At 68.3% G+C, this 81,567-nt stretch carries 76 protein-coding genes and 6 pseudogenes (1 of these 82 only partly in view); 47 read left to right on the forward strand and 35 right to left on the reverse strand.

Annotation, left to right across the window (positions count from 1 at the left end; all coding sequences use genetic code 11):
* The 6 genes from AB0O15_RS28230 to AB0O15_RS28255 all read left to right on the forward strand — a co-directional run.
* A protein-coding gene (locus AB0O15_RS28230; protein ID WP_364324098.1) for a hypothetical protein crosses the window boundary here: on the forward strand, window positions 1-626 show its end. The gene continues 1,045 nt to the left of window position 1, outside the view; the window shows 626 of its 1,671 coding nt (coding positions 1,046-1,671); its start codon lies beyond the left edge, outside the window; the stop codon is at window positions 624-626.
* Window positions 623-1,474: an ROK family protein gene (locus AB0O15_RS28235; RefSeq protein WP_364324100.1), complete on the forward strand. Its 852-nt coding sequence runs from the start codon at window positions 623-625 to the stop codon at window positions 1,472-1,474. Before AB0O15_RS28230 ends, AB0O15_RS28235 begins: the two co-directional genes overlap by 4 nt.
* Window positions 1,475-1,493: 19 nt before the next feature.
* Window positions 1,494-2,489, forward strand: coding sequence for a LacI family DNA-binding transcriptional regulator (locus tag AB0O15_RS28240; protein ID WP_364324102.1), 996 nt, complete (start codon window positions 1,494-1,496; stop codon window positions 2,487-2,489).
* 225 nt (window positions 2,490-2,714) lie between these two features.
* Window positions 2,715-3,137 (forward strand): hypothetical protein, encoded by a 423-nt coding sequence (locus AB0O15_RS28245; protein ID WP_364324104.1) that lies wholly within the window; start codon window positions 2,715-2,717, stop codon window positions 3,135-3,137.
* Between the two features lie 439 nt (window positions 3,138-3,576).
* Window positions 3,577-4,332, forward strand: a complete 756-nt coding sequence (locus AB0O15_RS28250) for an SDR family NAD(P)-dependent oxidoreductase (protein WP_364324107.1) — start codon at window positions 3,577-3,579, stop codon at window positions 4,330-4,332.
* Window positions 4,333-4,886: 554 nt separating this feature from the next.
* Complete coding sequence (locus AB0O15_RS28255) at window positions 4,887-5,651, forward strand: transposase family protein (RefSeq protein ID WP_364324109.1); 765 nt, start codon at window positions 4,887-4,889, stop codon at window positions 5,649-5,651.
* A gap of 478 nt (window positions 5,652-6,129) precedes the next feature.
* On the opposite strand, the pseudogene AB0O15_RS28260 reads toward AB0O15_RS28255, so the two are convergent.
* The 5 genes and pseudogenes from AB0O15_RS28260 to AB0O15_RS28280 form a co-directional block, all read right to left on the reverse strand.
* A pseudogene (locus AB0O15_RS28260) lies at window positions 6,130-6,720 on the reverse strand (ISAzo13 family transposase); the annotation flags it as partial.
* Between the two features lie 235 nt (window positions 6,721-6,955).
* Window positions 6,956-8,584, reverse strand: a complete 1,629-nt coding sequence (locus AB0O15_RS28265) for a diguanylate cyclase (protein WP_364324111.1) — start codon at window positions 8,582-8,584, stop codon at window positions 6,956-6,958.
* A gap of 280 nt (window positions 8,585-8,864) precedes the next feature.
* Window positions 8,865-10,442: a S8 family serine peptidase gene (locus AB0O15_RS28270; protein ID WP_364324113.1), complete on the reverse strand. Its 1,578-nt coding sequence runs from the start codon at window positions 10,440-10,442 to the stop codon at window positions 8,865-8,867.
* A 386-nt stretch (window positions 10,443-10,828) separates the two neighbouring features.
* Window positions 10,829-11,311: an IS3 family transposase gene (locus AB0O15_RS28275; RefSeq protein ID WP_364324232.1), complete on the reverse strand. Its 483-nt coding sequence runs from the start codon at window positions 11,309-11,311 to the stop codon at window positions 10,829-10,831.
* Window positions 11,308-12,879 carry a methyl-accepting chemotaxis protein gene (locus tag AB0O15_RS28280; protein WP_364324115.1) on the reverse strand — a complete coding sequence of 524 codons (1,572 nt, stop codon included), beginning with the start codon at window positions 12,877-12,879 and terminating at the stop codon, window positions 11,308-11,310. Before AB0O15_RS28280 ends, AB0O15_RS28275 begins: the two co-directional genes overlap by 4 nt.
* Window positions 12,880-13,268: 389 nt before the next feature.
* On the opposite strand from AB0O15_RS28280, the gene AB0O15_RS28285 reads away from it, so the two are divergent.
* On the forward strand, window positions 13,269-14,255 hold the full coding sequence (locus tag AB0O15_RS28285) for an amidohydrolase family protein (RefSeq protein WP_364324117.1): 987 nt from the start codon (window positions 13,269-13,271) through the stop codon (window positions 14,253-14,255).
* A gap of 540 nt (window positions 14,256-14,795) precedes the next feature.
* On the opposite strand, the gene AB0O15_RS28290 is transcribed toward AB0O15_RS28285, so the two are convergent.
* A complete protein-coding gene (locus tag AB0O15_RS28290) occupies window positions 14,796-15,812 on the reverse strand; it encodes an NADP-dependent oxidoreductase (RefSeq protein ID WP_364324119.1) in 1,017 nt (338 codons plus the stop codon).
* Window positions 15,813-15,883: 71 nt separating this feature from the next.
* Here AB0O15_RS28290 and AB0O15_RS28295 point away from each other — a divergent pair, with 71 nt between their 5' ends.
* The 4 genes from AB0O15_RS28295 (at window position 15,884) to AB0O15_RS28310 (ending at window position 18,757) form a co-directional block, all read left to right on the forward strand.
* Window positions 15,884-16,645 carry an AraC family transcriptional regulator gene (locus tag AB0O15_RS28295; RefSeq protein ID WP_364324121.1) on the forward strand — a complete coding sequence of 254 codons (762 nt, stop codon included), beginning with the start codon at window positions 15,884-15,886 and terminating at the stop codon, window positions 16,643-16,645.
* A gap of 3 nt (window positions 16,646-16,648) precedes the next feature.
* Window positions 16,649-16,807 carry a helix-turn-helix domain-containing protein gene (locus AB0O15_RS28300; protein ID WP_364324233.1) on the forward strand — a complete coding sequence of 53 codons (159 nt, stop codon included), beginning with the start codon at window positions 16,649-16,651 and terminating at the stop codon, window positions 16,805-16,807.
* Between the two features lie 577 nt (window positions 16,808-17,384).
* Window positions 17,385-17,891 carry a SigE family RNA polymerase sigma factor gene (locus tag AB0O15_RS28305; protein WP_364324124.1) on the forward strand — a complete coding sequence of 169 codons (507 nt, stop codon included), beginning with the start codon at window positions 17,385-17,387 and terminating at the stop codon, window positions 17,889-17,891.
* Window positions 17,888-18,757, forward strand: a complete 870-nt coding sequence (locus AB0O15_RS28310; protein WP_364324126.1) for a hypothetical protein — start codon at window positions 17,888-17,890, stop codon at window positions 18,755-18,757. The genes AB0O15_RS28305 and AB0O15_RS28310 overlap by 4 nt, the downstream gene beginning before the upstream one ends.
* Before the next feature lie 54 nt (window positions 18,758-18,811).
* Here AB0O15_RS28310 and AB0O15_RS28315 read toward each other — a convergent pair.
* A pseudogene (locus AB0O15_RS28315) lies at window positions 18,812-19,252 on the reverse strand (class I adenylate-forming enzyme family protein); the annotation flags it as partial.
* 141 nt (window positions 19,253-19,393) lie between these two features.
* Between AB0O15_RS28315 and AB0O15_RS28320 the strand changes: the two are divergent.
* Complete coding sequence (locus tag AB0O15_RS28320; protein WP_364324128.1) at window positions 19,394-19,996, forward strand: TetR/AcrR family transcriptional regulator; 603 nt, start codon at window positions 19,394-19,396, stop codon at window positions 19,994-19,996.
* A gap of 45 nt (window positions 19,997-20,041) precedes the next feature.
* On the opposite strand, the pseudogene AB0O15_RS28325 reads toward AB0O15_RS28320, so the two are convergent.
* From AB0O15_RS28325 to AB0O15_RS28335, 3 genes and pseudogenes are all read right to left on the reverse strand, one after another.
* A pseudogene (locus tag AB0O15_RS28325) lies at window positions 20,042-20,262 on the reverse strand (IS5/IS1182 family transposase); the annotation flags it as partial.
* Between the two features lie 472 nt (window positions 20,263-20,734).
* Window positions 20,735-21,217 (reverse strand): DUF6650 family protein, encoded by a 483-nt coding sequence (locus AB0O15_RS28330; RefSeq protein ID WP_364324234.1) that lies wholly within the window; start codon window positions 21,215-21,217, stop codon window positions 20,735-20,737.
* A gap of 241 nt (window positions 21,218-21,458) precedes the next feature.
* On the reverse strand, window positions 21,459-22,457 hold the full coding sequence (locus AB0O15_RS28335; RefSeq protein ID WP_364324130.1) for a winged helix-turn-helix domain-containing protein: 999 nt from the start codon (window positions 22,455-22,457) through the stop codon (window positions 21,459-21,461).
* Window positions 22,458-22,788: 331 nt separating this feature from the next.
* Here AB0O15_RS28335 and AB0O15_RS28340 point away from each other — a divergent pair, with 331 nt between their 5' ends.
* Both AB0O15_RS28340 and AB0O15_RS28345 read left to right on the forward strand, forming a co-directional pair.
* On the forward strand, window positions 22,789-23,670 hold the full coding sequence (locus AB0O15_RS28340; RefSeq protein WP_364324132.1) for a hypothetical protein: 882 nt from the start codon (window positions 22,789-22,791) through the stop codon (window positions 23,668-23,670).
* A gap of 62 nt (window positions 23,671-23,732) precedes the next feature.
* Window positions 23,733-24,197, forward strand: coding sequence for a hypothetical protein (locus AB0O15_RS28345; protein WP_364324134.1), 465 nt, complete (start codon window positions 23,733-23,735; stop codon window positions 24,195-24,197).
* A 311-nt stretch (window positions 24,198-24,508) separates the two neighbouring features.
* On the opposite strand, the gene AB0O15_RS28350 is transcribed toward AB0O15_RS28345, so the two are convergent.
* Window positions 24,509-24,760 carry a winged helix-turn-helix domain-containing protein gene (locus AB0O15_RS28350; RefSeq protein ID WP_364324235.1) on the reverse strand — a complete coding sequence of 84 codons (252 nt, stop codon included), beginning with the start codon at window positions 24,758-24,760 and terminating at the stop codon, window positions 24,509-24,511.
* A 311-nt stretch (window positions 24,761-25,071) separates the two neighbouring features.
* Between AB0O15_RS28350 and AB0O15_RS28355 the strand changes: the two genes are divergently transcribed.
* Window positions 25,072-25,626, forward strand: coding sequence for a hypothetical protein (locus tag AB0O15_RS28355; RefSeq protein ID WP_364324135.1), 555 nt, complete (start codon window positions 25,072-25,074; stop codon window positions 25,624-25,626).
* Between the two features lie 93 nt (window positions 25,627-25,719).
* On the opposite strand, the gene AB0O15_RS28360 is transcribed toward AB0O15_RS28355, so the two are convergent.
* Window positions 25,720-28,212 (reverse strand): tetratricopeptide repeat protein, encoded by a 2,493-nt coding sequence (locus AB0O15_RS28360; protein WP_364324136.1) that lies wholly within the window; start codon window positions 28,210-28,212, stop codon window positions 25,720-25,722.
* Between the two features lie 328 nt (window positions 28,213-28,540).
* On the opposite strand from AB0O15_RS28360, the gene AB0O15_RS28365 reads away from it, so the two are divergent.
* Window positions 28,541-29,281: an AfsR/SARP family transcriptional regulator gene (locus AB0O15_RS28365; protein ID WP_364324137.1), complete on the forward strand. Its 741-nt coding sequence runs from the start codon at window positions 28,541-28,543 to the stop codon at window positions 29,279-29,281.
* Window positions 29,282-29,359: 78 nt separating this feature from the next.
* Here AB0O15_RS28365 and AB0O15_RS28370 read toward each other — a convergent pair whose 3' ends face one another.
* The 3 genes from AB0O15_RS28370 to AB0O15_RS28380 form a co-directional block, all read right to left on the reverse strand.
* Window positions 29,360-30,004 (reverse strand): hypothetical protein, encoded by a 645-nt coding sequence (locus AB0O15_RS28370; protein ID WP_364324138.1) that lies wholly within the window; start codon window positions 30,002-30,004, stop codon window positions 29,360-29,362.
* A 131-nt stretch (window positions 30,005-30,135) separates the two neighbouring features.
* Window positions 30,136-31,380, reverse strand: a complete 1,245-nt coding sequence (locus tag AB0O15_RS28375) for an ATP-binding protein (RefSeq protein WP_364324139.1) — start codon at window positions 31,378-31,380, stop codon at window positions 30,136-30,138.
* Window positions 31,374-32,042 (reverse strand): response regulator transcription factor, encoded by a 669-nt coding sequence (locus tag AB0O15_RS28380; RefSeq protein ID WP_364324140.1) that lies wholly within the window; start codon window positions 32,040-32,042, stop codon window positions 31,374-31,376. Before AB0O15_RS28380 ends, AB0O15_RS28375 begins: the two co-directional genes overlap by 7 nt.
* 164 nt (window positions 32,043-32,206) lie before the next feature.
* Here AB0O15_RS28380 and AB0O15_RS28385 point away from each other — a divergent pair, with 164 nt between their 5' ends.
* The 4 genes from AB0O15_RS28385 to AB0O15_RS28400 are packed head-to-tail and all read left to right on the forward strand — an operon-like array spanning window position 32,207 to window position 35,710.
* Entirely contained in the window at window positions 32,207-32,728 is a 522-nt protein-coding gene (locus tag AB0O15_RS28385; protein ID WP_364324142.1) for a hypothetical protein, read from the forward strand.
* Between the two features lie 20 nt (window positions 32,729-32,748).
* Window positions 32,749-33,798, forward strand: a complete 1,050-nt coding sequence (locus AB0O15_RS28390; RefSeq protein WP_364324144.1) for a peptidoglycan-binding protein — start codon at window positions 32,749-32,751, stop codon at window positions 33,796-33,798.
* Window positions 33,795-34,493, forward strand: coding sequence for an ABC transporter ATP-binding protein (locus AB0O15_RS28395; RefSeq protein WP_364324146.1), 699 nt, complete (start codon window positions 33,795-33,797; stop codon window positions 34,491-34,493). Before AB0O15_RS28390 ends, AB0O15_RS28395 begins: the two co-directional genes overlap by 4 nt.
* On the forward strand, window positions 34,490-35,710 hold the full coding sequence (locus tag AB0O15_RS28400; RefSeq protein WP_364324148.1) for an ABC transporter permease: 1,221 nt from the start codon (window positions 34,490-34,492) through the stop codon (window positions 35,708-35,710). The genes AB0O15_RS28395 and AB0O15_RS28400 overlap by 4 nt, the downstream gene beginning before the upstream one ends.
* A gap of 15 nt (window positions 35,711-35,725) precedes the next feature.
* On the opposite strand, the gene AB0O15_RS28405 is transcribed toward AB0O15_RS28400, so the two are convergent.
* Window positions 35,726-36,457 (reverse strand): SDR family oxidoreductase, encoded by a 732-nt coding sequence (locus tag AB0O15_RS28405; protein ID WP_364324150.1) that lies wholly within the window; start codon window positions 36,455-36,457, stop codon window positions 35,726-35,728.
* Between the two features lie 26 nt (window positions 36,458-36,483).
* Window positions 36,484-37,125, reverse strand: coding sequence for a helix-turn-helix domain-containing protein (locus tag AB0O15_RS28410; RefSeq protein ID WP_364324152.1), 642 nt, complete (start codon window positions 37,123-37,125; stop codon window positions 36,484-36,486).
* Window positions 37,126-37,523: 398 nt separating this feature from the next.
* On the opposite strand from AB0O15_RS28410, the gene AB0O15_RS28415 reads away from it, so the two are divergent.
* The gene (locus AB0O15_RS28415; protein WP_364324154.1) at window positions 37,524-37,670 is read left to right on the forward strand and encodes a hypothetical protein; all 147 of its coding nucleotides are present in this window, start codon (window positions 37,524-37,526) and stop codon (window positions 37,668-37,670) included.
* 284 nt (window positions 37,671-37,954) lie between these two features.
* Here AB0O15_RS28415 and AB0O15_RS28420 read toward each other — a convergent pair whose 3' ends face one another.
* On the reverse strand, window positions 37,955-38,380 hold the full coding sequence (locus AB0O15_RS28420) for a peptidase inhibitor family I36 protein (protein ID WP_364324156.1): 426 nt from the start codon (window positions 38,378-38,380) through the stop codon (window positions 37,955-37,957).
* A 418-nt stretch (window positions 38,381-38,798) separates the two neighbouring features.
* Between AB0O15_RS28420 and AB0O15_RS28425 the strand changes: the two are divergent.
* The 5 genes and pseudogenes from AB0O15_RS28425 to AB0O15_RS28445 form a co-directional block, all read left to right on the forward strand.
* Window positions 38,799-40,757 (forward strand): annotated as a pseudogene (locus tag AB0O15_RS28425) (hypothetical protein); the annotation flags it as partial.
* Window positions 40,758-40,998: 241 nt separating this feature from the next.
* Window positions 40,999-41,097 (forward strand): annotated as a pseudogene (locus AB0O15_RS28430) (hypothetical protein); the annotation flags it as partial.
* Window positions 41,098-41,193: 96 nt separating this feature from the next.
* Window positions 41,194-42,243 carry a hypothetical protein gene (locus AB0O15_RS28435; RefSeq protein WP_364324236.1) on the forward strand — a complete coding sequence of 350 codons (1,050 nt, stop codon included), beginning with the start codon at window positions 41,194-41,196 and terminating at the stop codon, window positions 42,241-42,243.
* 88 nt (window positions 42,244-42,331) lie between these two features.
* A pseudogene (locus tag AB0O15_RS28440) lies at window positions 42,332-42,434 on the forward strand (integrase); the annotation flags it as partial.
* 119 nt (window positions 42,435-42,553) lie between these two features.
* Window positions 42,554-42,790: a hypothetical protein gene (locus AB0O15_RS28445; protein ID WP_364324158.1), complete on the forward strand. Its 237-nt coding sequence runs from the start codon at window positions 42,554-42,556 to the stop codon at window positions 42,788-42,790.
* 57 nt (window positions 42,791-42,847) lie between these two features.
* Here the strand turns inward: AB0O15_RS28445 and AB0O15_RS28450 are convergent, their stop codons facing one another.
* Both AB0O15_RS28450 and AB0O15_RS28455 read right to left on the reverse strand, forming a co-directional pair.
* Window positions 42,848-43,366, reverse strand: coding sequence for a hypothetical protein (locus AB0O15_RS28450; protein ID WP_364324160.1), 519 nt, complete (start codon window positions 43,364-43,366; stop codon window positions 42,848-42,850).
* Window positions 43,367-43,798: 432 nt separating this feature from the next.
* A complete protein-coding gene (locus AB0O15_RS28455; protein WP_364324162.1) occupies window positions 43,799-44,041 on the reverse strand; it encodes a hypothetical protein in 243 nt (80 codons plus the stop codon).
* 98 nt (window positions 44,042-44,139) lie between these two features.
* Between AB0O15_RS28455 and AB0O15_RS28460 the strand changes: the two genes are divergently transcribed.
* Both AB0O15_RS28460 and AB0O15_RS28465 read left to right on the forward strand, forming a co-directional pair.
* Window positions 44,140-50,175 (forward strand): polymorphic toxin-type HINT domain-containing protein, encoded by a 6,036-nt coding sequence (locus AB0O15_RS28460; RefSeq protein WP_364324163.1) that lies wholly within the window; start codon window positions 44,140-44,142, stop codon window positions 50,173-50,175.
* Window positions 50,157-50,651, forward strand: coding sequence for an SMI1/KNR4 family protein (locus tag AB0O15_RS28465; protein WP_364324166.1), 495 nt, complete (start codon window positions 50,157-50,159; stop codon window positions 50,649-50,651). The genes AB0O15_RS28460 and AB0O15_RS28465 overlap by 19 nt, the downstream gene beginning before the upstream one ends.
* A 68-nt stretch (window positions 50,652-50,719) precedes the next feature.
* On the opposite strand, the gene AB0O15_RS28470 is transcribed toward AB0O15_RS28465, so the two are convergent.
* Window positions 50,720-51,196, reverse strand: a complete 477-nt coding sequence (locus tag AB0O15_RS28470; RefSeq protein ID WP_364324169.1) for a cupin domain-containing protein — start codon at window positions 51,194-51,196, stop codon at window positions 50,720-50,722.
* Between the two features lie 89 nt (window positions 51,197-51,285).
* Here AB0O15_RS28470 and AB0O15_RS28475 point away from each other — a divergent pair, with 89 nt between their 5' ends.
* Window positions 51,286-51,747, forward strand: a complete 462-nt coding sequence (locus AB0O15_RS28475; protein WP_364324171.1) for a MarR family transcriptional regulator — start codon at window positions 51,286-51,288, stop codon at window positions 51,745-51,747.
* A 30-nt stretch (window positions 51,748-51,777) separates the two neighbouring features.
* Here AB0O15_RS28475 and AB0O15_RS28480 read toward each other — a convergent pair whose 3' ends face one another.
* Window positions 51,778-52,251 (reverse strand): hypothetical protein, encoded by a 474-nt coding sequence (locus AB0O15_RS28480; RefSeq protein ID WP_364324242.1) that lies wholly within the window; start codon window positions 52,249-52,251, stop codon window positions 51,778-51,780.
* Here AB0O15_RS28480 and AB0O15_RS28485 point away from each other — a divergent pair.
* Window positions 52,147-52,569, forward strand: a complete 423-nt coding sequence (locus tag AB0O15_RS28485; RefSeq protein WP_364324238.1) for a helix-turn-helix domain-containing protein — start codon at window positions 52,147-52,149, stop codon at window positions 52,567-52,569. The two genes, AB0O15_RS28480 and AB0O15_RS28485, sit on opposite strands and share 105 nt — an antisense overlap.
* Here AB0O15_RS28485 and AB0O15_RS28490 read toward each other — a convergent pair.
* Window positions 52,526-52,927 carry a helix-turn-helix domain-containing protein gene (locus AB0O15_RS28490; protein ID WP_364324175.1) on the reverse strand — a complete coding sequence of 134 codons (402 nt, stop codon included), beginning with the start codon at window positions 52,925-52,927 and terminating at the stop codon, window positions 52,526-52,528. The two genes, AB0O15_RS28485 and AB0O15_RS28490, sit on opposite strands and share 44 nt — an antisense overlap.
* A 127-nt stretch (window positions 52,928-53,054) precedes the next feature.
* On the opposite strand from AB0O15_RS28490, the gene AB0O15_RS28495 reads away from it, so the two are divergent.
* Together AB0O15_RS28495 and AB0O15_RS28500 are read left to right on the forward strand one after the other, a co-directional pair.
* Complete coding sequence (locus AB0O15_RS28495; protein WP_364324177.1) at window positions 53,055-53,909, forward strand: NmrA family NAD(P)-binding protein; 855 nt, start codon at window positions 53,055-53,057, stop codon at window positions 53,907-53,909.
* A gap of 66 nt (window positions 53,910-53,975) precedes the next feature.
* Window positions 53,976-54,947, forward strand: a complete 972-nt coding sequence (locus AB0O15_RS28500) for a hypothetical protein (protein ID WP_364324178.1) — start codon at window positions 53,976-53,978, stop codon at window positions 54,945-54,947.
* A gap of 144 nt (window positions 54,948-55,091) precedes the next feature.
* Here the strand turns inward: AB0O15_RS28500 and AB0O15_RS28505 are convergent, their stop codons facing one another.
* The 5 genes from AB0O15_RS28505 to AB0O15_RS28525 all read right to left on the reverse strand — a co-directional run bounded on the left by AB0O15_RS28505 (window position 55,092) and on the right by AB0O15_RS28525 (window position 60,938).
* Window positions 55,092-57,182, reverse strand: coding sequence for a family 16 glycoside hydrolase (locus AB0O15_RS28505; RefSeq protein WP_364324180.1), 2,091 nt, complete (start codon window positions 57,180-57,182; stop codon window positions 55,092-55,094).
* A 203-nt stretch (window positions 57,183-57,385) separates the two neighbouring features.
* Window positions 57,386-57,919, reverse strand: a complete 534-nt coding sequence (locus AB0O15_RS28510) for an alpha/beta hydrolase (RefSeq protein ID WP_364324240.1) — start codon at window positions 57,917-57,919, stop codon at window positions 57,386-57,388.
* 337 nt (window positions 57,920-58,256) lie between these two features.
* Window positions 58,257-59,132, reverse strand: a complete 876-nt coding sequence (locus tag AB0O15_RS28515) for a hypothetical protein (RefSeq protein WP_364324182.1) — start codon at window positions 59,130-59,132, stop codon at window positions 58,257-58,259.
* Window positions 59,133-59,761: 629 nt separating this feature from the next.
* On the reverse strand, window positions 59,762-60,508 hold the full coding sequence (locus AB0O15_RS28520) for a methyltransferase domain-containing protein (RefSeq protein ID WP_364324184.1): 747 nt from the start codon (window positions 60,506-60,508) through the stop codon (window positions 59,762-59,764).
* Between the two features lie 253 nt (window positions 60,509-60,761).
* On the reverse strand, window positions 60,762-60,938 hold the full coding sequence (locus AB0O15_RS28525) for a hypothetical protein (protein ID WP_364324186.1): 177 nt from the start codon (window positions 60,936-60,938) through the stop codon (window positions 60,762-60,764).
* A gap of 396 nt (window positions 60,939-61,334) precedes the next feature.
* Here AB0O15_RS28525 and AB0O15_RS28530 point away from each other — a divergent pair, with 396 nt between their 5' ends.
* Together AB0O15_RS28530 and AB0O15_RS28535 are read left to right on the forward strand one after the other, a co-directional pair.
* Window positions 61,335-62,117, forward strand: a complete 783-nt coding sequence (locus AB0O15_RS28530) for a Crp/Fnr family transcriptional regulator (RefSeq protein WP_364324188.1) — start codon at window positions 61,335-61,337, stop codon at window positions 62,115-62,117.
* Window positions 62,118-62,510: 393 nt separating this feature from the next.
* Entirely contained in the window at window positions 62,511-63,416 is a 906-nt protein-coding gene (locus AB0O15_RS28535) for a phosphotransferase (protein ID WP_364324190.1), read from the forward strand.
* Window positions 63,417-63,515: 99 nt separating this feature from the next.
* Here AB0O15_RS28535 and AB0O15_RS28540 read toward each other — a convergent pair whose 3' ends face one another.
* Complete coding sequence (locus AB0O15_RS28540) at window positions 63,516-63,932, reverse strand: hypothetical protein (protein ID WP_364324192.1); 417 nt, start codon at window positions 63,930-63,932, stop codon at window positions 63,516-63,518.
* A 163-nt stretch (window positions 63,933-64,095) separates the two neighbouring features.
* Window positions 64,096-64,611, reverse strand: coding sequence for a TetR/AcrR family transcriptional regulator (locus tag AB0O15_RS28545; protein ID WP_364324194.1), 516 nt, complete (start codon window positions 64,609-64,611; stop codon window positions 64,096-64,098).
* A gap of 136 nt (window positions 64,612-64,747) precedes the next feature.
* On the opposite strand from AB0O15_RS28545, the gene AB0O15_RS28550 reads away from it, so the two are divergent.
* Complete coding sequence (locus tag AB0O15_RS28550) at window positions 64,748-66,982, forward strand: alpha/beta fold hydrolase (RefSeq protein ID WP_364324196.1); 2,235 nt, start codon at window positions 64,748-64,750, stop codon at window positions 66,980-66,982.
* 136 nt (window positions 66,983-67,118) lie between these two features.
* On the opposite strand, the gene AB0O15_RS28555 is transcribed toward AB0O15_RS28550, so the two are convergent.
* A complete protein-coding gene (locus AB0O15_RS28555) occupies window positions 67,119-67,646 on the reverse strand; it encodes a hypothetical protein (RefSeq protein WP_364324198.1) in 528 nt (175 codons plus the stop codon).
* A 173-nt stretch (window positions 67,647-67,819) separates the two neighbouring features.
* On the opposite strand from AB0O15_RS28555, the gene AB0O15_RS28560 reads away from it, so the two are divergent.
* From AB0O15_RS28560 to AB0O15_RS28575, 4 genes are all read left to right on the forward strand, one after another.
* Window positions 67,820-68,359: a TetR family transcriptional regulator gene (locus tag AB0O15_RS28560; protein ID WP_364324200.1), complete on the forward strand. Its 540-nt coding sequence runs from the start codon at window positions 67,820-67,822 to the stop codon at window positions 68,357-68,359.
* Window positions 68,360-68,685: 326 nt separating this feature from the next.
* Window positions 68,686-69,672, forward strand: a complete 987-nt coding sequence (locus AB0O15_RS28565) for an amidohydrolase family protein (protein WP_364324202.1) — start codon at window positions 68,686-68,688, stop codon at window positions 69,670-69,672.
* A gap of 15 nt (window positions 69,673-69,687) precedes the next feature.
* Window positions 69,688-70,575 carry a patatin-like phospholipase family protein gene (locus AB0O15_RS28570; RefSeq protein ID WP_364324204.1) on the forward strand — a complete coding sequence of 296 codons (888 nt, stop codon included), beginning with the start codon at window positions 69,688-69,690 and terminating at the stop codon, window positions 70,573-70,575.
* 259 nt (window positions 70,576-70,834) lie between these two features.
* Entirely contained in the window at window positions 70,835-71,413 is a 579-nt protein-coding gene (locus tag AB0O15_RS28575) for a TIGR03086 family metal-binding protein (protein WP_364324206.1), read from the forward strand.
* Between the two features lie 463 nt (window positions 71,414-71,876).
* Here AB0O15_RS28575 and AB0O15_RS28580 read toward each other — a convergent pair whose 3' ends face one another.
* Together AB0O15_RS28580 and AB0O15_RS28585 are read right to left on the reverse strand one after the other, a co-directional pair.
* Window positions 71,877-72,287 carry a pyridoxamine 5'-phosphate oxidase family protein gene (locus AB0O15_RS28580; RefSeq protein WP_364324208.1) on the reverse strand — a complete coding sequence of 137 codons (411 nt, stop codon included), beginning with the start codon at window positions 72,285-72,287 and terminating at the stop codon, window positions 71,877-71,879.
* 56 nt (window positions 72,288-72,343) lie between these two features.
* A complete protein-coding gene (locus AB0O15_RS28585; RefSeq protein ID WP_364324210.1) occupies window positions 72,344-73,354 on the reverse strand; it encodes a CPBP family intramembrane glutamic endopeptidase in 1,011 nt (336 codons plus the stop codon).
* Between the two features lie 208 nt (window positions 73,355-73,562).
* Here AB0O15_RS28585 and AB0O15_RS28590 point away from each other — a divergent pair, with 208 nt between their 5' ends.
* Window positions 73,563-74,162: a TetR/AcrR family transcriptional regulator gene (locus AB0O15_RS28590; RefSeq protein WP_364324212.1), complete on the forward strand. Its 600-nt coding sequence runs from the start codon at window positions 73,563-73,565 to the stop codon at window positions 74,160-74,162.
* Window positions 74,163-74,216: 54 nt separating this feature from the next.
* Here the strand turns inward: AB0O15_RS28590 and AB0O15_RS28595 are convergent, their stop codons facing one another.
* The gene (locus AB0O15_RS28595; protein WP_364324214.1) at window positions 74,217-74,939 is read right to left on the reverse strand and encodes a hypothetical protein; all 723 of its coding nucleotides are present in this window, start codon (window positions 74,937-74,939) and stop codon (window positions 74,217-74,219) included.
* An 85-nt stretch (window positions 74,940-75,024) separates the two neighbouring features.
* Between AB0O15_RS28595 and AB0O15_RS28600 the strand changes: the two genes are divergently transcribed.
* From AB0O15_RS28600 to AB0O15_RS28630, 7 genes are all read left to right on the forward strand, one after another.
* Window positions 75,025-75,186 carry a hypothetical protein gene (locus AB0O15_RS28600; protein ID WP_364324216.1) on the forward strand — a complete coding sequence of 54 codons (162 nt, stop codon included), beginning with the start codon at window positions 75,025-75,027 and terminating at the stop codon, window positions 75,184-75,186.
* A gap of 378 nt (window positions 75,187-75,564) precedes the next feature.
* Entirely contained in the window at window positions 75,565-76,602 is a 1,038-nt protein-coding gene (locus AB0O15_RS28605; protein ID WP_364324218.1) for a hypothetical protein, read from the forward strand.
* A gap of 267 nt (window positions 76,603-76,869) precedes the next feature.
* Window positions 76,870-78,339: a hypothetical protein gene (locus AB0O15_RS28610; protein ID WP_364324220.1), complete on the forward strand. Its 1,470-nt coding sequence runs from the start codon at window positions 76,870-76,872 to the stop codon at window positions 78,337-78,339.
* Window positions 78,329-78,817 carry a hypothetical protein gene (locus tag AB0O15_RS28615; protein WP_364324222.1) on the forward strand — a complete coding sequence of 163 codons (489 nt, stop codon included), beginning with the start codon at window positions 78,329-78,331 and terminating at the stop codon, window positions 78,815-78,817. Before AB0O15_RS28610 ends, AB0O15_RS28615 begins: the two co-directional genes overlap by 11 nt.
* Complete coding sequence (locus AB0O15_RS28620; protein WP_364324224.1) at window positions 78,814-80,028, forward strand: cytochrome P450; 1,215 nt, start codon at window positions 78,814-78,816, stop codon at window positions 80,026-80,028. Before AB0O15_RS28615 ends, AB0O15_RS28620 begins: the two co-directional genes overlap by 4 nt.
* Window positions 80,029-80,063: 35 nt before the next feature.
* Window positions 80,064-80,417 (forward strand): hypothetical protein, encoded by a 354-nt coding sequence (locus AB0O15_RS28625; protein WP_364324226.1) that lies wholly within the window; start codon window positions 80,064-80,066, stop codon window positions 80,415-80,417.
* Between the two features lie 103 nt (window positions 80,418-80,520).
* On the forward strand, window positions 80,521-80,901 hold the full coding sequence (locus AB0O15_RS28630; protein WP_364324228.1) for a hypothetical protein: 381 nt from the start codon (window positions 80,521-80,523) through the stop codon (window positions 80,899-80,901).
* Window positions 80,902-80,986: 85 nt separating this feature from the next.
* On the opposite strand, the gene AB0O15_RS28635 is transcribed toward AB0O15_RS28630, so the two are convergent.
* Window positions 80,987-81,517, reverse strand: coding sequence for a hypothetical protein (locus tag AB0O15_RS28635; RefSeq protein WP_364324230.1), 531 nt, complete (start codon window positions 81,515-81,517; stop codon window positions 80,987-80,989).
* Window positions 81,518-81,567: the final 50 nt, after the last annotated feature.

Genomic DNA, 81,567 nt, shown 5'->3' on the forward strand with positions numbered 1-81,567 from the left:
GCGACGGCGTGGACCTGGCCGCCTTCGAGCGCCAGGCACACGCGGCACACGACCACGGCGAGCCCTTCGACATCGAACGGTTCGTGCAGCAGCACCCCGCCGACGAACACCAGCTGTTCCTCATCCCAGCCGGCACCCCGCACGGCAGCGGCAAGGGCAACGTGGTGCTCGAGGTCAGCGCGACGCCCTACCTCTACTCGCTGCGCTTCTACGACTGGCTGCGCCGCGACGCCGACGGCCGGCAGCGCCCGGTGCACGTCGGCCACGCGTTCGGCAACCTGGACACCAGCCGCACCGGGCCCGAGTCGCGCGCCGATCTCGTCCAGCGGCCGCGGACGGTCGAGGCCGGCGCCGGCTGGCGCGAGGACCTGATCGGAGCCCTGCCCGAGATGTTCTTCCAGGTGCACCGCCTGGAGCTGGCGGACGGGGCGACGGCGCCGCAGGACACGACCGACCGTTTCCACGTGCTCAACGTGGTGGCCGGGCGGGTCCGGATCCGGACCGGGCTCGGCGAGCACCTGGTGTCGTTCGCCGAGACGCTGGTGATTCCGGCGGCGGCCGGTCGCTACACGGTCACCGCCCTCGGCCCGGCGGGAGCGCGTGTGGTGAAGGCGTTCGTCCGATGATCGCGGCGGTCGAGCTCGGCGGCAGCCACGTCTGCGCGACCCGGGTCGATCCGGCCACGTGGACGGCCCGCGACGATGCGCCGCCGGTCTGGCGGGTGGATCCGCAGGCCGGAGTGCGAGACCTGATCGGGGCGCTCACGGTCGCGGCGCGATCGGCCGGGCCCTTGCGGGATACGCCGTTGTGCCTCGCCGTTCCCGGCCCGTTCGACTATGCCGGGGGCGTCGGCCGGTACGCCGGGGTCGGGAAGTTCACGACGCTCAACGGCGTCGATGTGCGCGCCGCCCTGACCGAGGCGCTCGACGGGCAGCCGGCGGAGATCACGTTCGTGAACGACGCCGAGGCGTTCGGGGTTGGGGAGTGGGTCGCCGGGGCCGGCCGGGGCCTGGACCGGATCGCCGGGATCACGCTCGGGACCGGCGTGGGATCGGCCTTCCTCGACCGCGGCCGGGCTGTGCGGGACGGCCCGGCGGTGCCGCCTGAGGGCCGGGCCGACCTGCTGGAGATCGACGGCCGCCCGTTGGAGGAGACGGTCAGCACCCGGGCGGTGCTCCGGGCACACGGGCGGCAGGCCGCGGGTGTGCTGGAGGTGATCCGGGCCGGGGACGCCGAGGCCCTGACCGCCTACCGCCGGCTGGGGAGCGCGCTGGCTCCGTACGTCCGCGGTTTCGCCGCCCGGGCCGTCGTGGTCGGCGGCGCGGTGACCCGGTCGTGGGACGTGATCGGGCCTCTGTTCATCGCCGGGCTGGCCGACGGCGGTGCCGAGGCGGAGGTGCTGGTCGCGGCCCACCCGCGGACCGCCGCGCACGTCGGCGCCGCCTGGCTGACGCGGCGGGGGACGGCGCCGTGATGGCGATACCATCGCAGCGATGAACCCGACGATGCGTGACGTCGCCGACTACGCGCGCGTCAGCCCGATGACCGTGTCGCGCACCCTCCGCGACGACCCCGGCGTCGCCCCCGAGAAACGCAGCCGCGTGCTGGCGGCGGTCGCGGCCCTCGGTTACCGGCGCAACGAGGCCGCGCGCACCCTGCGGGTCGGCGGCTCGACCAAGCTGCTCGGCGTCATCATCACCAACATCGCCAACCCCTTCTACGCCCAGCTCGCCCTCGGCATCGAGGACCACGCGGACAAGCGCGGGATGCGCGTCGTGTTCGCCAACTCCGGCGAGAACACCGACCGGGAACGCCAGCTGGTCCAGGATTTCGCGGCCCGCCGGCTGGACGGCATCATCGCGGTGCCGGCCGCCAACCAGCACGACCACCTCGACCCGGCCGGTCTCGCCGCCGTCCCGGTGGTGCTCGCGGCCAGCCCGCCCCACCGGATCAACGTGGACGCGGTGCTGCTGGACGACTTCGGCGGCACCTACGAGGCGACCAGCATGCTGATCGCGCGCGGCCACCGCAACATCGGTTTCCTCGGCCTGCCCGCGGCCACCTGGACCGGCTCGGAACGCTACCGCGGTTATGTGGCGGCGCTGGAGGCGGCCGGACTGGCGGTGCAGGACCGGTTCGTCCGCCGGAACCAGCCCCACGTCGCGGCCGCGGTCGAGGCGGCGAACGCGATCCTCGACCAGCCCGACCCGCCGACCGCCGTCTTCGCCGCCAACAACCGCAACACCATCGGTGCCTACCGCGCCATCCGGTCGCACGGCGGCACGACCGCCCTGGCCGGTTTCGACGACTTCGACTTCGCCGACCTGCTCGACCTGCCGCTGATCGTGGTGTCCTATGACGCCCGTGAGATCGGCCGGGTCGCCGCCGAGTTGGTCTGCGGCCACATCGACAACCCGTCGTCCACCCCGCTGGCCCGCCGGGTGGTCATCCCGACCAAGGTCATCGACTACCCCAACGCCGCGTCCTGAGAATTGGCCATGGCCCCATCGTCGCCTACCAACGGGTCCAGCGCGTTGAGCGTCAACGTGATCAATCCATCCTCGCCCCCGGGCGGGCTACACCTGTGAACCGCTGGTCTCACCGAACCCTGACACCCAGGATCCCCGCCGCCCGGCGCCTGGGGGTGGTGCCGGCCTCGCTGGCTGACGTGGCGGCGAGTTCAGCGGAGAAGACGCCGGCATCCTGACCCGCCGGTGCGACAGGACGTCGGTCAGCCGATCTTGTGCCGGCCGTGGGCGGGCGCGTGGGTGGGCGGCACGATGCCGAACATTTGGCACACTGCCGTTTCGATGGTGAGCTGGAACAGTGACCAGAGCGCCTGGTCGGGCTCGGTGGGCAGCAGGCGGGAACACCTCGGCGGCGGCGTCCTCGGCGACGACCGCGACAAGGTGTCCTCCCGCGGCTGGCGAAGGGCCTCCGCCGTCATCGAGATGTTGTTGATTCGCGATCATAGGCGCATGAAATTCGACGCCACTACGCCATACGGCAGCACGCACGAGCAGCAATTCCGTCTTCTCCCGATAGCCCATCCTGAAGACTTCGTCGTAGCGGCAGATCAGGATGACAGCCATGGCGACGGAATCTCAAACGGCGGTGAAGTCAGAAGTTCGAGCTAGCCTGCCCAGCTCGGCCTGTCGGCTAAAGGAAATGCCGCCTGTCTGACGCCGTGGAGGGCGAGCCCTTCGAGCCGTATCGCATCAGGTACGAGGCTTGCTCGCGGTCCGACTGATTAGGTGAGAAGACGGGTCGAGGAGTTCTAACTCGAGGCTGCTGGTGGCATCATGATGGCAAAGCTCCAGACGCTGTGAGCCATCGGGACAGACTGGCTCATTCACTGATGCCCCTCAACTACGGGTGATGTTGGCGGTCCGGCGACGTCCGGATTTGCCGAGATGAAAACGTGTAGACCATTGCCTGACGCGGTAAATCCAGTTCGTCAAGCCTCGCGTGGGAATGCTTTTTGAGCTGGCGGGCGGTCTTGTCCATTGCTGTTCTGTCGTACCCCGCTGGCAGTATCGGAGAGATCGGACGTTGGTTCATAGCGAGGGAGTGTGGGTGGATATCCGGAATAAGGTCGCCCTGGTGACCGGCGCGTCGGTCGGGACTGGTCGGGCCATCGCGCGGCGCCTCGCCACAGAGGGTGCCGCGGTCGTGCTGGCGGACATCGACTGTGTGGGTGGGGAGCAGACCAGGCGGATGATCAGGGACGCCGGCGGTGATGCCCGGTTCATCGCGGCCGACATGTGCTCAGAGACAGGCATAGCGAGGATGATCGATTTTGCGGTCACCGAAGCAGGCGGCCTGGACATCCTGGTCAACAACGCCGGCGGTGGCGGGCACGTCCCGCCCCACTTCCCCGACGCCACCCCGGCACAATGGGGAGCGCTGCTCGACTTAAACCTGCGTGGCCCGATGCTGGCTACCCAGCTGGCGATCACGGCGATGCAGGGTCGACACGGAGGTGTAATCGTCAATGTGGCCTCCACCGCCGGTCTGGGACACCGTTCGTACCAGTCCCCCGAGTACGGCGCGGCGAAGGCCGGGCTCATCCGGTTCACCTCGTCACTCACCGGCCTGCGCGAACGAACAAACGTTCGGGTCGTCTGCATCGCGCCCGACTGGGTGGGCACCGAGCGAGCGCTGCGCGAGCTCGCCGCCATGACAGGCGCGCAGCGGGCCACCGTCCCGGATCCGATTCCAATGGCTCAGTTCACCGACGCCGTGGTTGAACTGGTCCGCGACGACCGTCTCGACGGCCGGGTTCTTGTCCTACTGCCTGGTCAATCCGCCCAGCTTCTCGACCAGATCTAGCATCGCCGCCAAGGCTGGGGTTGACCGGCCCCGGTACAGGACACACGGCCACAGCGTCGGGCAAGGGCACGTCCTGATCTGCCGCTGGTAGAGCGCGGTGGGATCGGCTGGCTAAGTTCGGTAGCTGGTGTTTGACGGCACCTGGAGCGGTCGGATGTGTTATCCACAGCTCTTTCCACAGGGCTCTGTCGGCCGTGTTTCTGCGGGCTGCGGCGGTTGTGGCGGCAGGCTTGCTGTGCCCCGCGCGTGGTTGGAGGGAAGCAGTGGGGTGCAAGGCGATGCCCCGTGCTCGGCCGGTACCGTCGGTGTCGACATCGGCCGCCAGCGGAACTAGGGATTGATGATGGGTTGGACTGAAGCTGACGGTGATGCATTGAGCCATTTTGAGCCATTTTCATCGTGCCGGTGCCGGTGCCGGTGCCGGTGCCGGTGCCGGTGCCGGTGCCGGTGCCAGTGCAGGTCGCGAGGGCACGCAGTCTGATGTGGACATAAGGCGAGGCTCCCGGTAAGACAGCAGTCGACCAAGATCCGATGCCCCAACCGGGAGCCTCGCTGTGCTGTCTTACCCTGCTGCGATTCCGCTGTCCACCCGCACCCTGAACCACCTCGCCGACCTCATACGGGCACACCGCACCCAGCGCCGTTCCCGATGGCGACGCCTTGATCCTGGCCGGCAAGCCCTGCTCGCCCTGGCCCACCTGCGCAACGGCGACACCCTGACCCGCCTGGCCTGCGGATTCGAAATCGGCGTCACGACGGCCTGGCGATATGTCCGCGAAGCCATCGATCTGCTCGCCGCCACCGCAGACGACCTGGCCACTGCGATGGCCCGGATCCGTCTGCTGGCCTACGCAATCCTCGACGGCACGTTGATCCCGATCGACCGGGTCGCCGACCAGAAGCCCTACTACTCCGGTAAGCACCGCCGTCACGGCGTGAACGTGCAGGTCATCGCGGACCCGGTCGGCCGGCTCATCTGGGCGTCGGCGGCTCTGCCCGGCTCCACCCATGACCTGACCGCCGCCCGCATCCACCAGATCATCGAAACCCTGACCAGGGAAAACGTGATGACGTTCGCCGACAAGGCCTACCAGGGCGCCCGCGGCAGCATCCGAACACCGTTCAAACGCCACCGCTCCCGGCCGAAACTGTCTCGCTGGCAGAAGAAGGTCAACCGCGCCAATGGCGAACGCGCCAACGCGACCCTCAAGACCTGGAAAATCCTGACCAAGCTGCGGTGCTGCCCACGCCGCGCCACCGCGATCGTGCAGGCCATCCTCGTCCTACACCACGTCGAAAACCCCATCTATGCAGGATGAAAACGGCTCAATGCGTTGGATGGGTTCGGCGCCGGTGTGATGATGGTGTCGTGTTGATCGAGGAGTTGTCGTGCCTCGCGGATGACCCGGCAGATTGTGGATCGGTTGCTGTGTGACAGGTGTGCCAGCGTGTCGGGAGGCGGAGACAACCGCAGGTGCAGGATGGTGGCCAGGACCCGGTCGGGGAAACCGAATGTGGATGGGCGCCCGGATCGTGGGGCGTGGGGCCGGATTCCGTTGTGGCCGGCGGCTTCGACGGCTTGTTGGTGGGCCGCTTTCGTGTGGCTTCACGCCGACCGTCGACGATGGCTTCGAGCGCGGCGGTCAGTGCGGTCGGTTCGTCGGGGGTCATGCCGGTGAAAGTGGGATGTGACAAGGACTCCGGTGGCTCGGCGGGGGTGCTGGTGGGTGCCTCGTTGTCGGGTGTGGCGGGGTGCAGGGTGTAGTTCCAGTCGCCGTGGAAGCACTGCCGGCCAGGGTTCTTGAAGTCTCCGAGAAGTTCTTTCTTCTTCGTATCGACACTGATCCCCGGCTGACCGGCGTCTCGGTGAGTACGGGCCTGTTCGTTGAGATAGGTGAACTGCCCGTCGCGGTCCGGGTGTTGCTTGCCCTCCAGGGTTTTCGTGTTGCTCTGCAAGCTGAAACCGTCTTCGCGCAACAGATCAGCGACGACGTCGGCGGAGACCCGATGGCCTTGGCCGGTCAGTTCGCCAGCAAGGTTCCGGGTCGATTTCGTGGTCCACCGCAGCGGTGACATCGGATCACCGCGCTCGTCCGGCTCAACCATGGCCATCAACGCTAGACGCAACCCGGGATCGAGGTCCACGACCCGTTTGCGGGCCCCCGCCGGGCCTACGCGTTGACCCAACGGCACAGCACCGGCGTCGAGTTCATCGACGCCGAGCGCGACCGTCGCCTCCCGAACCCCGGCAGCCCCGGCCACCGCCCGGATCCCGCCATGGCCCAGCACCCGCGCCTCGGCACCCATCAACAACCGGCGCTGCCGCTCATCCAGATGCGGAAAGATCGCCTGGAAATTCGCCACCAGTTGCTCTTGAACCCCTGCCATCACACCCATAACAGATCAACGGACCACAATCCGGCAAGCTACGGGTTATTCCTCTGCGAGCCCTTAGCGGCCCGATCCGGTGCCGTGCGAGCTATCGGTGTGCGTCCAGCATGATGCCGAGTTCGGCCGGCGGAGTGCCCTTGCCTACCCGCGGCTAATCGCTGTTTGCCAATCCTAGTCGTCCCTTGTGGAGAGTGTTGGTGCCGTCGGCGGCGTGTCATGCGCACGGCGGTAGTCAACCCATTTCCAGCTCGGGGTCGACACAAACGCGGTCACGTCCCGCGTGCTTGGCCGCGTACACCAGTTCGTCAGCCCGGGCGAGCAGGGCACTCGGCACAATATCGCCCCTGGTCGCGGTCATACCGATGCTTACGGTGACGGTAAGGTCGTTTGCGAGCTTTTGCCACGGATAGGCCGCAATATCGTGCCGGAGCGCTTCCAGATGGGGCGCCGCCGCCTTCGGGCCGATCCCGGGCAGGATCAGCAGGAACTCCTCGCCTCCCGTGCGGGCCGCGAACCCGGGGAACTCTGCAGTGGAGGCCGGTACGGCCGCAGCCAGTAGACCTGCAATGACGACGAGGGCCTGATCGCCGATCTGGTGGGAGAACGTGTCGTTCACACGTTTGAAGTGGTCCACGTCAATCACCGCCGCTACCAGCGCCACACCGACGCGTTCTGCGTCATCGATCATCGCGGGTAGGTGTTCGTCCAGGTGACGACGGTTCGGCAGTCCGGTGAGCGGATCGTGCCGGGCCTGCTCCCGGAACCGTGCGGCGTCCTCGCGCGCCTCAGCGGTTTCGAACATCGCCTGACGGGTGCGAGCCTGCGCCTCGCGCTGCTGGGAGATGAGTTCAATGTCGGCTGCGTAGAACGCCTTGTGCGTCAGAAAGGCGCGCTCGAATTCGCCGCACGCGCCGTACAATTCGGCCTGTTCCTGTAGGAGCTGCACACTGATCTTGGTTAGGTTCCGCTCGTCGCACAGGAGCCGGCAACGATCGAGCGTGTCCTGCGCGGCCGCGGTGGCCCCCAGGTGGCGTTGGGCCACCGCGAGGGTCGCCATGAACTGGGCCAACGAGTCGACCTCCTGCTCCCAGCTACCGGAGCATGCGTGAATGCTGGCCCTGGCGGCCTGCTCGGCTTCGGCATACCGGCCGATTGCGATCTGGACCTGCGCCACGGTGTCCAGGTAGTTGGGGTTCAACTCGGATTGGTGCTCTGCGGCGACCGTCTGCAGCCCTTGGACCACCTCCCACGCGCGCTCAGCATCACCGGCCTCGAGTTCCGAATAGGCCAGATTGTTGAGCACCGCCAACTGGCGCTGCACGTCACCACTGGCTACCGCGAACCGCTCAGCCTGCTGGTAGCGCTTGCGGGCCTGCTCGAACGAGCCCGTTGCGTTCAGCGCCCCGCCAAGGGCCATGAGGTAAGCCGACCGCGTGCGAGCCGGCGCGGAGTCTTCCAAGTGCTGCACCGCGCTGACCGCGTGTTCAAGGCAGGCCGCCATATCACCGAGAGCGTAGAAGATCCGCGCCGACAGCCGGTCGCTGCGTGCACGCAGCGCGCGGTGATCATGTTTGGCGGTCCACGCGTTGACTTCCCAGAGGACACTCGCCACCGCAGTGGCCTGTCCCTCGCGCTGCCACATGTCCGCCTGCAACAGGCGCGCCCGCAGGCGCAGCTCTGAATCGCCCAGGGCTTTTGCGGCCCGCTCGATCTCGGCCGCCTTGGCCAGGACGACCAGAACGTCGAAGGCGAGTGGGTCCTCAAGATCATCGAGCTGGGTGGCCAGCTCATCCGCGCGGCGGATCGGGGTGGCCTCGGGGTGCCGCGGCTCGCACGGCGAGGCGCTCAAAGCGGGCGCCATCGGCGCGTGCTCCGAGCCATCTACCGCCGGCCACTTTCTCACGGTGCCCCAATCGGCGCCGCGGCCGTGAACGGTAGAAGATTGAGGTCGTGATCTGATCCTGGGCCGGCCCGCGGGTCCGATCGCGAATATCGTGGCCACCGTCCTCGATCTCGCCCTCCGCCCACGACCGGACAGTAGTGTCCTTCGCTCGCGGGACGTCGGCGCCCGCTGGCACGACAAATCACGGCGGATCGCGTCGTTGTCGCTGATCCGATCCGCCGTGATGTGGTGTCGTGGGTCAGTTCCAGGATGCGGTGGCCCAGTCTTCGCTCGACCAGGAGCGGCCGGTCCAGGTGCCGGCTGACCAGGACCGACCCGACCAGGACCGGCCCGACCAGCTCGGGTCGACCCAAGATGTCGCCGAGCCGCCCCATGGCGCGCCCGACCAACTGGCGTCGGCCCAGGTCCTGGAAGCGAACGAGCTACCCGTCCAGCCGTCTCCGGCGATCCGGTTGCCCATCCACGAGCCACCCCGCCATGACGTGCCGTCGGCGGACGCCTTCGACCAGGCCGCGGTGTCGAACGGTCCGTAGATGGTGTTCTGCCCACTGAGCGCCACGCCGTTGGTGACCACTCGGCTTCCGCCCCGGGCGCTGTCCAGCGAGCCGGAGGCATCGGACAGCATAAATGTCTGGGCGAGCGTGGTCGGTGTCAGGCCGAGAGCCGCGTTGACGTTGATCTCCCGGATGCCGCGCTCGGCGGCGATGCCGATCCTCATGTACGTGCCTTGCCTCAGCACGTCCTTGACCTGGTCGGGCGTTAGCGTGGGCTTGGCCTGTAGAAGCAGTGCCACTGCGGCGGAGGTCACCGCGGCGGCCTGCGACGTGCCGCTGCCCCGGAACAGGGTGGCGCCGACGCGCGCGCCCGGATAGCTGTTGTCGATGTTCGAGCCCGGCACGCGCAGCGAGGCGATCGACTGACCGGGGGCCAAAAGGTCGGGCATCTTCTCCGACGTCGCCAAGTTGCTGAACGTGGACAGCTCGTCATCGGCGGTCGACAGGGTGCCCTTCGTGCTGGTGGCGGCCACCCCGATGGTGTAAAGGTCGCTCGCCGGGTTAGCGAGGCGCACCGACGAGTTGCCGTCATTGCCGGCGGCGGCGACCACCACGATGCCGGCCTTCCAGGCCCGCTGCACCGCGAAGCTGAGCGGATCGCTCCAGAAGTTCGGGTTGCCACCGCTGCCGTACGACAGATTCAGCACCCGGATCCGGTTGGCCGGGTCGTCGTTGCGGTGCGCCACGACCCAGTCGATCGCCGCGATGACCTGCGTGACGTCAACGGCGCCGTTGGCGGTGCCCAGCTTCAGCGACGTCAGCTTGGCTTTGGGGGCAAGGCCCTTGGCGCCGGTTGCGGTGTCGTTGCCGACGATGATGCCCGCCATGTGAGTGCCATGACCGTAGGTGTCGAGATAGCGCAGACTCGCCGACTGCGACTCGAACGACAGGTCTGGCCCGTTCACGATCTGGGCCGCGGGCACACCGGGCACTCCTGCCACACCGGTGTCGATCAGCGCGACACCGACGCCCGCGCCGGTGAGGTTGGCGGCGGCGCCGACGTCAGCGCCGACAATCGTCCGGACGTCCTGGAGACTGGTGCCGCTGGACGCCGTCGAATCGGCGCTCAACCACAGACCCGACCAGCCACCACCCGGGCGGACGTTTTCGCCCGAGGTGAAGCCGACCGGGCCGGCGACCACGAGTGGGACCAGCGCGGTCGCTACCGCCGCCGAAAGCAGGCGAGATGATCTGCCCCATTGTTTCACCGTAGACACAAGATGTCCTTCCCTGAGATGCCGAGGCTGAATGGCCTGGCCCACCCTTCGGCCAGAGCCCTGCTCGTCCCGTCCGTACTCCACGAGCCCTGACCCGCGCCGGTCGCCGCCACCGGCTCAGGCATGCCACAAACCCGCCGGCGGGTGAGGATCCAGAAGCCACCGGCAGCGCGGTCGGTCCCGAGCTATCGGCGCGGCAGCCCGGCACGTCGCGGGCACCTCCGGGACGGTTCCTCGCTTGCGGCACCCATCTCTCACGGCATTGCTCATGCTGAACTCGTCTCCCTTCGCGCCGGCAGTGCTGGGGGGTTCGCTAGCCGGGGCCACCCGGGTCGATCGTCCGACGCATGCGAAATCTGAACAGAACACGTAACTTCCGTTCGGGTGGGCTTGGCCCGTTTTGACGGACAGGGTCGATGTGTTGATCTTGTTCAGGCAGCTTGACGTGCTGGTAGCAGGTCCTCGTGGTGGGTGGCTTCGTATGCGGTGGGGCTGAGGTAGCCGAGGGTTGAGTGTCGGCGGCGGGTGTTGTACCAGCCTTCGATGTACTCGAATATTGCCTGGCGGGCGGCGGTGTGGGTTGGCCAGGGTTGCCGGTGCAACAGCTCGGTCTTGATGGTGGAGAAGGACGACTCGGCGACGGCGTTATCCCAGCATTGCCCGCGCCGGCCGACCGACAGGCGGATCCCGTGGACGGCGGCGAGGCGGGCGTGTTGGGCACTGGTGTACTGGCAGCCGCGATCGGAGTGGAAGACCAGTCCGGACGCGGGCCGGCGCCGCACGAGGGCGTCGGTGAGAGCGTCATCGACCAGGTCGGTCTTGAGGTGATCGGCGACGGCCCAGCCGACGATGCGGCGTGAGGCGAGGTCGATGACGGTGGCCAGGATCTTGAGTCGAGGGTCTACATCTGTCAGTAGCGGAAGTTGGCGACCACGGCGCTGAGCTCGCCGGACATGCGGGCGAGGTCGGCGGTGGCGGTCTGTTCCTCGACTGCCGAAGCGATCGTTGTTTGAATGTCGCTGATCCTGGCGATGACCTTGGAGATCTCCTCGATCGCCGTGACGGCACCGGTGGTGTCCGCCTGGATGGCCTGCACTTGGCGGGAGATGTCGTCGGTGGCGCGCGCGGTCTCCTGGGCCAGGTCCTTGACCTCACTGGCCACGACCGCGAAGCCCTTACCGGCCTCGCCGGCCCGGGCGGCCTCGATGGTGGCGTTGAGAGCGAGCAGGTTCGTCTGCCCGGCGATCGAGGTGATGACTTTGATGACGTTGCCGATCTCGGCGGACGACTCGCCGAGCTTGTTCATCGTCGTGGATGTCGCGGCGGTGATGGCGACGGCGTCGGTAGCGACCCGGGCGGCCTCAGTGGCGTTCTGCGAGATCTCGCGGATCGAGGCATTCATCTCCTCACTACCGGCCGACACGGTCTCGACACTGCGGGAGACTTCCTCCGCCGCGGCCGACACGGTCAGGGCCTGCGCGGAGGTCTCTTCCGCCGATGCGGCGATTTGCGCGGAGACGCCGGACATCTGCTCGGACGCGCTGGCCAGCGAGGTGGCGGAGCCCTCGATGGTCGCCACGGTCTGGCGCAGCCCGGCTATCGCGGCGTCCAGGGCCAGCCCCATCTGCCCGGGCTGGTCGCGAGTGCTCAGCCCGGTGGTACGGGTCAGGTCGCCGGCCGCGAGACCACCACAGATGTCCTTCACCCTGGACAACGACCGAACGATCCCGCGGGCGATCAGGAAACCCAGGCCCATAGCGAGCAGCAGCCCGGCAACCAACAGCAGGATCGCTGTGGTGCGGCTGGATTGGTAACCGGATTTGGCGTTTCCGGCGCTGTCGGCGGCGGCAGCGTTCTCTGCGGAGCTGAGCGCCTCGACGTCGGCGTAGACCGCTTTCAGAATCGGCAGGGCCTCGTTGTCGCGGACCTGTTCCCATTCCTTGATGTCCTTGCGCTCTCCAGCGGGAATCATCTTGGTCTGCGCGACCTGGGAGTAGGCCTGCCAGTTCGTCTCGAGGCGCGCGATCACCGCGGGGTCACCGGCGGGCTGGTTGCCGCGGTAGGCGGTCATCGCCGCGTCGAAGGCCAGTAGATCGGCGGCGAACGCCTGGCCGAATTTGGTCGTATTGGCCTCGCTCAGCGAGACCGCCTGCATGGCCACGTCGACCCTGGCCTGGGTCATCGCGGTCTGGACCCGGCCCGCGGCCCGGACGTTGGCGACGTTGCGGTGGTAGATGTTCTGCGCGGAGTCGCTGGCCTTGCTCAACGCTTGCAGCCCGGCGAGCCCGACAATGAGCGCGACCAACCCCGCGACGCCGACCGCGCCGAGAATCTTGACGTTCACACTCAGATCAGCGAAGAAACGCCGCCTGGGCGCCGGTCCGACGTTCATGGCGATCGAACTCATTCCAGGAATCTCCTGACTCCGTGGCGGCGTGCGGCCGGAACGACCCCGCACCATCGCCGGCACCGGCCCGGACACGAGGTCTAACCAACCGACCCTAGGCCGCAACAACGCGTCACACAGCCGTTTGCCCCATTCATCAGGAACTGCCGACAACATGTGCTGCCGGAATTCATACGAGCTGCCCTGCGCGTCGGCCGCGCCCCGCCGGGATGTCGGGGGATCCCTCCCTCAGCCGCCACGTCCAGCTTGGCGAGGAAGCCTCTGCCCGGATCACCACCGAGAACGACGACCACAACCGCCGACGACGCCGCTGAGGAGGTCAGCGCCGGATCCGCTTGTATCGCACCAAACCCCGTTCGTGGTCGAGACCTCGCATTCCGAAGATCGGGTCAGGCTGCTCGGTGATACTCGTTGATCACGCCGCCGAGGCATCGCCGTCTTGGCGCATGGTCGGCAAGGGGCCGATGAGAGAAGAACGCGCTCCGGTCCGGCTCCCCGCCCCGATCGTCATCCCCTGCGATGTCTCGTGCACGGTGTTGCGCGACTCGGGCCGGGCGATCGCATCGAGCTCGCGTACGGACCGCACTCGGCCTATGTGCTGCCGCCGCGAGGCGCTCCGCGCGGTCGGTGAGCAGGCGCAGGCGCGCGTCGCTCTGGTCCACATCCACGTGGCGGAGACCGAGGAGGAGGACCGGGCACAGCGTGCGGAGCTCGGTTCGGTGCCCGCGCTGCTCGAGTCGGTTGGGCTGCTGCGGTCCCGGCTCCTGGCCGCCCACGCCGTGCACCTGTCGGACGCCGACATCGGCCTGCTCGCCGACGCCGGGGTGGCGGTCGCACACTGCCCGTCGTCCAACGCGAAGCTGGGCTCCGGTGTCATGCGACTCCCGGCACTGCGGGCGGCGGGCGTACCCATCGGGCTCGGCATCGACGGCCCGGCGAGCAACGACCGCCTCGACCTGCTCGACGAGGCGCGCACCGCCGCTCTCCTAGCCCGGGTGACCGGCCGCGACCCGGCCGCCATGGCGGCGGCGGACGCGTTGCTGCTGGCCACCCGCGGCGGCGCCGAGGCCCTGGGCCGGGGCGACATCGGCGCCCTTGAGGCCGGGCGGTGGGCCGACGTGGTGCAGGCGCTCCGCTACTACCGCACCGACCGCGGCCACAACGAGCACTCGACCAACCGCCGCCTCACCCGCGGCGACACCCTGCTCATCGGCTTCGACGCGTTCCACCTGGTCGACCAGCTGATGACCCAGCCGCTGCAGCTAGTCCTGGCCGAGAACCTCGACGGCACCGGCTTCGACTCCTCCGCCGAGCGACTTTGGGATCTGGCCTCCAACCGCATCGACCGCACGGTCATCAAGGAAGCCCGTCACTACGAGATGTACGACGTGCCGGAGTACGTCGACGCCGCGGTCGAACGCCTGGCCGGCTTCTACAACGACCACCTCTGACCCACAGCGGGTCTGAGCCGATCGAGCGATTCTCTCGTTTGTTGGGCGCGCCTGTCCTCTCTCCAGATCGGACGCCCCGCGCCCGCGCCTCTGCCGCACCCCGGTCCCGCTAGTCCCGGCTCAGGCGACCCGCGTTGCCGGACTCGGGGCGCGTGGCGGCCAGTTCCGCATCATGGCCGCGGACTTCCGGTGGAGCACGATCGGGCGGGCCGCGTGGTTCTGCCGGTCGGCGCGCCGCCGGACGCGATGGTCTTTTCCTGATTCTCTGGTTCCGGGGCAGCGGACCGCGCGTGTTGCTGTCCCGGCGAGGGGTGCCCGGCCGCCGTCGCGGTAACCGACTATGCCGAGGCCTCCGCCCTCATGGCCGTCCTCGACCGCGCCGTCTTGCAGGACCCTCTGTTGAATCTGGGCGAGCGTGCCGGCGCGCACCTCACTAACATCGAGAAGGCCGACGAGATGTTACTGGAAAGCGATCGGGTCTCCCCGGGCGAGGTTCGGTGCCGCCCGCAGGGCCCACGAGGACCGGCATCGGAAGATCGGTTACGGGCGCAGGATGAGTTTGCCGCCGGGCCGCCCGGATGCGCTGAGTTCGGCGGCCTCCTGGATGGCCTCGAGCGTGAAGGTCCGGGCGATCGTGACGGTCAGGACGCCGTTGCCGGCCAGCCGGGCGATCTCGTTCAGCAGGTCGTAGCGCATGTCGATGTGAGTGGTCCGGGTGCCGAGTTCAGCGGCGGCGGCGAAGTCCGAGATGGTCAGGACCAAGTCGGGGTTGCCGGTCAGCTCGATCAGGATCGGCAGTGAACCTCCGGCCGGACTGGCCTGGCCGGGGCGGTCGGCGCGGCCCCCGGTCGGGGTGGCGTCCAGAGCCCGGTCGATGCCGCCGGCGGCCAGGGCGGTCACCCGCTCGCTCATACCTTCGCCGTAGTGAGTCACGGTAGCGCCGGCCTCCCGCAAGGCGGCGGCCTTGGCCGATCCGGCTGTGGCGATCACCCGGACGCCGCGGTGCAGAGCGAGGCGCACCGCCGCCTCGCCGACGGCGGAGCCAGCGCCGTGGACGAGCAGCAGTTCACCCGGCTGGACGCCGAGGTCGTCGAGGGCGTGCAACGCAGTGTCGGCGGCCATCGGCAACGCGGCGGCCTGTTCGTCGGTGACGCCGGCGGGAAGACGCGCCCACGTGGCCATCAGCGCGTGTTCGGCGGCGCCGGCCGTCGGGCCGTCGTAGGGCGCCGGCCCGAACACCCGATCACCGATCTCGACGCCGGTGACGCCCTCGCCGATCGCGTCGACAACGCCGGAGACCTCGAGCCCGAGACCGCGCGGCGGTGGCGGCAGTTGGTCGGCGAACAGGCCGGCGACGTTCGCCCAGTCGGCGGGATTCAGGCCGCAGGCCCGTACCGCGATCCGGATCTGGCCGGGGCCCGGTTCGGGCATAGGGAGGTCGCGGAGCACGATGACGTCGGGAGGGCCGAACCGGTCGAACTGCAGAGCCCTCATCCGGTGACGCCGATCGTGCCGATGCTCGGCGGTGTCCGGGGCTCGCAATGCCTCGTTGATCATGGCCAAACCGTACGGACCGCGACATGACTCAGTCGATGCTTCCCTGCGTCCGATGGTTAACCTTGTGCGTCATGGATGTGGTGAGTGATGTGCTCAGGGTGGCCGGGGTTCGAGGCACGCTCGGCGCATGCGTCGAGGCCGGCGGGCGGTGGGCCGTCGCCGGCGAGGACGGCTCGGCTGCGGGTCTGCACGCCATCACCGCGGGCGAGGCCTGGCTTACGCGGGCAGGGCATTCGCCGCTGCGGCTGTGCGCCGGTGATGTCGTGCTGCTCGCGGCGGGAGTCCCTTACGTGCTGGGTGACGCGCCCGGTTCGCCGGTGACAGCATGTGATCCGGCCGAGCTGGCCCGGTCGCGGCGGACCGGTGAGGCGGTCCGGTTCGGGGTCAGTGCCCCGGACACCAGGATCATCACCATCGCCTATGACTGCGACCGCACCGTACGGACCCAACTCCTGTTCGCCCTGCCCGAGCTGATGCACGTCCGGGGCAGCACCGGCGCGGACGGCCTCGACGACACCGTACGGATGCTCGGCCGCGAACTCGCCCATCCGCAGTTTGCTACCACGGCGGTGCTCGCGTCCCTTGTCGACATCGTCCTGATCCAGGTGCTGCGCGCTTGGCTACCTGCTCATGCCGGCGAACGCCGAGGCACCTGGCTCGGCATGATGGGCGACCCGGTCGTCCATCGCGCATTGCAGCACCTGCATGCCGACCCTGCCCGCCAATGGACCACCGAGACCCTCGCTGCCACGATCGCCGCCTCACGGTCGACCCTCACCCGCCGCTTTCCCGCGGCTGTCGGCATGGCACCCGCCGCCTACCTCACCCAATAGCGGCTGGACCTCGCCGCCAGCCGCCTGAGGACCACCGACCAGCCCGTCGAATCCATCGCGGTAGCCGTCGGCTACAACTCCACGCCGGCGTTCAGCCGCGCCTTCACCCGGTCTCATGGCGCCCCGCCCGGCCGTTACCGGACGATGCACCGCCCGAGCTGAGCAAACGGCGCACAGTCCCTGCTCCGAGGTCACCGGAACTCGGTCCGGATCTGGTTCACTCGACATCACGCCTAACGTCATCCCCATAGGCAGCAAGCACGAGCGCCAGTAACGGGAGGACGAACCCCACCGGCGCTTCGACGACCTGCTCCGGCCCGGCCATCCCGGGATTGCTCGGCGCGCTCCGCCAGATACAAGGCCGACGCGGGCTGAGATCAGGAAATGTACTGCTGTCCATTTGCGACATGAAGCCCGTACTCTCTGCTACAAAGCAGATGATCCGCCCGCCGCCACCCGCGGGAAACCGCCACCTCTGCGAGGGCGACTCGGCCACTTCTGTGTCACATCACCGGACGGGCCGCCGAGGTGTCCGTGATCCTGCTGCCAACCGCCCGCCCTGGTTACCGAGAGGCGGCGATCGCGCCTACGTGCACTGGGTGCACCGGTGTTTGCTGGTAGCGCGTATCTGCTCATGATCAGATGTCCGGTCTATCGATCGTGCCGGTATGGCGGGTCGCGCCGGGTGGCAACCATTTGCGTCGTACGTGTTGTTGATCAGGCAGCAGGAGGAGGCGGTGTGGAGGACTTCGAAGCATATGTCGCGGTGGCTTGGCCACGGCTGCTGCGATCTGCCTGGGTACTGACGGGCGACTGGCATCGGGCGGAAGACCTGGTGCAGACGGTCCTGGCCAGGGCTTACGGGCGGTGGCCGCGGTTGCGAGACGGGGCGCCCGACGCGTACCTGCGCACCATGTTGGCGACGACCTATCTCACGTGGTGGCGCCGGAAGGCGCGTAACGAGATCCCGACGGACCCGCTGCCGGACGGCCCGCACGGACCGGGCCAGGACGCTCATGGACGGGTCGAGTTACAGGAGGCGATGCGGCGCGCGCTGCTCGTGCTCCCTCGACAGCAGCGCGCCGTGGTCATGTTGCGATTCCACGCCGATCTGACTGAGGTCGCCACCGCGCGGGCGCTGAACATCAGCGTCGGCACGGTCAAGTCCTACACCGCACGGGCCTTGGCCACGCTGCGCGACGATGCATCCCTGCGCGGGCTACTTACCGAGGAGGTACCACGATGAGTACGGACCGCAAGCTCACGGAACTGCTCGACGTCGCGACCACCGACGTGCCGGCGGGATACCTGGCGCCCCCGCTCGCGGCCATCCGTGGACGGGTGCGCCGCCGCCGACAGGCGTTCGTTGCTGTCGCCGCAGCCGCCGTCATCGTCGTGCTTGCCGGTGGGTACTCGCTCGGGGCGCGGATGCTCGTCGAGCCGGACCCGCAATTGCCGGTCGGGCGCACCCCGTCACCCAGCGCGTCGTCCACTCCTGGATTGCCTTGGTTCTCCGCGATGGTCGCGCGCGACGACACCACAATCACGGTGTACGCCAGCGCGAAACGGTGCGAGCGGCTTGATCGCCCGCGGGCCAGGATCGCCGCTCAGGACGCCGCGCGGCTCACGATCGAGGTTGTCGGCCGCGCCGTCCCCACGGATGACTGCTCGACTGGCGGCCACGCCGTCCCGATCGTGGTGAAACTGCCCGCGCCGCTGGGTCAGCGCACGCTACTGGATGCGGTGGGCCTGCGCACGCACCCGACCTACTTCGAGCGGTACCTGCCCAGACTCCGGGCGAATGGCCCGTGGTCGCCCGTCAGCACGGTGTGGCCGGCCAGCGAATCGAGCTGGAGCCAAGCGCTCAACGGTCCGGATGGCGCCGCACTGTTGCTGCGGGCGCAGCCCACCGAGTCGGTGCGGAAGCGTGTTCCCGTGGACAGCGTGGATCTTGGCCCCTACCGAGGCACGATTACCGGCAGCGGTGCCCAGTCCTGGACGGTGTGGTGGCAGGCGGGCGACGCGACGTACTCCCTGCGACTCGATCCGGCCGAGGGCACATCGTTCACACTCGCCCAGTTCAAACACGAACTCGTCCGGTTGTGGGCCTGACACTCCGGTGATGGCCGTGTTCAGGGTGTGCGCGGCGCCCTTGGGCTCGCCTGTCGTCCCGGAGGTGAAGAGCACGATCCGGGCCTGATCGGGATTCACACCGGCGAACCGCACGTCCGGAGCATCTTGCTCGAAGTCGGCCAGGCTCAACTGGAGTCGCAGCGCGGGTAGCCCGGTGGCGAGGTCTTCCGACGTCACGCAGACAGCGGCGTCGAGGCGGTCCAGGATCCGTCCCACCTCGCGCCGGCCGACGGTCGGGGAGATCGGTGCCGTGATCGCGCCGACCTTCCAGCACGCCAGCAGCAGCGCGAGGACCTCGAACCGGTTCGGCAGCCACAGCGCGACGACGTCCCCGTCGCCGATGCCGCGTGCGTGCAGGACCCGCGCGTACCGGTCCACCTCCTGCTGCCGATACGTGACGTGGTGGACCGGCGCGCCTTCTCGCCAGGCGCTGACGGCAGTGGCGTCGGGCGTCTCGGCCGCCCACTGTGCCAGGTCGTCCTACGGGGTCCGGTCTCGCCAGATGCCCAGATCGACGTAGCGACGAATCCAGGAATCCGGCGAGTGGACAGCGTTGGCCGCCGCGGCCGCGCTTCTGATACCGGAAACCCCCGGCGTGCCGGGAAAGGAGTCCTCGTGCGCCGAGACGCGGCCCGCAACCAGGAGCTGATCCTGAGGAGCGCCCATGAGGTGTTCTCCGAGCTGGGAACCGATGTCGGCATGGACGTTGTCGCCAGCCGTGCGGGCGTCGGCGTCGGCACCGTGTACCGGCATTTCCCGAACAAGGACCTTCTGCTCAGCCGGTTGGTGAACACGATGTACGAGGGCCTCGTAGCAGCTGCGCAGGAGGCCCTCGCGCGAGGAGACGGGACCGGTCTGGAGGAATTTCTCCGCCTGCTCAGCAGGTCTTTGATCGACCACCTCGGCTATTCCGACCGCTTCATCAGCGACCTGGGCCCGGGCGTGGGCGAGCAACTCGACAGCCTGTTCGACCAACTTCTGACCCAGGCGAAGACGCATCGCACGATCAACGACAGCGCCACGAAGGGCGACCTTCAGATCCTGATCTGGGGAGTACGTGGTGTCGTCGCCGTGAGCGGTTCCGTTGCCCCCGAGGCCTGGGAGCGTTTTCTCGACATCCATCTCGCGGGACTGCGCGCAGCGCCGTTCCCAAGCGTTCATCCAGGCATGGACGCCGGACAGTTCAAGCAGATTCTGGACGCTCGCGACAAGAAATGATGGAGATCCGGTAGGCGCATCGTCGAATGCCGGAACCATCGAGCGGTGCTTGGAGCCCGGTTTAGCGCGGTCGACCGGCGATGGGCCTGTTCCGGGACCCCATTTCGCGTCGATGTGGCTGCCGTCGATCACCGCTCGCGACCAGTCGAGCTCTTTGCCGCGTTCAGCTGCGCCAGCAGGATCCGATGCAGGTCGTCGAACACGCCGGCGTCGGTGCACCGCTTGGTCCGCCGCCAGCACGTCGGCCGACTACTCGAGGGAAGACGCGGACACCCTGATCGGCCAATGGCTTTCGCACCGTCTCGTCGACCACATGCGACAGATCGGGCTCGATCGATTCCTGCTCGGATCGGATTGGCCGGCGATCGCCTCGCCCGGCGACCACAACCGACTGCTCTTAGGGCAGCTGCCCCTGACGCACAGGGAACAAGAGACGGTTCTCACGAACGTCGCGTACCACCTTAAGGCTGACAATGGCTGAGCCGACTCCCGCGTCGGACGCGCGGGCTCCTCGCGTCACGTTCGCACGGCCAGCTCTCCCGCTTGGCGTGGTGACGGCAGTTGTTCTGCTGGTATCGATGCCGTTGGCGGGACTGGTGTGGTTCGTCGTCGTTCAAGCTTTATGCTCGCATCTGGGTATATCGGCTTCGGCCCACTCGCGCAGGACGATGTCCCCGCCAAGAAGCCCGCGGGCCGCTCCGCGCGGTCAGCGGCAGACGAGTGGCTTGTGAGAACTCTTCAATCCTCCAGTGAGATCATTTTCGGCATCCATTCCACGCTCTCCGAGGGCATGATGTGGGCCAGCGCGTCCTCGAACTCCACATCATGATGGATCGCTAGTGCGGCCAGTTGCTCTCCAAGTCGTGCGTGATACTCCCCAAGGCGGTGTGCCACGTCGATCTCATCACGGAAGTTCTTACCGTCGATGCCAGCCTGATCGAGAAAAGTCAGTGAGTCGGATCTCATTCTTCTTACCGAACGTTCGAGGTCATCGCCTGGATCGTCGTTTTCTAGGGTCTCGGTAAGGCGGTCAGCTATCTTGATCACTGACCGCGTAATGCCAGGCAAGTCGTCGACCGAGCGCCTGGGATGGCCTGTCAGAACGCGGCGCCGCTCAAGGAATATAAATAGCTTCTTGGCGATCTTTTTGTCACTTGGTTGCCGCTTCCAGCCGAACCCAATTACGCCTGGAATGGATATACTGGTAGGTTCGAATCGCATTTTCACCTAAGAGCTCCAGTTGGAATTCGGAGTAGCCAGGATGTTTTCCCGGCTTGGGTGGTCTGGTTTCAATAGAGATGAGTGACAATCCTGGCGGCTATTCTAGCTGCGCAGGTACGCGCTGGGGCAGTCTTGGAGATCAAAGCTGAGTTTCACAGCTGGCATGCACTTTCATCGGCAGAAGAGCGAACGATATGTCGCCGGGGAGCCGCGCGGGTGCCTGGTGGTGTCGATGTCCGGATCAACGGGCTTGGTCCGAGTCGAGCAGTGCCGCGCCGAGACTGGTTACGGTGTGGATGACGCTCGCACCGTCCCGGCGGGTGCTGATCAGGCCGTTGTTGCGCAGCACGGCGGTGTGGTGGCTGACGCTCGCGGAGGAGATGCCGACGCGGCGGGCGAGTTCGACGGTGCCGCATCCGTCGGCGATCCGGTCCAGGATCACACTGCGCGTGCGGCCGAGCAGGGCTGCGAGAGGGTCGGCGGGCCGGTCGACGGTCCAGAGCCGGCGGGCTGTCACCAGATCCGTGAGGACCGGGTAGGCCAGGTTCGCCGGGGCATCCGCATTCGCCAGGTCGAAGCTGAGGAAGGGCAGCGATCCGGTGAAGACCGACGGTGTCAGGACCAGCCCGCGCCCGCCGAGATGCACGTCGGCGTCACAGCCGAGGGGTGTGTCTACCTCCAGGATGGGGTGCCGCCACCTGATGTGCGCCGGGCACAGTGTCGCGAAGAGATGTTCCAGCCCCGCCTCGACGATCTCGAGCGCGCGCGCCGCACGGTCTGCGCGTATCCGGGCGTCGATGTGTGCCCAGTAGGGCCGGACTGCCGCATCGTGCAGCGAGGCAAGGGCTTCGACGAGTTCGCGCCGCGGACGCGGGTCGGCGTCCGCCAGCGACTTCGACCATGTGGTCAGTCGGTGGCGCCGGTTGTGCCACGACAGCTCAGCCCGGAAGGATGCCGGCGGTACGCCCAGCAGGCGGTCGAGTCCCTCCTCGAAGCTCGTCAACGGCCCGACCAGAGCGCCGAAGTCGATGCCGTTGGCGTCACGAGGAAACACGTTGGCCAGAACACGGGTTCGCTGGCCCAAGTGGCCGTTCACGTGTGCGCGCCACGCGCGGAACTCCGAGGTGGGCAAGCGCTGCCGGAGCCGCTCGGCGGCCATGACAGTCTCGGCGAACGGTCCGGCCCCCGCCGTGATGCGCGTGCGGGCCAGATCCTCGGCCGTGAAGTGCAGTCGGTACATGTCGGCCCCCGAAATGCGAACAGCGTCGATGCCCCTCGCGCGTCGACCCCAACGCTCTGACCAGGGCTATTCCAGCAGGGCTGAAAGCCCTACCGCCCGAGGACATCTCACCGCGAGCATATCGACGTCAAGCAATTCCGATCGGAACGATCTTTGACGCCGTCGTGATGACCATGCTGTCTTGCCCTTGGCTGTCCACGAACGACATCGCGCCCGCCTCTGCGGAAGCCGAGGCCACGGGGGCCGCGACGATGAGGAGAAAGCCCCGATGATCGAGCGGAAATGCATCGGCGGCCGGGTGCGCCGGCCGGCCTGCGTAATGGTCTTGCTGTTGAGCTTCTTGAGCCTCTTGACCTGGCTGGCGACCGAGCTACCCGTGCAAGCCGGCCGGCAGGAAACGACGGGCCCCGCGCCGGCGGCGGTCGTGCGGGACCTCGCCGCGGACGAGTCCGATGTGCTCGATCGGGCCGAGCAGTTCCTGATCCGCGATTGCATGCGGCGGCACGGTTTCGCGTACACCATCGTTTCGCACACCCAACGGGCCGAGGACCGCGACTTTCCGTACGTCATCGACAACGTCGGATGGGCAGGACGGCACGGCTACGGCACTGACCTGCTGCGCGAGCGTGAGGCGGCCATCCGGGCGGAACCCAACACCGTACGCCTGAACGGCATGACCCCATCGGCCCGGGCGGCGGCGCTGGCCGCGCTCAACGGCGTGTCCGACCCGCACACCGACCTCAGTGCCGTGCTCCCGTCCGGTATCACCACCCGACGGAGCTCGATCAGCTGCACCTCGGAGGCGCAACGGGCCCTCTACGCCGACCTGCCGACCTGGTACCGGGTGTCACGGGTGACCGAGAACCTGGCCCCGGAACGTATCGGGCTCGTGCTCGCCGACGCCCGATACCAGCGGGCGGTCGCCGGCTGGAGCCGTTGCCTGGCGCACGCCGGCCATGCGTACGACTCGCCGGGCGAGGCGCGCGACGCGGTGCTGTCGGCGGACCCGCCGATGCCGCGACCGAAGGAGACGGCCCTCGCTGTCGCCGAGGCGACCTGCGCCGGTCGGACCGGCCTGGCCGCGACGGTGCGCGAGCTCGACCGGCAGCACGCAGAAGAGATCAACCAGCGGTACGCCGCCGACCTCGCCGACCGGCGACGGCTGCGACACGACGCCCTGCCGCGCGCCAACGCCGTCATCCTGGCGGGCTGACCGGGCGGCGAAGACTCCGTGGCGACCGTCCACGGTGCACCACCGACGATATGGGGGATCTGATGAGACGAGTTATCAGTCTGCTGGCCGGGGCCACCCTCGGTCTCGCACTCTTGACGGGGCTGCCGACTGCGGCCCAGGCAGAGCCGGTCGCAGGACCCTCTGCGCCGAGCGGCTTCACGGCGCAGGGCGACGGCTACTTCTATGCCTGGGACGCCATCGACGGCGCGGACAATCCGACCACTGCGAATTGCCGGTGGTTCAACTCGGACGACAACTGGGAGAACAACTGCGGCAACTTCCGCAACCGAGCCTCGTCGGTGAAGAACAACAGCGCAAACGGCAACTACGCCAACCTGTACTACCACCAGTGGTACGGCGGGGCGTACGCCTGCATCGCGCCGGGCGACTACTGGAATGACCTGAGGGTCCGCTACTTCTCGTGGGGTCCGGCCGACGGCAAGGGCAAGGCGACGAACAACGAGATCGCGGGCTTCAAGTGGACCAGCCGCCAGTGCGGCACCTGATCCACTCTGAAGGCGCCGCCGACTATCTCGTCGGCGGCGCCCGTGCCGCTTGCAGGGTTGGCTGTCTCGGCGGCTGTCGACACCGGTTCAACGGTTGTCGTTTGCCACCTGAGTGAGTGTTTCTGAGGGCTGTCGGACGGCGTGTCCGCGGTGATTCCGGTAGTCGTGGCAGGTCCGGGATGTGGGCCCGTTGGCGATCATCGAGCCGACGCTTCCGCTGATCAAGGAGCCGGGGCGGGTCCCGAAGCATCCTTTCCGTGACATCGTGGACGCGACGCGAAGGCGGCGTTGTCGGGCTACAGCAGGTCCGGCTACAAGGCCGTTGCGGACGAATACTCCGTCCCGTCCCCGTCGGCGAGCTGATCGCCGAGCCGGGTGCGCTGGTAGAGCAACCGGCGGCCGGCGCGTTCCGTGGTCGCCGGCCCGGCGTCGCGCAGCGTCGTCAGATGGTGTGACGCCGTGCCGGCGGCCAGGCCCAGACGCTCGGCGACCTCGCCGGTGCAGTGCGGGGCGGCCAGCAGGTGCAGCACCGCGGCCCGGGTCGGCCCCAGCAGGGCGGACAGCGGCCCCGCGGCGGCGTCCGGCCCTTCTCAGCGTGGAGGGACGCAGCACGGCCAACGGAGCGCCCGTCATCATGTGGTCGCACGGGAGCACCCCCGACCAGACGTGGTGCCTGCAGAACCCCATCGTCGCGTAACAGCCGCCTGCGAGGGGCGCTCAGCCTTCGGGCGGCGAACGGCGTTCTCAGAGGCATGATCGAGAAGGGCGGCGAGCGGAAACCGATATGAACAACTCGAAGTAGATCGATCACCATCACGACCCACTCGCTCCGGAGCATGTGGGTGGGCCGTCCGCTGCATGACAGGATCAATCCATGGATTCGAAGTCCAGGGGGCAGTTGCGTGTCATCCGCGAGGTCATCACGGTCTTGCAGGCGGAAGGCATCCCGGCGTGGCTGTTTGGCGGCTGGGGACTCGACGCAAGGATCGGTCGCATCACCCGAGAGCACGGCGACGTGGAGTTCTGGGTCGAACGCATCCACGCCGAGCAATCAAAGGCGCTGATCGAGGGGATTGGGGGCACGGCTTTGCCGACTCAGCCTCCAGAAGAAGCCTGTGAGTTCATCCTGGACGGAACCTCTTTCAGCACCGCCTACATCGACCGGCGGCCGGACGGATCATTCGACCAGCCCCTCGGGAGGTTTTCTGACTGGCTGTTTCCGCCAGGATCCTTTGGCAACGAACCCGTGACGCTCGACGGCATGCCGGTCCTGGCCATGAGTGTTTCCGGCATGCTCGCGATGAAGGAGCAGTTCCCGCACCTGCGCCACGGCCGGCCGTGGCGGCAGAAGGACATCAGCGACATGGAGATGCTACGAAGGCTGCAAGCCACAGAGACGGCCGACAACCGTATGGGAGCCGCTGAGTAACAGAAGATGAGCGCCGCGTCGCGGCCGTCCGCGGCCCGCAAGGCCCACGGCGGAAACGCTGGATCGATCCGCTTCGGGTCGTCGAGTTCGGCATCATGCAGGTCCTGGCGCCATTCGGTACTCGCGGCCGGGTGGCGACCCAGCGTGTACGGCGGGTACTCGGGCGGGCAGATCATCAACCATCGTTCCCAGTCCGGCCACCGCATCGCGATGGTCCGGCTCGTCGAGGCTGATTCGTGAGTCGGGCAGCCGGGCGCGGAGCAGGTCGGCGTCGGCGTGGCCCAGCTCGTCGAGGATGTCCAGGGCGGCTCGCCAGGCGTCGTGGGCGTCGCCGTGGTCGCCGGCGCTCTCATGGGCGTCGCCGAGGTTGGTGAGGGCCTGCGCCTCGTTGGGGCGGTCACCGGTCTCGGTGTACAGCGTGAGGGCGTGCCGGTAGCAGTCGATCGCCGCTTCCTGCTGGCCGAGCCGGTGGTGCACATAGCCGATGCTGTCCCAGGTGGTGGCCTCGCCATGGCGATTGCCGATGCTCTGGTGCAGGTTGAGGGCTTGTTGGCTGTAGGTGAGTGCCTGTGGGTACTTGCCGAGCAGGGTGTGCACGTAGCCGACGTTGTTGAGTGCCCTGGCCTCGCCGGGCTGGTCCCCGGCGGCCTGGAACAGGGCGAGCGCGTGCTGGTCGTGGCTGAGCGCCTCGGGGTAGCGGCCCTGTCGCTCGTACTGTCGGGCCAGGTTGACGTGGGTCGTGGCCGTGCCTACCTGGTCGTCGAGCTCGGCGAACAGCGCCAGGGCGGCGCTGAAGTGCGTTCGGCTGTCGTCGGGGCGGCTCATCATGTCGTGGGAGCGGCCGAGGTTGCGGTGGATGTGCGCCTGCCCGGACCGGTCGCCGAGGCGGCGGGCGGCGGCGAGGGCGCGGCTCTGCACGGTGATCTGGTCCTGCCAGTGCCCGCGCAGGTTGAGGAAGTTCGTCAGAGTCCAGGCCAGCCCGGCGGTGTGCTGGTCGAGTCCCTCGGCGGCCGCGGCTTGCTCGGCGACCGCGAGCAGGACCGCGTGCTCGGCCGTGAACCACGCCATGGCCGCGCCGGCGTCGGTCAGCGGCGTCACCACCATTCCGGCGCGCGCCGGAGCGAGCGCGACCGGATCGCGGTGCGGGTACAGCAGTCGGTCGCCGGCGTGGGCGGTGTGGAGGTAGAAGTCGAACAGGCGGGTCAGGGCGGCGCGGCGGTCGGATGGGGGGTCTTCGTCGCCGGCCCGGCCGGCGGCGTAGGCGCGGACCAGGTCGTGGAGGGTGTACCGGCCGGGGGCGGCCTCTTGCAGCAGATGATCCCGGCGTAGGTGGTGGAGGCGGGCCTCGGCGGTGGGCAGGTCGGTGTCGGCCAGAGCGGCGGCGGCGTAGGCGTCGAGGTCCTGGCCGGGGTGCAACGACAGCAGGCGCAGTACGCGTTGCAGGTCGGTGGGTAGCTGTTGGTAGGACAGGCCGAGGGCGAGTTCGACGCCGGTGTCCAGCCGTCGCTGATAGTGGCGTTCGTCGAGCCGGTCGGCGCGGTCGGTCAAGGTCCAGCCGGGCGTCCCGCGGATGTGCGCGGCGACCAGCCCGAGTGCCAGGGGCAGATGGCCGCAGCGTCGGGCGATCCGGGCCGCGGCGCCCGGGTCCGCTCCGACGGGAACCCCGGCTGCGGCCCGGGTCAAGAAGGCCAGGGCGTCGTCGGGGGTGAACACGTTCACCGTCAGGTGCGCCGAGGGGCACAGCGTGGCCAGGTCGCGTCGGCTGGTGACCAGCGCCGGACAGCCCGCTGTGCCGGGCAGCAGGGGGCGCACCTGGTCGGCGGTGGCGGCGTTGTCCAGCACCACCAGGGTGCGGGTGCCGGCCAGGCGGCGGCGGTAGGCCGCGGTGCGGGCGGGCAGGTCGTGCGGGATCTGCTGACCCGGCACACCGAGCAGGCGCAGGAAGCCGTCCAGTACGGCGCCGGGGTCGGCCGGCGGCTGGGCCGGGTCGGGGTGGAAGCCGCGCAGGTTCACGAACAACACCCGGTCGACGACCTTCTCCTGGGTCAGGAGGTGTCCGGCGTGGATGGCGAGCTGGGTCTTGCCGACCCCGGCCATCCCGGCGATCGCGGAGATCACCACCGCGCCGCCCTCCCGCTGACCGTGGTGCAGCGCCTGCCGGAGCAGGTCCAACTCGGCGACGCGGCCGGTGAACCCGGCCAGATCCGGTGGCAGCCGGTCCTGGACCCGAACCTGCGAGGCTGCCTCGCTGCGCCCGCCGATCACTTGCAGCGCTTGGCGCCACTGTGTCACGTAGCCGGCATCTGGGTGCAAAGCCTGCACCACCGCGACAACCAGGTCGGGGTTCAACCGCCGCCGACCGGGCCGGAAGCAGTCCGCCACGGTGGTCTTGCGCGCCAGGTCACCGGCGGGGCGGCCCGCTGCGGACCAGGCCGTGTTGACGCGGTCCTTGATCCGCTCGTACGACGGGTCACCGGCCCAGAGCTTCAACAACCGCAGCCGCTCGACCAGCGCGTCGAGGGTGCCGGCCTGCCCAGGGTCGGGCAACGCCGCGAACGTGTCGACCAGCCCCTGCATCGGCGGCATTGCCCACCTCCCGAACCGGGTCTGTGTCTCCGGCAGGGTTCCAAGCTACGGACATTGACCGCTGACGGGGTGTCCGGATCGAGACACTTCCGACCTCCGGCCCTGGCCCGTCGCTGAGCCCGAGCAACACGGCCCGCGTACGGATTCATCCGGGATCCTGTCACGTGAGCTTTCCGCACCGGACAGTCGACGGCGGAACCGCGGTCGGCACTGTGCACCAACTTAACCGCACTTATTGCCCTCTCGGATCCGTCGAGCCGACGGCTACCGGGGCGGCTGCCTTGAAGGTCGCGACCATCGAGATTCCGTACCAATGCGGGGGAAGCACATGAACCTGGAAATCTGCGTTCTGGGGCCAGTGGAAATGTGGTGGGACGGGCGTAGGGTTCCGCTCGGCACGCCGAAACAACTTACTCTGGTCGCCGCGCTGGTGCTGGCTCAGGGACGGCCGGTGCCGCTGGGCAGGCTGATCGAGCGGATCTGGGGCAGCGAGCCGCCGCGTGCGGCCCATAGCAGCTTGTACACGTACGTGGCGCGGCTGCGGCGGCTGCTGCGCACACATTGCCCCGGGCTGGCGGTGATCGCGCGTACCGCCACAAGCTACGCCCTGGAGGTCGACCCGACCCGTGTCGACCTGCACCAGGCCCGGCTCGTTCTGGCTGCGGCCCGGCTGGCCACGGACAATGGCCGAGACGCCGACGCCGTGCGGCTGTACCGGCAGGCGCTCCGGCTGTGGCAGGGCGAGCCTCTATGTGGGTTGCGCGGGAGCTGGGCCGAGCGCACCCAGGCCGGCCTGCGCCAGGAGCGGCTCACGGCGCTGAGCGGCTGGTTCGGTGCCGAGCTTCGGCTGGGCCGGCATGCCGAGGTGCTCGGCGAGCTGTCCGCCGCGGTCGGCGAATACCCGCTGGACGAGGTGTTGGCCGGCCTGCTCATGGTGAGCCTGCACCGGTCCGAGCGGCACGCCGACGCCTTGGCCACCTTCAACCGGATCCGCGCTGACCTGGCCGACCAACTCGGCGTTGACCCCGGCGCCTCGCTCCGCCGCCTGCACTCCCAACTCCTCCACTGAGTCGGCCCCTTTGGTCCTTGACCGACTCACGGCCGGCGCAACAACTGAGGACTACGCCGGCCGAACGATGACGCGGGTCTAACTCCAGGTGATGGAACGGGTGTTGTTGTCGCCGTTGAACGGGCCGCCACCGATGTTCATCGAGGAAACGATGGGCAGGGTTCTCTGGAACCCGGTGCGCGGCAGGGCGAAGTTCTGCAGGAAGTAGTGGTCGGTGAAACAGATGTTGAAGTTCGTGAAGGACGAGATCTGGTCCCAGGCGACCGACGGTAGGTCGAGCGAGTAGTCGACGTCGGTGGTCTGCCCCGTGCAGCTGACCGACCCGGACATGGTCAGCGTCCAGCCGGCGAAGTTCGGTTCGGAGTACTCGACGCCGATGACCAATGGCGCCGCCTGCGCGGCCGCCGGGTTCAGAGCCGCGGTGTTGGCCGCCTCGATCTTCGCGGTCAGCGCCTTGGACGAGGTGGCCTTGGCCGGGGCGTCGGTCACCGCGCCGCCGCTGGCGTAGCTGAGGGCTTCGGTGAACGTGCCGAAGCAACTCAGCGCCGGCGCCTTGTTGAGGCCCGGCCTCAGCTTGATCACGCAGTGGCCGCTCATGGCGCCCGCCGCGCCTGGCTTGGCCGGCGCGGCGCTGACCGGGGTGGCCGCCACGGCGCCGCCGATCAGGGTGATGCCGGCGACGACGCTGAGAACCCGCAGTATCCGGGATGATGAGATGCGCACTTCGAACCTCCTGGTGATAACCGACGCAGAAGAATGCCTGCGCCCGTCCAGCCTGGCGGTCCGATATGGCAAATTCTTTGACGAAAACTCGATGCGCGGCGCCGCTATCCGACACTCAGTTCCATGGAGTACTAACTGTGCTGCTCTTCCCGTTCGACTCGGGCCGCCCGAGAGCTTGACGCGAGGGCCAGCGAGTCGGGGAGGTGTGGCTCTGTCGTGGGCGGGAGGTATACCTCGACGACCAGGCCGCCGCCGTCTCGTGGAGTGGCGGTGGCGATGCCACCGCAGGCCGTGGCGACGGCGCGCACGATCGACAGCCCGAGTCCCGCGCCGTCGGTCTGCCCGGTGCGTTGGGCCCCCCGGTAGAACGGTTCGAACAGTCGCATGGCTTCGCCGTCGCTGATCGCCGGACCGGTGTTGCTGATCGTCAGGTGCCCGTTCGACGTGAGCCGTACGAGCACTTCACCGCCGGGCACGTTGTATCGCAGGGCGTTGTCCATCAGGTTGCGGACGAGTTGGGCGAGCAGCAGCCGGTCGCCGGTGACCGTGCAGCGGCCGGGCACGTCGAGCCGCAGCCCGGCCGGGCCGGTTCGGTGGTCTGTTGCCGCTTCCAGGGCGGTCTGGCGGACGACGTCGCCGAACTCCACCTTCTCCCGCCCGCGCCGGCCCTGTTCCCCGCGGGCCAGGGTGAGCAGGCCGTTGATCAGCGCGGTGCACCGGTCGTTGTTGCGGAGCAGCTCGTCACGAACGCGCCGGACCCTGCTCGGATCGGTGGTCGCCAGCCCGATCTGCAACGTCGTACGGGCCACGGCCAGCGGAGTGCGCAGCTCATGCGAAGCGTTGGCGATGAACCGTGCCTGTGCGCTGAAGGCGTCGTCGATCCGGGTCAGCAGGTCATTGAAGGTGTCGGAGAGTTCCCGGAGTTCGTCGGCCGGGCCGTGCACGGCGATCCGTTCGTGCAGGTTGGCGACGGAGATGCGGCGTGCCTGAGTGGTCATCGCATGGACCCGATTCAACACCCGCCCGGTGACCCACCAGGCCAGAAGCCCGACGATGACGGTCAGCACCGCGAATGCCACGATCCACTGGGTCAGGATGGTGCCGATCGCATCGTCGCGCTGCACGAGGATCGAGTCCAGGATGGATAAAGTCGGGGGCTTCCCGGACGGACTGGTCGTGCCGGTTTCCACACCGGGACTGGGGGCCGTCGGCGCTGATTGCAGGACCTCGCGGTCGCGCTCGGAGAGCTTGCCGACCCTCGTGATCACGATGCGGTTCTGGACGAAGACCATGGTCACCACCGCGGCGGCCACGATTACGAAGACGCCGGTGTGCATGAGGGTGAGCCGCCAGCGCAGCGTGAGCCGGTTCAGCATGCCGGGCCGGCCATCCGGTAGCCGACGCCGGGCAGAGTGTCGATGATCGAAGGTTCGCCGAGCTTCGCCCGTAACCGGGACATGGTCACCCGTACGGCATTGGTGAACGGATCCGCGTGTTCGTCCCACACCGTACGCAGCAGCTCCTCGGCGCTGAGGATCGTGCCGTTCGCGGCCAGCAAGGCGGCCAGCACACCGAATTCCTTGTTCGACAGTGGCACCGGGCGGCCGGCGCGTGTGACACGTCGCTGAGCCGAGTCGAGCGTGATGTCCTCGTGGCGCAGCACCGGAGGTACGGCCGGTTGGGAACGACGGCCGAGCGCGTCGAGGCGGGCGACGAGCTCGTCGAAGTCGAACGGTTTGCCGAGGTAGTCGTCGGCGCCGAGCCGCAAACCGGAAACACGCTCAGTCACCTCGGCGAGCGCGGTGAGCATCAGCACACGGGCGCGTCCGCCGGTTTCCATGATGCGTCGGCAGACCTCGTCGCCGTGCGTACCGGGCAGGTCCCGGTCGAGAACGACCACGTCGTAACAGTCGGTGACGAGCTTGTCCAGTGCAGTGCTGCCGTCGTGGGCGACGTCGACCGACATCGCCCGGTCACGTAACCCTTCGGCGATGTAACCGGCGAGGAGCTTCTCGTCCTCCACCACAAGCACGCGCATGGCCACCTCCGGGTGCGTGTCTCGCGTCGACCTTAGCTCCGGTGGTGTTTCACCGACATAACAACGGCTGGACGAGCACGGTGAAACGCCGGTGAAACACCCGACGCCGTAGAACTTCGGTCGTGCCGGCGGTTGCCGGTCGAGCACGACCCGAGGAGTAGATTATGCGCAACGTGACATCGCACCGCCGGCCCCTGATCCGGACGGCCGCGCTCGGACTACTACTGACCGTGAGCTGCGCGCTCACCGGTTGTGGTGACTCCGGAGGGTCGAAGGACGGGATCCCCACCGGCGGCGGGGCGACTGCCGCGGCCGCCCCGAGCGCGTCGGCGGGCACCATCGATCCCGCGCAGTGGACGAAGTGTCTGCGGGACAACGGGATCGACGTCAAGGACCCGCAACCCGGAACGGGACCGGACTTGCCGGCCGACAGTCCGGCTCTCACGGCGGCGCTGGCCAAGTGCAAGCAGTACGAGACCGTTCAGGGCGGCAGCACCGGAGCCAAGCCGAACGATCCTAAGCAGGACGAGCAGCGGCTCAAGTTCGCCAAATGCATGCGTGAGCAGGGCGTGGACTGGCCCGACCCGGTTCCTGGTCAGGGGATGAAGATGCCCGAGAACACCCCGGAGATGGAGGCCGCGTTCCAGAAGTGCTCGCAGCAGGTCCCGGTGGACGGCAGCAAGTGAGGAAGCGAACGAAGGTATCGGTGGCGGTGGTCGCCGTGGCGGTGACCGCCGCTGTGATCGCCGGGTCCGTGGTGATCCTCACCCGCGACGACCGCGGGAGCGAGCAGGTCGCGGCCGGCCAGGATCTGACCACGCCGGTCGTGAAGACCGATCTGGTGGAGACCCAGCAGATCGACGGAACCCTCGGCTACGCGGGGACGGTCTCCGTCGAGACCGACCGGACCTCGATCGTGACCTGGCTTCCGCAGCCGGGTGACACCATCACCCGAGGACAGCATGTGTACGACGGCGACAACCAGCCGGTGCCGTTGCTGTATGGAAAGCTGCCGTTCTGGCGGGAGTTGTACCACGGTGCCGCCGACGGTCCGGACGTCCGGATTCTCGAGCAGAACCTGCGGAAGCTGGGCTACGGGGGTGGCCTGAACGTGGACGACGAGTTCACCGCCGCCACGGCGGCGGCGGTGCGGAAATGGCAGAAGGCTCGCGGCGCCGAACGCACCGGCCGGGTCAAGGTCGGCGACGTGGTCGTCCTCCCCGGCGCCATCCGGGTGGCCGAGGTCAAAGCTAAGATAGGTACGCGCGCGGCCGGTGAGGTCCTCACCGCGACCGGTGTCCGGAAGCAGGTCACTGTCGACCTGCCGGCCACCAAGTCGGCTCTGGCGGTCCGAGGCAGCAAGGTCACCGTGGGATTGCCGGACGGTAAGAACGCGAGCGGAAAGGTCGTCACGGTCGGTACGACGGCCAAGGTGCCCTCGGGCGATGACGAAGGTGGCGACAAAACCCCCACCTTGCCCGTCGTCATCGCGTTGGACGATCCCGCGGTGACCGGCGCCCTGGACGGTGCGCCGGTCACGGTCGACTTCCGGGGAACCGTACACAAAGGGGTCCTCGCCGTGCCGGTCAACGCCTTGCTGGCACTGGCCGAGGGTGGCTTCGGAGTGCAGGCCGTCGGCGGCGACGGCGCGAAGCGGATCGTCGTGGTCGAGCTCGGCGCGTTCGCCGACGGTCAGGTCGAGATCAAGGGCAACGGGCTGACGGCGGGCATGAAAGTGACGGTGCCGTCAACATGACAGAAGCACCTCCGGTCATCGAACTGGATCGGGTCACCAAGTCCTATCCCGGCGGCGTACGCGCGCTCCACGACGCCTCACTGCGGATCTGGCCGGACGAGCTGACCGCGATCGTCGGGCCCTCCGGATCGGGGAAGTCCACCATGTTGCAGCTGATGGGCACGCTGGACCGCCCGACCAGCGGGACGGTGCGCATCCTCGGGCACGATGTCGCCGGCCTCGACGACGTCCAACTGTCGGCGGTACGCGCGAAGTGGATCGGCTTCGTCTTTCAGCAGTTCTACCTCACCGCCCACCTGACGGCCGTTCAGAACGTCGCCAACGGGCTCTTCTATCACGGCATCGCCCGCAGGAAACGGCTGCGCGAGGCGGCCACGGCGCTGGAACGAGTCGGCCTCGGCCACCGGCTGGAACACCGCCCGCAGGAGCTCTCCGGCGGCGAACGTCAGCGGGTGGCGATCGCCCGCGCGCTGGTGGCCCGGCCGGCCATCGTGCTCGCCGACGAGCCCACCGGTGCGCTGGACTCCCGCTCCGGCGACACCATCATCGAGTTGTTGCACGAGTTGCACAGTGAGGGCACCACGATCACGGTGATCACCCATGACAACGGCATCGCCGCCGCGTTCGACCGTCAGGTGGAGATCCTCGACGGTGAGATCCGCTCCGACCGCAGTACGAGGGTCGGCGCCGTATGAGCCCGCCCAGCGCCACCACGTCTGCGCCGCCGCTGCCTCGCACGGCCCGGCTGCGCACCAGCGACCTCATCGGCGTCGGGCTGCTCGGACTGCGCGGCCGGCCACTGCGCGCGATCCTGTCCGGCCTGGGCATCGCGATCGGGATCGCCGCGATGGTCGCTGTGCTGGGCGTCGGCGCCGCCAGCCAGGCTCAGCTCCTGGACAAGATCGCCAGCCTCGGCACCAACCTGCTGACGGTCGAACCGGGACAGAACCTGGTCGGCCAGAACCCCCCGCTGCCCGACGAGGTCGTCGACATGGTCAAGCGGATCCCCCCCGTCCGATCGGCCACCGCGACCGGAATCGTCAAGGGCGCAACCGTACGGCGTACCAGCAAGATCGACCCGCGCGAGTCGCAGGGCATCGAAGTCGCCGCCGCCCGCCTGGATCTGCTGGACACCCTCGGCGGCAAGCTGGCCGGCGGAACTTGGCTGAACCAGGCAACCGCGCGGTACCCGGCCGTCGTCCTGGGCTCGACGAGCGCCCGGTTGCTGGGCGCCGAGCCGGGACGGCAGGTGTTCATCTCCGGCCAGTGGTTCACCGTGGTCGGCATCCTGGAACCGCTCGACCTGGCCCCGGAGATCAATACCTCCGCCCTGGTCGGCTGGGACGTCGCAACCGGCCGCCTCGGATTCGACGGCCACCCGACCCGCGTCTACACCCGTTCCGACGACGAATCCGTGGAGGGGGTGCGAGCAGTTCTGGCGCGGACGGCCAACCCGCAAGATCCGAGCGCGGTGAAGGTGAGCCGGCCGTCGGACGCGCTCACCGCGCAACTGGCCGCCAAGAACACCTTCAACAGCCTCCTGATCGGACTGGGCGCGGTATCCCTGCTGGTCGGCGGCGTCGGCGTCGCCAACACCATGATTATTTCGGTGCTGGAACGCCGCCAGGAGATCGGCCTACGGCGGGCTCTCGGCGCCCGGCGACGCCAGATCCTGCTCCAGTTCCTCACCGAGGCAGTCGCGCTCTCCGTACTCGGCGGCCTGGCCGGCGCCGCGATCGGCCTCGCCGGTGTCACCGTCTACGCCACGTTCCAGGGCTGGCCGACGGTCATCCCGGCAACCGGGATCGCCGGCGGCGTCACCGCCTCGATCGCGATCGGCGCCATCGCCGGCCTCTATCCGGCCATGCGCGCCGGACGCCTCCCCCCAACGGAAGCGCTGACCGCCGGCTGACCAACCCCACTGAGGTCAGTCCCGGTAGGAGCCGCCGAACCGTTCGGGGACCAGGTCGGCGCGCTCGGCGCCGGTACGGATCAGGTCGAGGATGGCCCCCGCGACCAGATCGGGGTGTTGCGGCTGGGGTGCGTGGCTGGACTCCAGGCGCGATGCGGATTCGTGACCGTCGCGCATCGAGCCGAGGAACTCGGTGGCCGTAATGAACGGATACATGGTGGAGACCGCGATGCCGTCGCCGGCCAATTCTGCCCGCGCCACCTCGGAAAGCTTGGCCAGGCCCGCCTTGGACCCGGCGTAGGCCCCCGAGCCGGGCAGCGCCCCGAAGGTGATGCCGGAGCTTACGTTGACGATGCTGCCGGCGCCTTGCTTGCGCATGACCGGGACGACCGCCTGCATGACCATCAGCGGCGCGACGAGGTTGAGGTCGAGCAGGGCGCGGAAGTCGTCGGGGTTGATCTCCTCGACGGGCAGGTGCAACCCCTGTCCGGCGTTGTTCACCAGCATGTCGATCCGCCCGTACGCGTCCACGGCGGCACGCACGGCCGTCTCGACCTGGCTGCGATCAGTGACGTCGGCGCGCACCGGCAGGGCCTCGCCGAGTTCGGCGGCGAGCTCGGTGATGCGCTCCTCCCGGCGCGCCACCAGCACCACCCTGGCGCCGGCGCGCGAGGCGGCCCGCGCGGTGGCGGCTCCGATGCCGGACGATGCCCCGGTTACAAGCACGACTGATCCGTTGATGTCCATCGATTCTCCTTGAGGAAGTGGGTCGGTCAGCGGGCCCGGCCGAGCACGGCCGCGGCGTCACGGAAGGGCAGGGAATCCGGTGAGAGGCGCTCGGCCGCAGCCGAGGGCCGGGTCCCGTCGATGACGAGTTGGGCGTAGCGGTGCCAGGCGCGGGGATCGACGTCCCGCGTGTTATCGGCGACCGCTCCGACCATGAGTGACAGGATGCACACGTCCTGGCCGGTGAACCCCTCGCGGAGTTCGCCGGCCGCGCGGGCGCGGGTGATCAGCGGCTCGACCGTCGGCGCGAGCCGCCGGCCCAGTTCCGCGGCCGAGTTCTCGCCGCGCATGATGACGGCACCAAGCCCGCGGTCGTTCGCACGTGCCTCGATGACGCCGAGCAGGAAGCCGCGAAACGCGGCCCCGGCGTCCGGCTCCCGCGTGGCCTCGGTAGCCAGGCGGAGCAGGTTGTCGACCTTCACGTCGAACAGAGCGTCGAGCACCGCGTCCTTGTCGGGGAACTTGCGGTAGACCGTGCCGATCCCGACGCCCGCCGCCCGGGCCACGTCGTTGAGCGTGGCGCCCACCCCGTGCTCGGCGAACACGCTCGCCGCAGCGTCGAGGATGCGGACGCGGTTGCGTTCGGCGTCTGCGCGTGGGGCGTGCACTCGCGGTGCATCGATGTTCACGACCCCAACGCTAGCACAAGCGGATACGGAGCGTCCGTATCCGTTTCAGTGGTTTTGGTGATGTGGCCGACGTCGCTGGTCCGAACTCACCGGACGTCACACCAGATCTCCGGGTCGCCAGGATCTCGCCGTCGGTCACTGCTCGGGCTGGGCTGGCTGGCATGTTCTTTCAGCTGCTTCCTGCTACGCCGTGGCTCGGAGCCGGCTGACCCAGCCCTGGGCGGGTGACGAGGCACCTGATAGTGCGCGGCCACGCCCGCCACGGTCTCGACCCGGCCGACAATCTCGGCGAGGTCGTCGGGCGTACACCGGTACACGCGGCCGCTCGTGGCCGGTGGCGTAGCCGCAGCTCGGGTTCGCTTCGCGGTGTCTCGCCCTTTTCTGAGGCCCTGGCGCGGGTGGCGGTCCGCTTCTTCACCGGCGCCGGTGTGGTTGTCGCCGCTGCGGCCTTTCTGGTGGACTTCGCCGGGGTCTGCTTGGCGGTGCGTGTCGATGTCGTGGTGGCGGTTCTCGCCGTTCGGCGAGGCGCCGTGGTTTCGTCCTGAGCCGCTGGGGTGGCGGTTCGAGCGCGGGCCCGACCTGGCGCCGGTGTCGCCGGCCGTGGTGCGGTCTTGCGGGTGCGGGTCCTCGTCGCTGCGGGCGCCGCCGGCTGCCCGGTGGAATCGTTCGTGGCGGCTGCCTCGAGCGCGGTGGCGCCCGACGGCCTGCGGAGCTCGGTCGCCCCGGTTGTCCGCTGGTCGCCCGGCGCGGGGGCGCCGCGGCCAGCAGGAGCGACACGGTCATCGCCGCGATCAGGATCCGCACGAGCCTTCTCATGCTCGCGTTCCTTTCAGTAGCAGGTGGAGAACGGTCCACCGGCGATGAGCCGCAGCGAGCTGGCCTCGTTGGCCTCGCCGATGTCGTTGCCGGGAATCCCGTCGTCGGGCAGGTTCTGGACGTCCTGGCCCGGGTTCACGCAGAAGACGATGTCCTCGGTGTAGTTGACGCCGTAGTAGTAGACGCTCACGTAGTTCGAGCTGGTGCGGTTCTTCGCGGACTTGATGTTGTTGTCGACGATCTGCCCGGTGCTGAACCTGTCGTTGCGAAAGTCGGGGTCGCTGTTGAAGAACGCGACCTTGCCGGTGCTGAACCCGATGTCCCAGCCGCAGTGGTAGCCCGTGTCGCAGCTCGGTTCGGCCGAGGCCGGTGACGCCGGCACCAGAACAGCCGCCACCAGTGCGGTGGCGGCGGCGAGCATCCGGGATTTCCTGATCATTCTCGACCTCCTTGGACGTTCGGCGTCGTCGGACCTCTGTTTAGCAGCGTGCGGGTTGTCTGGATCCTGCTCGGGCCGGTCAGACAAACAACTCTGAGCAACGGCATAGATAATGGACGATGGGAGCGAGGGTGGTGAGGGGGAGGTTCGGGGGATGCCGAGGCCTGAACGGCCGTTGGACGGGCTGGACGGCCCGGTCGCGCAATTGGCCGGCGGGCTGCGGCAGCTGCGCGAGAAGGCCGGCAAGCCGGGCTACCGGCAGATGGCCGTGCGCGTGAACTACTCGGTGGCGACCCTGTCCGCGGCGGCCTCGGGCCGGCGGCTGCCGACGCTGGAGGTGACCCTCGCCTATGTTGCCGCCTGTGGTGGTGATCTTGGGGAGTGGGAGTGGCGTTGGAGGGAGGCGGAGCGGCTCAGCATGGCGTCGGCCGCCGATCCGGACGCGGAGGCGAACGGGCAGGGGCGGTCGCCGTACCCGGGTTTGGCGTCGTTCAAGACGCAGGACGCCGAGTTTTTCTTCGGCCGCGCCGTACTGGTGGACGAGCTGGTGCGCCGCCTGCGGCAGCGGCGTTTCCTGACGGTGTTCGGCCCTTCAGGGGCGGGTAAGTCGTCGCTGGTGCGAGCGGGGCTGGTCCCCGCCGCAGGCGGGCCGGTGATCGTGTTGACGCCGGGCGCGCATCCGATGGCGGAGCTGGCGGTGCATCTGGCCCGGCATGCCGGTGTGTCGGCAGGTGGGCTGCTGGACGAGCTGCGTGAGGACCCGGTTCGGGCGGACCTGATGGTCCGGCAGGGCCTGCCCGACACACCGGAGAATGGTGATCTTCTGGTGGTGGTGGACCAGTTCGAGGAAGTCTTCGCGTCCCGCGCCGACCCGGCCGAACGGGCCGACTTCATCGCGGCGTTGCTGGCGATGTGCCAGCAGCCGGATAGCCGGGCGCGGGTGGTGCTGGCCGTACGCGCCGATCACTATGCCCAGTTCACCGAACACCCCGAGCTGCTGGCCGCGCTGACCGACGCCCAAGTGTTGATCGGCGGGATGAGTCCTGCCGAGTTGCGCGAGGCGGTGACCCGGCCGGCCGCGACCCGTGGCGCCCGGGTCGAGGGTGCTCTGGCGGCCACGATCGTTGCGGAGGTCAGTGACTCGCCGGGTGCGCTGCCCCTTGCGGCGCACGCACTGCGCGAGGCCTGGCGCCGTCGCCAAGGTGCGATGGTCACCCTGGCCGGCTACCAGGCAGCCGGCGGAGTCGCCGGCGCGGTCGCGCACACCGCGGAACAGACCTTCGAGCAGCTGTCCGAGCAGGAACAGGTCGTCGCCCGGTCGGTGCTGCTGCGCATGGTCGACGTCGGCCCGGACGGGTTGATCACCCGCCGGCGGCTGAGCCGCCCCGAGCTGGACACAGTTGAGCAGGGCCCGGCCGTCGTCGCGGCATTCACGACCGCCCGGCTGCTCAGCACCGACCGTGACACGGTGGAGATCGCGCACGAGGCGCTGATCCGGGCCTGGCCACGTCTCCAGGGTTGGGTGGAGGAGAGCCGCGCCGGGCTGCGCCTGCACCGTCAGCTCACCGAGGCAGCCGCCGCCTGGAAGTCGCTGGGACGCGATGAGGGCGCGCTGTATCGAGGGCTGCGGCTGTCGAGTGCTGTGGAGGCGGTGGACGCGAACGTTATCGACCTGAGCGGTACGGAATGGGAGTTTCTGGAGGCTGGCCGCGCGTTACGCGACCGTGAGACGCGGAAGCGTCAGCGTCGCACGCGCCGAGCGTTCGCCGGGCTCGTCGCGGGCCTTGCCGTCGTCTGCGTGCTCGCGACCGGAGCGGTCGTGTCAGCGCACCGCGCCACGAACGAACGGGACCGGGCCGAGGCCGAACGGGACCGTGCCGTGGCGCGGGAACTGGTGGCGGGCGCTCGGGCCGAGCGGATGACCGATCCCGAGCTCGCGCTGCTGCTCGCGGCGCGGGCGTACCGTCTTCATCCAGACGACCAGACCGAGTCGATGCTGCGCCAGGCCACCGCCGACGCGCGTACGACGTTCACGATGGAAGGGCACGACGGGGTAGTGCAGTCGGTCGCCGTCAGCGGGTCGCGAGTCGCCAGCGCGGACTCGGATGGCGTGGTCAAGGTATGGGATCTGCAGGGCCGGACACCGCCGGTCACCGCGCCCGTGCCCGGCTACTTCGTCGCTTTCGGCCCGGGCGGACGACTGGCCATCTCGCACTCAGATCAGAAAAACTGGAGCAGCCAGATCATGCTGTGGCGACCGGAGGGCGCGGACCCGGCACGACCACTGGGTCCGCGGTTACCCACCATCATGGGAACCGTGGCGTACAGCCCGGACGGCCGCTGGGTCGCCGGGATCGGCGCTGACTCGCATGTCCACGTCTGGAACACCCGAGACGGGTCACGAAGGTCACTGCGCCATCCTGGAACCGCAAGCGGCCTCGCCTTCGGCGGGGGCGGGCGGCTGGCCCTCGTCACGGGCGACAGCACCATTCGGATCTGGAACATCGGTTTCCTCGGCTCCGCCCGTCGTGATCCGGCAACCGAAGATGACCTCTCCCGAGTCCGTGGCGGTCAGCCCCGATGGCCGGAGAGTCGCCGTGAGCGGCGACGAGAAGGTCATGGCGTGGTCCACCGACGGGCGCTCCGGACCGCAGATCTATCGCGGCCCGGAGCACCACTACATCAGCGTGGCGTTCAGCCCGGACGGCCGCCGTATCGCCGCGGGCGCCGACGAGCGGACCGTCCGGATCTGGGACGTCTCCGACAGCACACGCGGCTTGGCGCTGCGTGGACACCGGGGTGCGGTGCGCGGTGTGGCGTTCAGCCCGGACGGCCGCCGTATCGTCTCCGGCAGCGACGACGCCACCGTGCGCGTGTGGGACACGACCGCCGCCCCCACCACCATCACGCTTCCCGTATCAAACCGCCCGGCGGCGATCAGCGATGACGGCAGCTTCGCCGCGGTGATGCCCGCCAACAAGCCCGGCACGATTTCCGTCTCTCCCACCCGGGCGCCGCAGAACGCGACACTGTACAAAGTCCCGTCGGGCCCGTTGTTCCTCGCCCTCAGCGCTGGGGGAGGCGGTGTCGCGGCTTCGACCGTCGACAACGAAAAGATCTACTGGTGGCGGACGGCGACAGGTGACAAACCGGAGGTTCTCGAGTGTCGCCGCTGGCCGGATCCGGTGATCGGCAACAAGGTCACCTTGAGTCACGATGGTCGCCTGCTCGCCGTCGAGTGCGGCGACGGCGAGGTCCGAGTATGGCGGGCCGGCGGCCGAGAGGTTGCCATCCCGCTCGACCATGCTCCACCCCTCACGATCAACCATGACGCCAGCCTGGTGGCACTGATCCAGAACCCGGACGGCGTGGTGCTGTGGGACCCGGCCGCCGGCCGGGTGATAAGGAGGTTGAAGGGCCAAAGCGGACGCCCCGATCGCGTCCAGCTCAGCTCGGACGGACGGTGGCTGGCCGTCGCGAGCGACGATGGGGCGATCCGGGTCTGGGCCGTCGCCAGCGATGAGGACCCGGTCGTGCTCACCGGTTCTGTCGGGCAGATCGCGTCAATGAGCTTCAGCCCGGACGGCAAGCTGATCGCCGGCGTCGGCACCGACGACGTCGTGCGCCTATGGAAGACCGACGGCAGCGGCGAGGCCCTGACCTTCGACCAGCCCACCGGCGCCCGGCAAGTCGCCTTCAGTGCCGATGGACGGCGACTCATCACCCTGTATGGAGCGACAATCCGCTTTACGCCCTGCGAGGTATGCGACTCGATCGATAAGGTAATCGCGCTGGCAAGACAGCGCACTACCCGAGACTTCACCCCGGAAGAGCGCACGAAATACCTACGCGAACCCGAATAGGCCCGCAGCGATCACATGCAAGCCAGCACCGCGTGACTCAACCAGGCAGCAAGCTACCGAGTAACGACTGCGATTGCTTACAGGGAAGGTCCGACACACCCGCGCCACCCTGGCCCGCGACGCCGGCACCCGCCTTAAGGGACATTCAGGACGGCCTCGGACACGCCGACCCGCGCACCACCCGCCGTTACCACCACGGCGGTGCCCGCCTCGACCAGTCCCCGGGCTACGCCCTCGCCCGACACCTCGCCAGGACCCGGCCCAGCCCGGACCCGGCCGGGCATGGACGCTGATCTCGGGGAACTGCAACTTGCCCGCGCCCTACCGCGTCAACTACCACGAAGCCTTGGACGCCAACTGCCTTGCGGCGGTCACCGAGTCACTGATCGACGCTCGGCAGGTCATCGACGCCGAGGCCGGCGTCCAGGGCCACCGCGAGGTCGAAGATCAGCAGGAAGACCGAGCCGCTCCGGACATCCGGGTCGGGATCGCAGTGACGGGCAGCACGGCGGGCCCGAACTGCATCTCCGCAGCTCAGACCCGCTGACGGTACTGCGCGCCTGGAGGGCTCCAATTCTGGTCTTCCGAGCGGCAAGGGCTCGAGCTAGTGGAAGCGCCAGGCGACGATATTCGGGACGTTGTCGGTGGCGTATGGGTCGTCATTGGGGCGGTCTGGGTTGCAGACCAACACGGCGAGGTCGTACGTCGGCTGTCCCCCCTGCTCGGTTCCGTACGGCCGGAGGCACTTGCCGAAGCCCCAAGCGGCACTTACGAACTTCACCCAGCCGTTCTTGCCCGACGCATGCCAGCTAGTTCCCAACTCGCCGCAGCTACTCAGTCCGACAAGATTGTTCGACAGGGCCTTGAGGCATGTGTTGGACTGCTTATGCTTCAGTTCCATCCAGCCTGCGTCCCCGACGTTCCACACCTGGAAAACGTTTCCAGCGTTGCACGCGTGGAGGTAGGCGAAACTCCCGTCACCGTCCAGGCACCAGCCCGGATTTCCCATGTTCTCGTAGCGCGTGTCTCCAGCGGCAGACGCCGGCGCGGCGCCCAGCATGAGACTGGCGACCGCGACGATCATCGCGACGCCGAGTGTGCCGAATCTTCTGAGTGCCTTCATGAACACTCCTTCCCGCTGGCGACGTGCGCCAGTCCTGGTTGTCAAGACCTCTGTCTAGCGGGGCGAGAGTTGTCTGGGCCCTCCACGGGGCCGTGAGACAAACAAACTCCGGACAACACAGCAATAATTTGAAGCGCTGTGCCTCGAGTCGGTGTGGGCGGGGCTGAAAGTCGCGCTCGGTGTATTCACTGAACTAGCCGTTCGCTGCTGTCGAGAGACGCTGCCGTCGATGAGCGGGCCGCAGCGGGTGGTCGAAGGGCTCATCGCATTGCCGAAGTGGTCCAGGGTAAGCGCTGGGACCGGGAAGGTCGGCTACGACGGGCACGCGTGCGGAGTCCTCGTCGCCGGGACAGCCGCAGAGCTGCGTGGCGGGCGCCGCCGCGGCGGCGTTCCAACCGGCCAGGGCCGCCCCGGCGATCAGCATGGCCGCGCTCAGGTATCCGAGAACCGTCGTGCGCTCTGGGGCCGGCTGCGCAGGACGGTGATGAGCCGGCACAGCCCAATCGTCACGAGGACCGTGGCGGCCGCCCACCGGAGCGCTCCGGCCGGCGCGTTGATGATGTCGATGAGCGACGCGACAGAGCCCAGAACGACCAGGAGGACGGCGAGCATGCTTACCCCGGCCAGGACGCGATGGGCAGCCGGGCCGGCCCACCGCGAGACCCGAGTGGTCAAACCTTCTGCGCATGACAAATCTTGGACAGTTCCAAACAACGGCATTGATGGACGTGATGTTCTACCCCCGGCTCAAACCACGGGGGAGGTAAGCGGCCATGCCTTTGGCGTCCCAACTATCCTCGCGCGCCCGCCTACTGGCGGTTTTCTGCGCGTTTCTGCTCGCTCTGACGATCGCTCCGCCGGCTGCCCGGCCGGCCCGAGCTGATCCCGGCGACACACCCAAGGCCACCGCGGGCCAGGCCCCGCAACAGCGTGGCCTGCCACCCAACGCCGCCTCGGCCGATGCCGTCACCGAGAACGCCCGGCCACCCGTCGTCCCGCCGGTCGTGCGGGCCGGCGGTGAACCCGAGAAGGTCAGCGCCCGCTCGCTCGCCAAGGCCCGCAGCGCGGCGCCTGGCGAGGCGTTCACCGATCTGTTGCTGCGCCCCGGTTACGTGATCGGCGACACCTCGCTCGTCGTCCTGTTCAACCTGGCCGACGAGTCCTTCGACAACTGGCGCATCGACCTGTTCGACGTGACCACCGGCACCCGCCAGGATTCGGTCGTCCTCGGCAAGGACGCGCTCGAGACCAGCAAGTGCCTGCAGCCGCGCAAGTTCTGCAAGTCACTCGGCACCGCCGAGGGCTGGGAGCTCGAGGCGGGCAAGCGTTACTTCGTCACGATCACGGCGCTCTACGCCGACGGTGAGGTCACCTCGGCCGCGTCCGAGGAGTCTGCTCCGCGGACCACAGTGGACCCTCCCGCCGTGCCGGCCCGGCAGGCGGCCGGCTGCAACTGCAGCGGCGCGCTGGGCATGACCGACGCGAGCCAGGCGATCCGCGCGATCGGCGTGAACACCGGCACCGGCGCGTTCACCCGCGTCGAGCAGGACCTGTCACTGACGTCGTTCGCCGTGTCGTTCGCGTCGGGCCGCGCGTACTCGTCGGCCAACTCCGGCCCGTCGGCCTTCGGGCCCGGCTGGGCCTGGATCTACGACATGAAGGTCACCGCTTCCGAGGGCGGCGCGGTGGTGCGGGCGGAGGACGGCTCGGACGTTCTCTTCGCGCTCGACGGCGACGCCTACGTCCGCCCGCCGGGCGTCCGGTCGACGCTGCGCCGCGCGGGTGATGGTTGGGAGCTGGTCACCCGCAACAACATCGTGTACGCCTTCGACGCCCAGGGCCGGCTCACGTCGATCCTGAACCCGCGTCAGCAGGGCCTGCGCCTCGCCTACGGCACCAGCACGATCACGGTCACCGACGCCTCCGGCCACAAGGCATTCGTGCGGCTCGACGACGGGCTGATCGAGTCGATCACGCTCGAGGATCTGCGCACGGTGTTCTTCTGGTACACCGGCGGCCTGCTCACCAAGGTGCGTGACGCCCGCGGCGAGTTCTGGCAGTACAGGTACGACGCCGCCGGCCGGCTCACCCAGGTGATCGACCCGCACCGTGTGACCGCCCCGACCAACGAGTACGGGCCGGACGGGCGGGTCGTGCGCCAGCTCGACGCGCTGGGCGCGGCCACCACCTTCGTGTGGAACGCCGAGAAGCAGGAGGCCAAGACCACCGACGCCGACAACGTCACGGTCTGGGACGGCTACAAGGGCAACGTTCTGCTCTACACCCAGCGCGGCAACGGCGACGTCAACAATCATCGCTACGACGGCAAGCTGAACCGCAACCTGGTGGTCAACGGCAACCAGAACCAGCACGAGACGCAGTACGACGCGGCCGGCAACCCGATCGAGCAGTTCGCGCCGGGGCGCCGGTTCAGCGAGAAGACCACCTACGACGCGCGGAACAACCCGGCCACCCACGTCGACGCCAACGGCCAGACGTGGAAGGACGAGTACAACGAGTTCGACGAGTTGGTCAAGAGCACCGACCCGGAGAACCATTCGATCCAGTACGCGTACGACGATCGCGGTCTTCAGACGACCGTGACCGACCAGCGTGGCAAGGTCAGCAAGTACGAGACCATCCCGCCCGGCGAGCGGAACTCCGGCCTGGTGGAGAAGGTGACCAGCGCCGGCGGCCGGCGTACCCAGAGCCTCTATGACAAGGCCGGTCGCCGCAGCGTCGCCATCGACCCGCGCGGCAACAGCACCAAGTTCTTCTACGACGAGCAGGACCGCACCGTGGCCACGCTGTCGCCGGAGAAGCGCAATCCCTCGCGGTCGGAGTTCGACGCGGTCGGCCGCCTCGTGCGCACGACCACGCCGGCCGGCGTCACCACGATCAACACGTACTTCCCGACCGGGCAGCTCATGTCGACGGTCGGCGAGCGGGTCACCACGAAGTTCACCTACACGGCCGCCGGTCGCCGGGCCACCTCCGCGGTCGACATGCGGCACGAGCCGGATCTGGTGACCAGCTGGACGTACAACCCGAAGGGTCTGGCGGAGACGGTCACGTCGCCACGCGGCAACGTCCCCGGCGCCAACAAGGCCGACTTCACCACGACCTATGTGTACGACGCCAACGACAACCCGATTCAGATCCGTCGCCCGTACCCGAATGGTCAGGTTGTCACCAAGGACATCGCCGTCGATGACCTTGACCGGACCGTGCAGACGAAGGACGCGTTCGGCAAGTCGTCCAGCTTCGACCGGGCAAACGGCGGCGAGGTCACCGGGGCCACCGACAGCCTGGGCCGCAAGACGACGATGGGCTACGACAAGAACGGCCGGCAGACCGAGACCACCGATCCGAAGGGCGGCAAGACCAAGACCGAGTACGACGCGGCCGGCAACAAGGTCAAGTCGATCTCGGCGGTCGGCGGCATCACGACCTGGGAATACGACGACGACGGCATGCTCGTCGCCACCACCGAGCCGCGCGGCAACGTCGACGGCGCGGACAAGGCGAAATACACCACCCGATTCGAGTACGACGCCGCGGGCAACCAGGTCAAAGCGATCGACCCGCTCGGCAACACGACGCAGTACCGCTACGACGACGCGAACCGGCTGATCGCCACCACCGACGCCAACAAGCACGTCACGCGGGTCACGTACAACGAGGACGATCAGACCAGCACCGTCACCACACCGGACGCCGGGCTGAACGACTCGACCGTCTACGAGTACGCCGACGACGGCATGGTGGCCTCGATCACCGACCCGCGCGGGCACCGGACCCGGATGGACTATGACGAGGCCGGCCGCCTGATCAAGAGGACCGACCCGCTGGGCCGCAGCACGTACTCGACCTTCGACGCCGAGGGCAACCAGACCCAGTCGCTGTCGCTGGACCGGCTCGAGTTCCCCTGGCTGCTGCGGGATTCCGAGCGGGCCGAGCGCACGACCGTGGACACCTACGACATCGTGGGCCGCCGCACCGAGCGCAAGCTGGGCTCGAAGGGCCCGGTCTACAACTGGGGCTACGACGGCAAGGACCGCACCACCTCCTACGGCGACCCGACCGGCGTCCGGAACGTCGTGTACGACGAGGAGGACCAGGTCAAGGAGGTCACCCGCAAGGAGGCGGGCCGGGCCGACGAGAAGTTCACGTACGAGTACGACCAGCGCGGCAACATCGAGTCGAGGCAGTACCCGGACGGCACCAAGGTGACCTTCGGCTACGACGCGGACAGCCGGCTCACCACGCAGAACGCGCCCGGCGCGAGCTGGAGCTTCGGCTACGACGTGGCCGGCCGCCGGATCAGCACCACGCTGCCCGCGGCGGCCGGGCTGGTGGAGAACCGGTCCTTCGACGACGCCGGGCGGCTCACCGCGATCGGCACCGAGCGCGTCGGCGACCCGGTGCCGGGTGTGCAGGACCCGGTGTCCCGGTACGACCTCACCCTCGACCCCGAGGGCAACCCGACGCGGGTGATCACCAGCCGGGGCGGCACGGCCGAGTCGGTCGCGTACGGCTACGACGAGGCCGACCGGGTCACCTCCGCCTGCTACGCGGTGGAGTCGTGCGCCGGCAAGCCGAAGCCGGCCGGGCGCATCGACTACACCTACGACGAGGTTGGCAACCGCACGAGCCAGAGGCGTTCGGGCACGGCCGGCAGCGACCTCACCACCTATCGGTACGACGACGCCGACCAGCTGCAGTCCGAGACGCTGCTCGGTGTGGGTCACAGCCGGTTGACCACCTACGACTACGACGAGCGGGGCAACCAGACCAAGGCCGGCGGCGACCGGTTCACCTACAACCTCGACAACAGCGTGGCCACGGCCAAGGTCAACGGCCGGACCACGAGCTTCGAGTACGGCGCGAACGGGCTGCGGCTGTCCTCGAGGACGGCTGAGCCGGACGGCGCGAGCTCGACGCAGCGCTGGTCGTGGGACATGGCGGGGACGCTGCCGCAGATCGCGATCGACACTGTCGAGAACGCCGACGGCGCCGTGACCGAGAAGCGCGGCTTCGTGTACGGGCCGGACGACGAACCCCTCGCCCTGCTCGACCCGGCGTCGGGCGCCCACTCGTACACGCACGACTGGCTCGGCGGCATCGCGAACATGCTCTCGCCCACCGGCGTGGTGGAGAAGGGCTACGACTACGACCCGTTCGGCAACCCGCGGGTGGGCGCGTCGCTGGCCGATCAGCGGATCCCGGGGGAGGGCCCCGGCATCGAGAACCCGATGCAGTTCCACGGTGCGTACCAGGACCCCAGCACCGGCGACGGCAACTACTTCATGCGGGCCCGCAACTACAACCCGGGCACCGGCCGGTTCGCGACGCAGGACCCGATGCCGATGGGTCAGGGTGCGACGTCGGCGTACACGTACGGGTCGAACAACCCGCTGGCGTACTCCGACCCGACCGGCCTGATGCCGGACGCCGGACCGACCACCGGGGGCGCACCGGCCGACGGCACGGTGGTGCCGACCGGTCCGTCGCCGGAGGACATGGCCAAGGCCAACCAGATCCAGTCCAAGAGCATGCTGGACGTGATCCTGGAAGCCGGCGGCCAGATCCTGATGGAGTTCCTCGGGATCAACGACATCATCAACTGCCTCAAAGGCGACCTGATGGCGTGCGTCTCGATGATCGTCGGGGCGCTCCCCTGGGGCAAGATCTTCAAGGCCAAGAAGATCGCCGAGGCCATCTTCCGAGCCGGCAAGGCCGTGATCACCTTCTTCCAGGAGATCAAGTGGGCCCGGGCGATCATCGCCGGCGCCGAGAAGGCGGCCGAGGCGGCGAAGGCCGCCGCGGCGGCCGCGGCCAAGGCGGCGGCCGAGAAGGCGGCGAAGGTCAAGGCCGCGGCCGAGGCGGCGGCCAAGAAGGCCGCAGCCGAGGCGCAGGCCAAGGCGAAAGCCCTCGCGGAGAAGGCGAAGGCGAAGACGAAGAAGGGCGTCGACGATCCGAAGGACGGCCCGTCCTGCAAGGCCATACCGAAGAAGCACAGCTTCACCCCGGAGACGCGGGTGCTGCTGGCCGACGGTTCGGCCAAGGCGATCGGCCAGCTCGAGCCCGGCGACACCGTCGCGGCGGCCGACCCGTCCACCGGTGAGAGCGGTGCCCGGCAGGTCACCCACACCATCCGCACCGACGACGACAAGGACTTCGTCGACCTCACCATCGAGGGCGAGAAGCTCACCACGACGGAGAACCACCCGTTCTGGTCGGTGACCCGAGGGCGCTGGGTGGAGGCCGGTGAGCTGAAGGCCGGCGAGACGCTGAAGACGGCGGCCGGGACGTACGTCCAGGTCGGCGCGATCAAGGTGTACGAGGGCAAGCAGCGGACGTACGACCTCACCGTCGACGACATCCATGCGTACTACGTGCTGGCCGGCGACGTCTCGGTCCTGGTGCACAACTGCGGCGACGATCCGACCGGCGCACCGTGCTCCTGCTACCCGGCGACCGGGTACGGACCGAACGTGCCGCCGATCAGGCAACCGGGCCAGTGGAGTGACTCGGACATCTGGCGGGGCGCGCACGGCATGCGGCCGCAGAGCATCGGCAACAACCTCGAGCTGCACCACGCCGACCAGATGCCCGGCTCCGGCATTCACGAGCTGCCGCAGCAGGTGCACCGAGGTCCGGGTCAGCACAATGTGTTGCATCCGAACCCGAACAACCAGGGCGTCACCGGCGCGATGCGCGACGAGGACACGCAACTACATTGGTGGTACCGGTCGCAGGAAGAGGGCTGGGGCCAGCATCCGGCCGAGTGGTGGTACGACAACTAGCCGAGAAGGAAGGCACCAACGTGGAGTTCGCCGAGTTCCAAGGTCTCGTCGACGCCTTGCTGGCCGAACACGCCAGCAAGGGGTATCCGCCGGAGATCCGCATCCTTGACGAGGTGCGGGCCGACGACGCCGACATCGAGGCCGTGGAGACGCAACTCGGTGCCCGGCTGCCCGAGAAGTACAAGCAGGTGCTGACGACGTACGGCGGTGGCATGTTCGGCTTCGTCGATCTGCTGCCGGTCCGTTCGCCGAAGGACGGCGAGAGTGACGTCCTGACGGAGAACACGGGCGAGTTCGCGGTCGCGGGCTTCGTGCAGGTCGCGCCGGTGGGCAGCGGTGACATGTGGGGCTTCGCGGTGCACGACGGTGTGTGCGCCGAGGCCGTGAGCATGTGGTTCCACGACACGGGCGAGATCCAGTTCGAGTCCGGCGATTTCCTGGAATTCATGGCGACACGAGGTGTTCGGGCCCGCTGATCAGCGTGTGGGGCCGCCGAGGGTGGCGGCCCCACACTTGCGGCCGCCGGTGTACGGGACGGTACATTTCATTTCGAGGTGAGGTCGGCGGGAATCGTTCCCGGCGGCCCGAGGACGATGTCGCCAAGTTCGGCGGACACGTCGGCGAACGGTTCTGGTTCGAAGTCCGTTCCGGCGTTCTCGGGGATGCCGGAACGCATGATGAGCTCGGCGAATCCGGCCGGAGAGGAGACCTGCAGCGCGCGGCAGCCGGTCGGCCCGGTCATCAGGGCGTGAGGCGTTCCCATGGGTACGGCGAGGAAGTCGCCGGATCGAAGAGTCAGCACGTCGTCGCCGGCCCACACGTGCAGCGTCCCCTCGACGACCCAGAACCGCTCGTCGTATCGGGTGTGCACGTGCAGTGGCGTCCGGCTCCCGGCGGTTTGGTAGGTGTCCGTGACGTCGTGCCTTCCCCCGGTCTCGTCGCCGGAGGTCAGGACCGTAGTGAAAATCGAATCCCGCAGCCGGAAGGCGCGGAATCTCGGACGTTCCGAAGTGGAACTCATGCGTGAACCCCATACCCGTTTGGCTTTAACGTTGAAGTCATGCTAGATCGGATGACTACAACGATCAACCCATGAGTTAGGTTGGCGACATGGCAGACGAGTCCGAGTCGGGATGGCTCGACGAGAACGAACTCTTGGCCTGGCACGCTCTGGCCACTCTGCTCATGCGGCTCCCCGGCACGCTCGACGCGCAGCTGCAGCGTGACGCCGGCATCAACTTCTTCGAGTACCTCGTGCTGTCCAAGCTGTCGATGGCGCCCGACCTCACGATGCGTTTGAGTCAGCTCGCGGGCGCCGCCCACGGTTCCCTGTCCCGGCTGTCGCAGGGTGTCGCCCGTCTGGAGAAGTGCGGCTGGGTCCGGCGTTTCCCCGATCCATCGGATGGGCGATACACGTTGGCGACGCTCACCGTTGCGGGCCGGGACAAGGTGGCCGACACCGCGCCCGGACACGCCCAGGCTGTCCGGAAGCATGTGATCAGCCCTCTGACGACTGCCCAGCAGAGGCACTTGCGCGTCATCAGCAAGCGGATCACTGACACGATCAACTGATGTGACTTGTGTTCGAAGGAACCACCGTGGTCAGTTTTCCGGCGTCACGGTGGCCTTCAGGAGGGCTCCGGCCAGCTCATCCGGGTGGGTCAGCAGGGCCTCGTGCGTGCCGGGCACCATCACCGGCTCCACGCCGAGCCGGGACGCCAACTCGGAACCCGGGGCGGCCAGCGCGATGTCCCGTTCGGCCAGCAGGTAGGTCATCGGAACGCCCAGCGTACGAAGGTCTTCGCCCTCCCACGCATCGAGAACGTAGCCGCCGGGCTGAGGCGTCAACTGCTCGAAAACCATCCTCTGCAACATCGCCGGCTCGTCCTGCATCAGCCGCGCGCTCAACGTCTCAAAATACGAACTTTGCAGCGCTCGTTCGCCACCACCGCTGAGCCGCTGAGCGCGTACATTCGGCGCCGCCGCCTGGAGGAGGCCACCCGCTTGCTGCTCGCCACTCCTTCGACGACGATCTCGGAGGCGGCCGCCCGTTGGCACTTCACCGACAGCAGCCATTTCGTCCGAACCTTCAGGAAACAGTACGACTGCACCCCGTCGGACTACATCCACCGGCGTCGCAGTCCGGAGAGTAAGACCCTGGTGGTGGCGGGCCGGTCGGCCAGGTCCGTGCGGCACTGTTGGTGGCGCCGCCCGAGATTGGCTACTGGCCCTCCTGCGGTGCGCAGATCGACGGCTTCTGCCCGCCGGCGGGGAACCCGTTGCCGTTCCGAGCCGTACGCAGTCGCGTGTTCGCCACGCCGGGCGCGCTTTGAAATGACTGTCGCGGGATTCAGTGTTTGCCGGCGCGGTCCTGGTATTCCTTGCGGGCGGTGAGGACGTCCTCGATGTGCTGCACCGACCACTCCGTAAGGGCCTTCAGCGGACCTCGCAGCGTCTGCCCGAGCGGCGTCAACGCGTACTCCACACGGATCGGCGCCTCCGGGTACACCGTTCGCAGAACCAGTCCGTCGCGTTCGAGCGTCCGCAGAGTTTGGGTGAGCATTTTCTCGCTCACGCCCGCGAGCTGGTGCCGCAGTTCGGTGAACCGGCACGCCCCGTGCCGGCCGAGCTCGCCGATCACGAGCACCGCCCACTTGCTGCCGATCTGGTCGAGCACGTCACGTGAGGGGCAGCCCCGCGAGTATGGGTCCCACGTCGGTATGGGTTCGATCACATCCTCGACCGTCGCCACGGAGCTCACCTCGATACTTTCGTCGGGGTGGCCACCTTACCTCGAAGTCAGTACTTACCGAAAGAGAGTGACCAGGTAATCATGGGTTTCGTGCCGCGGGAGGTCCGCGGCAGAAAGCGGGATTCCCATGTCGATCGTTGTTACCGCGGCCTCCTCGCATCTGGGCCGGCACGCTGTCGAAGCGCTGCTGGCGCGTGGAGTGCCTGCCTCCGGCATCGTCGCGACCAGCCGTGACGTCAGCAGGATCAAGGACTTCGCCGACCGTGGTGTCGTGGTGCGCCGGGCCGACTTCGCGGAGCCGGACAGCCTCCCCGCGGCGTTCGAGGGCGTGGAGAAGCTCCTGCTGATATCGACCACGGACGTGGACGAGCGCGTCGCCAATCACCGGCGCGCCATCGATGCCGCGGTGGCGGCAGGCGCGTCGCTGGTCGCGTACACGAGCATGCTGCACGCGGACACGGCCACCTCGGTCCTCGGGGTAACCCACTACGCCACCGAGCAGGACCTGCGCGACCGCGTCCCCAGCGTGATGCTGCGCAACGGCTGGTACCTGGAGAACTACACCGGACAACTCCCGCAGGTGCTGCGCGGCGGAGCCCTGGCCGGGGCGACCGGACAGGGAAGGATCAGCGCCGCGACCCGCGCCGACTACGCCGACGCCGCCGCGGTCGTGCTGACCACCGACGGCCATGCCGGCCGGGCGTACGAACTGGGTGGAGACGAGGCGTTCACCCTGGCCGAACTGGCCGCGACGATCTCGGCCGTCACCGGGACGCAGATCGCCCACGTCGACCTGACGGCCGAAGCGTTCACCCAAGTACTGACCGACGCCGGCCTACCCGCCGAGCTGGCTCACGTCCTCGTCGACGCCGACCTCGCCATGGGCCGCGGCGAGTTGTTCACCGACACCGGCGACCTGCGGCGCCTGATCGGGCGGCCGACCGTGCGCCAAGCCGAAGCGATCTCCGCAGCGCTGAACTGACCGGCCCTCCCGAACCGTCCAGATCATCTTCCCTCCCGGTCAAGCCGCCGGGGAAAGGCCTTCACGATGTCCATCCGTACGATCGCGCACGCCCTCGTCACTTTCACCGCGACGTCCGCCACCCTAGCGGCCATCACACTTCCCGCCACCGCCGCGCCGTCGCATCGCCATCAGGCGGCCGGCTACGCGATCACGGTCGACGGCAGCCGCGCCTTCGCAGAGAGCATCGCGGCCGACCGCCACTACGTCTACACCACCAGCATCGCCGACGGCACTGTTTACCGCGGGCACCCCGGGGCGAGAACGCTCGAACCCTTCCTGCCGGGCGGCCAGGACAACCGCACCCAGGCCACCGGGATCAAGATCGCCGGCAACCGCCTCCTGGTGGCCGGCGCCTTCACCGGACGCTTCTTCGTATACACCAGCACCGGGAGGTTGGTTGCCTCCTACACCGCCCCCGACACCGGCGAGCCGACCCTCGTCAACGACGCGACCGTCACCCCCGCCGGGGACGTCTACGTCACCGACTCCTTCCGCGCCGTCGTCTACCGGATCCCGGCCGCCGAGGTGAACGCCCCCGCCGACGGCGCCCACCGGACTCTGCGCGTCGCCTACCGACTCCCGGACTACGCGGCCGGCCAGTCCAACGGCAACGGCATCGTCGCCACCCCCGACGGCAAGTCGCTGATCATCGGCTACTACTACAGCGGCGCGCTCTACCGGCTCACCCTCGCCACCGGCGAGACCCGCAAGATCGCGGCACCGGCCCTGCCCAGCGCCGACGGGATCGCACGGCAAGGAAACACCCTCTACATCGCCCGTGCCGTGAACAACCAGGTCGACACCGTACGGCTGTCCGACGACGCCACCCGGGCGGGCGTCGTCGCCACCCGCACCTACCCCGGGGCCGACACCACCACCGGCGTCGCCGTCAGCGGGAACCGACTACTGGTGACCAACTCCCAGATGGACACCTACCTGTACGGCGATCCCCAGACCAGCCCGCTCTTCACCGTCGAAAGCCTCCCGTTGGGTTGACGCTTGGGGCCCCGAAGGTCCGGTTCTCCCCAGCCGAGAAGGAGGACAGCGCCCCGGCCGTCGAGCTCGCCCGATGAAGCCCTGACGACGACCACCCACGTCCCCGCCGAGCAGACGCTCGTCGAGGACCGGGGCGTTTCGTCGTCAGCCTTGCAACCTGGCGACCGCGACCGCGTAGCCGCTGAGGACGAAGGTGTCGCTGGTGGCCCGTTCCTCGCGGATGGCGCCGCCGGCGGACCGCTGATCCACGATCCGGACGAGGGCCCGGCGCAGGCCGTCGATCTGGACGGTCACGGCGGTGTTCGTCTTGTTGATCATCAGCACCTTGCGGTGGCCCCGGTCGCGGACGGCGAGGGCCCAGAGCGTGCCTGCTTGCGGCTGGTCCGGGATCTCGATGAGTTCGCAGCCGGGCCGGATCTCAGCCAGGACCAGTTGCAGCACGTGGTAGCGGGCGTTGGGGGCACCAGTCGTCCAATCCACCATCGTGACCGACGGGTACTGTCCCGGATGGCCCACCAACTGGCTCTCGCCGACGATGTCGATGCCCATCAGCGCGAGCCGGGCGAACACGTAGGCGTAGATGCCGGCGGAGAAGTTCCAGTAGGCGTCCGGGATCGGCGCGGGATCGGGCTGGGTGGACGACTGCGGCAGGATCGTTCCGACCTCGTTGACGGTAGTGCGCACCGTTGGCGCCATGCTCCGGCGGATCTCTTCGATCTGTGCGACGGTCGCGACGAAACGTTCGGCCTGCGAGAAACCGTCCGGACCCATCTGATCCACGGTGTCCGCCGGGTTGGGCTGGGCGTAGAAGTGATAGCTGATGAGATCGAACGGGACGCCCGGCCGGTGGTTGTCCGGATTGAGGAAATACCGGTAGTAGTCGAGATTCGACGCGTTGCCGAGCGACAGCCCGACGAACTTGGTGTGCGGAGACACCTCGCGGATGCCGGTGACGATCGCGTCGTACAGCGCGGTGTAGAGCTGCGGGCTGATCGCGTGTTCGAAGTCGATCTCGTTGAGCACTTCCCAATAGGGCAAAGGGTAGTGGTGATGGGAACGGTGAAACTTGCCGTACTCGTCGGTGAAGCCACCGGCGGTGTACCAGGCGACGAGGCGCTTGAAGTAGTCGGCGACGACCTCGACCGGAACGGCGAGCCGGGAGCCCGCCGAATAGCCGAAGTCCGCCTGGTTGGGATCGTCCGGATAGGCGACCGGGGGCGCCCAACGCGACAGGTCGCCGGAGAAGTCGTCGGCGAGCAGGGTGGCACCGGTGGCCGTCGTCACGGCCACGTTGTCGAAGATGGCTGATTCCGTGTCGAACTCACGGAACCCGACGGTCCCCGAGGCGTACGTCTCGTCATGGACCGTGAGGACCTCTTTGCCGTCCACAGTGACCGTCAGGTCCGCGCCGGTCACCGTCGTCCGCACGTGGTACGTGCGCCCGCCTTCGACCGCGAAGGGCAGCGGGGTGGGCCGGACGGTGACCGCCTGGCCGCCGCTGAGCACCACGAAGACGATGTACCCGGTCGCCGCGGGGGTGGCGTACGGGAAGTTGGAGAGCAGGACGGCGTAGCCGTTGTCCTGGTCCCGCATGCGCACGAGCCATCCCGCTTGCGCATAGGGCGGCGTTTCCCGTGGTCCGGTCGCCAGCGGCGTGACGTCGACGGCGAAGGTGTAGTCGGTCCAGTCCTTTCCGCTCGCGGCGAGGGCGTTGTCGCCGCCGGCGACGTGCAGTGCCCCGTCGCGGATGGTCCACGGGGTGGGCTGCCACATCCATTGCGGAATCGTGCTGAAGTTCAGCATCGGCTGCTTGCCCCTGGTCGCCTGCACGAAGTCTTCGACGAGCGGGTCGATCAGGGAGAAGTCCCAGCTGGTCCGTCCGCCGGACGGGGGCTCGAGCTCGGCCACGCCGAGCCTGGGGTACGGGAACCACGGTACGAAGCGCACGTACCTGGTGGTGAGGTCGCGAAGCGCTTGATAGGCGCGCTCGACGATCGGGGATCCGCGCCGGACCAGAGGGTTCACCACCACCTGCAGCGTGGGTGTCGTCTCGGAGACCACGCCGGCGGCCTGCCAGTCGACCGTCAACAGGACGCCGGCATCGGCGGCGCGGGCGGGCGTCCCCGGCAGCAGGGGAGAGGCGGCGGCCGCGGCGCCGGCCGCGCCGAGCGACTTCAGGACGGCCCGGCGGGGCGGTCGCGGGGGATCGGCATTGGGCTCTGATGGTCGCGTCACAGTGACTCCCATCGGGTCGCGCCTCCTGAGCGGCACGGCGGCACGGGAGACGAAGGCTGCGCCAACTGAATCGTTTCAAATCATTGAAATTTGACGTTACTAATCAGTTTCGGACGTGTCAAGCCTGAGGGCCGTGCCGCGGTCGGGTTGGCCGATCGGCCGGGTGCGCGGCTGGCGGCCGGTCTTGGCCTCGAAGCGTGAGCTCAGCCGGCAGTCTGGGCGAGGAGGTCTCGGAGTAGCGCCTCCCCCTGGGGCCATGGGCCGAAGCCGGCCTCGGGGTTGACATGGCCGGCGTTGCCGAGGTCCACGAACCGTGCACCCCACTGTTTGGCCAGCTGGCAGGACCAGTCGAGCTGTGCCCATCTGTCGTCGCTGCTGGCCGCTAGGACTGCCGGGAACGGCAGGGGGTCTGCCGTGGGCGGGCCGAAGCCGCCGATCGGCGCACCCTGGGAGGCCGAGTGGGCGATATCGGGTGGCGCCACCAACAGCGCCGCACGGACCTGGGCGTCGTGTTGGTGAGCCCAGTGGGCCACGGTGTGACAACCGAGGCTGTGTGCGACCAACACGACCGGGCCTGTGGCCCGCTGAACTGTCTCGTGCAATGTGCCGACCCACTCATCTCGGTCCGGCCGCTCCCAGTCCCGCTGCTCGACCCGAACGGCACCACGCCGGTCCCGGAGCCAATAGGACTGCCAGTGATCACGCCCGGAACCACCCAGGCCCGGCACGACGATCATGTTCTCCACAACGGAACGATAGCCGCTGCCGGGGGCCGCTCGACGTAGCGGGAGCGCATCCGGGAGATGCTTACCGTCCCACCAACCGCGCCAACTCGACTGAACGTGGCCCGTGGACCTCGTCAGCGGACGCGGCCCACGCACCCGCCCGCGCCACCGAGAGTCTCCGGCGAGCGGAGCAGCCTGACACTGCTCCCGCAGCCATAGCCTGACGCGTGGGGTCAGGCCACTACGACCTCCGATAAGGACATGCTCCAGCTCCACCGCCAGGACAAGCGTCCCGAATTCCCACGCAAGACAGGTTCTGCCGGACGCATTGCTCGTCCAGAAGGGTTTGCTACAACCGCGACGCGGCGATCAGCTCGGCGAGGGCCGCGTCCTGCGCCAGGTAGTGGCGGTCGACCGGGTAGGTGGCCGCCGCCGAGAAAGCCGCGTAGTACGCATCGGAAGCGGTGTCCGGTGCGTAGACCCCGCTCGCTGCGGCCACGGCGGCGGCATGCGCGACTGCCCCGGACGCTGCAGCGACCCGGGCGGCGGCGGCCGCCCGCTCCGCGACCATTGCGGTGGCGAAACCTCTTGCGACGTTGTGCACCTCCGCGTAGGCCGACGTGAGCGCTGCGGCCGCGTCGATGGCGTCCGCGGCGACGGCGGCCGCGTGGGCGGCCCCCGCCGCGGCGGACGCCCAAGACGCCGCATCCCCGTCGGCGGCACAGGACGCGGCCATGGCGGCGGCGACGGCACGCCCGCCGTCGGGTCCGAGCGCCGCCTCGGAGGCGATCACGGCCCCGGCGGCATGGCGGGCTTCGAGCAGGTCGTCCGTCTTGAGCGAGCCGTCGAGGAACTCCTCGGTGGCCTCGACACACTGCAAGACCCGAGGGTCCAGCGGCCGACGTTTCCCGATGTAGGCGAGGCTGCTTCGCGCGCAGCCGACGGCGAAGCGCCGCAGGACGACGGCCGGGATCTCCTCGACGAGTCGCATCTCGCTCGCAGCGAACTTGTTCTCCTGGTGGTCGATGTCGCCGCGAGCCTCCGCGAGGAACCATCGCCGTCCATACACGTTCCGGACAGAGTCCCGGGGCCTCGCGGACGCGTGCAGTCCGAGGGAACAGCACGCGATGGCGCCGCGCACCGCGTTCCACTCGCCGACACGCCAGGACATCGTTCCGTTCGCCGAGGTCAGATTGTCCTCGACGAACCGGTAGCACTCGATCATCGGTACAGCTCCTCTACAACGGGGGGTTACCAGGCGACGGCATGCGGTGCGGCCCGAGGATGGCGGCGTCGTGCTGCTGGGCGCCCCTCTCGGCCGGCATCCCGATTCGCCGGACGCATCGCGTTCACCTTCGGCCACCGTGAACTGGCATTGGTGAGGCGCCGATACTGCGGTGGTCGGGATCGTCCGTGGCGTCGAAGCCGCCGTCGAGCTGCCGCTCGGTGGAGCGCCGGTCGGACGCGGATGAATCGTCCGGATGGCCCGGCCGGCTCCGGTCGAGGCTGAACCAGGGATCCGCCTACTCTCGCTAAGAGACAATGGTCTCTTAGCGAGAGTAGGCATGCAGGTTAAGAGACGCAAGTCCCCTAAAAGACATGTCGCCGCGGTGGTCGTGGTGTTCATCGCGTTGTAGGCCACCAACAGCGCCACCGTCTCGGGGTGGCCGCCGGCCTGCACGCCAACACCCGCCGGCTGGGCGCCATCGCCGCCGGCCCGCTGATCGGACTCGGCTCGGCGACCCGGCTCGCCTACGGCGGGGTGTTCGCCGCCAGCGCGCTGATCACCGTGGCTGCGCCGGCCGGTCTGCGCCTTGTGCCCACCGGACGACGAGGCCGTAATCGCTGCGTGGTTCAGTCTTTCTCGGCCTCGAGGAGGACGGCGAACGGTCGGTCGAGATGGTCTCGCCACCACTGCGGGTCCGGGTGGTCGTGGCCCTCCGGCGAAAGTTCGGGCATGACCCAGCGAATCCGGCTGAAACCAGCGGCGGTGAGTGCCTGCTCGATCGCCGTCCGGCTCCAGTAGTAGACGGTGAAGTGGGGGCTTTGGAGGCCAGGCACGCTGATCCGGAAGGTGAACGCCTGGCCGTCCTCGAGCGGGCCGTCGACCGGGATCTGGAAGTCCGCCCCGTACTTGAGGTAATAGTCGGGAACCAGCGAGAGATCGGGGTTGAGCTGGTACGTGACAAACCGGCCGCCGGGGCGCAGGCTCCGGCTGATGTTCACGCACATGTCCTCGAGGTGCTCCATCGACGTGCTGTAGTGCAGCAGGTAAACCCCGAGAGCGCCGTCGAAACGGCCGATCCCGCCCAGGTCGCCGACATCCGCGACCTGGTACTCCGCACCGGTCAGACGTTCCTCTTCGGCGAGCTGAGCCACGCGGATCATCTCCGGCGACAGGTCGATGCCGAGCGCCCGGCCGGCGCCACGACGACGCAACTCCCGGGTGTACGCCCCGGTTCCGCAAGCAAGATCCAGCCACGCCTCGCCGGTCACCTCGCCGAGCAATTTCAAGATGGAGTGGGCTTCGACGTAGGTGCGAAGCGGCACCAGCTCGAACGTCTTGTCGTATTGGTCGGCGAAGGCGTCGTACTCGGCCATTCCTGCTCCTCGCATGCGTGTCCAACGGCGGATCGACGAATCCGGGCGCACCGGCCGGACGGCGATTCGTGGCCCGAACGGCTGTGCGCCGCCGTCGGGGCGAGCTTAAGGCGGCTCTGTCCACAGAGCAGTCACCGACTACCGGATTCTGCCCTTATGGACGCCGTTCGGAACGGCCGAGCAACCGGAGCCGTCTCGGCTCAGTAACGAAAGTCGCGGTCACACCGGGCGGGGCACGCGGCGGGGCCGGTGGTCACACGATGGCCGGTCGCAGCCGGCGGGCCGGCCGGACGCGGCGCCAGCTGACGATCATCAGGGCGGCGATGACGATGAACGCCACCGAGCAGATGGCCCGGCTGAACACGGGCGGCGGCCCCTGGAGGCCGGTGAGGGTGTCGCTGCCGGCGCACCGGGGCCCAGACTGCGACAAACGTCGCACCTTGATGATCACCATGAATCACCGGACTAATGCGAGATCGCTGGGACACTGACATAGCCGATGTCGTCGTCGCTCACCTGACGAGCGCGACTACCGCGCTCCCTGGTCGCGTGGCCAACACGTCGGATAAGGTCGTAGGCCTTATGTTCCTCGAACTGGATGAGGCCGGTCATAGCGCGCCGTCCTTGCCCTCGATGCACAGTTACATTCTGGACTGCGCTTCGGCCGGCCACCGTCGCTGGGCGCTCTTAAATGTGAGCCTCGGCAGCGCGGCGCATTCTTTCTCGACGTCGGCCCTTCCCAACTGCCTCGCTTCGAGCATCGGCCAGGAACCTGAAGGGACCGAAAGCGGAGAGGCAATGGTATGAGCAACCGAGAGAGAACCCCGTGAGTGTGGAGCGAGCGAACGCCGAGACCGCCGCCGTGCCGACGCCGGAAATCCCGGGCGGATATCCGGACCTCACCGCGTCGCAGCTGGACATCATCCGTGCGCGTTCCACGGAGGCGGTCGTCGAGCCGGGCGTGTCGCTGGCCAACGCCGGGCACGTCGACTTTGACTTCATCCTGGTCGAGGCGGGTGAATTGGAAGTCGTGCGGTTCGCGGCGTTCGGGTTGCCGGAGCAGGTCATAGCGATCTTCGGCCCGGGCTCGTTCCTGGGCGAGCTGGACATGCTGACCGGGCAGGCCGCCATGTTCTCAGCGCGTATGCCGGCCGGCGGCGTGATCCGACGGATGCCACGTCCGGCCTTCCGGCAGCTCATGTCCGAGGCGCCGGAACTGTCCGACGTCATCCTCAAAGCGTTCATGGCGAGGCGTGAGTACCTGCGTACGAGCGAAGCGGCGCAAAGCATCCAGATCATCGGCGGCGAACTCTCGGGCGACACTCTGGGGCTCCGCAACTGGGCCACGCGCCTGAGCATGCCGCACACCTGGCTCGACGTCGAAACCGACGACGGGTTCCGGATCCTGAAGTCTTTCGGGCTCGACGTCACAGACCTCCCGGTCGTGATCACCCCGACCGCGGTCCTCCGTAACGCGACCCCGAGCGTACTGGCGGACGGGCTCGGGCTCGCGTACCGCTCCGTACCAGGGAAGGTTTACGACGTTGTTGTCGTCGGTGGTGGACCCGCCGGACTGGCGACTGCCGTCTACGGTGCTTCTGCTTCATAGGCGCTGTACCCGCGACGTCTTGGCTCGAGGGCGTCCTCCTTGACCGAAGCGGCTTCATCCTTACCGACACCGATCTACCGGAGACGCAAACGCGCGACTCGTTCGGGCTGCTCGGCCGTCAGCCGCTGGCGTACGAGACCAGCATGCCAGGACTCTTCGCCGTCGGGGATGTGCGTCACGGCTCGATGAAGCGGATCGCAGCCGCCGTAGGTGAAGGTTCGAGCGCGATCCGCTCGGTCCATCAGGCGATCGGGAAGTAGCGACAGATCTGCGGCAGGAGCCCTTTTGACCAGGTACAGCACGGCGTATGGGCGAGGGTTGCGCGGAGCAGTCGCTGTCCGCGGTACCCCGCCGCGCCGGTGAGGTCGTGAGGCTCAAGTAACGTGACGTGCCGTGATCGAGTCCGAGACTGAGGTCAGCGAAGATCTGGTCCGCGACTTGCTGCGGGAGCAGCATCCGGACCTGGCCGATCTGCCCGTCCGCGAGGTGGCGGGCGGCTGGGGAAACCAGATGTGGCGCCTCGGGGACGACTTGGCCGTCCGGGTGCAGCGGATGGACACGAGCCCCGATCTGCAGCTCAAGGAGCGTCGCTGGCTGCCACTGCTGGCCCCACGCCTGCCGCTTCCGATCCCGACTCCGGTGCGCAGCGGTACGCCTTCCGAGCGCTTCCCCAAGATGTGGACGGTCATGACATGGGTGGAAGGCACACCCCTGGACCAAGCCACGATCGCCCGCGGTGACCACGCGGCTGACACGTTGGCGGCGTTCCTCAAAGCGCTGCACGTGGAGGCGCCCGCCGATGCACCGGGCGCCTCGGAGCTCGGCCTCCACCCCAAGGACTCCAAGGACGGGTTCGAGCGCTTCGTGGAGGCCGTGGACCTCGGCGACTTCGGCTTCGCTGAGGGCGACATCCGGGCCCTGTGGGACGACGCGGCGGCGACCCCCGAGTGGCCGGGACCACGGGTATGGGTGCACGGTGACCTGCATCCGGCGAACGTCGTCGTCGCCGACGGCACGCTGGCGGGCATCGTCGACTTCGGCGCGCTCTTCGCCGGCGATCCGGCCTGGGACCTCGGGGCCGCGTGGCTGCTGCTGCCCGAGGGAGGCGCCGCGCGGTTTTTCGACAGCTACGCCCAGGTGGACGAGGTGACGTTCCGCCGGGCACGCGGGCTGGCCGCCATGAAGTGCCTGTTCCTGATGCTGATGGGCCAGAACGGGGACCGCGGCCTGCCCGGCGGGAAGCCGAACTGGGGGCCCGCCGGCCGGTCGGCACTCGATCGTGTCCTGACGGGCCTCTGACGTCGGCCCTGCGCTGCCGCTGCCGTGAGCGGAGAAGTTGTCGGGCATGGCGGGCTTCGCCCCGGCCGGGACGGCGAAACCTGCTCGCGTTCGCACTTCTCAGCCCAGGGCGGTGGTCGCATAGAGGCGCCAGTCGGCAAGCGCGGCGCGGCGATGGGGTTCAGCGGTTGTCTGGTACCCGGGGTCGTTGAGGAGGTGCTGGAACGAGCTGATGCTGGGGTAGCGGGCGACGCCTACGGCATCCCAGCTGTCATCGACTGGTCCGACGACGCGAGCGATGACGATGCCGGCGAAGACGAGTTCCGAGCCTCCGTAGGGCTGCACGGCAGTGTTGAAGGCCGGCAGGTAGCGGGTGAGGTAGGCGTCCTGGCCGCTACAGGGCTCGCCGTCGCTGGTGCTGGTGTATTGCGCCTGGGGGTGGAATCGCAGCAGGTTGAGCATGAACAGCGGAGTGTCGGCGGGGAAGGCCGCGGCGGCCGCCTCGAGGTCGTCGGGGTTGATTTGAGTGCTTGACATCGTGGTTCTCCTAGTGGGTCAAGGGATCGAGGTCGGAGTGATTGCGCGCTCGCGCTGCGTCGATCGACCACTCTGCGGTCGGGATCGCGATGTCTTCTGCGTGCGTGTTCATGGGAATTCGGTCCAGAAATACGTCGGCTTACCGCAGGCGCCCGACATGGGCTCAGCGGGCCATGGTCAGCACATCGTGGACCAGACGTCGTGCGTACTCGTGGTCGACTGGTAATGCGAAGACGACGTGGTGGTACAGCGGCGCGATGACGTGGTCGAGGATCTGCGGGACTGTCGGTGTCGCCTCCCCGCGTTCGCGGGCCCGGTGGACCATCTTGGACGCCTGCTCGCGCCGTGTCTCCGTGACCGGGCAGCCCGAAACGATATCGACGCGGGCCGACACCATCGCGCGCAGATAGCGGACCCGCTCGGGACGGGTGATGTCGCGAGCGATGATGTTCGCCCACTGCGTCAGGTCTTGCTCGAGTGATCCGGTGTCGGGTAACGACTCACCGTCTCGCGTCAGGGCGGCGACCGCGACTTCCTCGAGGAGCGCGTTGACGTCGTCCCAGCGCCGGTACAGCGTCGTCGGGTTGACCCCGGCCCGCTCGGCGATGACCGGAAAGCTGATCCTGTCGGCACCTTCGCCTACGAGCTCACCGACCGCCGTGTAGATCGCGGTCAGCACTCGACCGCTGCGTCCTCCGGGGCGGCTTGCGCTTGCTCGGTCAGACACATCACAACCGTACGCAGAGATCTTTGCTTTAACAAGATTCTGCCCTACGGTGGCTAAAGCAAAGATCACTGCTTTTGCTGGAGGTCTCATGCGCAATCGTCCAGTCTCCTTCTTCGTTGCCGGAGCCGCCGGCGCAGCGACGCTGACGGCCGCCTCAGCACCGTCGCCGCTCTATCCGGTCTATCAGCGCCTCTGGGGTTTTTCCGCGTTCACGCTGACGGTCATCTTCGCCGTCTACGTCTTCGCACTGCTCGCCGCCTTGCTGACCGTCGGCTCGCTCTCGGACCGGGTAGGACGTCGGCCGGTCGCCTCCGCAGCCCTGGTGCTTCTCGCGCTGGGCATGCTGCTCTTCGCGATCGCCGCAGGTACCGGCGACCTACTGGCCGCGCGCATCGTGCAGGGTTTCGCCGTCGGTGCTGCCACCGGCACCACGACAGCCATGATCATCGATTCGGCCCCCAGCCCGCGGTTCGGCTCGATCGTGAGCAGCGCGGTCCCGGCCCTGGGAATCGCGATCGGCGCGGTCCTCGCCGGCGCCCTGGTGCAGTTCGCGCCCTTCCCGCGTCAACTCGTCTTCTGGATCCTCGCCGTCGTCTATCTAGTGCTGGCAGCGCTGGTGTGGCTGGTCCCCGAACGCGCTCGCCCCGAGTCGGCATCGCCCGGATCGATCTGGCGGTCGCTGCTGCCCAGCGCCGGACTTCCGCCGGCCACACGGCCGGTCTTCTTCGCACTGCTTCCCTCGATCGGCGCGACGTGGGCGCTTGCCGGGCTGTATCTGTCGCTCGGGTCGTCGATACTGGGCACCCTCCTGGACGTGCGAAGTCATTTCGTCGTCGGCATCGTGCTGGCAGTGTTCTTCGCCGCCGGCATTTCGGGCACCGCTGTCTCGACGGCCCTGCCGCCGCGACTTCAAGAACGGCTTGGCTACGGAACTCTCGCGGTCGGCGTCCTGGCCACCATCGCGGCGACGATGATGGGTGCGTTGCCCCTCTACGTGGCCGGGGCGGTGGTCGCGGGGTTCGGCTTCGGCGCGGCGTTCCGGTTCGCCATCAACGCGCTCGGCGAGGCGGCGCCGGAGACCCAGCGAGGACAGGTCTTCGCGACGATGTACATCGTCAGCTACCTCGCGTTCAGCGTGCCGGCGCTCGCGGCCGGGCTTGCCGCCGAACGGTTCGGGCTCAAACCGACAGCCGTCGCGTACGGGGCGTTGGAAGTCGCCCTGGTGCTGATCGCCTTGGTGGCCGGGATCGTCCGGGCGCGCCGGCGGGTGAGCGAGAACGATCTTCACGCCGGCGTGGCGTCGACCTTGGTTTCGCGTACGTTCAGCACGCCTCGTCACACCACGCACTACCTCGAGTGCGGGCCGACCGGCGGACCGTTGATGATCTTCCTGCACGGCTGGCCGGAAATCGGTTTGGTCTGGCGCGCTCAGATGGACGCGTTCGCCGCCGACGGCTGGCACTGCGTCGCTCCCGATCTACGCGGCTACGGCAAATCGTCCGCCCCGGCGGCCCACGACGCCTACACCATCAACGAACTGGTGACGGACATGGCGGAACTCCATGACCACCTCGGCGGAAAAACCGCCATCTGGGTCGGCCACGACTGGGGCAGCATCGTGGCCGGTGCGTTGGCTGCACATGAACCCAGGCGCTGCCGTGCTCTCGTGCTGACCTCCTGGGCGTATTTCCCCGACGCGAACAGCCTGACCACGCTTGTCCCGTTGGTCGACCGGACCATTTACCCGGCTGGCCAGTACCCCGACGGTCAATGGGACTACTACCGCTTCTACACGACGCACTTCGAGACGGCGGTCAACGACCTCAACGCCGACCAGGCGGCAACACTGGCCTCGATCTATCGATCGGGCACCCCCGACGCCGTCGGCAAGGTCTCACCATCCGCAACAGTCACACGCCAGGGAGGCCGCTTCGGCGCCGCACACCAGGCCCCGCCCACACAACCCGACCCGGCTCTCTGGCCGCCGGCCGACTTCGACATGCTGGTAGAAGCGTTCAAGGCTCACGGCTTCGGTCCATCCTGTGCGTGGTACACCAACGATGACGCCAACATCGCCTATGCCCGCAAAGCACCCGACGGCGGCCGCCTGTCACAACCGGTGCTGTTCATCAACGGCGAGTGGGACGTGATCTGCACCATCACCGGAAATCGCCAAGGCGACCCGATGCGCGCAGCCTGCGCAGACCTCGCTGTCGTCTCGATACCCGCCGGCCATTGGCTACCGCTGGAACGCAAAGCGGAACATATCCAGGCCATCCGCACCTGGCTCCGAAGCAACAGCCTTCAACCCGGAACTGTATGAGCTTCATCCCGTTCGAGGTCGCAGATGCGGCCCGAAGCCGCCGACTCAAATAGCCACATGGCCCCGGTGACCGGCAGCGAGATGTGCGGCGGCCGGCGGGCGGCGACCGAGAACAGGGCGAATTCGAGGAAGTTGCTCAGCCCACAGGCGAAGTGGCGAAGGCGTGCCATTTCGCGGCTTGCCTGCTGGCCTGTTTGAGCACCCGGGCCTGCTCGTGAGGGGCAGGCCAGAGCTGCAGCAGATAGCGGTCAGTCTGCGGCTCGTCGTCGTCGCGGTTGTTCAGGCCGAATGCGGCGTCCATCTCCGCGGCCGAGTACCGCACGCGGTAGTCAGCCACCTCCAGTCCCAAATCCCACTGGCGTTTGCCATTCCACTGCCGCAGCCTCGTCTCGTCCGACAGCGGCCGGAACGGGACCTCAACGATGTCCTCCCAGGTCTCGTCCAGCCCGGGTCGGCTGTCATGCAGTTCGGCAGTGAAGCCGACGCCGCCATTCTGCAGGCCGGTCTGCAGAAGCAGGCTCCCGCCTCTCGCGCCCCCGCAAAGCCCGACACCCTCTTGCCCGGCAAAGGCATCCCACAGATCGAACGGGTCGCTGTCACTTCTGCTCTCGACAAAGATCTGGCCGTAGTCAACCTCGACCTCGTCACTGAAAAGCAATCTCATTCTGTCGTCCTCCCATCGGCGGCGCCTTTACGGCCGACGTGAGTGCTGGCAGGTTCCAACGTTTCTTCGATTGCAATCAGTGCCACATCAGATTCCCGGTCCCTGCGGCAGTTCACTCAACGGCGTTGAGCGAGAGCGTACACCGATCGCTCAACGCCTGTATAGTGAGATCCATGACCGGGACCTCCCGCGACGTCAAACGGGCCCGCACCGCACAGCGCATCCTCGAAGCCGCCCGGCAGGAGTTCGCGACGCGCGGCTTCGACGGGGCGACGATCCGGGGCATCGCCGGCGTGGCGGGAGTGGACGCCTCGCTGGTGATGCAGCATTTCGGGTCGAAGGGTGCCCTGTTCAACGCGGCGGTTCAGCTGCCCGACAACAGCAGCAACCTCGCCGCCGAGCACCTTCTGGACGTCCTCACCGTACGGCTGGGCGAACTGCCCCCGGAGACCGCCGCCCTGGTCCGGTCCATGCTCACCGTGCCCGAAGCCGCCGACGCGATGCGGGCCTACCTCGACGAACGCGTCGACAACCTCACCAGGTCACTGGACGGCGACGACGCACACCTGCGCGCACTGATCACGGTGAGCGGCATCCTCGGCCTGACGATCACGCAGCACTTTCTGAAGCTGCGCGCCTTCGACGACGTCTCCCACGACGCTCTGCTCCAGGCCGCGCGAGGCTGGATCGCACATCTGTCAGACGACTCGTGAGCCGGTCGTACAACTGCTCCGGCCGGTACCCGTCCCGATAGGTGCGGGCACTCGACTCGGTAGAGGTTGATCCGCCATGCACCGACCACGCCGCGACGAGCCCGTGGCCACCTTGATATCGACCTGACCGCCTGGCCCGCCCCGGTGGTTGGCTCTTCGGCGGGGACCTGGACATCGCGAACCGGAGCGCTCGCCGGCTCGGCCTGCGCACCACCAGGCGGCTCCTGACGATGGTGATCTCACTCTACAGCCGTTGAGCGATTGGTGTACCGTCTTCGCTCAACGGCGGTTGAGTGGACTGCCGCAGCGAGCCGGGAGGCCTTGATGTGGCACTGATCGCGATCGAAGAACACTGGAATCTGCCCGCCCTCACGTCGGCCGTGAAGGCGCTGCCGGAGGACTACGGTGACCCGAGCGTGCTGTTCGACGAGATGGGCGACAACCTCGAACGCCTCCACGACATCGGCGACGCCCGGATCGCGGCGATGGACGCCCAAGGCGTCGACCTGCAGATCCTCTCCCTGACACCGCCGGGCACACACCCACTGGAGCCGACGCGGGCACGGGCACTCAGCGAGCGGGCCAACGACGTCGCCGCCGAGGCCGTCAGCCGGCACCCCGCACGGCTACGAGCGTTCTCCACCCTGCCGATGGCCGACCCGAAAGCCGCCGTCGCCGAACTCGAACGCGCCGCCGGCCTCGGGTTCGTCGGAACGATGGTCTACGGACGGACCGGCGAGACACCTCTGGACGATCCGCGCTACGACGACCTGTTTGCCGCGGCCGCAGCCCTGCGACAACCGATCTTCATCCACCCGCAGATCCCTTCGCGCCCGACCCGTCTGGCCGCCTACAGCGGTTTCGACCCGATGACCGACCTGGCCCTGGCGACGTTCGGGTGGGGCTGGCACGTCGAGGCGGCCGTCGCCGCCCTGCGCCTGATCGTCCGCGGCACCTTCGACCGTCATCCGGACCTGCAACTCGTGCTCGGTCACTGGGGCGAACTGCTGTTGTTCTGGACGGATCGAGTCGACGGCCTCTCCCGCATCGCGGGCCTGGAGCGGAAGGTGTCGGACTACATCCGCTCCAACTTCCACATCACCAGCTCCGGAATGCTCAATCCCACGCTGCTGCGGCATGCCCTCGATGTCACGACGCCCGACCGCCTGTTGTTCTCGACCGACTACCCCTTCCAACGGCCGGTCAGGGAGGGGATCGAGCAGTTCCTCACCGCGTTCCCCGCCGACGACCGCGAGAAGTTCACCGCGGGCAACGCCTGTGCCCTGTTCGGTATCAGCCTCACAACGAAGTAGAAAAGGACAGCAGCCATGACTCCTCAGCGAAATGGCACACCAACACGCACGGTCGTTCTCGGCGGTGGCGGCACCGTCGGGGTCGCCTGGCAGACCGGCCTGCTCGCCGGGCTGCGCGAAGCCGGCATCGAGCTGGCGGGAGCTTCGGCGATCGTCGGCACCTCCGCCGGAGCCCTGGTCGGTGCGCTGCTGGCCAGTGGCCGGGACGTCACCGACGCCCTCGCCATCCTCGCAGCAGTCGGGCAGAAGCTCGACGTCGATAGCATGACGGCGGGCTCGGAAAGCTTTCTGAACGCATCACGCCAAGCCGCCCTCGCCGCCGACCCGCAGCAAGCACTCCGCGCGGTCGGCGCCGCAGTACAGCAGGCCCCGACCACGCTTACCGAAGCCGACTACCTCGGGCTGCTCGACACGTTCGACGGCGCCGCCTGGCCGGCCGGGTTCCGATGCACGGCGATCGACACCGACACCGGCGAATTCGTCGTGTGGGACGAAGAATCCGGTGTGCCGCTGTTGCACGCCGTCGCCGCCAGCTGCGTCGTCCCGATGCTGTTTCCGCCCGTCACCATCAACGGAGTTCGCTACATGGACGGTGGCCTCCTCAACCACCTCAACGCCACGGTGGCCCCGCCAAGCGACGTTGTCGTGGTCGTGTCCTGCCATCCCATCGGTACTCCCGGTGGCGTAGTCGACAACACTCGGGCCGCTTCGGACATCCGGGCGGACGCTGAAGTGGCCCAGTTGCGCGGAACCACACGACTGATCGCTGTGGAGCCCGACTTCAGCGACCTCGGGGCGCCGGTGAATATGCTGGACCCACAGATCGCCGGCCGGGCTCTGCACATCGGCAAGCGCCAGGCAGAACACGAAGCAGCAACAATCCGGGCGGCCTGGGACCTCTGAAATCCTACGGATCAGACGCTCGCATCCGGCAATACTCGCTCCCATCAGGCGGCGGACGACAACAGCGGTGCTGAGTGAGTGTTTATGTGGCTCCCATGTGGACGGTGGTGGCGTGATCAGGGCGGTCGGGTCGGGCAGGGCGGTGCGGTGTCGTCGCGCCGTGGTCTTGGACGATCTTCGGATGACCGCGGCTCGGGCGTGGGGGGCCGGTCCGCGACGGTTCTCGTCGCGCGCCGGCCGAGCTGATTGGATGGTCCCTATGACGATCTTGGATGTGCTCGACGACCTCGCACGGGTAGCCGCCGCCCCCACCCCTGACCAGTACGCGCTCCCGACCCCGTCGGCGGGCCTCGACGTGTTGGGCTTGCGGCGGCACCTTACCGGCGGGCTCCTCTACTTCGACGTCGCCTTCCGTGATCCCGGCGCCGAGAACAACGGAGCCGATCCGCACGCGTACTCCGGGCCCGACGACCTCGAAGTCGTCCTCGCGCGGCTCTCCGGGACTCTGCGGACCGCCCTGGACGCCGGAGTCGAGACGACCGTCGTGAACGTGCCCCACCTGGGCGGGTCCTTCCCCGGCGGCATCGTCGTGGACATGCTGCTGATCGAGGTGATCACCCACGGGTGGGAGCTGGCTCGGGCCGTCGGCCGGCCCTGGCAGCCGGACGAGGCGACCGCCGCTCAGGCCCTCGTCTTCTACCAGGCGACCATCAAGCCGGAATGGCGCGGCCCGGTCATGGCGTTCGGCCCCGAGGTTCCGATCGCGGACGACGCGCCCACGATGGACCGGGTCGTCGCCTTCGCGGGGCGGGACCCGGGGTGGACGCCCGCCAGGTGAGGGACCCGGCAGGCCGGCGTGAAGAGGACCGCTGCTGGGTACGCGCCGGGATGCCGGTGGCGCTCAGGCGGCGGCCGACGCTGATGTAGCCGAGTCCGACGATCAGCTCGATCAGCAGGTAGGCCGCGCCGAGCACGGCCAGGTTCAGGCCGGCCCCGGCGGCCGTGGTGTCTTCTACACCGACCACCTCTGACCATCCTCCATTATGGACAGCGCTGTGAACCGGATTGGGTCGTTGAGCGCGGCGGCGGTGATCGGTCGCTGGGTCGCGGCCATCAGCGACGTCTGGTCCGCGCCGAGGTCCTGGGCGAACTGGCCGGATCGGTCGGTGCGGTCAGGGCGTCGGCCAGGCGGCCATGGCCAGTTCCGCGGTGTCGCTGAGTTCTGCCGCCGTGGCGCCGTCGCGTGCGCGCTGGGACATGCCGTCCATCCGCCAGGCGGTTGCGCATCGGTCAGGCGCGAATCAGGCGGCGAAGCGGTTCACCTTCTCCGGGTGCAGGACGATACGTACGGTGCCGGTGGTCCGCCACTCGTCGAGGAACTTTCCGTAGGCCGGGTCGCTCAGGTCCCAGTAGCGGCCGGCGAGACGTGTTGCCAGCTCGACGCCGCCGTGCTCGTGGAGGGTGACCGGCCCCTCAACCGATACCCAGTGCTCCGGCTCGCCGACGGGGGCGGCAACCACGACGGAGGCGCGTGGATGTTCGCGAAGGCGGTCGAGCTTCGGCGCGCCCACCACGGAGAACATCTCCACGTCGCCGCCGGTCGCCTCGAACCACACGGGGCGGGGTGCGGGCCAGCGGTCACCGTGCGGTGCGACGGTCAGGAACGCGTACAGCGGACGGGCGAGCAGTGCTAGATCATCGTCGCGGAACATGATCCCTAACGTAGACGGCATTGCGGCGTGCGAAAAGAAGCGCGCCGCACGCTGACTCAGGGTCGCCGCAGTTCAGGGGAACCAGCACCTGCGTGCGCCGTAACTGGAGTGGCGGGGACACGGCCCGCCGTGAGTGCTGGTCCTGTCTTTCGGGTCCACCACCAGACGATGGCGGTGATGACGATGACGGTGAAGGTGGGGACGAGCTGGTACGGCGTGCCGGCTCCGGCTGAGCGGTCCTGCAGTGCACCACCGAGATCCAGCCGCAGGGATGTGGCCAGGATCAAGGAGAACGTGTTGAGTACGGCGTGGAGCATGACCGCGATCTCGAGCCCGCCGGTGCGCCAGGTGATGACGGCCAGTCCGGTCCAGAGCACGAAGTACCAGATGATGATGTACGGATCGGTTGAGCCGTGGAGGGCCGTGAACAGCACGCTCGAGGCCAGCACCCCGGCGACCAGTCCGGCCCGTGGGCTGCGGGTCCAGCTTCCGATGACGCGGAAGATCAGTCCACGTACGCCGTATTCCTCGCCCGCCGACTGCAGCGGGGTGAAAAGCATCGTGGCGAGGAAGATGGCGATGAGGTCGGTGTGCGACCAAGGGAACTCGTCAGCGGGCGCGAGGGCTCCGAGGATGTTCACGACCAGCCAGGCGGGGCCGAGGATGAGCAGCGACTTGCCGAACAGGTCGAAGCGGAACCGCGACGTCACGGAGTGCAAAGATGCGCCGGGTACGCCGAAGAGCCACCGCTGGATGAGCATGCTCCACGGTATGAGCAGGCCGAGGGAGATCATCGAGCTGGCGTGGTAGAGCGGCGTGTAGTCGGTGCCGCCCAGGATCGGCGGGGTTTTGCCCAGCTGTACGTCGATGAGCGCAACCGCCCTGCCGATGACCGTCGGGAAGATGACGAGCCCGGCCAGCAGAAGAATGATCGCGAGAATGCCGCGACCGATCCGGCGTTTGTCGCCTGCGAGTACCCGGTGGTATTCCACTCCGGCTGGAACTGGCGGCCCATTGCGGGACACGCCCGGAGTGAGTAGCCAGTTCGGCTCGATCATCGTGGTCATGGCGTCCTCTTATCGGGGGTGTGGTTATTTCCCGGCTTGGTGCGCTTCGCCTTGCCGCTGCCCGTGTCGGTACGGGAGGTCGACGGCATAGCCGCCAGTCCTCGATCACGTTTCCTCACTCGTCGTTGACCGTCGCCACCCCACTAACACACTGTGCTAGTGGCGACGCTAGCACAGTGTGCTAGTACGCTGCGACAGGAGGTGGCTGGTGACACAGGACGACGAGAGCACCGGCTCGCGGGAACGGATTCTCGCGGCCGCGGCGGCGATGTTCGCAGAGGATGTGACGGTGAGACTGAGCGTGCGTGCGGTCGCGGCACGGGCCGGGGTGAGCACGGGCTCGCTCAGGTTCCACTTTCCGACCCAGCGCGCGTTGCAGGACGCACTGCTCACCAGAATTTACGCTCAGGTGTTCCCGGACAGCCCGATCCACGACCGATCGCTACCCGCCCGGGATCGACTGGTCAACTGCCTCCGGCAGGTGCTCGCCCCGGCCGGCGTCGGGGAGCAGGCACGTGAGGCGTGGACCAAGGCGTACCAGACGTATATCGCGTCCGACCCGACCGAGGATGTGCGCGCGGCGTATCTCGCCATGGAGCAGGGAGGCTGGCGCAGTGTCGAGTACTGGCTGACGGTCCTCGCTGACGAAGGCGCGCTGCCCGAGGGCGACCACGCACGCCGGGTGAAATTTCTCCTCACCGTCCTCAACGGACTCTCGATCGAGCGAGCCCTGCCCGCCGAGGATTCGATCCTGAGGTCCGAGACCGAAACCCTCTATATGGCCGTCGACTGCGTCCTCAACCCTTGAACCGCGTGCGGGCGGCTCCTCACGAGGCGGGTTGGCAAGGCAATCTGTCCAGGGTCAGAGCTTCGGCGTGCAGGCGCCGATGACGTGACGTTCTTCGGACACGACGGCAATGGTCCGCCACCGGTCGAAGGCGCCGCACGGGTGGCTGATGCCGATGCTCAGGGCGTCGCCTGGGCGCAGGGCGGAGTTCGGCGGGACCCGGATCATCGCGTGCTGGTCGTTGATCCGGACGACCTTGGCCGCGGTCGGGCGCTCCTCCCCGCCGGCGCCGAAGACGCCGAGCACCACCGGCAGCCGATCGTCGGTCGGAACGTGGCGCCGGCCGAACCCCGCGACCGCCAATTCGGGTTCGGGGCGGGACAGCACCGTGGCGATGAGTTCGAGGGCCGGCGACAGCCGAGGGACCTCGGGGCCGGCGGCGCGGCCGTCGAATGGCGATGTGTCACGGTAGACGCCATGGTCGTGGGTGACGTAGCACCCGGCCCTCAGCACGGTCGTCGTGTCGAACGCGAAACGGGCGGGTCCGAGCTCCTGCACCACCAGGTCGGGGAAGGCGGATCCGCCGGCTGTCACGATCGGTGTCCTCGGGAACAAGCCTGCCGCTTCGATGGCCACGACAGCGGTCCGGGCCTTGCTCAGGAGGTCGATCACGGGAGCCGTCGCAGAGTCACCCCGCGCCGGCGTGAGGCCCTCGAAGCAGGCCACGCCGCGCAGCTCGAGCCGAGGGGAGCCCCACACCCCGGCCTCGGCCTGGAGGTCGATCACATATGCCGACATCGACGTCTTGGAATGCGGCGCGCAGCACTCCCTGCGCCGCGCAGTAACGCGCCATCAGCCTGATGTTGGCCCGGACGGCGTCGTCGTGGATCAGCATCGCCGGGCGGTCGAGGACGTCGAGGGCGTGGCCGGCGGCCGGGACCTCGTCGACGCCGGTCACCGGCCGACCAGGGTCAACGCCGCGTCGACGATGGAGGCGACATCGATCCGATGGATCTTGTACGCGTCCGGCAGGCTCGACGGCTGACCGAAGTCACTGACCCCCAGGCAGCAGATCCGGTCGCCACGGGCCGAGGCCAGGAAGGACAAGGTGTGCGGGGGTCTGGGCCTCGAACACCGCCGGCAACGGCGCCTCCACCCTCGTGCAGCAGAACGACGGCAACCTCGTTCTCTACCGCGACAGCGACGGCGTCGCCGTGTGGGCCAGCGGCACCTGCTGCCGATAACAGCGACGGCCCGGGCCGCCACCTGCGGCCCGGGCCACAAAAGCATGGCTTCCCGGGGGACCGACGCAGGTTGAAGAACAGCCTGAGACCGTCAGAGCTCCCTGACATGATCCTGATATTGAGTTGGCAAAATGCCGCACATGCGAATGAGACATATCTGTGCGGTGGTACTGCCTGTTGTGCTCTCAGCTGGGTTGATCTCGGCCGGGGCTCGCCTCGGGGCGTCCGCGGACGAACAATCGCGCAGCGGCGACCCGGCGGTCGCCGTCGCCGAGTACGACCTCGGCGACACAGCTCTCACCGATTCGCAGTCGGGCACCGTGAGTGAGATCCGGGCGGTCGTGCACTACCCGCGGCATCCTGGCGCCCGGCTTCCGTTGATCATCCAGTCGCACGGCTCGTGGTGGGCCTGCGACTCCCAGGACGCCGCCGAGTGGCCCTGCGAGGGCGGAGCGAAGCCGTTCCCCAGCTACCGCGGGTACGACTACCTCGGTGCTGTCCTGGCCCGGCGCGGTTTCGTCGTGGCCTCGATCAGCGTGGACGGCGTGAACCAGACGTCCTTCGACTACGGCGACCGCGCCCGGCTTGTCAACGAGCACCTGCGACTGTGGGCGCAGCTCGCCGCCGGGCGCGGACCGCTCGTGAGCCGGCTCGGCGCGCTGACCGGGCGCGTCGATGTCGGAAACGTCGGCACGATGGGCCACTCGCGCGGCGGTAAGGCCGCTATGTGGCAGGCCTCCGACAAGCACCGCGCCGAGTGGCCCGCTGGGGTCACGGTCCGGGCGGTGCTGCCGCTGGCCCCGGTCAAGTTCGACGATCCCGAAGGGGACAACAGCGATACGCTCGTCACGAGAATCCCGGTCGGTGTCGTCACCGGCACCTGTGACGGTGCGGTCGGTGAGCGTGGACAGGAATACCTGGACGACGTCGTCGGCAGAACCCGGCAACCCGCGTATTCGGTGTCGCTGACCGGCGCCAACCACAACTACTTCAACACTCGGTGGACGTCGCCGAGTCTCTTCGGCGACGACGACAGCACGTGCCCGGCCGCGGAGCTGACCCCCGCGGTTCAGCAGTCGGCCTTGACCGCCTATGCCGTGGCGTTCTATGAGCGCTCCCTGCACGGCGACCGCTCGTACGACGCTGTGCTCAACGGCAAGCGTCCGTTGCCCGGTGTCACCTCGGCGACCCGGGTGGTCTCCGCGTCCCGGGGCTGACCATGGACGTGCGCGGCTGCCGGCCGGGGTAGTCGCGGCTGCCACGGCGGCGATGGCCAGAAACGCTCGATGTATTGCCCGTTTGAGACCTGGTTGCGCGGATCGTGGGCTTCTCCGGGCGGGTGCCTCTAGTGTTCCCCTCTCCGGAGGATCTCCGGAGAGGGGTCATTGCGCCCGCCGTTTCCGCCTCGCGACGGCCGGTGCTCGCTGTAGATCTGAGGAGACGCCGTGTTGCTCGTGCGTGACGAGGTCCTTCGCGCTCATCACATGAGCCTTGTGGAGTCTCATCTGCGAACGGTCAGAGCGGTCCACGCCGGTACGGATGACCTGAGCGCACTGCAGGCGCGGAAGTTGCTCGACACGCTCGCTGTCGCGGCTCACTCGAGGCTCCATGCGGAGTCGTTGCGGGACTGGCGGGACGACCGTACGCTCGCCGAGGCCCGCGCGCTGCCGGCCGATGTGGTGCTCACCAAGCTGTTGTCCAGCGTGCCGCTGCTCGACCGTGGGGAGTTGCGCGCCCGGTCTCGTGACGCGTTCACCCGGCAGGTGACCAGTTTCCTGCACTACTACGAATCCTCGGGTACGACCGGCGACCCGGTGGCCGCGCCGAAGGCCGTCGACGACCTGGTCGTCAACACGATGAACATCGGCGAGATGTGGGGCCGGATTCTCGACCCGTCGGATACGGCGCTGATCCTGATCAATGGTCCTTTCGCTCCTGCCGGTTACCAGTTCGAGAAGGTCCTGGAATATCTCGGGGTCCTGTCGATGCGGCTGTGGGTCGACAACGTCACCGGCGACTACACCCGAGTGCTCCGGCTGGCCGCGGACCTGCAGGCCAATGTGTACGTGGGCACGGCCTCGCGCCTGCTGGAGCTGGTGCACTTCGCGGTCCGCAACGGCACGCCGCCGCCGCGCTTCGACCGGCTGCTGCTGATGGCCGAGCAGACCGGCGACAGCCTGCTACGGCACCTGGAACAGCTGACCGGCGCGACCGCGTACGTCGCCTCCTACGGCTCATCCGAGACCGGTACGACGGCGGTGACCTGCGAGCGCGGACGCCTGCATCTGCAGTTGCAGAGCTATCTGCTGGAACTGCACGACGAACGGGGCACCCGGCTGGTGGACGGGGGGCCGGACAGCGGCGAACTGGTCGTCACCACCCTCGATCTGCCGGCCCGGCCGCTGGTGCGCTACCGGACCGGTGACCTGGTCCGGACGACGGGCGAACCGTGCCCGTGCGGTCTCGCGCTGCCGGTGATGCGTACGCTCGGCCGGCGACAGGATGTGATCACGTTCGGCGGCGTGAACGTACGGCAGGAGGACTTCGAGGCGGAACTGTGGTCCGGCGCCGGCGGGGGGCCGATCGTCCTCGATTACATGCTGGTCGTCCGCGGCCATGAGGTGGTCTGCCTGGTGACCACCGACCAGCCACCGAGTGACTCGTGGGTCGCCGCCACGACCGATCGTCTCGGCTCGTCCTTCGCGGGGCGGCGCTTCGGGATCGGTGTCGTGAACGCGCTCCCACCACTGGCAACGATGGGTTCCTACGTCGGCTGGAAGCTGTCGCGGATGCTGGACCTGGACGACGCGCGGGCGTGGAGCAGGCTTCCGGCGCCGATCGAAGCGGCGCTGCGAGAGACCCTGCGGCAGGTGGAGGCGTCCACCGGTCTGCGTCCGGCGCACCCCGACGGCACGCTCACCGAACCGGAAAGGATCACCTTTGATGGAAGCTGACCGGAGCCCGATGTCCGAGGCGGACAAGACCCAGTTCGTGCTGGGTGTCTACTTCCGTACGCAGGCCGCGATCGAACGGTTCATGGGCGTGGACGGCCTGCCACAGTGGACCGAGCACGTCGCGAGTATCAACGCCGAAGCCGCCCGCCGGCGGGTGCCCGACGCCGCCGGCCAGGCTCGCGATCTGCTGACCGGCCTGGAGTCCATGCTCGAGGTCTACGGTTCGGACACCAGCCGTACGGAGACACCCGACCGTTCCCGGCTCACCGTGCGCCGCTGTGGCATCTATGACTACCGGGAGCGCGCCCAGCAGCAGGGCGTACAGCTGACTCTCAAGCGACCCTGCGAGTTCTGTGTCGACCTGCATCAGCGGACCGCCGACCACCTCGGCGTCACGGTCGAGCACGAGCTCGGCGAGCGCAGCTGCGAGTGGGTCTCCCACGTGCCGTCCGGCGACCAGGAGGGGCCGGCGTCGTGACGCCGAGCGACACGCTGCCCCTGCCGTACCGGCGCGATGCCGGCTGCCCGTTCGATCCCGACCCGGAGATGAGCCGACTGCGTGCGCAGGAGCCGATCACCCGGATAACCATCAACGGTGGGGACGTCGTGTGGCTGGTCACCCGGTTCGACGACGGCCGGGACATCCTCGGCGACCGCCGGTTCAGCAGCGAACTGACCCCGCTGGGAATCGTCCTGCCCGAGCCGGGCAACCGTACGCTGGCCGAGGAGTTGCAGGACCAGCAGCCCGGCACGTTCATCGAGTGCGACCCACCGGAACACACCCGGCTGCGCCAGATGGTCGCCGGCGAGTTCAGCGCGCAACGGATGACGCGACTCCGGCCCCGGATCGAGGCCATCGTCGAGCACCACCTCGATGCGATGGCCGCCGCCGGGCCGCCGGTCGATCTGGTCGAGGAGTTCGCGCTGCCGGTGCCGTCGACGGTGATCTGCGAGATGCTCGGCGTACCGAAGGACTTCGGCTTCGACTTCGCCGGCCACACCCGGATCATGACCGACGTGATGTCCAGCCTGGAGACGCTGATCCCGGCCCGGAACGCGCTACGTGCCGGGATGCGCGAACTCGTCGAGCACAACAGGAAGCAGCCCGGCGACAACGTGCTCGGCCGGATCATCCAGGAGCACGGGGCCTCCGTCACCGATCAGGAGCTCGTCGGTATCGGCAACCTGCTGCTGGTCGCCGGGCACGAGACGACCGCGAACATGCTCGGCATCGGCACCCTCGCCCTGTTGCGCCATCCCGGACAGCTGGCGTTGCTGCGCGACGATCCGCACATCGTCGAGCGCGCCGTCGACGAACTCGTCCGGTACGTGTCGATCCCCAACCATGGGGAGATCAGGACCGCCACCGCCGACGTGACGGTCAACGGAACCCTGATCAGGGACGGCGAGCAGGTGCTGGTGGCGATCCCCTCCGCCAACCGGGATGAATCGAGGTTCCCGGACCCCGATCGGCTCGACTTCACCCGGGAACCCCGTACCCACCTGGCCTACGGCCACGGCGTGCACTATTGCGTCGGCGTTCCGCTGGCCCGCCTGGAGATGCACCTGGCGTTTCCCGCCCTGCTGCGGAGGTTCCCGCAGTTACGGCTGGCTGTCCCCTTCGAGGACGTGTCGTACCGGCGATCCAATGTCACCTATGGCGTCCACTCGCTGCCGGTCGCCTGGTAGCGCAGGATCCCGTCACCGTTGCCCGGAGGCGATGAATGTCGAACATCACCGCAGTGCTGGCCCGGGTCGTGGTACCCGACCTCGACGCGGCGATTCCCTTGTACCAGGCCCTTTCGGGCGCCCCGGAGGTGCAGCGGTTCGCCTTCGCCGGCGTGGAACTGGCCAGCGTGGGCCCGTTCCTGCTGCTGTCCGGTCCGCACGCGGCCCGATACAACAACCGGGTGGCCACGCTGCTGGTCAACGATCTAGGCCCGGTGATCCGCGACATCACCGAGGCCGGCGGCGACATCCTGGACGGACCCAGCCCCGCCCCGAACGGCGCCCGGCTGATCGCGAGGAACCCGGACGGCGCGGTATTCGAATACATCGAGACCGGGCCACCAACATAGGAGCAGATCCCGCCAAGGCGGCATTCGCACTGCTGATCAACGCGGCCCCGGTGGCTCCATCCGCATTCTTCCGCCGGAAGTTTGCGGAACCCATACTGGACCGATGACGGCCGGGCGACTTCGCCGCAAGCGCTGGGCATGGGGAATTGCGGTGGCGTTCGTCGTGCTTGTCGCCGTCCTGATCGGTGTCCTGCCGCCCGAGGCCGACCGATGGGTGTGGTTCGTGGTGGGAGCCGTGTTCCCGGTGCTGTTCGCCGCGGCGATCGCTATCGGGACGCCGCCGCCGCGTGGCCCGCTGCGTCGCTTCCTGGACGGCCTGACCGTCACCGCGATGTTCGGCCCGTTGCCGTTCTTTCTGGGCGCCTCCGTAGTGGGTGTCTGGGCGCTCTGGTGGGGTTCCATGGGCTGGTTGCTGGTGTTCCTGATTCTCGTTGCCTTCACCACGCCCTGGAAGGAGGGCGGCTACGGTGGCTGGGCCCCGTGACAGCCGCCCCGTGCCACACGACGCCAATACCGACAGGCGGTATTGGCGTCGTGCAATTCTGGTCAACTACTGCTGTCGTGCAGGGCTAACCGATTCGGTATGCCCTCACTACGGACTGTTTCATCCTGTCGCCTGCCGTGTCGGTGGAGCTCACGCGCAGCGACACGAAACCCGGGTTGGCCGGATGCCGCAGCATGACGACCCGCTTCTGCCCTGACCCGGTGACCCGCGCCGGTCGCCAATGGGCCCCGTCGTCATAGGAGACCTCAGCGGTCAGTGTCTTGACGCGTCCGGCCGCAGAGCCCTCCAACCGGTCGACAGTCAACGGAACAGCGAACTCCCGGCCTGCCGGTGCAGTGTTGTCGTCGTCCAGCTTCGGGTGGAACCGTACGGTAGAAATCGGCAGTCGCTGCGGTTTGCTCGAGCCGGTGTGCCTTGATCGGAAGGTCCACGTGCCAGTCACCTCCGTCGACAAGACGTGCGGGGCGCCCCGGCGTGCGGACATCTCAAGCCGATAGTCGGCCTTTCCCGCCGGCACCTCGAACGTTCCCTGGCCTTCGGCGGTTTCGCCGATGTAACTGGATAGGTGCCTGATTTGGGTGTGGGTATGCGGCATCGTGGACCGTGACGGTCGGGTGGTGGTTGCGGGTCAGGCGGGAGCGGGAG

The organism is Actinoplanes sp. NPDC089786 (genome assembly GCF_040684855.1).
GTDB lineage: Bacteria > Actinomycetota > Actinomycetes > Mycobacteriales > Micromonosporaceae > Actinoplanes.

Bases quoted from the DNA above. Each gene is read 5' to 3' on its own strand.
- AB0O15_RS28310 (WP_364324126.1), top strand. From the start codon at position 17,888: ATGAGTACGGACCGCAAGCTCACGGAACTGCTCGACGTCGCGACCACC.
- AB0O15_RS28420 (WP_364324156.1), bottom strand. From the start codon at position 38,380: ATGATCAGGAAATCCCGGATGCTCGCCGCCGCCACCGCACTGGTGGCG.
- AB0O15_RS28240 (WP_364324102.1), top strand. From the start codon at position 1,494: ATGAACCCGACGATGCGTGACGTCGCCGACTACGCGCGCGTCAGCCCG.
- AB0O15_RS28495 (WP_364324177.1), top strand. From the start codon at position 53,055: ATGTCGATCGTTGTTACCGCGGCCTCCTCGCATCTGGGCCGGCACGCT.
- AB0O15_RS28595 (WP_364324214.1), bottom strand. From the start codon at position 74,939: ATGTCGGCATATGTGATCGACCTCCAGGCCGAGGCCGGGGTGTGGGGC.
- AB0O15_RS28560 (WP_364324200.1), top strand. From the start codon at position 67,820: ATGACCGGGACCTCCCGCGACGTCAAACGGGCCCGCACCGCACAGCGC.
- AB0O15_RS28380 (WP_364324140.1), bottom strand. From the start codon at position 32,042: ATGCGCGTGCTTGTGGTGGAGGACGAGAAGCTCCTCGCCGGTTACATC.
- AB0O15_RS28580 (WP_364324208.1), bottom strand. From the start codon at position 72,287: ATGTTCCGCGACGATGATCTAGCACTGCTCGCCCGTCCGCTGTACGCG.
- AB0O15_RS28520 (WP_364324184.1), bottom strand. From the start codon at position 60,508: ATGGCCGAGTACGACGCCTTCGCCGACCAATACGACAAGACGTTCGAG.
- AB0O15_RS28450 (WP_364324160.1), bottom strand. From the start codon at position 43,366: ATGAAGGCACTCAGAAGATTCGGCACACTCGGCGTCGCGATGATCGTC.
- AB0O15_RS28335 (WP_364324130.1), bottom strand. From the start codon at position 22,457: ATGTACCGACTGCACTTCACGGCCGAGGATCTGGCCCGCACGCGCATC.
- AB0O15_RS28285 (WP_364324117.1), top strand. From the start codon at position 13,269: ATGAGAGAAGAACGCGCTCCGGTCCGGCTCCCCGCCCCGATCGTCATC.
- AB0O15_RS28635 (WP_364324230.1), bottom strand. From the start codon at position 81,517: ATGCCGCATACCCACACCCAAATCAGGCACCTATCCAGTTACATCGGC.
- AB0O15_RS28295 (WP_364324121.1), top strand. From the start codon at position 15,884: ATGGATGTGGTGAGTGATGTGCTCAGGGTGGCCGGGGTTCGAGGCACG.
- AB0O15_RS28630 (WP_364324228.1), top strand. From the start codon at position 80,521: ATGACGGCCGGGCGACTTCGCCGCAAGCGCTGGGCATGGGGAATTGCG.
- AB0O15_RS28265 (WP_364324111.1), bottom strand. From the start codon at position 8,584: ATGGCGCCCGCTTTGAGCGCCTCGCCGTGCGAGCCGCGGCACCCCGAG.
- AB0O15_RS28375 (WP_364324139.1), bottom strand. From the start codon at position 31,380: ATGCTGAACCGGCTCACGCTGCGCTGGCGGCTCACCCTCATGCACACC.
- AB0O15_RS28405 (WP_364324150.1), bottom strand. From the start codon at position 36,457: ATGGACATCAACGGATCAGTCGTGCTTGTAACCGGGGCATCGTCCGGC.
- AB0O15_RS28625 (WP_364324226.1), top strand. From the start codon at position 80,064: ATGTCGAACATCACCGCAGTGCTGGCCCGGGTCGTGGTACCCGACCTC.
- AB0O15_RS28360 (WP_364324136.1), bottom strand. From the start codon at position 28,212: ATGCCGCCGATGCAGGGGCTGGTCGACACGTTCGCGGCGTTGCCCGAC.
- AB0O15_RS28480 (WP_364324242.1), bottom strand. From the start codon at position 52,251: ATGGCTGCTGTCGGTGAAGTGCCAACGGGCGGCCGCCTCCGAGATCGT.
- AB0O15_RS28500 (WP_364324178.1), top strand. From the start codon at position 53,976: ATGTCCATCCGTACGATCGCGCACGCCCTCGTCACTTTCACCGCGACG.
- AB0O15_RS28540 (WP_364324192.1), bottom strand. From the start codon at position 63,932: ATGTCAAGCACTCAAATCAACCCCGACGACCTCGAGGCGGCCGCCGCG.
- AB0O15_RS28385 (WP_364324142.1), top strand. From the start codon at position 32,207: ATGCGCAACGTGACATCGCACCGCCGGCCCCTGATCCGGACGGCCGCG.
- AB0O15_RS28355 (WP_364324135.1), top strand. From the start codon at position 25,072: ATGGATTCGAAGTCCAGGGGGCAGTTGCGTGTCATCCGCGAGGTCATC.
- AB0O15_RS28235 (WP_364324100.1), top strand. From the start codon at position 623: ATGATCGCGGCGGTCGAGCTCGGCGGCAGCCACGTCTGCGCGACCCGG.
- AB0O15_RS28290 (WP_364324119.1), bottom strand. From the start codon at position 15,812: ATGATCAACGAGGCATTGCGAGCCCCGGACACCGCCGAGCATCGGCAC.
- AB0O15_RS28460 (WP_364324163.1), top strand. From the start codon at position 44,140: ATGCCTTTGGCGTCCCAACTATCCTCGCGCGCCCGCCTACTGGCGGTT.
- AB0O15_RS28365 (WP_364324137.1), top strand. From the start codon at position 28,541: ATGAACCTGGAAATCTGCGTTCTGGGGCCAGTGGAAATGTGGTGGGAC.
- AB0O15_RS28395 (WP_364324146.1), top strand. From the start codon at position 33,795: ATGACAGAAGCACCTCCGGTCATCGAACTGGATCGGGTCACCAAGTCC.
- AB0O15_RS28475 (WP_364324171.1), top strand. From the start codon at position 51,286: ATGGCAGACGAGTCCGAGTCGGGATGGCTCGACGAGAACGAACTCTTG.
- AB0O15_RS28515 (WP_364324182.1), bottom strand. From the start codon at position 59,132: ATGATCGAGTGCTACCGGTTCGTCGAGGACAATCTGACCTCGGCGAAC.
- AB0O15_RS28550 (WP_364324196.1), top strand. From the start codon at position 64,748: ATGCGCAATCGTCCAGTCTCCTTCTTCGTTGCCGGAGCCGCCGGCGCA.
- AB0O15_RS28575 (WP_364324206.1), top strand. From the start codon at position 70,835: ATGACGATCTTGGATGTGCTCGACGACCTCGCACGGGTAGCCGCCGCC.
- AB0O15_RS28585 (WP_364324210.1), bottom strand. From the start codon at position 73,354: ATGACCACGATGATCGAGCCGAACTGGCTACTCACTCCGGGCGTGTCC.
- AB0O15_RS28610 (WP_364324220.1), top strand. From the start codon at position 76,870: ATGAGCCTTGTGGAGTCTCATCTGCGAACGGTCAGAGCGGTCCACGCC.
- AB0O15_RS28510 (WP_364324240.1), bottom strand. From the start codon at position 57,919: ATGATCGTCGTGCCGGGCCTGGGTGGTTCCGGGCGTGATCACTGGCAG.
- AB0O15_RS28330 (WP_364324234.1), bottom strand. From the start codon at position 21,217: ATGCGATTCGAACCTACCAGTATATCCATTCCAGGCGTAATTGGGTTC.
- AB0O15_RS28345 (WP_364324134.1), top strand. From the start codon at position 23,733: ATGAGACGAGTTATCAGTCTGCTGGCCGGGGCCACCCTCGGTCTCGCA.
- AB0O15_RS28555 (WP_364324198.1), bottom strand. From the start codon at position 67,646: ATGAGATTGCTTTTCAGTGACGAGGTCGAGGTTGACTACGGCCAGATC.
- AB0O15_RS28470 (WP_364324169.1), bottom strand. From the start codon at position 51,196: ATGAGTTCCACTTCGGAACGTCCGAGATTCCGCGCCTTCCGGCTGCGG.
- AB0O15_RS28615 (WP_364324222.1), top strand. From the start codon at position 78,329: ATGGAAGCTGACCGGAGCCCGATGTCCGAGGCGGACAAGACCCAGTTC.
- AB0O15_RS28570 (WP_364324204.1), top strand. From the start codon at position 69,688: ATGACTCCTCAGCGAAATGGCACACCAACACGCACGGTCGTTCTCGGC.
- AB0O15_RS28400 (WP_364324148.1), top strand. From the start codon at position 34,490: ATGAGCCCGCCCAGCGCCACCACGTCTGCGCCGCCGCTGCCTCGCACG.